Genomic DNA, 115,343 nt, shown 5'->3' with positions numbered 1-115,343 from the left:
GATAACCTCTTTGCTGCAACTGCGCCGCGACTGTGCCACGCATTTCTTCATCCAACTCCACCAATTGCGCCGGCGCATCGGGCGCATCCCCGAGCGGCGTTACTCCCCATTTGTAGGTGGAAAAAGCCACCGGCTGGGCTCCTGTATTTACTCGCTCCACCTGCATCTCCTGGCATCCTGCCATTAATAGCAATGTCACCAGACCCGTCATTATGTAACGCATAAATACTCCTTAACTTTCATACTTATTTAACCGGTTCAGAAAAATCATAGAGTTCTATTTTGGGACTCCACTTATACCATTCAGGTTCAGCTTTTGGGTACAAAGGATAGTGACTGCCGCTCTCCACCTCGAAACCCATGAAGGGCGCTTCCGGCGTCGCAAAGGCAACCCCCCCTTTTATCAAGGCTTGAGCGGATTCTGTATTGACATTAAGACCGCTCCTCAAACCAAAATTCACCTCTACACCACTGGCATTCCAAAACACAGTGTGCTCACGCACTAATGGCTGATACTGCGGCTCGATATGCACATAGATGTAAACTCGGTCAGCCAATTCTCCCAGGGAAAAACCTGTAACCTCACCCACCTGGACCTGCCGGTAATAAACGGGGCTCCCAGCTACCAGAGAGCCGCGCCTCGCGGCATCCAGTATCACAGCTAACCCCGGTCGGCTCATGGTATCGGCAAGATCCTCTTTAGGCGCTTGCAGCTCTGCATAAAACTCCGTTTGCATGGGCCCCAGGCCCGGCTCTAAAGCCAAATAGCGCCCGGTTATCAATGTATCCAGGTGGGCAACTTTACTTATGCCTATCTGTGGCGACACCACCCAAATACGTGTGCCTGCACGGGCAAAGCTTGCACCACGGTGATAAAGCTTGGCACGGGCATGGACCTCTCCGAGGCCTGCGCCAAGACGTAACCGAGTAATTTCCCCAATTTGCACACCTTTATAGCGCAGAGGGGCCCCAACTTTCAGCCCTTCCGCACTGGGAAGGTTGATTCGTATTTCAATCCCTTCTTCAAGTGCATCCTCACGACTGCTGTACAGAGGAAATTGATCACCATTTTGCACTGGTGCTGATTTCGCACGATCCTCACGCCGGATGCCAAAAGCAACGCCCCCACGCAACAATGACATCAAGGAGTCCGCCTGTACTTCAATCCCCTCACTAAGACTGGCACTGGCGCGCAGACCGCTGACATTCCAAAAACGAGTACCCTGGTGTACCAAGTGCGCATAGCGCGGCTCAATTACCACGTACACTTCAACCCCCTCACCATCTCTACGCAGCTCCATTCCCTGCACCTTACCCACTTCGATACGCCGGAAGTACACAGGAGCTCCTCGTTGAAGTGAACCTGGGTTGCGTGTGGTGAGACGCAGGTGTAAACCGGGTACGCGGGGATCTCTTGGCGGTGCCGAGGCACGTGCCGTAAAAATACGCTGGGATCGGTTTCCCCGGCGAAGATCTACTTCGATGCGATTGCCCTGAATCAGCTTGTTAAGGCCGCCAGTAAAGTCAAATGTGGGGGGGGCTAGCCAGAAACGAGTATTTTCACTGAGGAGGTCATCAGTTACTGGGTCCATCAACACTTTAACTTCTATGCCATCCATACGCTTGTTAGCTTTTGCCCTGCTGACTTCACCTACTTGAATCCCCTGGTAATACACTTTGGTGCTGCCAGGCGTAACATCTACACCGCGATCAAAATTTAAAGTGACAGAAATCCCTGCATCTGCAGCAGCAAAATTTTTATATAATTTAAATTCTGTGCCATTTACGGCTAAGGGGGATTGACGCTGAGATTCCGGGGTATAAAAGCTGACACCGCCGGCAAACAAGGCGGCAAGAGATTCCAAATTAATGCTAATTCCGCTGATGCCACCTTCAATTGAAATACCTGAACTGTTCCAAAAACGGCTGCCCCGGTGAATTAGATAGGCATATTCACGACGAATAAACAGCTCGATACTGACTTCATTACCATCCTCTTCAAGGCTGTAATCCGCTACCTGGCCCACCCTTAACTGGCGGTAATAAACAGGAGAGCCACGGCTCAATGAGCCCAAGCGGCGGGATTTGAGCACCACGCGCAGGCCATCTCCGCGAATAAATGCCGGGGGCTGGTCCAACGCAACAAACTCGCGCTTGCGTTTGCCGCTGCCAGATTCAACTGCAATATAGTTACCTGATAGTAATGTCTCTAAACCACTGATACCTGTGATGGAAAGCTCCGGTTTCACTACCCAGAATTCAGTCCCTTCAACTAGCAGATACTCTGCACTGCGATTGAGGCTGACCTCCGCCAACACTCCATCAGCACCATTTAACTCCTTAGCATTGGGTACCAGGCGTACATCCTGCACAAGGCCGATATCTACACCAGAATACTTCACGACGGTCTTCCCCTTCACCAAGCCATCGCCAGAGTGAAACAGGATGCTCGCCTTTACATCTCCCTCGGCCACGTCCTGGTATAGCAGCCAAACTGCTATCAGTCCCGCCACCAAAGGCAGAATCCAAACCAACGGTAATCCCTTACTCGCACGCACCACCCCCCGCTGGGCCCCACCGTTTAAACGTGCCCCTTCAACACCATTATTTTCAGGGGGCAAATTATCAGCCATTTTCTGCGGCACCCCGATGTGCCGTCTCCGGTGCTACATCCTTACTGTATAAGTCACCATCATAAGCATCCCAAATAAGTCGGGGATCAAAAGAACGTGCAGCCAACATAGTAACGATTACCACAGAGGCGAAAGCGGTGCTGCCAGGACCCGCCACCACCTGAGCAATAAATCCCATATCGACTAATGCCACCAAAATGGAAATCATAAAAAGATCCAGAAGAGACCATCGCCCAATACCGGCAACTACCCGATAGATTTTCATTGCCTGGGAAGGTACAAACGTTAAGCGCAGTTGCATCTGAACCAGCAATAAAGCCAAGCCCAACAACTTCATTACTGGCACAGCAATACTTGCCACAAAGACAATAAGCGCAATTCCCCACATCCCGCTGTTATATAGCTGCATAACGCCACTAATTATGGTGGTTGGGTCGCCGGCACCAAGGTAAACCACCGTCATAATCGGGAGAATATTTGCTGGTAACAATAATAGGGCCCCGGTAATTGTTAGTGCCCAGGTAAGCATCAAACTCCCCAAAATACGCCTGTGCACCCGTCCACCACAGCGAGGGCATCGGCAGTGCCCACCCGCAATTGGCAAAATAATTAATTGATGGCAGCTGAGACAGCTTGTCAGGCCCTCATGAATCCCTTTGGGAGGGAATTTCGAACTCATGTCAGTTTCTCCCGCTGAGCACGCCGAAGTGCCAGCCGGTGCCAAATGGCATTCTGGTCAAAACTGAGTGAAGAGAGATTCGCAACCAGCATCATGGCGCCAAAGCAATACAGCCCCGGTTCCACATCCATTTTTCCCAGATCCCTTAATTTAATCAGCGCTACAAGAATGCCGAGCATATATACATCCAGCATCCCCCACTCTTTGATATGTTGGTACCAGCGCACCGCAATAGAAACCCAGCGATCCAGCAGCCCCAAAAAACTGCCGCAACAAACAAATAACAGCAGCAGAAATTTTCCCAAAGGAGCCAGCACACTGCAGAATAAGACCAGTGACGCCAACCAGATATAGCCAGCTTTAAATAATGAATAAACACCATTCATCAGGGTATTCTCGGCACCAAAAGAGAATAACGAGAATTTAAGGAGCGGGAGACTCGCTGAGGGAATAAATAGCAGTAGCCCAGTCAAGCTTAAGGCAATGGTGTAGTAGACGCTGTGATTGGCATTGCGATGCAGAGTGCAACCACAGCGTGGGCAAGTCAGCTTTTGACCGGGCGGTGCCAACCCGCCAGTCAGCAATAGATCGCACTCATGGCAAGCATGCTGCCAACGTATCTGTTTATCATCACGCAGCTGTTCCATGTGCGAGAGGTCCTTGCCTTATCCTGCACAATTTTTGCCGCATCCAAATGCTTCGATGGCGCGTCTATTGCAATATAGGGCCATTGCCCTATTCAATGCTGCCCTGACATTGCCAGGCAGTTACCGGTAAACGCACATTCGCGTCGGTTTAACGAAGATATACCAAAAAGCCGAAAGCGTCGCCTCGACGCTCAGGCTGGCCGCGGGTACACTCTCGCGACTGCTGATTGGGGAGACTGGCAGCACAACCTAACTTTGCGAGCCAAAGGAATCCACCGAGTACCCAGAACTCGAGTGCCGCTCCAGATACTTTTTAGAAGCTTGAAGACCGCACCCGCCACAGGAAGTTGAAACAGATGAAAAGAAGTAACCGCACAGAGCCGCGAGGCCGCCAGTTGCGTCCACTGAAGAAACTACTCGCCGCCGCCCTACTCGGATTCGGTGCCATGCAGGCCCAGGCCGACACCCTGTGGGATATTTATACTCAGGCGCTAGATAACGATCAGCAACTTGCCGCCGATCGAGCCACCTACCATGCAGGTATCGAGGCAAAGAACCAGCTGCGAGCACCGCTATTGCCGCAGGTAAATGCCAGATTCGAGGCCTCCAGAGTCCATGAATTTAACATCTCAAACGGGGCACAAATTCTTGAAGATGGCCCCGTTGATGGTGATCTAGTTGACTTTAACCGAAGATCAACCGGGACCTATCAAAATAGGGTGTACAATGCCACACTGACCCAAGCAATTTTTGACGCCCCTGCTTGGTTTGATTACCAACGGGGTAAAAGATTAACCAAAGTTGCTACTGCAGAATTTAGTGCCAATCAGCAAGAAATGATGCTTCGAGTCGCCACAGCCTATTTCGATGTACTACGCGCCTATGACATCCTGGAATCCGCAGTGGCCGAGGAGAAAGCCCTAGCCAAGCAGTTGGAGCAAACTCAGCAGCGATTCGAAGTAGGCCTAACCGCAATTACTGATGTGTATGATTCCCAGGCGGCCTTCGACAGCTCTGTAGCCCGCCGCTTAACCGCTCAAGACGAGCTGCTCAGTAACTTCGATGCCCTATCAATCCTCACCGGTAGCTATCACGATGAGGTTGCTCCTCTCGTAGATACCTTCCAAGTCGCACCTCCGGTGCCGGCTGAACGTGCAGACTGGGTCGACTTCGCTTTGGCCAATAACTTCGACTTGAAAGCTGCACGACTGAATGCCGAAGCGGCCCGCTACAATGCCCGTTCTGCCGCCAGTGAGCACCTGCCCACTCTTACCGGCTCCCTCTCCTATAACAAGCTCACCTCAAACGGTACTGAACGTGTGAGATTCAGAGACGAGACTCGCCAATCAGATACTGAGTTTCCCAGGGACTTGGACGACCGTGATTCTGTAGCCGCAGTCACACTGAATATACCGATTTATACTGGTGGCCTTTTGAGCGCCAATCGACGTGAAGCGCGTAACTTATCCTTTCAAGCACAAGACCTGCGCAACCTGGCTGAACGCAATACTATCCAAAACACCCGCACCCTACATCGTGCAGTGGTAACAGATGTATCCCGTGTGGCAGCCCGACAACAGGCTGTGGTCTCCGCAAAGAGTGCATTGGATGCCACTCAAGCCGGCTACGAGGTGGGTACGCGCAATATCGTAGATGTGCTTTTAGCGCAAAACACCCTTTATTCAAATCAAACCGAATATGCCAACGCCCTCTACGACTACATCATCAACACCTTAAGCCTTAAGCAGGTAGCGGGTCTCCTTTCACCACAGGATCTACAAGAATTGGATGTTATGTTGAACCCGGCCAACAATGTTCACCGTGTAGCGGAAGCCGGCCCAAGCGGTTCCAAGTAGCTAACTCGACTCCAAAGAAATGTGAGCAGCTCCAAGAGAGCCGCTCACACTTTTCCTGAACTCGGCATCAGCCTGTCTATCTCTTCCAGCAGGCGCTGCAAAGCCCCACTATTTTGCTTCGCTACTGCCCTAGCTCGTTGACCTAAGACCTGTCGCTCCTTATCGTTCAGTAACCACTGCTTTATCTGATTACTCAGTGATACAGCATCCGCCGCAATTGCCAATCCGCCAGCATTCTTTAAAAGATCAGCCACGGTCGCGAAGTTATGCATGTATGGCCCGGAGATAGTCGGTATCCCCCAGGCCGCCGGCTCAATCATATTGTGCCCTCCCACAGGGACCAGGCTCCCCCCCACAAAAGCCACATCACAGGCACCATAGAAACGCAGTAGCTCACCCATGGTATCCCCTAAAAGAACCTGATCATCCGCTTTTGGAGCACCACCACTACTGCGCCTTGAAACCTGAAAGCCTCGCTCCTGACATAAACGGGCAACATCATCAAAACGCTGAGGGTGACGCGGTACCAAGACTAAAAGCAGATCTGAAAAGTCCTTAATCAGGGTAGAGAACGCATCCAGTATGATCTCATCCTCGCCGGCATGGGTGCTGGCTGCCAGCCAAACCTTACGATTTAAAGAGCCGCGCCATTGGTGGGATAGCGCCTGCGCTTCGCTGATGAGGCCCAGGTCAATATCCAGGTCAAACTTAATATTGCCGCTGGCCACTACTTTCTCTCGAGGCAGGCCCAGAGAAACAAAACGTTCAGCGTCTACTGGGTACTGGGCAACAACTTTATCCAAATTGCCCAACATTGAGCGGGTAAACCCAATAAATCGCCCATAACCCCGGGCAGATTTCTCACTCAAACGTGCATTGGCAAGCAATGCAGGGATCGCCCTCTTTCGACATAAACGCAGAAGGTTTGGCCACAATTCGGTCTCTACAATCACCAACATAGTGGGGTTGAGAGCTTCCAGAAATGGATTGAGGAACTCGGGTAAGTCATAAGGTAGGTAATAATGGAGCAGGCGGCCGCCCAAAATCGGGCTTAAGGACTTTGTAACCCGCTCGGAGCCTGTAGGGGTACTCGTTGTAACCAGCCAATGCCAATCAGGATAGCGAGCTGCTAATTGAGCAATAACGGGGATCGCAGCGAGGGTCTCCCCCACAGATACGGAGTGAACCCATATTAATGGAGCTTGACTATAGCGTTTTGGCACCCGTCCCAGCCGCTCCTCGAAACGCTGACGATAAGCTGGCTGGCTACGGCCGCGCCACCATAACCGAAAAAAAATAAATGGAATGGCTAAGCGAAAAAGCCAGTTGTAAAGGGTCTGCATATATCCAGCTGTCACCAGTTGGCAATTATTTGGAATCCGAGCCGAAGCTCCAGCCAGCTATCTTACAGGCAGAGAGTACAACTTGAACTTTTTATGTGACTTACTAGCAGTCCACAACCCGGTAAAAATCTGAGCGAGCCCCAAACACTCCACAGGCCATGCCTACAGAACGACATAGGCGCAACCAAGGCCGGGAACCCAGGCGGAGCCCTCCAAAAACCAAGCCAAACAAGCAGAGAACCCCTGCAACCATAAGTTGGAATATCGCTGAAAGTAAAATTCCTAGCCGACTGCGCCCAGATTGCAACTTTTGCTTTGCAAGCGTGATACCTGCTGAATATTTGCGACGGGAAAGCCAGCGTAAGTTCGCGCGGCTTATTGGTACAGGTTCGAATACTTTTGCTTCAGCGCAATGAATGATGTCTCCACCCTTGGTATGCAGCTCAGAAAAGAACAACACATCCTCACCACCTCCAAAGGGATCCCGCTCATCAAAGGACAAGCTAAACTCACGAATTATTTTCATTGGAATCAGGACATTATTGGTGGCACAGTAGGTGAGGTGATCACCTGTTTGCCTCTTCCTTCGAGAGAAATATCTTGAGTAATAAGCCGGCACTGAGTCTGGCAATTCCCGTATCACACTACCATTTACTACCGTGTTGCCACCAAGCTCTTGAGCAAATCGAAACAACTTGACCAGCCAGTCTCGAGCCACCCATTCATCATCATCAATAAAAATAAGGTAATCCGCATTTTTGCCCTGTGCCTCTTGAATACAGCGATTGCGAGCAATGGGAATTCCACGGCGTTCTTCAAGGACGTAAAGAATTGGGAGGGACGAATCTGTTGCGAAGGACTCCACTACCGCCTTCCCCCCCTGCTCCTCAGGGTCATTATCCACTACTGTCACACTTACATCTGCATCTGCAGGTAAATCAAGCTCGGCAAGACTTTGCAAAGCAACGCGAAGTTGCTCCGGCCTTTTGCAGGTGCAGATACAAATGTCTAGCAGTGGTCGCAATTTAAACTCCACAAACAACCAAATATTAAATCAGGGCGTTAGCAATAGCAGCGCAGCCTATACCCCTCTATTTGGCATGTCTATAATATTTGACTTTTAGTAAGCCTGTAGTCAGCTCATCAACTTATTGCCCGTTGAGCTAGACAGTCTGAGTAATACCTAGTACACACTTATGTCGTGAAACAATCCATGAAAGTAATGCAACTGCTTCCCGCTTTAAACTCCGGGGGAGTCGAGCGGGGTACGCTCGACTTGGCAAGAATGCTCATTCAAGCCGGCCACACATCTATCGTTGTATCTTCTGGGGGCACCATGGTTCCAAAATTGGAATCCGAAGGGTCCAGGCATTTTACACTGCCTATCCACAAAAAGTCCCTAAGTAGTTTGCTACAGGTTAGACCGTTAAGACAACTTATCGAATGGGAAGCTCCAGATATATTGCATGTTCGATCCAGGGTCCCCGCCTGGCTCACTTTCTTGGCTTGGAGAAAACTAGATATCCAGTCGCGGCCACGCCTAATTAGCACCGCCCACGGCCTGTATTCAATTAATCGCTACAGTGCCATTATGGCCCGGAGCGAGCAGGTAATCGCAATATCCGAGTGCGTGAACGATTACTTACATGATAATTACCAAGCCTATCTACAACGTCCCCCAGAAGTGATCTATCGCGGAGTTGATACCGAGGAATTCAATCCCAACATCTCGGTTCCAGCTGACTGGAAAGCGAACATTGAGAAGGAATATCCAAATCTAGCAAATAAGCAATGGCTTCTCTTGCCCGGCAGGCTGACTCGCTGGAAAGGTCAAGAGGATTTTATTGAGCTAATCCAGCGTTTGATCAGTAAGCATCATGATATTCATGGGATCATTCTCGGTGGGGCTGAAGCTAACAAGAGCCACTATGAAAAGGAACTGAAACAAAAAGTAAGAGAGAAAGGAATAGAGGGGCACCTTACCTTTGTCGGCCATCGTAGTGATATTCGTTATTGGTATAAGGAATCTCGTCTCGTGTACAACCTATCCAAACGACCTGAGCCATTTGGACGTACCGTGATAGAATCTGCAGCTATGGGAACACCCGTAATTGGATACAACATCGGTGGTCCCGCAGAGTCTCTGCGTGTTTGCTTTCCACAAGGGTTGGTAGAGCAAAACGATGCTGAAGCACTTTATAATCGCTCACGGGAATTGCTAAAAGGCCCAAAACAAAAAGCCTCCCTTTCTGAAGACTTTACCCTCAAGCGCCAAGCAGAACATACCATCGAAGTCTATGAAACCATGATCAAAAAGTCGCCCGGAGCCTGATATAGTGATTGATTTAGGCTACAGTAAGCCTTTTGCCAGTGGTGGAAACCGCTTTTGCTACCGCCATCCAGAGAAACCTCTGCTCTGCATAAAGGTTATGCGCCCAGGGCGCACCGCAGAATTGCTCGGACGAGCACCATGGTACAAAAAGTGGCGCGGTGAAGATGATTTTGATGATAATTTGCGTGAACAAGAAGGCTATTCGCAAAAAGCTATCCAGCAAAATAAAGAAGGCCTCTGGCGACATTTACCTCGCTGGTACGGGATACAACAAACCAGTCTGGGCCCCGGTGCAGTAACAGACCTTATCCTGGAGAGCGAGGGCAACCCAGCCCCTACCTTGCGCCAATATCTGAATAAGCATGGCCTAAACAGTGAAATAAGATCTGCCCTTGAACGCTTTGCAGCATGGCTCTTGGAGTATGGTGTACTGACCAAGAACCTGATTGCACACAATCTAGTTGTACGCAGGGAAAATGAAAAATTAGAAATTTATATTATTGATGGCTTGGGTTGTGCATCTTTTTTGCCCTTGCCTCAAATTTCTGACTTCTTCGCCAAACGCTACATTCAGCGGCGAATCCGGCGCATGTGGCTTCGAGTTGAGTGGGAGATTTCAGATAAGAAAACTCCCTGGAGGAAGTTTGAGTCTCAAGGCCTCAAACACTAGCGAAATGGCAAGTCGCAGCGGCGGAGTAAAGCCTGGGCACATAGGAGATATTGATCCAAAGGCTCTCGTCGCTTTTGTTTTGCCACCTCAGCTACTTGGTCACTAATAATTCCCTGGTCTACCAACCTTTGCACCGCAGCCCTGACTTTATTGGATCGTGCTCGACTTGGCACACGTATAACACCCACCTGGGCACTGCTCTGTAAAGATTCAAACAGCATAGAGATACTGTCTTCACTAACCCAAATTTGCTCAGCCGCCGCCATCTCTTCTTGTAACCACATGGGGGAGCAGGTACGCCAATCCACCATCTGGACATTGTCTACCAATAGTGAAGTAATCGTGCTCTCAGGAGTTCTGCGGCTATTGGACAACTGCCATTTAAGAGGTTGTTGAAGTAACTGATCCACTTGGTGATGAAGAGAACTGTCATCCCATAAATAGTGACTACTTGGTCCCCCCAGTAATATTAGCCCCCGCCCAGATTTTTTAGACCCTTGTGGCAAAGGGCCTGTCAGTGCACCCTGACTGAGAATCACATTATCTAAAGGAGGCGGGCGGTCGTGCTCTGGCACTATCGAAAAGTCAAACCAGCGAAATGGCAACTGTGGGAGGTTAATAGCTACTGCACGCCCCCCAAAACGGTGACGTGCAGCTAACATAGGCAAACGACTTCGGCGGCCAGTTCCAATCAGAAAATCCGGCTTAGGGAGCTTGGGAATCTCACCGGCAGTTCCGAAAAGGATATTAGAGGCCGTAATGGAAGTGGAGATATCAAAGCTCCTAACCTGGCCCACGAAACTACTTCGCAACCCAGTGATCAATGCCGCACTTTGCTTTTCGTGTGCGCGGTTACCATCTAGAAAGCACCATATTGTCAGTTGCAAAAGAAATCCTTGATATGCAAACAGAGGCCAATTATTAAACAAGTCATCAACTTACTGGCGCCAATTGCTAAAATCTTGTAGATGCTTTTACAGGGGCCGCCACTGTTGAACCCTCACCTCTTCCAGTATAACCTTCCAGCCGGTTGTGCGGATGCTTAGAACCCTGCACATCTAAAACTTATCAATGCACTAAATATATTACCTATTTCGAAGATTGTATCCATCTTAAGCTCCCCAGAGTATTGCTATAGCATTTACCGTTGGCAACCCATGGGCAGCTTCAGCAAGCCTTGTTTGCCTAAAGCAGAAACATTATCAACTACACACTTAGTTATGTCAGAAACTGGAAGTAACTCTAATCCACTCCCTCCAGCACGTTACCGAAGGCAAGATTCCAGGTGGGTCTCTATACCGCTCCGCATAGTTTACTTGGGGCTATTCCTTCTGCTTTGCGGTTTTTACCTGACTCCCAAGGTCTCGGGCGTACAAACAAGCTTCTATTTAACTTTACTGCCAGCGACACTTTTTCTGCTGCCTTGGAGAAAAGACTATTCGTTCATATTTTCATGGCAATTTGTTGCTTTTTGCAGCCTTCCTTTGATATTGGCACTATCCACTTTTTGGGCCGACGGTGCGAATGCTGATGTCGTGCGAGAGGCAACATACTACTGGAAGCTGGTACTCTATTTAGCGGCTTTTTACTGTGCGATATATCTATTATTAGAACAATATGGAGATGAAATTTTACGAAACCTATTACTTGCAATAATTGTAGTGGGATTAGTTTCCGGGATCGCCTCATTAATTGCATATGGTATTGATGGTGGGTTTCAGAAATTTTACCGTATAGGTGGAATATCTTTAGAAGGGAATATTGATAAAACCGGCATGCTATTTGGCTTCCACGCGTTGTTCTGCTGCTATGGAATCAGGCACTCCTCTCTATTTTGGCGCTGGCTATCTTGGACTGGATTAGTGATTTCCTGCACCTATATTTTTCTTTCACAGACCAAAATTCCGATAATAATGGCAGGGGTTGCTATTCTACTCTCAGCAACTCTAACTCCTTCGCGTATATTCAAAATACTTGTGGCACTGGTACTTTTTACTGCTATACCCTTTGCCTACTTTATTATGTTTGGTGACTTGCCGCTATTCCATCGAAGCGTCGCCTATTCAGCTCGCCTGGAACTATGGGGCAAAACTTTCGAAGAATTTATGCTCTCCCCTATCGTTGGCTCAGGGCTGGTTCACAAGCAATTTATCACGCTAAATTATGTACTGCCTCATCCACATAACTACCTCTTGGATGTGGCTCGCTTTACAGGCCTACTCGGCATCGCAGCTTGTGCCTGGCAGGGGCTAGGCGTGCTTTACACTGTCGCAACCAAGAAAAACCTACTTAGTTGGGTTCCAGGCTTATATGTTGCCTGGTTCCTGTTCGGTACTTTAGCGATGCTAATTTACGCCCAACAACCTTTGGTCAAACCTAACTACATCTGGTTCTTCTATTGGGCTCCTCTCGCAATCCTTTTGGCCCGCAGTTATCTTGAGCAAGGTAAACTCAGGCCCTCGGGCTCTGCTTACCAGCAGATCTACCAGAAACAAACTCCTCCAAATATTGAGTCAAACTGATGAATGTCACCGTTTTCGGCACCGGTTACGTAGGTCTGGTGCAAGCTGCTGTACTGGCTGAGGCCGGCAATAAAGTAGTCTGTATTGATATTGATAATGACAAAGTCGAGCGTCTGAAACAGGGGCATATCCCTATTTTCGAGCCAGGCCTTGAACCGATGGTGAAAAGTGGGATCAACACCGGCAATTTGTCATTCTCGACCAATGCCGCTTATGGTGTTGAACATGGAGAGCTTATTTTTATTGCGGTCGGCACGCCACCAGATGAGGATGGCTCCGCCGATCTTAGACACGTCCTTACCGTTGCAAAGACTATTGCGCAACATATGGACAGCAAAAAATTTATTATCACAAAGTCAACGGTGCCCGTAGGTACTGCCGACAAAGTCCGCGCGACAGTCGAACAGCAGCTAGCTGGCCGCAATAGACCCGATTTAACATTTGATATTATTTCAAATCCGGAGTTTCTCAAGGAAGGATCTGCTGTCTCAGATTGCATGCGCCCTGATCGCATCATAATAGGCACCTCTGAGGCCGAATCGGAGCAAAAACTCCGCCATCTATACGCGCCATTTAATCGCAACCACGAGAAGATTCTCGTTATGGATGTTAAAAGCGCAGAGCTGACCAAGTATGCGGCTAACTGTATGCTCGCTACCAAAATCAGCTTTATGAATGAGATGGCAAATATTGCCGATAAAGTTGGTGCTGATATCGAGGCCGTGCGCAAAGGTATCGGCTCTGACCCACGGGTTGGCTATCACTTTATTTATGCTGGCATCGGTTATGGCGGCTCTTGTTTCCCAAAAGATGTCAAAGCCCTGATTTCTTCTGCACAGCAATTAGGCTTGTCGGCGGACATCCTCTCTGCAGTCGAATCACGCAACGAACAGCAGAAACACTATCTAGCCGAGAAAATTGTGGGACATTTTAAGGGGAACCTGAAAGGGAAAACCTTTGCGCTCTGGGGCCTTTCTTTTAAACCCAACACTGACGACATGCGAGAGGCACCGAGCCGTATCCTACTAGAACGCTTGTGGGAGCAGGGTGCACGGGTTCAGGCTTTCGATCCAGAAGCCATAGAAGAGTGTCGCCGTATCTATGGAAATCGAGCAGACCTAAAACTCTGTGCATCAAAAAATGAGGCACTGCATAACGCCAATGCCCTGATTATCGCTACAGAGTGGCAACAGTTCAAAAGCATCGATACAGATGAACTGAAAGCAACTTTGGTTTCTCCAGTCATTTTCGATGGCCGCAATCAGTATGAGCCAAGCGAAATGCAGGAAGATGGATTTGATTACTATTGTGTGGGAAGGCCTGATACCAATGCAGCCCCATAATAAATAATATAATTACAAGTTTGATGAGTAATAAAAAACCCAGTTTTCACCGGGTTTTTTATTATCTCTGACCAGCATCTTAAGCAATTCGAATATTTACTTCAGGTGCATCAGTGACATCGCTCAACCACCCCCGATGAGCGGCGCTACGTCCCTGAACCACATCGAAATAGAGACTCTGTAAGCGGCCGGTGATTGGCCCGCGCCGACCACTGCCAATTGAACGCCCATCTAGAGAGCTGATCGGCAGTACTTCAGCCGCAGTGCCCGTAAAGAAGGCTTCATCGGCAATATATACTTCGTCCCGGGTAATCCGCTTCTCCACCACCCTGTATCCGCATTCCCTGGCGAGTTCAATTACAGTATCGCGGGTAATTCCATCCAGGCAGGAGGTAAGCTCCGGCGTATAGATGATACCTTCGCTAACGATGAAAAAGTTCTCTCCACTCCCCTCTGCCACATAGCCTTCTGGGTCTAATAGGAGCGCCTCATCACAACCGTTGCGCACAGCCTCCTGTAGAGCCAGCATAGAGTTGATGTAATTGCCATTGGCCTTGGCTTTACACATGCTGATATTGACATGATGGCGGGTGTAGGAGGAGGTATTCACCTTGATACCTTGTTCCAAGGCCTCCGGGCTCATATAACTGGGCCATTCCCACGAAGCTACGATGACATGGGTTTTGAGACCCTCAGCACGTAACCCCATTCCCTCGGATCCGAAAAACACCATGGGCCTCAGATAGGCCTGATGCAGGTTATTCTCCCTCACTACCAAACGCTGAGCTTCATTCAGCTCATCAACATCGAATGGCATTGGGATATTCATAATTTTTGCAGAGCGAAATAGTCGGCGGGTATGGTCCAGCAAGCGAAAAATACTGGCGCCTCGGTCAGTTTCATAAGCCCGTACCCCCTCGAACACTCCCATCCCGTAGTGCAGGGTATGGGTCAGTACATGAACGCGTGCATCGCGCCAGGGGACCAGCTCACCGTCAAACCAGATAACGCCGTCGCGGTCGGCAAAAGACATGGGAAACTCCTACAAATCCTGAAAAACAGTTTAATCGGGCAGCAGGAGGTAGCCGGCCTTTAACCGAGCAATTGCTGCCAGTTTGTTTGAACGGTCTTTCTTTCCGCTGTGAATCGGTCATCGCTCACAATCCCTGGCCGTTGTTGTAGTGCCAGGCGATGACCCTCAGATCGGTAGGCTTTGTAGGCGTCGATCAGATGTCCAGCTTGTTTGGCTGGCATCAGGCCCGCGTCAATCAGACTTTCGAGAATGCGAATATTATCGGTATAACGCACTATCGAGGGCGCAGTTTGCGCCCAGGCCAGAGCAGCATATTGAACCAAAAACTCAATATCGACAACACCGCCCGCTCCGTGTTTCAGGTCGAACTTTTGATCATTGCTCTTATCGAGATGGGAGCGCATTTTATTTCGCATTGCGATCACTTCCTCGCGCAATTTCTGCTCATTTCTGTGCTCGCAAAGCAATCTCAAACGAAGCTCCTGGAAATCCTCACACAGGCGGCTGCTACCAGTCACCGGCCGGGCGCGCACAATTGCCTGGTGCTCCCAGGTCCAGGCACTCTCACGCTGGTACTTGTCAAATGCCGCCATAGAAGTGACCAGTAGCCCTGAATTACCAGAGGGCCTCAGGCGAGTGTCCACCTCATAGAGTGGTCCGCTCAATGTGCGCGTTTGCAGAATATGGATCAGGCGCTGCGCCAGACGGGTATAAAAACGCTGGTTATCAATGCTGGTATCCCCGCTAGTATTGAGCTGGGGGTCTGCATCATGCACAAACACAATATCCAGATCAGATCCATGGGCCAACTCGAGACCGCCAAGTTTACCGTAGGCGATAATGGCAAAACGCATATCCTCTACGGTAGCGCCTGCAGGCAAGCCGTATTTGCCCACCATCTGCGCCCAGGCCAGATGCAAAGATTGCTGTAGAATTGCCTCAGCAAGCCAAGTGAGGGAGTCGCTCACTCTCATCAGCGGCAGAGCCCCACTTACCTCCTGGGCAGCAATACGCAGGCTTTGACTCTGCTTGAAGTAACGCAACGCTTCCATCTGTTGCTCCAAATCAGCAGGATCAACGCGCAATAGTTCTCGACGCAGCTCATCTGCAATATCCTCCGCTGTAGCCGGCGCTAACAGGCGACGTGAATCCAGTAATTCATCCAGAAGTATCGGGTGGCGTGCGAGCTGCTCTGCAATTCGCGGGCTGGCACTACAAAGCCGCACTAGCTGGCTCAGTACCGGTGGGTTTTCATTGATCAAAACCAGGTAGGCGCTGCGGCGCAGTACTGAGCGCACTAGGGGCAGTACTCTAGCAAGCACTAGCAGCGGCTGCTCCTGTAAACTGGCTGCCGCCAATAGCAGAGGCATAAACTGGTCCAGGCGCTCCCGGGATGAAGCAGGCAATGCGATCACCATTGGTGAGTTGGATAGCTCCCGCAACAGATTCAGGGCCTCCCCAGCAGGGACAAAGCCAGCATCCGCCAAGCTCTGCAGGTTGATCTCCTCACTTCCCGGCTCATTACAGCTGCCCCAAAGCCCCTGCCATTCCTCCGCTACACGCGGCTCAGCGATCTCCTCCGGAGGCGCGATTACAGTATCGAATTCACTTTCGACTACATTGCGCACCGATGCCAACTCCCCGAAGAGTTGTCCCCAGTCATCTCGCCCCAGGGCATAAGCAAGCCGCTGACGTTCCTTATCATCTTGGGGTAATGCTTGAGTTTGCTGGTCTCGATAAGCTTGTAGCGCGTGCTCAACCCGGCGCAGTAACAGATAACAGTTTGCCAATTCAGAGGCTACACCGGGCTCTACATGCCCATCACTTTCCAATAGTGGTAGGAGCTTCAACAGGTTGCGTTCACGCAGTGCCGGTTGGCGGCCACCGCGAATTAACTGGAACGCCTGGGCGATAAATTCGACTTCGCGAATACCACCTCGACCGAGCTTGATATTGTCTGTTAGGCCTTTTGCACGCACCTGGCGTTGAATCAAAGCCTTCATCTCCCGCAACGCATCGATCGCACTGAAATCGATATAGCGACGATAAGTAAACGGGCGCAGCAGCTCCATCAAATCTGCCGCAACTTCCTTATTACCGGCCACAGGACGCGCCTTGACCATGGCATAGCGCTCCCATTCGCGTCCCTGGGTCTGGTAGTAGTCCTCCAGTGCAGCAAAATGGCTCACAAGCGGGCCACTGTCTCCATAGGGGCGCAAACGCATATCCACACGAAACACAAAGCCTTCGGCATTAATAGCATCCAATGATTTGATTAGTCGCTGTCCCAAACGCTGAAAAAACTTCTGGTTTTCCACGCACCGTTCGCCATCTGTGTGGCCGGGTTCCGGATAGGCAAAGATCAGGTCTATATCTGAGGATAGATTCAGCTCTCGCGCACCCAGCTTGCCCATACCGAGCACTACCATAGATTGCGCACGCCCTTCTCTATCCCGCGGCTCGCCGTAGCGCTTTACCAGCTGGGAATGGTGCCATCGCAGCGCCGTATCAATACAAAGCTCCGCCAACTCACTCAGGCGCAGGCAAGTCCGTGGAATATCCCACTGGTCGGCAAAATCGCGGAATATCACCTCCGCGGTAGCGCGATTGCGCAGAAACCTCAGTGCGCTGTCGAGGCTCTCATCACTATTGAAGTCTGGCAGTGCAAGCCCAAGATCCTCGGCTTTTAACAGCTCAACCAAGAACTGAGGTTGCCGGCAGCAATGACGGTGAAAAAACTCAGAACCGATAAAGCTTCTTGCCAATCCCGGCTCTAGGGCCCGCTCTTCTGTAAGCCTCTCCACCTCATCACTAAAAGCAGTGCCCGCCTGTTCGCACCAATCACTCCACAATGAATCCAGCTGGTGTTTGAGTGACTCGGGGCAATTGGCGTGGTCGAACATGGGGTATCAATCCTTAGAGCAGCTATGAGGCTGGTGTGCCTGTTCATTTTTTCCTAGGCCGAATTCAATTTTGAAGCCAGCAGCTTAGAACAGCTAGCTTCTTAATACCTCCACCTGTTCTTCACCAGCTAGGCAATCCAGCTCCAAACTTTAAAACGCAATGTCTGGCGGCGGAGCTACACGCAACACTTCCGCAACGGTAGTCAGGCCGGCTGCCACTTTTTTGGCACCTGAGAGACGCAAGCTACTCATACCCTCTCGCATTGCCTGACGACGCAGCTGCTGCAGATCGCAATCAGGGGTAACCTGTGCTTGGACAGGCTCACTGAACGGCAATATTTCGTAAATGCCTTGACGTCCCAAATAACCGGTATTACGACACTCCAGGCAACCTATCGGTGCATATACCTTTTCCGGGAGCGGAGCCTTCCATGGGCGCACCAGGGATTGCCAATCGGCCTCTGCTATCTTATCCGCACGCTTGCATGACGGGCACAGGGTGCGAACCAGTCGCTGCGCCATTACCCCGAGGATGGTCGATTTAAGTAGGTAGTGAGGTAACCCCAGGTCAAGCAATCGAGTGACCGCCGTAGGGGCATCGTTGGTATGTAAGGTGGAGATCACCAAGTGCCCGGTAAGCGCCGCCTGTACCGCCATCTGCGCTGTCTCAAGATCCCGGATCTCCCCCACCATAATGATATCCGGGTCCTGGCGCATCAGGGTCCGAATACCTGCGGCAAAATCGAAACCGATAGAGTGGTGCACCTGGGTTTGGTTGAAGCTCTCTTCAACCATTTCAATCGGATCTTCCACCGTGGAGACATTCACCGCGCTGGTAGCCAACTGTTTGAGGCCTGTATACAGAGTGGTGGTCTTTCCCGACCCCGTAGGCCCTGTTACCAGTACAATGCCGTTGGGACGCGACAACATTTTTTGCCAGCGGGACAAATCTTCACCACCCAAGCCCAGGTCACTGTAGGAGCGCGCCAGCACTTCGGGGTCGAAAATTCGCATCACCAGTTTTTCACCAAAGGCTGTAGGCAACGTAGAGAGGCGCAGCTCCACTTCACTGCCATCGGGCCGCTTGGTCTTGATACGTCCATCCTGGGGCTTTCGCTTCTCAGCCACGTTCATTCGCCCGAGAATTTTCAGGCGACTGGTCACAGCAGCATTCACCTGATCTGGCAGCTCGTGAATAGGGTGCAGCACACCATCGATACGGAAACGGATTCGCCCCACTTCCCGCCTTGGCTCGATATGGATATCACTGGCGCGCTGGTCGAAGGCATGTTGCAGCAGCCAGTCGACAATATTGACGATATGTTGATCGTTGGCCTCGGGATCCTTGAGGTTGCCGAGCTCCAGCAACTGCTCAAAATTGTTCGCAGTAGATGTACCTTGCAGGCCGCTGGCCCCAGAAATGGAGTTGGCAAGAGAGTAGAACTCCACGCAATAGCGCTTAATATCTGCGGGGTCCGCCACCACTCTCCGTACCATACGGCCACTGGTGTGCTCCAACTGCTCTTCCCAGCCCCTAGCGAAAGGCTGTGCAGTTGCAACCAAGAGTTCTTCTGCTCCCGCTTCAACACATAAGATCTGATGGCGCTTGGCAAACTGGAAGCTCATCACCTCGGTCACCGCACTGACATTCACTTTAAGCGAGTCAATATGATAGAGGGCATGAGAGGAAATATCTGCTAACCAGGCACTGAGAACTTCGCTGTTCAATAGGGCTCCGGGGGCTTTCCGGTTGGCGAGGTCGCAGCTTGCGATGTAGCTGAGAGGGTGCATTTGTGCCTGCTCAGCAGTACGCGGAGTACCTACAATCCGGTTAGCATCCTGCCTGCTCACATAGCCCTGACCGACAAGGTCATCCAGCAGCCCATGTAAGTCCAGCAGCCTGTCCGCGGCTTTGCTCTCTGCCATTGGTAAACCCCCTTTATTCTCATATGGCGACGCCGCATTGTAGCCCCATCCTCAGGGTACAACAGTGCATCGTTAACGCACTATTACCGAAGTTGCTCCGATTGGGGTACCATGCCGCCGTTTCGCACCCTGAGCAATGGAGCTAACCATGGCCCTGTCGAATATTGCCAATCTGTTTGGCCGCTCTCCAATCAAGCCGATTGAGAAGCATATGGCTACGGCCCACGAGGCTTCAGCCGATCTGATTCCGTTTTTTGACGCACTGATCAAAGGTGATCTGGAAGAGGCGGAAAAAATTCAACTGCGCATCTCTGCCACAGAAAACCGCGCAGATGACATCAAAAGAGATCTGCGCCTGCACCTGCCGGACAGCCTGTTTATGCCGGTCTCCAGATCCGATCTGCTGGAGCTGTTGCACGCGCAAGATGAGGTTGCCAACACCGCGCAGGATATCGCCGGGCTGGCAGTGGGCAGGAAAATGCAAATCCCACAAAGCCTGCAGCCGCTCATGGCCACTTTTGTTGAAAGTGCTGTGGCGACCTCATCCCAGGCACTGCGCGCCATTAACGAACTGGATGAGCTGCTGGAAAGTGGTTTCGCCGGCCGTGAGGTCACCATCGCAAAGCGCATGACTGAAGAGCTGGACGAGCTGGAGCGCAAGTCAGACAAGCTGGAAATTGAAATTCGCGCTGCGCTTTTCGCCATAGAAAAAGACTTACCGCCGGTGGATGTAATGTTCCTCTACCGCGTTATTGAATGGATCGGCGAACTAGCCGACCGCGCCCACAGCGTGGGCAACCGATTGCAGTTGTTGTTGGCACGTTAGGGGGTTCAGCGTGGAAATTATTAGTCAATACGGCCATATTCTGTTGATTTTGGCCTGTGTCGCAGGCTTCTTTATGGCCTGGGGCGTTGGTGCAAATGATGTCGCCAACGCCATGGGTACATCTGTGGGCTCGCGCGCACTGACTATCAAGCAGGCGATCATTATCGCCATGATTTTCGAGTTTGCCGGTGCTTACCTAGCTGGCGGAGAGGTAACTGCCACCATTCGCAAGGGTATTATTGACTCGGAAATCTTTGCCTCGCAGCCAGAGTTGCTGGTTTACGGCATGCTATCTGCCCTTCTCGCCGCCGGCACCTGGTTGCTAGTGGCGAGCATCCTCGGCTGGCCAGTATCGACTACCCACTCAATCGTTGGTGCAATTGTCGGCTTTTCTGCAGTTGGCATCTCTGCCGACGCTGTGGCCTGGGGTAAAGTTGGCAGTATTGTAGCCAGCTGGGTGGTTTCTCCTCTGCTAGCTGGCACTATCTCCTTCCTGTTATTCCGCAGCGTTCAGCGGCTGATTCTCGATACCGAAGATCCATTCAATAACGCTAAGCGTTATATTCCCTTCTACATGTTCGCTGTAGGCTGGATGATCGCGATGGTGACCCTGACCAAGGGCCTGAAACATGTCTTGAAAGATGCCAATATCCAGCTGACTTTCGTGCAGGATGCAGGCATCGCAGCCATTGCCGGTCTTATTGTGGCGGGTATCGGTATTGCCATGCTCAAGCGCGTGAAGCGCGACCCCTCCGCAGAATCCGAGAATCGCTTTGCCAATGTGGAGCGAGTCTTCGCGATTCTGATGATCTTTACTGCCTGTGCCATGGCTTTTGCCCACGGCTCTAACGACGTGGCCAATGCAGTAGGCCCACTCGCAGCGGTTGTAAACACTATCCAGAGCGGTGCGGTAACCGCCAAAGCCACTATGCCCTCCTGGATTCTGCTCCTTGGTGGCCTGGGAATTGTTGTGGGTCTTGCCACTTACGGCTTTAAGGTAATGGCCACTATTGGCAAGAAAATTACCGAGCTGACTCCGAGCCGCGGTTTTGCCGCCGAGCTGGGGGCTGCCGCCACCGTCGTTCTGGCCTCGGGAACTGGACTGCCAATTTCCACGACCCATACCCTGGTTGGCGCAGTTCTCGGTGTTGGCCTGGCACGCGGTATTGGCGCCCTGAATCTGCGTATGATCACAACCATTGCAGCTTCTTGGGTAGTAACTTTGCCCGCAGGTGCCGGTATTGCAATCCTGTTCTTCTACTTGTTTAAAGGTATATTTGGCTGATAAGCCAGTCTTAGGCTTTAAGAAAAGTCGATTAGAGGGAGGCCCCAAAAGCCTCCCTTTTTTATTGCCTCTAAATTCGCCATCTACCTGTTTGAGCTACGCTGTTGCAACGCAGGGCGAGATAGCCTGCCCTTTTATCAGCCGGGAATTCCAGCCTCTCCAAGCAATTGGCCTCCACTGCAATGAAGACTACTAACACATGCCAATGGACTGTCGGAACCTACCTCGCGCAGAGGTTAAAAGATGCGGGAGTCCGGCATTATTTTGCTCTACCTGGCGACTATAACCTGGTACTGCTGGACCAGCTATTGATGCACAGAGACTTACAGATGATCAGCTGTTGCAATGAGCTAAATGCTGGCTATGCCGCCGATGGCTATGCACGTGCCACTGGTGGGCCATCAGCGGCGGTGGTCACATTCTCCGTTGGTGGATTGAGCATGATTAATGCCGTTGCAGGAGCCTATGCCGAGGACCTACCGCTAATCGCTATCTCTGGTGGGCCAAATACCAATTCTGAAGCTGAGTGGGAATACTTGCATCACACATTGGGCAAGGTCGACTATAGCTATCAGCGAGAGATGTATTCCCGCATAACCGCAGAAACCGTGATCATCCACCACCCCTCACTGGCACCCGCCGCTATCGATCGCGCAATTGATACGGCAATGTTGCGCCGCAAACCGGTATACATTGAGATCGCCGCAAATGTCGCCAATGCTCCAACTTCCGCACCCATACCCCGCGGTTTTGCCAGGCGCGCTACCAGCGATCCCGATTCCCTCAACGCTGCAACCAAGCATGTTGCCGAATTCCTTAATGCCGCTGAGAGACCGGTACTGATCGCCGGAAGTAAAATCCGTGCAGCCAATGCCCGCATCGCCCTTCGCGATTTGGCCCAAAGCTGTAGTTACGGCCTCGCCACCATGCCCGATGCTAAGGGCATAGTGTCTGAGGCACACGAGAACTTTATGGGGATCTATTGGGGGCCAGTGAGTACGCCAGGTTGTAGTGAGATAATTGATACCTCCGATGCGCTATTGTTCGCAGGACCACAATTCACTGACTACACAACTACCGGACACCAACTGGGTTTTGAAAAAAGCCGGGCAATCTTCTGCCACCCGGCCTCAATACAACTCGGGGAGACCTGTTACAGCAATGTGCACATGAACGACCTGCTTGAAGCTCTTGTAGGACAACTCAAACCCAACGATGGTGCACTCAAGGCCTACCGAAGAGTCAGCAGTCCAAAACACATTCCTCAGCCAGGCAAAGCCAAGACTCCACTATCTATCCGGCAACTGTTTACACGAATACAGAAACTGCTCGACCGTAAAAGCACTTTGCTGGTGGAAACAGGGGACTCATGGTTTAACGGTATGGAGCTATCCCTGCCTGAAGATGCACAATTTGAAATCCAGATGCAATACGGGAGTATTGGATGGTCAGTAGGAGCGACTCTTGGTTACGCACTGGGGAAGGACAAAGGCCGCCTTATTTCCTGTATTGGCGACGGTTCTTTCCAGCTGACTGCACAAGAAATTTCCACCATGATCCGCTATCAGGTCGACCCGATTATTTTCCTGATCAACAACGGTGGCTATACCATTGAAGTGGAAATCCATGATGGCCCTTACAATAAGATTAAAAACTGGAACTACGCCCAATTAGTTGAAGTATTTAGTGCGGGAGAAGGTGATGCCTGGGGCTGTAAAGTCAGTACCGAGGGGGAACTGGATAAAGCTATTAAGGAGGCTAAAAGCCGTAAAGGGCTCTGCCTGATAGAAGTGATCATCGACCGCAACGATTGCAATGTGAATCTGCTGCGCTGGGGGAACCAGGTTGCGCGTAATAACGGCCGTGCAAACCGAAGCATGTAAAAAACCAGGTAAAATGAGAACTACGTTCAGCTCTCAAGTAAGAGTATTAGTCGCCCAGCCTTAGCCTCTATTTACAAAATCTAAGTGCTCTATAGCACTGCTTCCAATTGGCTAGCACGCCGGTAATACTACTTTTCCTGAACATAATAATGTCCATTACTTAAAAGCTTACGTCTTATCCATGCCACTGCTACTCTTTGTCACCTTCCTTTGGGCCCTTTCCTTCAGTTTGATCGGGGTTTACCTGGCCGGCCAGGTGGATAGCTACTTTTCCGCAATGAGCCGGGTATTACTCGCCTCCCTGCTATTTTTGCCCATGTTGCGGTGGCGTCGCTCAGGCACTCGCATTGCCTTAACCCTTATGACTATTGGTGGTGTACAGCTTGGGCTGATGTATTTGTTTTATTACCAGTCATTCCTACTTCTGAGCGTCCCGGAAGTCCTGTTGTTTACCATATTTACTCCTCTGTATATTGCCCTTTTATACGACCTACTCAAGAAACGAGTCTCTTTATGGAATCTGGCAATCGCACTATTAGCAGTTTCCGGGGCAGCTATTATTCGCTGGGATAAACCGAATGGCGACTACTGGAATGGATTCGCCATGGTCCAAGGGGCAAATCTATGCTTTGCACTGGGCCAAGTAGCCTACAAGCAGTTCATGCAGCACCGACAGCCACTTGAGCCCAGGCAAACTTTCGGCTGGTTTTTCCTGGGTGCCAGCTTAGTTACCGTGACAGCCTGGACACTATTGGGTGAAGCCAAATATCCGCAAAACGAAATTCAGTGGGGTGTACTAATCTGGCTAGGGCTGGCCGCATCAGGGCTTGGCTACTTTCTTTGGAACAAAGGCGTTACCCAGGTTTCCGCCACAACTTTGGCAGCTATGAATAACGCCTTGATTCCCGCGGGCTTATTGGTAAACCTGTTAATCTGGAATCGAGAAGCCGATATCACAAAACTGGCAGTGGGAGGTGGTGTAATTACCGCAGCCGTAATAATTAGCGAATGGCGCAACAGGAAAAGGGAGATCCACTATGGCGAGTACCGCAGTACCTAACCTCAAGGAGCAACTGCGCCAGCTTGTTGGCACCCCGAGTATCAGTGCCACAGATCCAGCGCTTGATATGGGGAACCGACCGGTGGTGGAACTATTGGCAACCTGGCTGGAAGCCCTCAATTTTAAAGTGGAATTGTTGCCCCTGAAAGGCAACCCTCTCAAGGCCAACATGATCGCCACTTTGGGCGGCAGCTCCGATGGCAATGGCGGACTGATTTTATCCGGACATACCGATACAGTGCCTTATGATGAGGGCCGATGGCAGTCCGATCCTTTCAAGCTGATAGAGCGAGACAATCGCCTATACGGCCTCGGTAGTAGCGATATGAAAGGGTTCTTCCCCCTTGCCATTGAGGCGGCCAAGTCCTTCTTAAATAAGCCTCTGCGCCAACCCCTTACGATTCTTGCAACGGCCGACGAAGAGACCTCAATGGCTGGGGCACAGGCATTGGTCGAAGCAGGGAAACCCCACGGGCGCTTTGCGATAGTAGGTGAACCCACCGGCTTGCGCCCTATACGCATGCACAAAGGGATAATGATGGAGGCAGTGCGAATCACCGGCCAGTCCGGTCACTCTTCCAATCCCAGCCTTGGCGCCAATGCCTTGGAAGCCATGCACTCAGTAATTGGAGAGCTGATGTCTTTGCGAGCCGAATGGCAGCAAAAATACAATAACCCGGGCTTTGCCGTACCTGTCCCAACCTTGAACTTGGGCTGCATCCATGGCGGCGACAACCCTAATAGAATATGCGGCTCTACTGAATTGCAATTCGATGTGCGCCCACTACCAGGCATGCATCTGACAGACCTGCGCGCTGAACTGCAAAAACGTCTAGCCAGCTGTATCGACAACGACAGAATTCGCCTGGAAGTGATTTCCCTATTTCCAGGTGCACAACCTTTCGAGCAAGAGCAGAATTCTGAGCTGGTGCAGACTGCAGAAAAACTCTGTGGCCATACCGCCGGAAGCGTCGCCTTCGCTACAGAGGCTCCCTACTTGAAGAGCATGGGCATTGACACTATTGTGCTGGGTCCAGGTGATATTGACGTAGCCCATCAGCCAGATGAATACCTTGGGCTAGAGCGTATCAATCCCATGGTGGATATATTACGCAAACTGATAGCCCGCTTCTGCCTATAAGCACAGCACCCTAACTCGGCATACAGCAGGAGTCTGGGCACTTCGCCTGGAGTAGATAAAACCTCCAATACTTGTCTTTAAGCTGGCAAGTACCTCAGTAAACGGAAAGGCATTAGTGAGCGACGATAGCGCCTCCCTCAACTGGTTCCGCCATGCGGCACCCTATATTAACGATCTTCGCGGTCGCACCCTGGTGATTGGAGTCCCTGGTGACGCCCTGGAACACACCAATTTCCGTAATTTAGTGCATGACCTAGCGCTACTCGCCAGCCTCGGCGTGCGCTTGGTAGTCGTTCATGGCGCCCGCGCCCAAGTGAACCGGGCCCTTGCTGAGAGCGGCATAGAGAGCCGCTTTCACGACAATAACCGGGTCACCAATCGAGAGAGCCTGGAGATAATTAAAGCTGCGGTGGGTAGATTGCGATTTGATATCGAAGCCGCATTTTCACAGGGTCTACCTGACTCCCCTATGGCCCGCTCAGCTTTGAAAGTGATTTCCGGTAACCTGGTTACCGCACGGCCCTGCGGAGTGCTTGATGGTGTCGACTTGGGCTGGACAGGTACCGTTCGGAGAATGGAAGTCAATACCATTGAGCAAGCCTTAGACCAGGGTGCGCTGGTATTGCTCTCTCCACTGGGCACTTCGCTGACAGGGGAACTGTTCAATATCAACTACCTCGACCTGGCAGCGGAGGCAGCGCGGGTATTACGAGCAGAGAAGCTGGTACTGTTCCGCGAACCTGCCCAGTTAATCTTGGACGGTAACCCGGTTCACGAACTCAGTATTGTACAGGCTGAACAAGTTTCTGCTCGAGTACGAAGCAAAGCTCTAGGGTGTGCCATACGCGCCTGTAATTCCGGGATCGCTCGTACCCATTTGCTCAGCTACTGTCAGAATGGCGCTCTTATCCAGGAGCTGTTTCGCCGCGAGGGTGCCGGTACCATGATCTACCGGGATAGCTATGAAGTGGTGCGCCGTGCGCGTATCACCGATGTTGGTGGCATTCTCGGCCTTATTCGCCCGCTGGAGAAGCAGGGTGTCCTGGTACGTCGCTCTCGGGAAAAGCTCGAAGCAGAGATTGAGCATTTCACTCTGGTAGAAGTCGATGGGACCCCGGTGGCTTGTGCTGCTCTCTACCCGATCAGAGATGACAGCGGGATCACATCAGCAGCGGAAATTGCCTGTGTGGCCAGCCATCCCGAATTCCGCGGCGGTGGCCGTGGCGCCAAGTTGATGCGACACCTGGAGCGTCAGGCCCGCACCCTAAATGTCGATGAGCTCTATGTGCTCACCACGCAGACCGAGCATTGGTTTATTGAGCAGGGGTTTAAGCAAGTGGCGATCAAGGACCTGCCCACATCTCGCAAGTCTCTCTACAATATTCAGCGCAATTCGCGGATTCTGCGTAAACGCATCACTGCCAGCCCTCCTGCATAAACCGCTCCATCCGCAATTTTCATCCTAGTAAGTCGCGCAACTTGATCAAGTTGCGCGAAAATATCCCAGATATCGGATTTTTTTGATAAGCTGACGCTCTAATTTACACAGCCGGATGCTTGTACCATGCCCAGATATCGTTCCCGTACCTCCACCGCCGGACGCAACATGGCCGGCGCCCGGGCACTGTGGCGAGCCACAGGAATGACCGACGCCGATTTCCACAAGCCGATTATCGCCATCGCCAACTCTTTCACCCAGTTTGTGCCGGGCCACGTACACCTGAAGGATATGGGACAACTGGTGGCAAGGGAGATAGAGCGAGCCGGTGGTGTCGCCAAGGAATTCAATACCATCGCCGTAGATGATGGCATTGCCATGGGCCACGACGGCATGCTCTACAGCCTGCCCAGCCGTGAGATTATCGCCGATTCAGTAGAATACATGGTCAACGCACACTGTGCTGATGCCCTGGTATGTATATCCAACTGTGACAAGATCACTCCGGGAATGCTGATGGCCGCTCTACGTCTGAATATCCCGGTTATTTTTGTATCTGGCGGACCAATGGAGGCCGGTAAAACCAAGCTGGCCGATCATAAACTGGATCTTGTCGATGCGATGGTGATCGCTGCTACGGATACAGCAACTGATGAAGAGGTTGCAGAGTACGAGCGCTCCGCCTGCCCTACCTGCGGCTCATGCTCCGGCATGTTCACCGCAAATTCTATGAACTGTCTGACTGAGGCACTGGGCCTCTCACTGCCAGGCAATGGCACCCTGTTGGCCACCCATGCGGACCGCAAAGAGTTGTTCCTGCGCGCAGGACGAGAAATCGTTTCGCTAACGAAGCGTTACTACGAAGAAAATGACGAGAGCGCCCTGCCTCGCAATATCGCCAACCGCAGTGCTTTCATGAATGCCATGGCTCTCGATATCGCCATGGGTGGCTCGACCAACACGATATTACATCTACTCGCCGCTGCCCAGGAGGGCGATATCGACTTCAACTTACAGGATATCGATCGACTCTCCCGCGAGATACCGCAACTGTGCAAAGTCGCGCCTAACACAGAGAAGTACCATGTTGAGGACGTCCACCGAGCCGGTGGGGTAATGGCGATTCTCGGCGAATTGGAATCTGCTGGGTTAATTGATGCCTCCCTGCCCACAGCCTACGGTGTCTCATTAGCGGATGCACTAAAGCAATGGGATATCTCTCGCACCGATAAGCAATCGGTGCGTGACTTCTACCGGGCTGGTCCCGCAGGAATTCCCACACAGACCGCATTTAGCCAGGCCTGCCGCTGGCCAACTCTAGATGTCGATCGCCAGCAAGGCTGTATTCGCTCAGCCGAGCACGCTTATTCTGCTGAGGGCGGGCTGGCAGTTTTATTCGGCAACCTGGCCCCTAATGGCTGCGTAGTGAAAACTTCCGGCGTAGACGAGGCGCTTTGGCATTTTGAAGGCCCAGCTCATGTGGTTGAGAGCCAAGAGGAGGCGGTTTCGCATATTCTCAAGGGCAAAGTTCACAAAGGTGAAGCCGTGATAGTGCGCTATGAGGGCCCCAAAGGCGGCCCCGGTATGCAGGAGATGCTCTACCCCACCAGCTACCTGAAATCCAAGGGATTAGGGGAACACTGTGCATTAATTACTGATGGTCGCTTCTCAGGCGGAACTTCCGGCCTCTCTATCGGGCATGTATCACCAGAAGCAGCTTCTGGTGGCACTATCGCCTTAGTGCGAAATGGAGATCCAATACATATTGATATTCCCGCCCGAAAAATAGAGGTCGCGATTAGTGATAAGGAGCTCGAGAAACGCCGCCAGGATATGGTCAGCCTCGGCCCACAAGCCTGGAAACCGGGTGAATCTCGCCCCCGCAAGGTTAGTAAAGCTCTTAAAGCGTATGCGTTACTCGCCACCAGTGCTGATCGGGGCGCGGTGCGAGAAATTGATTGACTAAAAACATGAAGTAAAACGGCCCTCTTTGAGGGCCGTTTTTTATTTCATTGCGCCAACTTATAAGTAATACGATTACGCACACCATAGCGCTCTACAGGCTGACCGTCTTCCATTTGCGGCTGGTATTTAAATCGCTCAGCCGCTGCCAGTGCCGAGCGATTGAATACATTGGTAGGGTTCCCAGCGCTGTCGAATCCCCCAACTACCTGGGCATCACGCACCGCTCCGGTTTTGGTTATCGTAAACTCCACAACTACGTAACCCTCCATGCCTCTGCGCATAGCCACACTAGGGTAACGCGGTGCGGGCTTATAAACAGGCAAAGGTTCTCTCGATACAATAACCGGGTTACCCCCAGTTTCAGCAACCGGCGGAGCAACCGTTGGTATGGTATCTATAATCTCTACGTCTCTGATCACCTCAGTGCGCTGAATTGGTGGCGGAATATCCTGAGGGCTGGGCGGTGCCTGGTACTCTTTAACCGTTACCACCTTTTTCTCAGTGATATCTATTGGTTGAATCGTCGGTAACGGCTTAGCCACCGGCTCCACAAAATTAGTGGAAATCAACTGGCTCATTAAAAAAATCAACCCGAGAGTTATCAGGGCAGCATAGGCCAAACCTTTGGCATAGCCAGAAAGCTGATAGGTAAGTAGAAATTCAGGGCTGGAAATCGGCGGGCAAGCTCTATCCATAACACCTCTCCTATTATTGTTAGGGTGCAAAAACGGCATCTGGGGTGCCGAAATGGAAAAAGCTGATCAGCTGACTCTAATCATTAGTCAATTCACGAAAAAATGCAAATAGTCCATTAATACAGGTTATTTAGCCTGGGCAATTGAGAGAACTCTAGAAAAGAAAAAAGGCCATACATTTCTGTATGGCCTCCTAAAAAAAGGTAAATAATTGAAGGAAATTAAATCGCTAACTGCTCTTCACGCTTTTTCTCACCCTCAACGTAAGCGATCCACTGCTGCGCAGACTTTTTAGAGCGCTCATCTTTTGAAGCTTTCTTGAGACTTACCAAAGCTGCGTCATAACGTTTCAGGTTAGCATTAGCCATACCCATCACGATGTGGAGCTGATCGACACGCTTAATTTTGCCTTTTGCAAAAGCCTTCTTGCCCATCGAAATGGCTTTCTCATTCTGATCCAGATCCAAATAGATACCGGCCAAACGTGAGTAAATTTCCCCTTTGTCCGACAAGCTAGCTGCAGCCTCCAGCTGAGGGATTGCTTTTTGCAGCTCCTGAGCCATCTGGTAAGCCTGGGCTAAAGTCTCCAGGTTCTTAGCTGTTCGAGGGATCTTCTTCTCTTTAATACCTTTGGCAATAACCTTGGCACCTTTATAAGGCATTTCATGCCCCATAAAGAGATAGCCCATGTTCAGTAAATCCCGATCTTTCTCCAAAGCACCAGCAATATAAGCTGCTTCCATCATATGAAGCTGGTCTTTGTCACGCTTAAGCTCACCGTACATAGCTGCAAGAGTTTTGTAGTACACCGGCTTCGGGTAATACTGCACTAATTTTTCCAGAACACCCGCTACTTTTTTGTAGTCGTTGCGCTCGAAATACACAAACTGCTGCAACCCGTACCAGCCTTCCTTCGGTACCTTGCCCTCTTTCTCATACATGGATACCGCTACGTTGATATCCTTCAGTGCCTTAGCTTGGTCACCAACTTGGTTATAAGCCTGAGCGCGCAATGCATAAGAATCTGCAGTAATACGATCAGAAACCTTGAACCACTGGTTCAAGTAATTGATCGCCTGCTTATAGTCTTCGGTTACGAAATAAAGTTGGGCCAAGGTAAACAAAGTGCCCACTTCAAGTGCTACTGGCAGGTTTTTTTCACCCTGACTCAGCACTTTCTTGAAGTAAGGAATAGCCTCTTTGTAGCGCTCGGTACTGTAGTAAACCACACCAAAGAAATTGTACATCTGTGCTATTTCATAGCCATTGTACCGTTTCTTGCTCGCATCCATTTCCTTCAGCGCAGCAAGAGCACCCGCCCAATCCTCTGCATCTGCAGCTTCCTGGGCCTTTTCCAGTTTTTTATACGCAGCTTCGCGCATTGCCGGAACTTTACGGGTCTTTTCTTTACTAGGCTTTTTTTGCTCTTGTGCCTGTGCCGAGGCGAAAGATGCGGAAACACCCGCTGCTTCAAGCACGGTAACACTGACTGCTGGTGCCAAGACCAGGGGCAGCGCTACTGAGGTGCGCAGAGCGAGCTTGGACAAACTTTTGCTAATGCTTGTCAACTTCATAGTGCTTCCCCTTAGTTTTTGGCCATATTAAAGCTGATCTTAGTCCTTACATTGGGAACTTCGGTCGGCTTGCCATCGACTACCCGCGGCTTGTACTTGTATTTCAGTGCAGACTTAAGCGCAGCTCTGTTGAAAACAGAAGTAGGCTTACCATCTAGCGTGAAAGCTTCAATTACGATGGGGTCACGTACAGAACCGTTTGTGGTCACCGTATATTCCACAATCACATACCCTTCCATTCCGCGCTGCAGGGCGCGTCGAGGGTACTGAGGCTGCACCTTAACAATTGGCAGATAATCCCCCTCACCAAAGCTGAAGCCCGACAACTTGACGCCGCCACCTGCTCTAGGGGCAGCAACACTGATACTGGTATCAATATTCGGGTCTTCAAACTCAGGCTCTGGCATCTCCGGCGGAGGCGTTTCTGGCTCCTCCGGTTTCACCGGTTTGGTCGTATCGTACTGTGTTTCGATCTTCTGCTCAGGCATCACCACATCGGCAACTTTGAATTGCTCCTTTTCCTCTGGAGCCTTCATGTTTGCCTGAATCAGCTGATGCATGGTGAAGATGAGGCCGAAGGTGGTGGCTACCGCCAACGTACCTGCCCCAAGAAGTCTTACCGGATTCATAGCTGTTAACTCTTTTCTGTCGCGACCGAAACTTTCTTGATGCCAATTTTCCTGGCAGCTTCCGCAATCAGGGCAATCTTCTCAATACTCGCTTCCTTATCGGGCTGAATTACCAACCACCCTTTTGGGTTTTCCGAGTAGAGGCGCTCCAGGACAATTCTCACCTGGCGCTCATCAACCTTATCTTTGGCAATCCAGATCTCATCACTATCGTTGATCGCTACCAGAATAGAGGCGGCCTTGAGTTCAGCGGTTGTCGCATCCGGCTTCACAACATCAGCACCCGGTTCTTTAATAAAAGTCGCGGTGACGATAAAGAAGATCAGCATGATGAACACCACGTCCAGCATGGGCGTGAGGTCGATAGCACCCGCTTCTTCTTCTGCCGTATTTTGTCTTTTGCTCATAGCAACTCTCTTAGCGAACTTTCCCGCGAGGGGCTCCAAGGGAGCACCCTCGGTGAAAATATCTGGTTGGCTAAACCTTCACAGCAAATAAGCTCGCCTATTCGCTTATGTGTGCTTAGTGGTCCATCGTCAGATGGTCTTCCAGCAGCTGAGTCTCACGCTCTGCTTTCCGGGCAAGGTAAGTGTTGGCAAATACACCTGAGAGGGCCGCAACCATTCCCGCCATTGTCGGGATAGTTGCCATGGATACACCACTGGCCATCTGCTTGGCGTCACCACCACCAGTAATCGCGAGAACATCGAACACATTGATCATGCCCCAGACCGTACCCAGCAGCCCGAACAAGGGCGCAAGGGCAACACAAGCCTGGATCATATCCATATTGTCCTGAATTTTCTCGGATACCCGGGAGATCATCGCGTAGCGGATCTGGTGGGCCCCCCAGGATTTGCGCTCACCGCGTCCCTCCCATTGGTCAACCACACCTTGAACATCAACCTTCAACGCTTTGTTGAAGTAAAAGACCCGCTCAAAAATCAGCGTCCACATAAAGAAGGTCAGGCCGGCGATCAGGAACAGTACTGGCCCGCCCGACGCCATAAAGGCGTTGACGGCGGCCCATGCGTCGATTAATGCGTGCATGTTGCCGCCTCCTCTTATTTACGCTCGGCGTTTTCCGCCACGATACCGGCACTCTGCTCTTCCAGAATATGCAGAATACGCTTGGCGCGGCCGTTAACGATGGTGTGCATCAATACAGTCGGGATAGCAACACACAGACCGAGAACGGTGGTAATCAATGCAGAAGAGATACCACCAGCCATAGCTTTAGGATCACCAGCACCGAAGATAGTAATCGCCTGGAAGGTAATGATCATGCCGGTAACGGTACCCAGCAGACCCAGCAGCGGAGCTACCATTGCAATAATCTTCAACAGGTTGAGACCGGATTCAATTGCTGGGCGCTCTTTCAGAACGGCTTCTTCCATCTTCAGCTCTAGAGTCTCGCCGTCGACACCTTTGTTTTCTTCAGCTACTGCCAGTACACGGCCCAGTGGGTTATTCGTATTAGGGGTAGCTGAACGCAACTGAGCACTTACCTTGGCACTAACACCGGTCAGAACAATCAGGCGGAAAATGGCCAGCAGCATCGCAAATACACCAACTGCAGTGATGATATAACCTACGATGTCACCCTGGTGCCAACGCTCAACAATATCCGGGCTGTTGATCATGGCTTTCAGGTAGGAACCACCGGTAGGACCAGTCGGGTCAACACCAAATGCACTGAAGCCAGCTGTGGAGGCCTGCAGGCTTTCTGCCATACCCTGGAACTTGGCATCCGGCTGACGGATCAACTCAGCCATTTTGTAGGCTTTATTCATCTCCAGGTACTTGCCGTTGGAAACCAGGTTGAAGTTACCAACACGCACAACTTCCTGCTGAGCCTGTTCTCCGCTAGGCTTGATCACAGTTGCGTTGAACTTAACAACCTTGCCAGACTCCACGGTCTCACGCTGAATCTCAAACCACAGGCGTTCGATCTCTTCGATAGTGGGCAGCTGAGTAGCGCTGTTCATCTTTGCCAGCAGGCCATCAATAAACTCGGTACGGCCAGGATACTGGGCAGATACCAGAGAAGAGCCAACATTCGCTCTCAGGTCTGCTGCAGTAGAGGACATATGGCCGAATAGCTCTTTCAGGGAGCCCAGACGCTCGTCCAGCTGCTGGCGCTTCTGGTCAACAGCAACTTCCTGTTCCTGGTATTTCTTTTCCAGCTCGGCAGAGCGCTTTTCTTCCGCCGTGCGAGTGTCTTTGGCCTTGTTCAGCAGAGATTGCTGATTAGCTTTCTGGCGACGGAAATCAGCTTCACGCTGTTTGTGCTCTTTGGATTCAGCAATTTTGGATTGTTGAACCATTTTCAGCAGATCGTCGAGGGAAGCTGCTTTCTCTTGGGCAACAGCAGAGAAGCTGATCAGGCCAGCCGCTGCTGCAACTAATACGCGTTTGGCAATAGAGGATTTCATTGCGCTGCCTCCGGAGCCGGGATCGGCATGGTCATGATGTCGATAGTGGCCTGCTTCTTGGCGATCTTCAGGCCATTCATGAGGGCGCGGCGATATTCGCCAGCATCGATTTCAACCCAGGCTTTCTGGCCTTTATCGTAGGCAAGAGAGATCTCGGAATCGGTAGTCTGAGCCAGCAGAGCGATACGGCCGATCTGCAGCACGTTTACTTCGCGCTCCTGGCCATTTACGTTCAGGGAATCACCGTAAGTGTCAATCTTACGCGCGTACTCCGCTTCGAAGTTGTACAGCTCCAATACCTGACGGAATTTCTCCGCAACAGTAATATCGGAACGGTCCATATTGTTCTTTACACCTTCGAGGTTTGCCATGCGCTCGTCCAGTTTGAACGGGGCATCCAATTCGATGAACTGCTCCAGACCTTCCAGCATGCGCAGGATCAGCGGCTGGATTTGACGTTCAATGACAGTAACGTTGGCAATAGATGCATCCAGCTCATTGATAACCTGGAGCTGGTTGGCCAGCTGCTTTTCCAGCTGACGGTTGTATACGCGCAGACCATCGATTTCTTTATTGACCACCTTGAAGTCCTGCAGCAGGCTGCTAGTTTCTTCGGCAATCTTGTCGATGCGCTTTTGCGATGCCTGGGCCGCAGTGGTTTTCTGCTGGCCGACGGCGAGTACGTTATCGAGAGTATCCGCAGTGGCTACGCTGCCGTAGAGCGCGCCGGCAGACAGCGCAGTGGTCAGCGCCACAGCCATGAATCGCTTGGTTTTCATTAGACCCCCCAGTGGGTTCAATATTTCACAACATGGTCGCGATGAGTTAGCTGCCACAACGCGGTGTCCTTTTGTTTTAAAAACATTGGTTAGAAGACAGCTAAGAGCCGCACATTGTAAACAGCCGATTTGATTATTCAAATGCCGATTGTCAGCATCGGCCCGCATGGGTAGCAAGGTAACAACCGGGTAACAAAACCGGGTCACTTGCACACATTGGCGGCGGTGTTCCTTGTGTAGGCTGTCGCAGAATTTAACAGATTGATCAACTTTTAATCAAATTGTTTTTATTTAAATCTGTCGTACTGAACTAATGCGTAGTTGTACTCATTCTTGTCTGAAGCAGGGTAACACTCCCGCACCACTTCGACCCATGAGTCGTCAATCTCTGGGAAGAAGGCGTCCCCTTCCACATCGGCATCCACCTCGGTGATATAGAGTCGCGCTGCCATTGGTAGGGCCTGGCGGTAGACCTGCGCCCCACCGATCACCATCAATTCAGCCGCACCTGCCAGTGAGGCCCGCTCACCGGCAAGGTCCAGGGCGGACTCCAGAGAGTCCACCACTTCGACACCTTCAGCTGCCCAATCACGATTGCGGGTGATCACGATATTGACGCGACCCGGTAGAGGTCGGCCGATAGACTCATAGGTTTTGCGCCCCATCACTACAGGTTTGCCCATAGTCGTGCGCTTAAAGAACTGCAGATCACCTGAAATACGCCAGGGGAGCTCATTGTTTTTACCGATAGCACCATTGCGCGCTATAGCCGCAATCAGGGCGATAGATGTATCCATACCTCTCCCCTTAAACCGCGACCGGTGCCGGTATATGCGGATGAGCCTCATAGTTTTGCAGCTCGAAATCTTCAAAGCGGAAGGCGAACAGATCTTCCACATCGGGGTTTAGTTGCATCTTTGGTAGCGGCAGAGGCTCACGCTGCAATTGCAGCTCAACCTGCTCCAGGTGATTGGAGTAGAGATGAGCATCACCAAAAGTATGAATGAACTCGCCCGGCTTAAGGCCACAAACCTGTGCCAGCATCAGGGTTAGCAGGCTGTAGGAAGCAATATTAAAGGGGACTCCGAGGAAGATATCCGCGCTGCGCTGATACAGCTGGCAGGACAACTTACCCTCAGCCACGTAAAACTGAAACAGCGCGTGGCAGGGAGCGAGCGCCATACGCCCCTCACGGGCATTATCTGCCGGGGAAATCCCCTCATCGGGAAGATCTGCCGGGTTCCAGGCACTGACAATCAGGCGCCGGGAATCGGGACGGGTTTTTAATTGGTGTACCAGCTGTTCAATCTGGTCGATTTGGCGGCCATCCGGTGTCGGCCAGGAGCGCCACTGATGGCCGTATACCGGACCCAGGTCACCATCTTCTGCGGCCCACTCATCCCAGATTCTTACCCTATTTTCCTGCAGGTAACGGATATTGGTATCCCCCCGCAAGAACCAAAGGAGTTCGTGGATGATCGAGCGTAAATGGCACTTTTTCGTGGTAATTAGCGGAAACCCCTCCGCGAGGTCACAGCGCATCTGATACCCAAAAACGCTTAAGGTGCCGGTGCCTGTACGGTCACCTTTTTCCGTGCCGTGATCGCGCACATGGCGCATTAGATCGAGGTACTGCTTCATCTATTGCTATGCTCCGCCATTAACTTGGGAACGCGTCCGCTTATTGCCATTTTTACCAACACGCCCCTCTGGTAGAGGCTGGGTTCGGTAACTCCACACCAGCAGAGCGATACCGGCCAAAATCATCGGCAGGCTCAGAAGCTGGCCACGGGTCATCCAGCCAAAAAGATCGAAACCGATATGACCATCCGGTTCCCGCACAAATTCCACGAGGAAGCGGAATATGCCGTAAAGCAGAACAAACATACCGCCTACGGCAAGGCGTGGACGCGGTTTACTGGAAAACCACCAGAGCACAGCAAAGAGCACAAGCCCTTCAAGAAATGCCTGGTAAAGCTGGGAGGGGTGCCTGGACAGCAGCTCAGGATCGCGGGGAAATACCATGCCCCAGGGGCCTTCAGTCGGCCGGCCCCAGAGTTCCTGGCCGATAAAGTTGCCCATCCGGCCCAGTCCCAAGCCAATAGGCACCAAGGGAGCCACAAAGTCGATTAGCACGGGGAAGGTTGTACCAATTTTACGGGCGTATAGAACGGTAGCCAGCATCACTCCCACCAGGCCTCCGTGGAAGCTCATACCGCCCTCCCACACTTTAAGCAGCGAAAGCGGATTCTCAATCAATTGCGGCAGGTTGTAGAAGAACATATAACCGAGTCGCCCGCCAACAACTACGCCTATTGCACAGTAAAGAATTAAGTCTTCGACTTCTGATTTAATTACCGGAGACCATGGTTTGGTGCTGCGACGCAGTGCCAACCACCAGGCTGCGATAAAGCCGAACAGGTACATCAAGCCATACCAGTGCACTTTTAATGGGCCAATAGCGATGGCCACCGGGTCTATTTCAGGGTAAGTCAGCATGGGGGAATCGAGATTGTTTGTTAAGCGCGTATTATGGTCGCAAAGCGCCCCGTAGCGAAAGGGGCGCGCCCTTCCCCACCGCCCAGGAAGCCGCTATGTGCCTACTACTGTTTGCCTATCGCTGCCACCCCGAGTACCCACTCCTGTTGATCGCCAATCGAGATGAATTCTACGCTCGTCCTACCGCCCCAGCAGCGCAGTGGAACACGGGAAGCTTGGTAGCCGGGCGGGATTTGGAAGCTGGCGGCACCTGGGCAGGCATATCCCCCGGCCGTGTCGCCGCAGTCACTAATATCCGCGAACCCGGCACACCCGAACCTGACAATGCGTTTTCCAGAGGGGAAATTCCGGTTAATTTTTTGACTGGCATGAGTACACCAGAGCAATTTGCCAGGACCCTTCAAGGGCCTCGCTACCGCGGCTTTAATGCGCTGCTATTTGACCTGAGAGCAGAACACCCCCTCACCTGTGCCGGCAATCGCCACACTCCATTTTTATTTACGGCAGGGGTTCACGGAATTTCCAACGGAGCACCAGATGCCCCCTGGCCCAAGGTCGAAAAGGGAAAGGCCGGTTTAGAACGGATTGTACAAAATATCAAGGGCCCAATTTCCGGCCATAATTTCGTAGAGCCAGCCCTCAGCTTGCTTCAAGACAGACAAAGAGCTGCGGACGCAAACCTTCCCAAAACGGGTGTTGGCCTTTCCCTTGAACGAGCCCTGTCGTCAATATTCGTACAGATAAACCATAGGGAAAAACTTCTGCCAGCCGGCACCAAAACAGATAACTTGACTGGAGGTTACGGTACTCGCGCCAGCACCGTAGTCGCTTTTAATCGAAATGGCGCCAGCCAGTTATGGGAACAGACCTTTGAAAATGGTGAGCCGCAGGGACCCTTGCGTCACTTTTGCCTCGCTCCTCCAGAGCCATAAAAACCCCATGAAAAACTGTGACTTAGCCCACTTTTCACATTTGATTAGCCGTATCTAATCGTACAAGCACCCACCCACTAATGGAATTATTTCCGCCAAAAAGAATAAATGTGCATGGTTGATACAGCTAGATTGTCGCTTTTTTCTTTCACACTTAATCTAAGAAGAAGCAAACGCCAAGCAAATTCCTCATTTGTTGCCATACTTACTTTCACAGACTGAAATTGGTTGATATTCGCGCAAGTGCGGCGCCAATTGTGGTCTAAATAAGAGGATGTCGCGCGGGACGCATGACAAGTGCGAGTCAACGCTGAACACCAAAATGTTTCTGGATGGGCTCGCCACAGGTTGGGAAGGTATGAACGATCTGGCGCCCGGTATTATCCGCAAGACAACCCCGGGCCCCTGCAGTATCGCTGAGGTACCATGTCTTATTTCAACCCTGAGCTCCGCAAACGAAAATCCATTCTGCCCCTACTAACCCTGGGCACTCTTTGTGTCTCTATTCTCTATTATGCCTTTGCCGCGAACCAAGAAACGGTGCCGGTATTGCCTGAAAACGCCGTACGACCTCACTTGGTTCACTGGCTGGAAGAAAACCCTGACGCTTGGCCAGCCCAGGATCCTATATTCAACCCTGCCGCGGTGCGCAGAATTTACCAGCGCACGGATTACCGTCTACTGTGGTTCGATAACTACAACCTGAGTGAAAGCGCCAACGATCTGTTGAAGCAACTCACAGCAGCCAGCTCAGGCAATCCCAGCAGCATGGTGGATTACCGCTACCATCTTGGTTATTTCGACCGCACTTTGAGAGACACCCCCCAGCGACTGCAGATGGCCGCAGTTCTCGATATCCTGCTCACCGACGCGTTTGTCTCCTATGCCCAGGACACCCAACTGGACCGGCTAAGCCCCAAGAGTCGACCGCGTCGCGGTATCACTCCTGTGTTCCGTGATGACCAGGGATTTCGCATGGTTGCTCTGATACAACCCAGCCAGCGAGAGACCAATGAACATCGTGGGCGCAAACATTTTCGCGGCTACAACCGAGCGCGCATTATCGGCAGCACCCCACGCAGCCGCCATTACTCACGCGATTACGAAACTGACCGCGATCGCAATTATTCCAGCTCATCAAGCGCCAATCGCAGCTACAACCGCTCACGACACAGCTCTTACCGAGATAACAATGTAAATGGCTCTGGAGCCGGGAGTAATGGCAGCCGCGTATATTACAATCAAGGCCGTAATGCCAATGGTCGGGGAAGCGAGGCGGTCCCGCGCACGGAAAATAGCGAGGGGCCCTACTTCGAGGAGAATAAACCCTACGGTAGTGATGCATATGCCTTGAGAAATGAGCTTGAACGGCTGCGCAAAATCTCTGCTAGCGGGCGCTGGCGTCCCATTCCTCCAGGACCTGTTATGACTATGGGAGCACGCCACCCCCATGTGAGCCACCTGCGGGATATGCTCTCCCTATACGGTGACTATTCCAGTCGCTACAGTTATGGGGGCGTCGACCCCAACCGATTCGACCGCGGACTGCACGAGGCAGTGCTGCGTTTCCAAAAGCGCCATGGCCTTAAACCCGATGGAATTGTGGGCCGCGGCACGCGCAAACGGCTCAACCTCTCCCCTACTGCTCGGGCAAAAATTGTTGAGATGAATATTCTCCGCAGGGAGGAGTTGCCGGCCAATCTTGGGGAGCGCTTTATCCAGGTCAACATTCCCGCTTACCGTCTCCAATACGTGGAGAACAACCAGGTAAAGCTGGCCATGAATGTAGTTGTGGGTAAGAAAAAACATGCAACGCCTGAAATTACTACGAGGGTTAGTAAAGTAGTGTTCAATCCCACCTGGACTGTACCACGCAGTATCCTGGTGAATGAGATCCTGCCCAAAGCGCGCAAGAACCCCACCGGCATGGAAAACATGGGCTATCGGGTGGTTAGTGGTAGAGGGGAGTATCTACCGCTCACATCCCAGAATCTCTCGGCGGCAGGTGCGGGTTCCTACCTGATGCGCCAGATGGGTGGGGAGGAGAATATGCTCGGCCGGGTGAAATTTGAAATCCCCAATAAACACGATGTCTATCTGCACGATACGCGCGCGCGCAAATTATTCTCGCTGACCGACCGGGACTATAGCCACGGCTGTATCCGGTTGGAGAAGCCACGCCACTTGGCTGAGGCGTTATTGCGTCCACAGGGCGAATGGGATCATTGGCGTATAGACAAGCTAACCGTCGGCGAGGAAACCACCGAAGTAGACCTGAGGCAACTGGTCAAGGTGTATATCACTTATTGGACCGCCTGGGTGGATGGCCAGGGCAGGCTGAACTTCCGCCCTGATATCTACGACAAGGACGGACTCAGTGATAACCAGTTCTAAGTTATCGGGGCGGCCCCAGGGCCGCCCTTAGCCTCGTGAAAGTAATACCTATATACCTTTTCCTGTGAGTACCAGCAGCATCCATTCCCCATAATTATTTAGAGTTTCACGGTCACAAGTTACCACTGTGAGCAGAGTGATCATTTCCGGTGATCCTTCTTTGCTTACAGGGGTGACTTATGGGTGTTGGCTTTTTCCCTTCTCGTTTGCGTGTTGCACGAAAACCGATGTGGTGCGGTTGCGCAATAATATTGGCTGTTGCACTGGGCTTTGAGCAGTCGATAGCAGTCGCCGCGCCAGGAAACGCCAAAAAAGATGATTCGATTGAGGGCGTTTCTGGCAGTGATCCTTTTTCCCCTTACGGCCGTCAATATGCCTTGCTAAGCGAGGAGCTGGCGCGCTACAGCGCCTTAGCGGAGGGGGAACAGTGGAAGCCCCTATCTAAAGGGCAACCTATAACTCCCGGAAGCCGCAGCCCTAGGGTCGCGCAGCTCCGCAGCCTGTTGATGCTGTATGGCGATTACCGGCCAGAAGACTTTGCTGAAACTACCGAAAAAGGCAGCCTGGAAGCTGATGTCTACGATAAGCCCCTGCAGCAGGCAGTACGCCGGTTTCAAAGACGCCACGGCCTGAAAGCCGATGGACTTGTGGACGAACGCACTCGCAGTCGTCTCAATACCAATCCTGCCAAACTGGCACAAATCCTGAGCGCCAATCTTCAGCGCTGGGAACAACTGCCCAAAGACCTGGGGCCACGCTATATCGTTGTTAATATCCCGGAATTCAGCCTCCGCCTGATCGACGGTGATCGAGAGCAGTTTCGTATGAAAGTGGTAGTGGGCAAACCGAAGCACAAGACTCCACTGATTGCCACGCGTATGACCCGCCTGGAATTCAATCCAGTGTGGCGTGTGCCGCCGAGTATCGCGCTGAAAGAACTTTTGCCAAAAGGCAGCTCGGCCCTGAGCGCCAAGGGCTACCGGCTGGTCAACCACCGCGGCAGGGCTGTTCCCTTTACCAGAGGTAATGTCGCTGGCGTTCGCCGAGGAAAAGTAACGCTGCAGCAAAAAGGTGGACCGGGCAATGCACTGGGACGGGTCAAGTTTGTTATACCCAATCGCCAGGCAATTTTCCTGCACGATACAAACAGCAAGCACCTTTTCAAAAAAAACCAACGCGCTTTCAGTCATGGCTGCATTCGTCTGGAAAAACCGCTGAAGTTTGCCCGCATGATGCTGGCTCAACAAAATCGCTGGAATAGGGCGCGCATAGACCGGGCACTGATGAGTAGCCGCACCCATGGCGTACAACTGAAAAATCCTCTTCCGGTCTATATCGCCTATTGGACTGCCTGGGTGGATGAGCATGGACAGCTACAGTTCCGACCGGATATTTACCAACGTGATAAAGCCGGTGCGGGGACAAACCGTGGTTAAGCACAAGTATCACCACGGGAGTTATTTATGGTCAAGATTCCCCGCCATCTAGGCCTAGCAGCCTTACTCAGTTTGGCTATCGCCTCTGCGACGCCAATACACATTGCCATGGCAACTAAGGAATCTGTGGCTCTAAACCCAGTCAATATCAGTAATCAACTGCGCTCTGAAGCCAACCATTATCGGGAGATTGCCAAACGCTGGCGGCCTATTAATGAAGGGGGCCCTCTTCAGGCAGGGGATAAAGACTTACGCGTGCTGCAATTGCGCAAATTGCTTGAACTATATGGAGACTATCGCGGGCAACCGGGACCTGCGTCAGCCCCTCAGAAGGATCACTTGCGCTTCGACAGCGCCCTACAGTCAGCCCTTGAAAATTTTCAGCGCCGCCACGGACTTCCCGCCACCGGGGTTGCCGATAATGAAACTCTCTCCGCCCTGTCAGTTTCCCCCGTTGAGCGAGCTAGGCAAATGACCCTGAATGCGGATCGCTGGGACCAACTATCCCTTCCCGAGGATGGCCGCTATATATTGGTCAATATTCCCAGCTACCGATTGCAGTTGGTCGAGAATGGTCAGGTTAAGCTGGACATGAAAACAGTGGTTGGCAAAAGTAGCACCCGTACGCCGAACATGCACAGCCGTATTACCAGTGTCGTCTTCAATCCCACCTGGACAGTGCCGCGAAGCATTCTGATTACCGAACTCCTCCCCAAGGCGCGGCACAACCCCGCCGCCATGCACCGTCGTGGCTACCGAGTAGTTCAATATCGTAGCGGAGCCACATCACCAATTACCGATGAAAGCCTCGCCCGTGCAGCCGGTGGCCACGCCACCTTGCGTCAGGTGAGCGGTCCTGACAACACCCTCGGCAAAGTAAAATTTGTTATTCCCAATAAGCAGGCAATCTTTCTACACGATACTCAGGCCCAGAGCCTATTTTCAGAACAACAGCGAGCATTCAGCCACGGGTGTGTACGGCTCCAGCAGCCGGAAGAGTTAGCTTACTCACTTCTTGAGTCTCAGGGATGGGACAGAACTCGCGTTGCCCAGGCCACAACCGGCAGTGAGGTCCTCAATGTTCCGATCAAGCCCGCCCCACGGCTTTTTATTGTCTATATGACAGCCTGGATAGATACCCATGGGCGCCCACAGTTCCGTCAGGATATTTATCACCGCGATAAACATCAGGCCCCTCTGAACTAGCTCCACAAGTGAGTCCGATTTTTGACAACCTGAAAATGATCTACGCTTTAAAACCTAAAAAAATAGTGAAATAAACGCGAACAAAATTTTAGTTATCTGGGCTAAACGTTTTTGTAATGAAAGAAGCACAGCGCTTTTACGGTATCTTTAGGAAAAATCTCAATTCTTAAAAAATCAGATTCAAAAGCCCCATAGCGCTAAGATATGGAATTGAACAACTTGATTTTCTTTCTGGTTGTTTAGCTAAAGGCTCTATTTCGACTAAAAAGTCCAACACACATTGAATACTGATAGAGTTACAATTCTCAAAACTGTAAAAACGGCTGCAGCCTACGGTAGTTTTTAAGTACTGAAAAAAGAAGGTCGCAAAGGCAACTTTAGCCACAAACCCCAGCTAAGATTTATAGCAATGGGTAACCGAGATCGCAGAATTCTATAGCTTTGCAAGAATTAAAAAAGGAGTACTGTGGCCAACATTCTTATTTAATAAAAATATGAAGCATCCTGCAGAACTTTTACTGACACCAATCAGGCGCACTCTTATCCACAACCATCACATCGAGATAAGGTATCTATCTGAAGGATATGTAGGAATCATACCCTCAATGTTGTATATACATGTACATACATTCAAAGGGGAAGGGGTAATAGATAGAGGTGGACTTTCTCCCATGCTACATAGGGCTTTCTAACAACCTACCAGCAGCACTCTTCGTATATTTGAATAGCTCTCAAAAGAGCAGGTAATAGACCTCTTACCGTGTCCGAGCCCCACTTTTCTATCACTTTCCCAGCCCTATGGAACCTAACAGTCGCAGAAAAATGTTTTTTTAACGTTGGCAACAAAATGACAACGCTGTCTCATTACTAACAGGTATCCTTGAGTTATTTCTGGAAAATTTCCACCCGCCGGTAGCATAAGAGAAAAAATTTACCAGCATAGGGGTATGATTATTTCCGAATTAGCAGCTGCAAATTTGTAACAACTGGTTATTTTTTGTACATTTTCCGCCGTACCCGGATGCGCTATCCGACGCGCTCCGAAGAGAATTAACGACGAGGCGGAATTATGAAGAATCCATCCAGACGTCGATTCCTGGCAGTGACCTGCGCAACTGCGGCGGCGGTCAGCGCCGGACCGACTTTCGCTAAAGTAGGTAGCTCCCGCACCCTGAAGATGCGCAACCTGCACACAGGGGAGAAGCTGGAGGCCGCCTACTGGGCTAACGGAGACTACAGCAGCAATGGCTTGAAACAATTCAACAAATTGCTGCGCGACCACCGAGCCAACGAAGTGACTCGAATGGACCCGAAACTGTTGGATATCGTGTATAAGCTGAAGGAAAAGTTCAATTACACAGGTACCATCGAGATTATCTCGGGATACCGATCGGCCAAAACCAACGCCAAGTTGCGTGCTGCAGGCCGCGGAGTTGCCAAGCGCAGTTACCACACTCGTGGTATGGCCCTGGATATCCGCATGCCGGGCGTCTCACTGTCAAAACTGCGACAGGCGGCACTGGCTCTAAAAGCAGGCGGTGTTGGCTACTATCCGAAAAGTAACTTCGTCCATGTAGATACTGGCCCTGTACGTCGCTGGTAAGACTGAGAAAGTACTCCAAATCAAAAACCCCGGCCATTGCCGGGGTTTTATTTTGATCAGTTCCCTATCGTAGGCAGGGATACCGGCATAACATCCTTTTCCGATAAGGGAACCTGGGTTGTTCCTGCCATCAAACCCGCCATACGTTCAAGCAGTTTACGCGCCTGCACCAATTGCCCCGGCTCAGCCAGCTCAAACGGATCCTCCATCTTCAGCAACAAGGCCTCAAAATCCGAAAAAGTCTCTTCCAATGCACTGACCTGATGACGGTCAAGCAATACTTCCGCCATGCCGCCACCACCGGTAGGTATCCAGTTGGACTGTAAAGTCGCCATGATGCCCAACAGAGCCTGCTTAGAATCCGCAGCCCGACCACTTTCCACGTCACTCTCTGAGCCCTCGGGAAGGCGCCGTAATACTTGTTCATCAATTACCTGAGTATGCGCAGCACGAATTTGCTGTAGCCGTGCCACAGGCCCCAGAGACAGATACTCACGCGACAAATTATTGGCTGAAGTCGGCCAACGGCGCGCGAGACCGGCCATATCCTCTTCCATACCCTTGGCAATCAGCCGGGTCAGTTCGCGGCGACGATTCACCGCCAGCGCCTCAGGTTTCTCACCGTTACTATCGGGGATAAAGTCCTCTGCAGTGCGCTCTCCCGTGGGCCCCCAAAGCATGACTTCCAAGGCATGGAACCCCGTACTGGCTTCCTCATGGGCGGTAAGCCTGTGTTGCTTACGTAAATTAGCCAGGGTCAGCTCGATTGCAGTGTCATTGACAATGCCGCTGTCTGAATACCCTGGCACCGTATCCAGGTAGCCAGCCTGGGCTGGCCAACTGTCCAATGCCAGCATCAACTTGCGCCCCTGGCTACGCAAATCCACCGGGGAAAACGCCAACTGTATATAGGGAAGGGTTGCCGCAAACTCCCGGTGTGCATCCAGCCAGGAGAGCCTGGCCTCTTCAAGCTGGTCCTCACTGGGATTTGCCAGTAGAGCTTTAACTGCGCGCTGTAAAGTTTCCACTGATGCATGCGTGTGGAGTACCTGGGCCTGTCCCGCCTGCCAAATTGCCAGAGAAAGGTCTGAGGCCGCCTGTTCACTGATCTGTTGCGACGCCACATCCCGAAGAGTCTTGGGCGGTTCCACGGGCTCCTTCTCACATCCCAATGTAAGCGCCAAGCCACCGAGCAAGAGCACCACAACCAGATACCGAATGCTATGTCCGTTCACTCAATTCCTCATTATTCCCATCACCGCAAAGATCTTGGCTACGCAATTCAGCGGCTCTCCCGCAAGCTGATGACTGGCCAACCGCGCGCTTCTGCCTCTACACGCAGACGCGCGTCGGGATCTACAGCCACCGGGTGCTCCACTTCGGCCAATAGGGGCAGGTCATTAATGGAATCGCTATAAAACCATTTCTCCCTGCTTTCAAACTCTGGGTTATGCGCCAGCCATTGGCGCAGGCGCAGCACCTTGCCGGCCTGGTAACAGGGCTCTCCGACAACCCGCCCAGTAAACCGGCCCTCTAATTCTTCGGGCTCTGTAGCCAACAACGTGTCTACTCCCAGACGCGCGGCAATGGGCTCTACCACAAAACGATTAGTGGCTGTGATAATCATAATGTGATGCCCTTTGCGGCGATGTTCGCCGATCAACTCCTGCGCCGCAGGCAACCACAACTCACTGACCACTTCCTGCATAAATTCGCTCTGCAGGTTTTCCAGTTGACCGCGTGAAATCTGCGACAATGGTTCCAAAGCGAATTCCAGATAGGCAAAAATATCCAGATCACCACGTTGATAATCCTGGTAGAAGCGGTCATTGGTGGAGCGATAGCGCTCACTATCCACATGCTCCCGATCCACAAGGAACTCGCCCCAGGCGTGATCACTGTCTCCACCGATCAATGTATTATCGAGATCAAATATTGCCAGATGCACCGCCAGCTCCCCCGTAAACTATAGATTCCCAAAGGGTATTTCACCGCCATGGTTAGGCCACCATCAACGTAGCGGCAGTCAATTTTACCTCGCACTTGCCCGTATCACACGGACTACGTCACTGAATTGCTGTAAACCCACCTCTGTGGAACAATGCGGGACAAGTAAGTGCTGCGCACGGCAACACACAACAGTATTGAGGACGGTATTTTGGGCGACGGCAAGCCGGCACAAGCCGGGCGAAGAAACCGCCGTAGGCCCGCCAAACAGTCAAATCGCACCGATAACCCCGCAGCCAACAACCGCAACCGGGGCCAGGGTAGCGAAAACAGCAGCAATATAGATACCGAGGGTTTCCGCCCCAATGTCGGTATCATTGTGCTGAATGTCCGCGGTCAGGCACTGTGGGCTAGGCGGGTAGGTGGCAAGGACGCCTGGCAATTTCCCCAGGGAGGTATAAACCCAGGCGAAACCCCAGAACAGGCGCTATATAGGGAACTGTACGAGGAAATTGGCCTTACTCGCGATCAAGTCAGTCTGATTGCCTGTACTCGTGGCTGGCTGAGATATCGCCTGCCTCAGCGACTGATTCGTCGACGCTCTGAGCCACTGTGTATAGGGCAAAAACAAAAGTGGTTTTTGCTGAAGCTGGAAGCGCAGGAGTCCTCTATCAGCTTCGATAATGGCTACAAACCTGAATTCGACCACTGGCGCTGGGTGAATTATTGGCATCCACTGAGTAAAGTAGTCACTTTCAAGCGCGAGGTTTACCGTCGTGCTTTGACCGAGCTGGCCCCCCAACAGCTTCAGCTGGAAAGACGCTGGCTGCGCGACAAGGGTGAGTGACCCGAAACCTGCTCCTGGTGCGGCTCCGCACCTCCTCTGGCCCCAGGTTAGCCCTGGGCCTATAAATTTCTCCGTTGATTGGCGAGGACAGGCCATTGCTCGGATCTTTACGTAGTATCGTTCAAGAAGTAAACACCGCCAGAGACCTTCCTGCGGTGCTCGAAATTATTGTTCGACGTGTGCGTGAAGTGATGCATACCCGGGTCTGCTCCGTATACCTTCGTGACAAACAATCCGGAAATTATGTCCTGATGGCCACCGATGGCCTGCTCCCAAGTGCCGTGGGTCAAGTGCACTTGGCGCCTGGCGAGGGCCTTGTGGGCAACGTGGTTACCCGCGAAGAGCCCATTAACCTGGAAAAGGCCGAAGCTCACCCCGCCTTCCAGTATTTTCCCTCCACTGGCGAGGAGCGCTTTAGCGCTTTTCTGGGCACGCCGATTATTCACCACCGCACCGTACTTGGTGTTTTGGTTGTCCAGCAGGAGGAACAGCGCCGTTTCGATGAGGGTGAGGAAGCCTTCCTGGTCACGCTGTCCGCTCAATTGGCCGGGGTTATAGCGCATGCGGAGGCCACCGGTATGCTGGCCACCATCCGTAGGCAGCGCCAGGAAACCCATTTCTCCGGTATTGCCGCCTCACCTGGCATTGCCATCGGTCGTGCACATATTGTCACCCCCCAGGCCAACCTGGCCACCGTGCCCTATTCCCTGTGCTTGGATATTGAGGACGAACTCGCCTTATTCCAGCAAGCACTCAGCACTGCCAGGGAAGAAATCCGCGAAGTAGGAGAAAGGCTCAAAGGAGACCTGAACCGCGAGGAGCGTGCGCTGTTCGACGCCTATATCAGTATGCTGGACGATAACTCTCTCGCCGTTGAAGTCTGCGACCGTATCCAACAGCAATTGAGTGCCCCCAGGGCCTGGGCCGAGGTCATGCTCGAACATGTAAGGCGCTTTGAAGCCATGTCCGATTCTTATTTTCGCGACAGGGCAGCCGATGTTCGCGACCTGGGCTCCAGGGTTCTCTCACATCTGCATCAACGCCAGCAGAGCGAGCGAGACTACCCGGATAACACCATTCTCGTGGGGGAGGAGTTAACAGCGGCTGTATTGGCTGAGGTCCCACGGGAAAAGTTAATCGGCGCCGTCTCTGTAAAGGGCTCCTCCAATAGCCACGTAGCTATCATTGCCCGGGCCATGGGTCTGCCTGCCATTATGGGGGTGCAGGATCTCCCCTATGAGACTATCGATGGTGTCGATATGGTTGTGGACGGCTATCGGGGCGACCTACATATCCATCCCGGCGCGGAACTGAAGCGCCGCTATGACGATATTGTGGAGGAGGAACACCAGCTTGCCCGTAGCCTCGACCATATGGCCGGGCTACCAGCGGAAACAGCTGATGGCCACCGGGTTTGCCTGCTAGTTAATACCGGGCTAATGGCCGATGTAGTGCGCTCCCTGGAACGAGGTGCGGAAGGCGTGGGCCTATTTCGGACTGAAGTACCTTTCCTGCTGCGCGACCGCTTCCCCTCTGAGGAAGAGCAGCGGGAAATCTACCGGGAACAGCTGGAGGCCTTCGCGCCCATGCCGGTCACCATGCGAACCCTGGATGTCGGTGGCGATAAGGCGCTGGCCTACTTCCCTATCGAAGAAACTAACCCCTTCCTCGGCTGGCGCGGTATCCGCGTTACCCTGGACCATCCGGAAATATTCCTGGCGCAGGTGCGCGCCATGATGAAAGCCAGCTTAGGGCTCAACAACCTGCTTATCATGTTACCAATGATCAGCGGGCTCAATGAACTGGAAGCGGCGCGCAGGTTAATAGAACGCGCCTACGGAGAGCTGCTGGAAGAAGGGTATGAGATTGAAATGCCGCCGGTTGGTGTCATGGTGGAAGTGCCTTCAGCCATTTACCAGATTCGCGAGCTGGCCGAGCGCGCCGACTTTATCTCAGTAGGTAGTAACGACCTGACCCAGTATCTGTTAGCGGTAGACCGCAACAACACACGTGTAGCCAATATCTATCACGCCCTCCATCCCGCGGTGCTTCGCGCGCTACAGGAAATCGTCACCATTGCACATGCAGAGGGCACCAAGGTGAGCATCTGTGGAGAGCTGGCCGGCGAACCCGGGGGGGCGCTGCTGTTAGTGGCAATGGGCTATGACAGACTATCGATGAATGCCACCAATTTGCCAAGGGTAAAGGCTACCTTGCGCGCTGTGCGCCAGGCAGATACCGAGCTGCTTCTACACCAGGTGCTCAAAATGGATTGCGCTGACGAGATTGAACAAACCGTGAGCGCCTTTTTGCAGAGGATCGGCCTCAAAAATATTCTGCGCCCAGCAAGTGCACGGCATTAAGTCCGATACTCTTCAAACAAAAAAGCCGCTGCATTTGGCAGCGGCTTTTTTGTTTGAGAGCAGGAAGTAATTACTCCGCTGACTCCTCGCGATACGCCTCGGCATCCAACATATTGTCCAGCTCACTCACGTCACTGGGCTTGATACGGAAGAACCAGCCATCATCGTAAGGGGAAGAATTCACGGTTTCCGGAGAGTCTTCCAGAGCCTCGTTCACCGCGACAACCTCACCGGAAACGGGGGAGTAAATATCGCTGGCAGCTTTCACCGACTCGACCACACCAGCCTCATCTCCTGCAGCCAGGGTGCTGCCAACTTCGGGGGTTTCAACGTATACCACGTCGCCCAGAGCATCCTGAGCATGATCGCTGATGCCGATAGTTACGGTGCCATCCTCTTCAAGGCGCGCCCACTCGTGGCTGGAGAGGTATTTCAGTTCATTGCGGATTTCGCTCATGCTGTTATCCCTTGATTAAGCATCTGAATTTATTGTCTTGCCAACGCGTACACCTGCGGGCGACGCTTAAATAACCGATTTGCCATTGCGCACGAAACAGGGCTTCACCACCCTGACTGGCTGCAGCTTTTTGCGGATTTCCACCTCAGCGGTATCGCCAACACTGACCGGTACCCGCGCCATGGCAATGGAGTAACCCAGGGTCGGCGAGAAGGTCCCGCTGGTAATGATACCGCGCTCTTCTGTACCGTCTACCACCACCTGTTGGCCCGCCCGCAGTACACCGCGCTCCTCCAGGACCAGACCAACCAGCTTGTGCTTAACGCCCTGCGCTTTTTCTTCTTCCAAGACTGCACGGCCAATAAAGTTGCGTCCCTCCGGCTCCCAGGCGACGGTCCAAGCCATATTGGCCACCAGTGGGGAAGTCTCTTCATCCATTTCGTGGCCGTAGAGGTTCATACCGGCTTCCAGACGCAGAGTATCGCGAGCACCCAAACCACAAGGCGCTACGCCAGCATCGGCGAGAGCGCGCCAGAAGCCGCTGGCGTCCTCACCCGAGAGCATGATTTCCAGGCCATCTTCACCGGTATAACCGGTGCGCGCCACAAACCAATCACCACGGGCCACACTTTCAAATACTTTCAACGCATCGATTGCCGCAGTCCAGTCGATACCCAGGACTTCCTTGGTTTTAGCGATTGCATTGGGACCTTGGATAGCGATCATTGCAAGATGAGGACGCTCTGTGAGAGTCACATCAAAAGATTCTGCCTGCTTGTTCATCCAGGCTAAGTCTTTGTCGCGGGTCGCGCAGTTCACCACCACTCGATAACCAGGATCACGCAGGTAGACGATCAAGTCGTCGATTACACCGCCTTGGTCATTGAGCATACCAGTGTAGAGAGCCTTGCCAGGCTTGCCGTCTAGCTTGGCCACATCATTGGCCAGCAAATAACGCAGGTAGTCGCGAGCAGCGGGCCCATCGACATCTACTACGGTCATGTGGGAGACATCGAACATCCCCGCATCGGTGCGCACCTTATTATGCTCATCCAGCTGGGAGCCGTAGTGTAGCGGCATGTCCCATCCACCGAAGTCCACTATTTTGCCACCCATGGCGACATGTGTGTCATACAAAGGCGTTCTGTTTCCCATCTTAATTCTCAGTCCGTCAGGTTCCGAAGCGGCGTATTCTAGCGGCTTGAGTACAGACCTTGCCAGCAGGCTATCCGCGGCGACATTTATGGTCAGCAAGCTTAGCAGCCGCCGGGACTAAAACCTGCGCAGAATGCCGGAGGCCGTCAAAGATTCCGCTGGTGCCACCGGTAGTAAAAAAAGTGGCATGAAGAGCGGATAGATTAGTCCCGCGGACGCTCACTCTCCTTATTGCTTTCTTCTGGTTTTTTCTCTTCTTGAGCCGATTCGTCCACCTTTAGACCATATTTTTTGGAGCGCCAACGCCACAGTCGCTTAGCCAACTCCTGGCGATCAGGGGTTTTATCCGCCTCATCGACAATCTCTTCACCGAGCAAGGTCTCAAGAAGATCCTCAAGGGTAATCAATCCCTCAAGGCCACCATACTCATCCAGCACTGCGCTGATCTGCACCCGACGAGATAGCATTTTCTGGAAGGCCTGATAGATCGTGGCAGTTTCCGGCAGCATCAGCATCTCACGGCGGAAATCCTCCAACTTACGCTCGCGCTCTCCCTTGGCATAAGCAAGTAAAAGCTCCTGTTTAAGTACAAAACCTACAACGCAATCTGGATCGCGATTTTCATAAACAGGGATACGCGAGAAGCGCCCTTTTTCAACTTCCTCATAAGCCTCAGCCAATGTTGCATCCTGGGGCAGGGAAAAAACCACGGTGCGTGGAGTCATCACCTCTCGTACCGAGTGATCCCGCAGGGTAAAAAAGAGATTGCGTAAAATATTGGACTCACGCTGTTCCAGCTGACCCTCAGCCTCACCAATCTCGGCCATAATCGCAAATTCATCGCGGCTAAAGCCGGTCAGGGTCGGCCCATGGGAGAGACCGCGGGTTAACAATTCAGACATTTTGACAAACGGATAGAGCAGCCAAACCAGCCCCCGCAACCCGTAAGCAGTAAATGGTGCCAGTTGACGCCAATAAACCGCACCCAGGGTTTTGGGGATAATCTCAGAAAAAACCAGAATTAACAGTGTCAGGATCACAGAGGCAATTGTCAGGTATTGATTGCCAAAAACCGCCGCTGCCTGGGCTCCAGCCCCGGCAGCACCGGCGGTATGAGCGATGGTATTCAGGGTAAGAATTGCGGCCAGGGGCGCATTGATATCCCCCTTGAGTTTACGTAGCAGAGGGCCGGCCTTATGTCCCTCGCGCTCCAATAGTCGCACGTAGGGCGTTGTTACACTGAGAATGACGGACTCGGCTATAGAGCACAAAAAGGAGAAACCGAGAGCGATAAATACATAAGTAATTAAGAGAAGCATATATCCCTGGTTACAGAAAAACTGGAATTGAATTTTTGCGTACTGCCAACGACACAACAAGCCTGTAACAAGCTAAAAAAGCAAAAATATTACCAAATGGGCCAATAACAGCCGGACAAGGCCCCACTTATCAAAACAGGAACAACAAACGCAAGTGCACCTTAGGGAGCGGTTCAGCCTGGAATAAACTTCCGCCCCCCGCCCACAACGCAATACACTAAAGCAACGACTAAGCCGCTAACGAAGCCCCCTATATGTGCTGCGTTTGCAACCCCGACTCCGGTGAAAAATGTCACAACCCCCAAAGCGCATAAAACCAGCCAAACCAAAGCCACGGTGATAATACCTACGGGAATATCACGCCATGCTGGCTGAAAACGCTGCACTACCAAAGCAAACCCTACAAGGCCATACACCACTCCAGACATACCACCAAAAAGAACCCTCGGCTCCCACAAATACTGGGAAAGATTGGAGACGATAGCCCCGATAAGTACCAGCAACGTATACATGAGGCTGCCACCCCGGGCTTCCAATGGCCGACCTAATATCCAAATACCCAAAGCATTGAACAAAGCATGGGGCAGAGAAAAGTGCACAATAGCTGGTGTCAACAACCGCCACCACTGCCCATTTTGTAGATGCCAGGCAAGAGAGGAATCTGAGAGAGGATTGCCCGTTTGATCCGGGTAGATCAGCAAAGCACTGGAAAAATTATTCGCTTGCAGAAACCAGCCAACAAAACATAGTGCAATCAACAAGAGGCTGACTGGTGTCTTATCCAGGGGAAAACTTGGTAACACTGAGACTTGGTTATGTGCCTGTTCAGACGATACATTTTTTTTAGGTTGATGCGCTGATTCCGTCTCGGGATCATTCGCTTCAACTGCCGAATCAGGCGCACCATTTGGCTGAGCAGCTTGTAACTGGACCCTGTCGAGGTCAACTTCACCAGCATCCCAGCGCTGCAGCAGGGGTTTAAGTACTTCTGCTAGGTTGCCATCAAAGGTCATTATCTGCTGCCGGTTTTTCTCCTCAACGATTCGCAACGGCAGTTGATAACGTTGAATAAAATGCGCCAGTGCACAGAGATCCTTCGAAAGAGGAAAGGAATAAATAACTAACCACTGGCTCAAATCGGTAAACCCTTCTAATTGGATTGCCTGACATCACTCATTCCAACGGGCCCTTTTGCACTTACCGGCGCTATATTTTAACGGCAATTACAAGGGGCAAGCTCTCACTACACCGCCATGGCCCGCAGAATGATACGCTTTTTTAACATGGGGCTGGCGTCCACCATACTCAAGCCAGTATTGCGCAGCCAGCGCCAGTGCAAATCGCCAGCACCAAACAGAGATTTAAACGCACTCATGGCTTTTAAGGTTGCAGCATTATCCCCGCGGCGACGACGTTCGTAACGCGCCAACACCGAGGCGTGTGCAGGTTCCAGCCCGCGGGACAAGGCACGGTCTACTTCATCGGTGAGAACACGCACATCCTGGAACCCAAGATTCACGCCCTGTCCAGCCAGAGGATGGATACTATGGGCCGCGTCCCCAACCAGCACGGCACCGGGGCCATGATAGCGCTCCGCATGGCGAGCACGCAGAGGAAAAGAAAAGCGCTCGCTCACTGATTCGACTTTACCGAGCCGACTTTCGAAAGCTTTTTCCAGATTCAGAGCGAAGGCCTGGTCATCCAACATCAGCAGCTCCCGAGCGAGTGGGTCATCCGCCGACCAGACAACGGCACAGTGATTGTCATCCCCGAGTCCAGCTAGAGGCAGGAATGCCAGGGGGCCACTCTGCAGGAAACGCTGCCAAGCGGTATGGCGATGAGGCTTTTCGCAGCGAGCGACACATACCAGGGCTGCCTGATGATAATCCGTATCCTGGCAGCGAATTCGGAGCAGGTCTCGCACTTTAGAACGAGCGCCATCGGCCCCAATCAGCAGGCGGGTGCGCACTATCTCGGCCCGCTCACGCAACTCTTCTATGTCATTAAGCTGCTCACCACGCGGCTGTAAGTGCCAAAGCCCACAGTCTCGCCACCAACTTTCCAAACGAAAGCCATTGACCAGCTCCACATTCGGCAGTGCCTCAAGCCGGGCCCTCAAAGCAGCAACAATCACATTGTTTTCAACAATATGGCCGAGATTTGGTAATTGCACATCGCGGCTGTTAAACCTTACTGAACCGGTGCCGTCGGCATCCCAGACTCGCATTTCCACATATGGGCAGGCGCGGCGCGCAGAAATCTCCGCCCAGGCACCAACCTCCTCAAGTAACTCCCGTGAAGCTTGAGTTAAAGCCACCACTCGAGGCTCATAATTTTGGGAGGGTTCCGGCACAGTCCCCTCGGAGGCCTCCAGCAGGGCAAGACGCATATCCGGGTGGCGCACCGCCAACAGTGCGGCCTGGGCCATCCCCACCATACCTGCGCCAACAATGGCAAAGTCCAAACGGTGTCTATTCATATTCAAGCCAATTCCGCTGTTGCACCCTCACAAGGGCACCGTTAAAGCCCAAATCCTGCCGCCTGGCTGACAAACTCCGCTCTCAGCGGCGGTACCAGTGTAAGGCCGAGCAAACCCATTTGGCGCACAACTTGCTGAAAGGGGTTCTCTGATGTGAATAGTGACGGTATTTGGTCACTAAACCCAACAGTCAACTGCTGGTCAAAACTGCGACATCGACCATAGGCCCGCAGGCGATCCAATTCTGCTTTTGAACCCTGCGCAGGTTGATCGCCCGCTAAAGTCTGTGCCAGGGCATAGCAGTCGCGCAGAGTCAGGTTAAACCCCTGCCCGGCTACCGGGTGCAGGAAGTGCGCGCAATTACCAACCAAAACCAGGTTGCGGCGCCATTGCTCCCGCGCTAAGGACAGACTGAGCGGGTACCCCTGTAGGGCTCCAGCCCGCTCAAAACGGCCCGCACGCCAGCCAAAATTTTCTTGCAGACGCAGCAGGCGCTCCTCCTCCGACAGCGTAAAGAGGGCCACCGCCTCATTCTCTGGGCAAGCCCACACCAGTGCAGCGCGATGTCGTCCCTGTCGTTGCTGCAAAGGCAATAACGCCATAGGCCCCAAAGCGGTAAAACGCTCAAAAGCGACGCCACCATGGTCCCGCTGTAGACCAACAGTAGTGACCAGGGCCCTCTGTTGGTACTTTACCGTATCAATTTCTATACCCAACTGCCGACATAGGGGCGATTCCACTCCATCGGCAATAACCAGTAACCTGGTGGTCAATTTATATTGAAAGCCCTGCTCAGCGGCACTCCAATTCAGGTGTGCCCCTGCGGAATCCATTCGAACCCGGCTGACCCTTGCGGGAGCCAACAATTGCACCGCTGTATCCGCCAAAGCGCGATGCAGGATCGGCCCAAGCGCAGCATTCTCAATCACAGCACCGAGCATGCCCTGGAAGCTTGCTTGCTGCTGTGTATGGGTGGACAGAGATGCGCCAAAAGAGTGGCCACGGTCACTCACTTGGATACGCTGGATGGGCGCACAATATTCACGTAAGGCGGACCACAAACCCAGCTGTTGGAATAACTGTAAGCTGCCAGCGGCGATAGCTGTGGCGCGGGTGTCAAAGCTGGGCAACTGGACACTGGCAGAGGCATCAGGTAGCGCTCTCTGTTCCAGCAGTGCAACACTCAGCTGAGGGCAAAAATGTGCCAGCATAAGCGCCAGACTGGCACCGGCCATACCCCCACCAACGATAGCCACATCAAATTGTTGACCTGCCTCAGTCATAAAACTCCCCCAGGCTCTCTATCCATCAATGTAAAGGGCCCGTAAGCCGCAAACTCTTAGTGCTATTTTTAGCGGGTCAGTAAATCCCGCCCATGACGCATTGCATATTCGATCTCTTCTACAGACTTTGGCGCTGCGGCGGATAGGACTTCCACCCCTTCGCCAGTTAGGGCCACGTCATCTTCAATGCGAATACCAATTCCCCGAAACTCTGTTGCAACGCTCTTGTCGTTCAAGGGCACATAAATACCCGGCTCGATGGTCATCACCATGCCGGGCTCCAACTGGCGCCAGGCGCCATGTACCCGGTAGTCTCCGACATCGTGTACATCCATTCCCAACCAGTGGCCTACCCGGTGCATATAAAAGCGCTGGTAAGCACCTGCTTCAATCAAACTCACTAAGTCGCCTTGCAACAGCCCCAGATCTACCAACCCCTGAGTAATTACCTCAACGCTAGCTATATGAGGCTCATCCCAATGGTTGCCGGCCTGTACCCGCTCGATGGCAGCCAGCTGCGCGGACAAAACAATTTCATACAGTGCTTTTTGTGCGCCATTAAAACGGCCATTCACCGGATAAGTTCTCGTGATATCCGCCACGTAACCGCGGTACTCACAGCCAGCATCCACTAACACCAGATCGCCATCACTCATCTTTGCCTGGTTGCTGCAATAATGCATAACCAAGGCATTGCGACCACTGCCGACAATGGTTGGGTAGGCCGTCTCTCTTGCACCAGCATCGACAAAGGAATGCAGCAAGGTCGCCTCCAGTTGATATTCATAGAGGCCTGGCTGGCAGCGTGCCATGGCTCGGCGGTGTGCTGTAGCACTGATTTCTGCCGCTTGCGCCATCAGACGCAGTTCCTGCGCGCTCTTAATCAAGCGCAACTCACGCAATTGGTAATCCAAGTCCACCATCTCCGGGGCACCCTTGCTGCCTGGAGCCTCGGTAATATTTTGCAAATAGCTGCGAATACGCCGGTCGAGGTGGGCATAGCGTCCCATGGGAAAATAAATACGTTCACGCCCTTCCAGCAGCCCAGGCAAAATGTCATCGAGATCACCTATCGGAAAAGCATCAGATAAACCAAGCCGCTGCACAGCCTGTTCCGGGCCAAGCCGCGGCCCATCCCACATTTCCTTTTCCGCATCGCACTCACGACAAAACAACAGGGTTTCGCCCTGGGTGCGTCCCGGCACCAGAACCAACAGGGCTTCAGGCTCTTCAAACCCACTCAGGTAGAGAAAATCACTGTCCTGGCGGAAGGGGAAGAAAGTATCGCGGGATCGCAGTTGTTCACCAGCCGAAGAGACAATCGCCAAGCTGTCTGGCGCCAGTTCAGCCATCAGGCGGGCGCGACGACGGATATACTCCGTCTTGCTGATTACCGCTTTTTTTCCGCTATTGGACATTAGTGTACAGTTGGACCGCTATCGGATTGCTTGCCGCGCACTTCGGTGAAGATATTGAGTACCGCGACGCGCACGTACTCCTGTAATTCCAGCAGCTGTTGTTCGTTCTCCTCACTCTCCTCTACATGATCGGCATCTACTTGTGAAATTGCACCAATGTCCTTCAGAGCTTCATCGCTGGTGGGAAGCAGCTTCCCCTTGGCACTACCAATACCGAAACCGTGTAAAAAACCTTCGCACCAATGCCCTAGCGCCAGAGTACGCGCGACAATATCGTCATCGTCACAGAGCACCAGTCGGAAAGAAAAGTCGGTATCACTGAGCTGCTTTTGGCTCTCTTTCGCTAATTGCAGAAAATCCTTGTTTAAATCCGCCGGCACAGCCTCCAAATCGAGAAGTTCCGTCAGTTCATGCTGCCAGCGTTTTTTGTCCGGCTCCGCACCTGCAGCCAATATGCCACAGATAAAGCCGTGCAGCTCACTGGGATCCGCCTGGCCGCCGGCCGAGAGAATAGCATTAGCAAGAAGCTCAAATCGGTTGGTTTCTGATGTCATAGTTACCGTGCAATTTTTCTTGATCGGGATATATTCAATGCGTGCAATAGCAGCAGCATGGAAAAGAACTTGTGTTTTCAGGACAATTTTGTGATTGCCCGCGCAGGTGGAGCGATTGACCCACCTTTTCACCGGCAATATAGTAGCGGAATCCCTCGCAGTCTGTCGTGTTGCGAACCCAGACGTCGACCCCAAACGCAGGAAATATGGATAAGCTGCAAGCGTTAGAAAGCACTGTGGATTCACTGATCGCCCGCTGCCAACAGCTGGCCGAAGACAATCGTGAACTGCGCCGGCAGGAAGCCGACTGGCTACGCGAGCGCCAGCGCCTGATAAAAAATAATGAGGCCGCCCGCTCGCGGGTCGAAGCTATGATTAATCGTCTTAAAGGGCTAACGCAAGATTCCTGATGTCTGACTCCGTACCAACATCTGAAACAGTCACCGTATCTATTCTGGGCAAAGAGTACCGTGTGGCCTGTGCAGACCACGAGCGCGCAGGCCTGCAGGCTTCCGCGCACCTTCTGCACGAGCGCATGGCGCGTATCCGCTCAACGGGTACCGTTATTGGCATTGAGCGTATCGCCGTTATGGCCGCACTGAATATTGCTCACGAATTGATCCAGGCCAAAGCGGAATTGAGTAGTATTCCTCTCCAGGAGGAAATGATCGACCGCCTAAAGGACAAAGTACAAAATGCGTTAGGTGAGATAGACCCGGAGCAGGAAACCCAGTCACCGCAAGGATAAAGGTATACGCCTTCCTAATTACAGGCACAACAATTTCCTTTAAATTTCCAGTTAACACCCCCCCCTGCCCAAGTTATAATTAACCTATACCCTGGGGTGTTGGCCAGCAGACTATGTCCTTGAGCCGATAATCTTACCCCGGTGGTTTCCAGCGGGTGCTGGTGCGCAGGTCCGCCATGCAGCGGAAAGCCTTATGTACTCCGGATCCCACCACCTTGAACCTTACGGTTCAAGGCTCCGTCTACAGCCGCACACTCGGGGTTCCTATTTCATCTCCAGTCATTCCCCTACTAATGAGTGAAAATAAAACGCAACTGCGCCAACGTATGCGTGCGGGACGGCGGGGGCTCAGTGCTTATCAGCAGCGTTTGCATGGTCGTGCAGCAATTACCTTATTGAGCCGAATACCACAGATAAAACGCGCCCGCCATATCGGTATGTTTTGGCCTATGGATGGTGAACTGGATGTTCGTCATTTGTTACGGCGTTATCCCAATAAGTATTTTTACTTGCCGGTACTGCCTGTAGAGCCACATCCGCACCTCGGCTTTAGGCGCTGGGCTGGCGAACCATTGTCATTCCGAAATCGCTTTAATATTCCCGAGCCGGTACGCAGCCCCAGTCGAGCACCGAATTTATTGGATTTGGTACTGGTACCGTTGGTGGCCTTTGACCCCAGCGGCGCCCGCCTGGGTATGGGTGCAGGCTTTTACGACCGAACTTTCGAACACAAACTACTGCTGCCGGGTACCGGGCCACAGCTGATTGGCGCTGCCCACCAACTGCAATGCGTGGAGCAATTGCCGACGGACAATTGGGATATACCTTTGGATATGGTGGTGACAGAAAAGCGTATCTATCGCTGCCGTTAATGTTGGAGTTAAAACAAAAAAGGCCGAACACTTTAAGTATTCGGCCTTTTTTGCTGTTTCGTGGGCAGAGCGCCCCCCGGCATCAGCCTAACGGGTAACCACTCCCTGTTGCAGAGCAGCCGGTGGCTCAGATTCCGAGGCAAATACCTCGGTCAAACCACTGGTGCTCAGCAGAACGCCCGCGACAAAGACAACCACAGCGATTGTCAGCGCATCGGCTTTCATTGGGACCATCCTGTACAATCAATTTTTTTGTTATATGCGTTTCGCCTCGCATATGACCTGAGCCATAGCAAAAGTTCCACGATCAAAGAAGATACTGAAGAATCGGCGTGATAGTAACTGTTTATTGGATAATTTATGCGTTTTTTGTCGCATTTTTACGCAAAGGGGTTCGACAAAGCAGAAATTACAGTCTACACCCCAATAACTTCTGAGACGCTTAACCCAATTAAAGGTTTCTCTTCACCTCAGCTACCCAAGAAAAAGCGGTAAGCTGGATTTTCCGTTTCATCCCAAAAGGGATATTGCAGCTGCTCAAGTAAATCCAAAAGTTCTGTGCGAGCCTCGGGCTCGACTTGCAACCCAACCAATACCCGCCCATACGCAGCACCATGGTTACGATAGTGGAACAAGGTAATATTCCAGCGGCCGGCCAAGTGCTCGAGAAACTTCCGCAAGGCTCCGGGCCGCTCAGGAAATTCAAAGCGGTATACAACTTCATCGTGTAATCCAGGTACCCGCCCCCCCACCAAGTGGCGAATATGTAACTTTGCCATCTCATTCTCGGTAAGGTCAGTTACCCGATAACCGCCCTCTTTAAGCTTGTCGACCATCTGGCGCCGATCGTTATCGGTAGCCACCTGCAGGCCAACAAAAATATGTGCCTCTTCATCTCCTGCATAGCGATAATTAAACTCGGTAATAGCCCTGTCACCTAAGTCACGACAAAATCTCAGGTAGCTGCCTGGGCTTTCGGGAATACGAACCGCAAGTACCGCCTCGCGCTTTTCGCCAGTTTCTGTGCGCTCGCTAATATAACGCAGCCGATCGAAGTTGATGTTGGCTCCGCTACAAACAGTGGCGAGAGCCGAATTGCGGCAATCAGTCTGTTCAATAAACCTCTTCAGCCCCGCCAACCCAACAGCCCCAGCCGGCTCGGCGATAGAACGGGTATCCTCAAAAATATCTTTAATCGCTGCACAGATCTCATCGGTACTCACGGTGATCACACCATCCACTGTTTCACTTAGAACTCGGAATGTCTCCTCACCAATTTGCGCTACGGCAACACCATCAGCAAACAACCCTACTTGGGGTAGGCGCAAACGCTCTCCACTTTCCAGGGCAACTTTCAAGCATGCGGCATCTTCAGGCTCCACCGCATAAACCTTTGTTTCCGGCCTTACATACTTGATGTAGGTAGCCATGCCGGCAGCCAGCCCACCTCCACCCACGGGAATAAATACAGCTTCAAGGTTGCCAGAGTATTGGCGCAGCATCTCCATAGCCACAGTTCCCTGGCCAGCGATCACATCCGGGTCGTCATAGGGGTGTACAAAAACCAGGTCGCGTTCCTTCACTAGTTTCCTGGCACGCGCGGCAGCCTCATCAAAGGTATCCCCGTGTAATACCACTTCAGCTCCGCGCATTCTCACAGCATTAACTTTGATCAGAGGTGTGGTCTTCGGCATCACAATCGTTGCACGCACCCCCAACTGGGCTGCACCCAATGCCAATCCCTGAGCATGATTGCCAGCCGATGCCGTGATTACCCCACGAGCACGTTGCTCAGGGGGCAGTTGTAACAACTTGTTATAAGCACCGCGAATTTTGAAGGAAAATACTGGCTGCAGGTCTTCCCGCTTGAGCAGAATGCGGTTACCCAGGCGGTGGGATAGCTGGCGCATCGGTTCTAATGGCGTCTCGGTGGCGACATCGTAAATGCGCGCGTCTAAAATGCGCTTGATATAAGACTTGGGCATGATGTGTATCGGCTGCCGTTGCGATTAATTTCTATGCACGACTCAGGAAAGCCTAGTAGCGTAAGCACTGGCAAAACACTCCCAGCACGCGCAACACCGGCAGGCCAGTCTAAGTCTTGATCAGCACAATTGCCAACAATTTGGCCTTATTGCGCTTTTTTTTGTCGAAAGGTAAAAATAAAGCATAAATAATTGCACAGGAAACTATCCAGAGTATGACCCAGGATGAACTGAAGCAGGCCACTGCCCGCGCCGCTATAGACTATATCTCCCCTCGCCTGGAAGCTGACTCCATCGTCGGAGTGGGCACAGGCTCCACAGCCAATTTCTTTATCGACAATCTGGCGGAGATCAAAGGCAAGTTCGACGGTACTGTCGCCAGCTCAGAAGCCTCGGCACAAAGGCTAAAATCTCATGGAATTCCGGTCTATGAGCTGAATAGTGTAGATAGCATCCAATTTTATGTAGACGGTGCCGATGAAGCTAATCCGGCACTGGAACTAGTCAAGGGAGGCGGTGCCGCCCTAACTAGGGAGAAGATTGTCGCGGCTTGTTCCGATGAGTTTATCTGCATCGCCGATGAGAGTAAGTCTGTAAAGATCCTTGGAGACTTTCCACTGCCGGTGGAGGTGATTCCCATGGCGCGCTCCCTGGTAGCCCGAGAGCTGGTCAAGCTCGGCGGGGACCCGGTTTACCGCCAGGGGGTTATTACCGATAACGGCAATGCAATTCTCGATGTGTACAATCTAAAGATCGAACAACCTGTCGCACTGGAAGAAGCAATCAATAATATTACCGGTGTGGTTACCAATGGCATCTTTGCCAAGCGCCCAGCAGACTTGCTACTGCTCGGAACCAGCACCGGAGTCAAAACCATCACCGCCTAACTGTGCAGTAAATTTATGCAAGAAAATAATAAAAAAAATGGAATTCTGGTGGCGCTGCTTGGCGCCACTGTCCTGAGCGTGGGCTGCGCCACTAGCCCACCCAGTAACCCTGACAATATCTGTTCTATTTTCCGCGAGAAAAAAGGCTGGTATGACGACGCCAAGGCGGCAGAGGAGGAATGGGGCTCCCCGGTTGCAGTGATGATGGCAATCCTGCATCAGGAATCGCGCTTCGTACATGATGCGCGCCCACCGCGCAGCAAGATACTGGGCTTTATTCCCGGACCCCGCCCCTCAGATGCCTATGGTTATGCTCAAGCACTGAAAAATACTTGGCGCGGATATCAACGTTCCACATTTAGTTATGGTGCGGACCGGGATGATTTTGGCGATGCCATAGACTTTGTCGGCTGGTATAACAACACGAGTGCGCGCCGCTGCCAAATCCAGTCCAGAGACAGTTATCACCTGTATCTGGCCTATCACGAAGGACACGGTGGTTTTAATCGACGCAGCTTTAAAAATAAGGCCTGGCTCAAGAAGGTGTCACATAAGGTCTCCGCGCGTGCCCAGCGCTATCAGCAACAACTTAATAGCTGCGAGCAATCCCTAAAGAGGCGCAAGAAATTCCTCGGTCTTTTTTAGGTCCAACCAGTCGAGATCAAAAATTCGCGCGAGTGGCGGGGAAAGGCGCCACGTCCGCGCCGAAACTGGCTACCCTGAAACTAATGTCCCATAGCTGAAAGCACTAAGCTCTCACCTAGTTCCGTACATAACGCCCATTGCCCTAACGTGACGCTGGGTGCTCCCTCTGAGAAGCAAAAGCGTCCACCGACTTTGGAGTGCCCAATGAAGCCCTTTGCCAAATTCCTAACCCTATTTGCCCTGCTGCTCACTGTCCCATTCGTCGCTGCACAACCCGCGTCCCCTCAGGCTAACGCCCCGAAAACCAGTGCCCCCAAGGTATCCTTCAGTGAACCTCAGCTCAAGCAGTTTGCCGACGCCTACCGTTCTATTGTCATGCTGAGTCGGGAATATGCCCCAAAACTTAAGGCTGCTGCTGATATCAAGGAAGCCGAGGCTCTTAATAAAGAGGCCCAAGGCAAAATGATTGCGGCAATCGAGAAAACAGGCTTATCCAAGAGCAAATACCAGGAAATAGCCAACAGCATTAAATCCAACCCGGCACTGTTGGAGAAAGTTAATAAGATACTGCAACAAACCCATACCAAGCCGCAGCAATGAATACAGGCGGCACATCAACCTGATGTGCCGCACTAGTCATCCAGGGTGATTTCCAACACCTGGCAAATGACCGGCAAATTACTTTTCACCCAGGCTCGATCAAAAGACCCCCAGTCTCGCAGCAGATAATAGCCATCGTTGTGGCGCACTCCCTCCTGGACGAATTCCACTCGGGTTCCGTGACCAGGCAGCCCCTTGGCGATTATGTCCTGCACTGTGCGGCGCGGCCAACCAGTCACCTCTTCCAGGGCCGGATTATTCGGGCGGGGAATCTGCTCAATTAAGTATGCAATCAACATGCGCCGACAGATTGTCGGATTCAGCTGGCTCTCAACAGTTGCGGACGGCATTTGGCCACTCCCTCATTGGCATGTAGCTTAATTGTTAACCTCTATGACCTTGAGGTCTAGTGATTAGACGACCTCATCCTCTCCCGCCGCAGGCCTTTTTCCAAAGTAAGCGCTTCCAGCGAGCTACCCGATAAGCACTACAACGAAACGGGATGAAATTTTTCGTTTAAACCTAAATAATGAATAAAAACATGTAATTAGCAGCAGAGATTTCAATATTAGAAAAGAGCATCAGGCACATTTCGCGCCATTCTATTGATCGATAGAGGTCACCTCCCTTATCACTTTGTTACTCCCACCGGCGATAAACCTGACTTTCTGACGCGCATTGCGCATAATCCATGCCTGCACTTGAGCAAAAATATGCAGCTTACAAAATAAAGTTGAGGGCTGAGAGAGTGGAAACTGAAAACCCCAAACTCCACGAGGACCCGGGTATACCTGCCACGGTCGTGCGCGCCCAACTGGTTGGTGCCCACAAAGCAGGATTGGACTGCTTGCAGATACTGCACGACAGCGGTATAGATCCCACCCTGCTTGAGGACCCTGATAACCGCATCAGCCGCGATCAGATGGCCAACCTGCTACGCAGGGAATGGGATCTGCTGAATGACGAATCGGGGGGCTTTCTGGCTCGTCCGTGGCTGCCTGGCACCTTCGCCATGATGGGACATGCCTGTATCAGCTGCCCAAACCTGCGTCGTGCCCTTCTGCGCTCCGGACGGTTTATCAGCATGGTCAGTGATGACCTGCATATCAAATTGGTGGAGGATGGCGAGGAAGCTCGCTTGATTATCCATCACACTAATGACAAGAACCTGCCCAACCAGATTTTTGTCGAGTCTATCGCAGTTATATGGCTGCGCTTCTTTAGCTGGTTGATCGATCGCACCATTCTCCTTGAGCGCGTTTTACTGGCCTTCCCTCAGCCGGATTACAACGAAGATTACAGTGAAATGTTTCCCTGTCGGCATTATTTCAATCAAGCCGAAACCTGCTTGGTATTCAGTACTCGCTACCTGCAAATGCCACTGGTGCGCGATGAACAGCAACTGGCCGAATTCTTGTCCCGTGCTCCCGAGTGTCTTCTCACCCAATACAAATCTGACCACAGCTTCACCGGCCGCATTAGGCGTATGCTGCAACAACAAAACAGCATAGAAAACCTATCCCTCGACGATGTAGCCGCGCGCCTGTATACATCCCCACAGACGCTTCGCCGAAGACTCAAGGAGGAGGGTAATAGCTGGCAGGACATCAAGGACTCAGTGCGCCGAGATATGGCTGTATACCAGTTAAAACAACAGGAGACTGCAGTAGCAGAAATTGCCGAGCGACTTGGCTTTTCCGAGCCCAGCGCCTTCAACCGCGCCTTTAAAAAGTGGACAGGCCTTGCCCCCGGCGCCTACCGGGAAAAATTCCGCAATGATTAAAGAAAATCCGAAAACTAAATTCTCTTTGGCTTAATGCAAAAATCAGAAAACTAATTGCCCCAAAATACAGCCCCACAAAATTAGCGGGGCTTTTTGCTCCTTTGACTTTCACAAGCTCTGTTATCAATTTTCAGTTGCTAAAAGTTACCACCCGCACGCTGATACGCTCATTACTCATCTTTCTCTGTTCTCTCTTCTCAGCTTCATCCTCTGGGACCTCCTTGGCAGATCCCATACCGGTAGCGGTAATTCTGTTAGCCGCGATTCCCTTCTGCAAGAGTATCTCCCGCACTACATCTGCACGCTCCTGGGAAATCTCCTGTTCCCGGATTTCATTACCCTCACCCTTTACATGCCCCTCAATAGCAATGCTCAGGTTCGGGTTTTCCTGCATTATTTTTGCCAGAGCATTGATATCAGGTGCCGAAGGATCGAGAATCTTCGCAGTCCCCCCTTCAAATTGAACCCTGAGTGGAAACTCCCGGTCAGGCTCCCGGGCAAAACTCTTCAAATAGTCGCGCAGGTTGCTGGCAAAATCATCCGGTCCAAGTTCCGCCTGGGCATTGCTATCGGTTAATGGGGAGTCTCCAACGGGCTCAGAAGGCGATTCCATAAAAGCCTGCTCCTGAGAAGTCAAAGAGGGGCGATTCTCAGGCGCCTCCTCCCTTCCCTTATCCATGCACATATTCAGCGCATAAAGAGCCACCAATACAAGTAACAGCGGAAAAAACCAGCTGCTGAAACTTACTGGTTTACGCTTTTCACCATTACCATGCAGAGCTTCTGGGCGGGGTTCTTGTGGTTTGGCATGGCCGTGAGTAATCAGTGATGCACCCAATTGATCAAAGCTGGGAACATTTAGGGCTTTGAGCAATGCATCGGGGACTTTGCCCTGGAGAAATTCACGTTGGCCGATCAGGAAAGATGCCAAATCAGAAACATCCATTTTGTGCATCTTTACTTGGCCATTCAGTAAGGATGTAACAATTGGCAGGGCCAACTGGAGCAGGCGGCTGCCATCGCCACTAGGCAATGTCGATGAAGCCAGTTTTTTCACTTCTTCAGTACTGGTACCAAAAACCTTTTGCAACATTCCTGCGCCGGTTTGCAAAATGGCACCGAGTTTGTCTTTGTCAGAAAAACTCTCTGTTACCGTCGAGAGGTCCAGTGCCTCGTTATCGGTAATCATATTGAATAAATATCCCATACCGGTTTTGCTGCTGGCTTTATTCAGCATACCGGCCAGGGAATACGCGATACCACTATCCAGTGCCGCTTGGCCTTTCTCTTCCGGAATATTGAGGGCCGAAGCCAGCGCACCAGTGCCCGAAGCACCCAACTGGCTCGCTGCTATTTCCAGTAGATTTTCTGCCATAGCCAAACCTCACTGCCAATATTCGCGCAATCTGCCAATGGCCTTCTCGGGTCCCAGTACGCGAAAAATTCAATATCATTCAAATATTTATTGCGTAATTACCAAGCCTGCGCCCCCAAATTGCACCCGTGTTTTCTCTTTACGAAGCAAATTGATCCGCCAAAAAATTTTGGTGAACAATAAAAAATAGAGCGCCTTATTTGAGTGTACGGCAGCCGAGTCACCGGGTTAGTTTGATTTGGAATAATGAATAAAAATTATCTTCACTCACTTGATAACCACAGCAGACATCTGCGTCACCGTCCCTGTCGTCTTTCATCATTGCACCTAATCTGCACGTAACTATGGTTATACCCACAATCAAAAATAAAGAGGCGAGAACCGTGCCCACAACAGAAGCCTACATTTACGATTCAATCCGCACCCCCCGCGGAAAGGGAAAATCCAGCGGAGCACTACACGAAGTCAAACCCATCACCCTGCTTTCCGGCTTACTGCGAGAATTACAGGGTCGCAACCAATTGGACACCGCCAAGGTCGATGACATCGTCATGGGTTGTGTCACAGCAATCGGCGATCAGGGTGCAGATATTGCTAAGGTGGCCGCTCTCGCCGCTCAATGGAACCAGGATATTGGTGGCGTCACCCTCAACCGCTTCTGTGCATCCGGTGCCGAAGCCGTCAATTTGGCAGCAGCCAAGGTACGCTCAGGTTGGGAGCACCTGGTCGTGGCCGGCGGAGTGGAATCCATGTCCAGAGTGCCAATGGGCAGTGACGGCGGCGCCTGGGCCCTGGACCCTCAAACCGCTATAGACACCAGTTTTGCTCCCCAGGGTATCGGCGCCGACCTGATTGCCACCCTCGGCGGTTTTTCCCGCGAGGATGTGGATAACTTTGCCCTCGAATCACAGCGCAAAGCTGCTGCAGCCTGGGAAAGAGGCGCCTTTGCCAAGTCAATCATTCCAGTACTAGATGAAAATGGCCTGCTAATCCTGGACAGAGACCAGCTTGTGCGGCCCGACACTTCCCTTGAGGGCCTGGCAAACCTAAACCCCTCCTTTGCCGGTATGGGGGACCTGTGCTTCGACAGCATTGCCATTTCCCGTTATCCACAAGTGGAGTCAATTCACCATGTACACACCGCCGGTAATTCCTCAGGGATCGTCGATGGCGCTGCTGCAATCCTGATTGGCAGCGAGCAGGCCGGTCGCGATCTGAATCTGACACCGCGGGCGCGTATCATTTCCGCAGCTGTTGTTGGCAGCGAACCCACCATCATGCTGACGGGCCCTGCACCGGCCACACGGAAGGCCCTTAAGGCTGCAGGCCTAACCCCGCAGGATATAGACCTCTACGAAGTGAACGAAGCCTTCGCCTCAGTAGTACTCCGTTTCCAGCACGAGTTGGATATCGATCCACAAAAGCTCAATGTGAATGGCGGCTCTATCGCTATGGGCCACCCACTGGGAGCCACCGGCGCCATGCTGATTGGCACTGTGTTGGACGAACTGGAACAGCGGCAGCAGCGTTACGGCCTTGTGACCTTGTGCGTGGGTGGTGGTATGGGCGTAGCAACCATAATTGAGCGGGTTTAAGGGGGACAAAAAAATGAAATCTATTCGCCTAGAAAAAGACAGCGACAACATTGTCCACCTGATTATGGACAATCCCAATGCGTCGGCCAATGTGATGGACAAAGACTTTACCGACTCTCTCCAAGCCGTAGTGGAACAACTGCAAAAACAGGACTACAAAGGCATCATTGTTCGTTCAGCTAAAAAAACTTTCTTTGCTGGTGGCGACCTTAAATCTCTCTACTCTGCTCAACGAGACGACGCCGAAGCATTTTTTGCCTCATGTGAATCGCTAAAAGCCAACCTGCGCTGGCTGGAAACCCAGGGCAAACCGGTTGTGGCTGCGATTAATGGTGCCGCACTGGGTGGCGGCTGGGAAATTGCCCTTAGCTGCCACCAGCGGATAGCCCTGGATGACGGAGCAGTTAAAATCGGCCTTCCCGAGGTCACGCTTGGCCTTCTTCCCGGTGGTGGTGGCTGTGTACGGATGCCCCGCTTATTGGGTATCCAAAATGCCCTGCCTTTCCTACTCGAGGGCAAGCAGGTGCGAGCAAAACAAGCCCTGGAAGCCGGTCTGCTTCACCAGACAGCCAGCGACGCAGATGACTTGTTAAATAAAGCGCGTGCTTTTATCCAGGCCAGCAGCGATACCCAGGTTTTACAGCCCTGGGATAAGCCCGATTACCGCATGCCTGGCGGGGATGCCAAGAACCCCAAAAATGCCCAGCTGCTAATGATCGCCCCAGCCATGCTGGAAAAGAAAACCCGTGGATGTCTACCTGCTCCCGAGGCAATCCTCGCTACCGTAGTCGAGGGCGCACAGGTAGATTTTGAAACGGCAACACGCATCGAGTCACGTCACTTTGTCGAACTCACATGCGGGCAGGTGGCGAAAAATATGATTGGCACATTCTGGTTTGCTCTCAATGAGCTGAAGGCCGGTGCCTCCCTACCTCAGGACACTCGCAAACTGGAGACTCAGCCTATACAAAAAATTGGGATCTTGGGCGCCGGCATGATGGGCTCTGCAATAGCTTATGCCTGCGCCAGTAAAGGGGTCGAGGTAGTCCTAAAAGATGTCTCTATGGAGGCCGCCCTAAAGGGTAAAAGCTATGCGGAGAACTCTCTGCAAAAGCGCCTGCAGCGCGGTCGTACCGATGAAGTGCGTATGCAATCCATCCTGTCCCGTATCCTCCCCACCGACAACGCGTCTGATCTAACCGGCTGCGAACTGGTAATTGAAGCAGTCTTTGAGGATCGCGAACTAAAAGCCAAAGTCACCCGCGAAGCGGAGGCAGAGTTAAGTAACGACGCTGTCTTCGCATCCAATACGTCAACCTTGCCCATTACTGGGCTTGCGAAAGCGTCAGCACGTCCAAAAAACTTTATTGGCATGCACTTTTTCTCCCCCGCCGACAAAATGCCTCTGGTGGAAATTATCTGCGGAGAGGAAACCGGTGAGGAAACTCTGGCCCAAGCCTTTGCTTTCGTATTGCAAATAGGCAAAACCCCTATTGTAGTTAATGACAGCCGTGGCTTTTTTACTTCAAGGGTATTCGGCTGCTTTACCAATGAAGGGATTGGCATGCTCAGCGAGGGCGTAAACCCCGCCACTATTGAGAACGCTGCTTCCCTAGCAGGATTCCCGGTAGGTCCCTTGGCAGTTAGCGATGAGGTTTCCTTAACACTAATGGGAAAAATTCGTCAGCAAACTATCAACGATTTACAAAAAGAAGGGAAAACAGCTCCTACTCATCCAGCCGACGCCGCGATAGACCATATGTTGGAACTAGGCCGTGCCGGTAAAGCTGCGGGTGGCGGGTTTTACTCCTACCCAGAAGGCGGCAAAAAACACTTATGGGCAGGACTACATCAGGAGTTCCCGCTCTCTAATCAACCGCCAATAGAAGATATCAAAGAGCGCCTGCTATTTATCATGGCGCTAGAAACCTTGCGCTGCTATGAAGAGAAAGTACTGCGCAGTGTGCGAGATGCAAATATCGGCTCCATTTTTGGTATTGGCTTCCCACCCTGGACAGGTGGATCCCTGCAATATATCAATCAGTATGGCGTTGCTAAGTTTGCCCAGCGTGCGCAGCAGCTTGCGGAAGCTTATGGAGAAAGATTTTCTCCTCCGGCAGTATTGATAGAACTGGCAGAATCCAGGGAAAGCCTGAAAGACAAAGAGTAATTCCAGAAGCAGTATTTACGTACCTTTCAAACCCGTGGCCCGCAAGGTGCCGCGGGGTCAGTATTTCTGCAACAATACCTTTCTCACACAAAACCAATACAAATGAGACTATTTTTATACTGATCTAAGCACTTACTATTATCCGAAGTTCCAGATAATAACGAATAAAGATGGAGTAACTGATGATACCGAGAACTGTTTACAACGAAGAACATGAGCAATTTCGCGATACAGTGCGTAAGTTCCTCGAAAATGAAGCCATCCCCTACCATGGCCAGTGGGAAAAAGATGGGCAAGTCGATCGTGCTTTATGGAATAAAGCTGGAGAGATGGGGTTCTTATGCCCGCAAATTCCAGAGGCTTATGGCGGCTTGGAACTGGACTACGGTTACAACTCCATTCTCGATGAAGAAGTTGCCCGCGCCGGATTGTCAGGTATTGGCTGGGGACTTCATTCGAATATAGCCGTGCCTTATATCATCAAATATGGTACAGAAGAGCAGAAGAAAAGATTGCTGCCCAAGTGCATTAGCGGTGAGATAGTTACCGCAATTGCCATGACTGAACCCGGCGCAGGCTCAGACTTGCAGGGAGTGAAAACCACAGCCATCAAACAGGACGATCACTACCTGCTCAATGGCTCTAAAACATTTATTACCAACGGCCAGCATGCTGACCTCGTCATAGTAGTTGCTAAAACTGATCCCAGTGAAGGGGCCTCTGGAGTTAGCTTACTATTAGTGGATGCAGACTCTCCAGGGTTCAAGAGGGGCACCAACCTGGAAAAAATTGGTATGAAAGCCCAGGATACCTCCGAGCTATTTTTTGATGATGTAAAGGTACCGGTAGAAAATTTGTTGGGAGCCGAGGGCCAGGGATTTATCTACCTAATGCAGGAATTACCTCAAGAGCGCCTCAGCGTGGCCATCTTTGCAATGGCCAATGCTGAAGCCGCCCTGCAGTGGACTCTCGACTATGTGCGAGAGCGCAAAGCTTTTGGAAAACCTATCTCGGCTTTCCAGAATACACAATTTAAATTAGCTGAACTCGACAGTGAACTCACTGCACTGCGTGTTTTTGTAGACCGCTGTTTGGAGCTACATTATGAGAAAAGGCTCGATGTCGCTACCGCCGCCAAAGCAAAATTACTCAGTACTGATTTTCAGTGTAAATTACTTGATGAATGTGTTCAGTTACATGGCGGTTTCGGCTATATGTGGGAGTACCCCATTGCCCGTGCCTGGGCGGATGCTCGTGTCCAGCGTATTTATGCAGGTACCAATGAGATCATGAAACTGATTATTTCACGCGAACTCCTTCGCGATACCTGATCACCAGTAGCCGATTAGCTGCCTGCTTATCGGCTAGTCCTCTCACAGTACAATGCACTATCGCTAATAACTTCTGATCTCGAACTACCACGAGACCAGATTATTCACATAATCATATAAAGATAAAACAGGCTTGCGATGCTATGAAAGATCAGAATGCCCCCCTGCAAGGCCTCAAGATACTTGATTTCTCCACCCTTTTACCGGGTCCCTATGCCACTATGTTATTGGCCGATATGGGGGCTGATGTTTTACGGGTCGAGTCCCCAACGCGTCCAGATATGTTGCGCAGCTTCCCACCCATGGTTGATACTAAGCATCCCCTTTCAGCGGCGCACGCTACAATCAATCGTAATAAAAAATCCCTGGCACTTGATCTAAAAAAACCGGAAGCAAGGGAGGTTATTCGCCGTTTACTTGGGAAATACGATATTGTCATTGAGCAATTTCGACCCGGTGTTATGGATAGGCTTGGATTTGGATATGAGTCCCTTCAAATCATCCGCCCAGATATCATTTATTGCTCAATCACCGGATACGGGCAAACAGGCCCACTGAAACAGCGCGCCGGTCACGATATCAATTACCTGGCTCGCTGCGGACTAGCCAGCTATTCAGGCAGGAGTAAAAGCGGCCCCAGCCTAAGTGGTATGCAAATTGCCGATATTGCTGGTGGTTCGCACCACGCGGTAATGGCGATTCTGGCCGCTGTATATAAGCGTCAGCAAACCAATAGCGGGACATATATTGATATCAGCATGACCGACTGCGCATTTGCCCTAAATGCCATTAGCGGAGCTAATGCCCTGACTGAAAGTTGTGATCCGAAGTTGGAAATGGAACTTCTTAATGGTGGTAGCTTCTATGATTATTATCAAACTGCGGATGATCGTCACCTGGCCGTGGGTAGCCTGGAACCGCAATTTGCTGAGGCATTTTTTGTAGGCATAGGTCATCCAGAGTGGGAAGACCGTATATTTGATGAAACTCAACAAAATCAACTTAAACAAGATATTGCCAACATCATTATCCAGCGTGAGCTTATAGAATGGATACGTGTTTTTGAAAAAAGCGACGCCTGTGTAGAACCCGTGCTCAGCTTCAATGAAGCCGCTGAAAGTTCTCTAATGCAAGAACGCAAAATGCTAAGTGTGGCATTAACAGCTAACGGAAATAGGGTCAAGCAAATAAATACCCCTTTTCATTTTGGCAATGAAAAAAGTCAACAACATATAGCAGGCGCAGATCTTGGTGAGCACAGCGAAGGTATATTATTGTCTTTGGGATTCACCCAGGACGAAGTAAAGCAAATCTGTGCTCAAAGCACTTCTTGCTAAAGACTCAGGAATAACTGGTCGTCTTTAGCAGTTCTCAATATGGACAAGCTATGACTCATAGAAATAAAGGGCTTACAGGCTAGCTAGTGCAAACTAGCTCTTAATCATCATTTTATGAAAGGAAGTACAAGTTATTAACTATTTTCAGTGTCGATTTGTTAATCAGCTCAACAATCACTGGATCTAAGAATCAGGCTCACAAAAAACAGATTCTTCCGATCACACCTAATACTGCGCTCTACCCTCTCAATTGTATTTATGGTACTGCTTGGGCATAATTTAACGTGATAAAAATAACCCTAGGATTCGAGATTTATGACAAATCCTTTCTGGCGATTTATCGCCGCCCGGAGGGCGATTTTTCGCAAGTCCTCCTACCTTCGCGTTACCGGTTGGCTTGAATCATTTAAGCGTGGCTACCCTTGTGATGTAGATGGCAATGCTCTTCCATGGATGAATTATCCTGTAATTCACTTTCTCAAAGAGCGCCTAAGTAAAGATATCAATGTATTTGAGTTTGGAAGTGGTTTTTCAACCCGATTTTATGCCGAGCGGGTATCTTCAATACAAAGTGTGGAAGACAATCCCAAGTGGTTTGAAACAATGGCTAAGCAATTACCAGATAATGCCAAAGTCATTTTGCAAGAGGCGGATGAAGATGGAGAGTATTGCCGGTCAATCAACAAATTTGAACAGAATTTCCAGCTTGTGGTAGTGGATGGACGTGACCGGGTAAACTGCTTTAAACAAAGTTTATCTCGCTTAACCGGTGACGGGGTCATATTGCTGGATGATTCATCCCGCAGTAAATATTCTCCAGCTATTGATCTTGGAAAATCTGCTGGATTTAAAGTTCTTCACTTTGAGGGGATTAAACCCACGACAACAGGTTTACACCGCACCAGTTTGTTTTATCGATCGGAAAATTGCCTGGGTCTATAATCAAGATCATTTAGCTCCGAAATAAAGTTAGTTACAACTTATCTACTCAGCCTAAAAAATAAGAAAACTATCAATGTCTCCCCATTTTAACTGGGGAGACAATGGATTTGAGAACTTCATCATTCTCAAACGGGACACCGGTTGAGTCAGAATACCTGGTCAGCATATTGAACCAACTTAACAGAAAGATTGCCCTGCAGGCCATGTCATAGGTTCCATAATGATCCACAAAGGCCTTCACTGAATCTTCAGACATTTTTGCGTTATTGGTTATTTCATCACAGGCCTTGCAAAGCACCTGGTGCCAGGTTTCCAGAGGGCCTAAATCATCAGAAAGCACTATATCAACAATTTCTTGAGGGAGTGCAGCGGTCTTTCGATGAAAATTTATTTCATACTGAGAATCATTATCCTTACAAATACGATAAAGAATAATTTCCCGATCATCATCCGGCAAATAATCATCACTAAATAACGCAGAAACTACCGAATATATTTCGGGTGCAATTCCAGTCCTAGCTAGCATTAATGCGATATTGACAGGTGGTAAACCCTGCAATAACTCTTGAGTTTTATTGTCGAAGTCCTGTACTGAAGCCAACGGTATTCTGCTCATAAGGCGCTCCTCAAATGACTACTTGGACAAATTAAAGAGTTTATTTTTATAATCCATCCCGAGCGACCATCGTATTGTAGGACCAACTGAAAATTAATCCCTTTTTCAGATAGTTACTCACAAATAAATTATAAAATGACTGCAGCGGTAAAAATATCTTTTGTATAACCGGCAACTCACTACCAGGCTAACTGTTTAAGCCCGAAGAATAAGCAACAATGTATTCCCCTCTGAAAAAAAGTTCTTGAATCATCTTCGATGATTCATTAGAGCATATGGTTAAAATAAGTATCCACGTCCTGAATCTCCATATCTTATACTTCGATTGGAGTCATTTACGCCGATGAATTAAACCCGCACTCTTTTGCGGTCCTTTTTAATCCTATGCAGGTGATTAATCCTATGCAGGTGGCGTAATTTCGACAAGAATATATCTTCCCTGAAAGTAGAAATACGCTGCCCAATTCGATCATCGGAGGGCATATGATAGCTATTTGTACTATTGAAAACCTTTCTCTAGCATTTGGAGATACATCTCTTTTCCAAAAAATGAATTTGGAATGACCTCCCGGTATGATCGGTCTAGTTGCGCCAATGGTTATGGTAAATCCACTTCTAAAAATACTCTGCGGGCAAACCTCAGCTGATAGCGATAGGGTATCCTGGAGAAGGCCCTACCACATGGTACAATAACCTAATGATCGTCCTGAATTAAAGATCGTCGATTGTCTCGAACAAGGAAAGCTGTACGATATTTTATAAGGTTAGAACGGGGGCATAAATCAGAAAATGATCTGATATCTTTAGCAGACTATTGGCACCTACCTCTTACTTGGCAGTACCAGCTAGAAGAGGCAAATATTATTACTCCACTAGATACTTCCTTAAAAAAATTGAGCGGTGGACAGAGAGCCAGATTACTCCTTTCCCATGCATTTTCACTTTCAAATAACTTCCTGCTTATAGATGAACCTAGCAATCACCTTGATGAGAATGGATGTAAATGGTTACGAGAAAAAATAATCAAGAATACAGGAGGAATATTAACAGCCTAAGATTTTATGGAGATGAATGCAGCACTTATATACAATAAAAAGAAGTGGAACAAACTGCTCTACTTCAAAAAACAGAGGGCAATCGAAAAGCGTTAGAACAATTAAATAAAGTTAGATAGCAAAATATTAATAAATATGTCATTAGGCAACAGCAGGGTAAAAACAAAAGGAAACCTAAGAGTATGAGTCTTATGGATGCACAGAAAGATCGTGCAGAAAAAGGCCCAGGGAAATTAAAGCGTAATCTGGAGCAACGCCAATTACTGTTAGAAGCAGAGAGATGGGATAAAAAACATCTACAATTGATTCACAAAGATTACGACTACCGAAACTAACTCTCATTAATTGGAATTCTATAAAGACGATACAATTACATATCGAAAATTTACAACTCCCTTATGGCTCTTATAAGAGGCCCATATCTTTGACTCTACGCAGAGGAGACCGTTGCAGGAGTTCCGGAATATATGGAAGCGGGAAATCTACATTATTAAAGGTCATCACTGGTCAGCTTAAAGCGCGAGGTGGTGTTTACAGAAATCATGATAGTTTTTGCTATTTAGATCAGGATTTCAGCATTCTCGACAAAGAATTATCCGCCTTAGACAATCTATCCAATTTCTATCCAGGTAAAAAGGAACCTGAATGGCGTACCATACTTGGAAGCCTGCGAATAAGAAGAAATATGCCTCTGCGCCCCCTGAAGTGCCTAAGTGGAGGGGAGCAACTCAAAGTGGCGTTAATTGCAGCTACACGAGGCATTACCACCACGCTACTACTGGATAAACCGGATAATCACTTGCATCTGGCGTTCCCGCCAGCTATTAACAGATGCCATTGCAGAGTTTCCTGGCACGATTTTATTGGTCTCACACGATTTAAATTTTATTGATGCTATAGGTATCGACAGTCAACTTATACTGGACTAAGAGAAACCCTATTAATTACCCAGCAAAAGAGAATACTAACTTTGAATACGCTTCGCTTGATCCTTGGGGACCAGCTGAATTATAAACACTCATGGTACAGAGAAAAGAATCAGAAAATCATATACTTCATGGCCGAAATGCGCCAGGAGACAGACTACGCCGCTCACCATATTCAGAAGGTAGTCGCTTTTTTTGAAGCTATGCAGAATTTCGCTGAATGGCTAAAATCACGCAACAAAGAAATTTTATACTATCAATTACAAGATAGAGAGAATCAGCAAGATCTTTCTAAAAATATAAAACAGATAATAAAAAAATATGATATCAATAAATTTGAGTATCAATTACCAGATGAATATCGCCTTGATAAACAACTAGAGATTCTATGTAAAGAAATACATATTGAATCTGAGACATATGATAGTGAACACTTTCTCACCAAAAGAACAGAGTTAGGTGATTTCTTTGATGGAAAAAAAACTCTTCTAATGGAGAATTTTTATCATCACATGCGCAGAAAGCATAATATTTTGATAAAAAACACAGGAGAACCTGAAGGGGGGAAATGGAATTATGATCAAAGTAATCGAAAGAAATGGAAAGGCGAGATTACAATTCCTAAACAATGCCAAATTAGAAAAGATGTAAAAAAAACACTGAGGAGAATAAATAAATCTGGAATTAAAACCATAGGAAGTATTGACCCAATAAACTTTCCATGGCCAAGTAATCGAATAGAAAGCCAAAAAATGCTTCGGCATTTTTGTAAATATTTATTACCCTATTTTGGCGATTATCAGGACGCGATGGACCCAAATGAAGTTTACTTGTTTCATAGCCGCTTGAGTTTTTCTCTCAACACCAAGATGTTAAGCCCTTCAGAAGTTATTGAAGCAGTAATTTCCCACTGGAGATCTAATAAAAAATCTATTCATATCAGCCAAGTAGAAGGGTTTGTTCGCCAAGTACTTGGGTGGCGGGAATATATGAGGGGAATCTATTGGAGAGAAATGCCTGATTATAGTAAGGAAAACAAACTAAATAACTCCAGTCCACTTCCTGCCTTCTACTGGGATGCGAACACGGATATGAACTGTCTTCATCAAACTATAAGCAACAGCCTTCAAAATGCTTATGCCCATCATATTCAACGTCTGATGATCACCGGTAACTTTGCGTTACTAACCCAAACAGATCCAAACCAGGTAGAAGCCTGGTATCTGGGAGTCTATATCGATGCTATTGAATGGGTGGAAATGCCGAATACTAGGGGGATGAGCCAGTATGCGGATGGAGGCCTATTAGCAACAAAGCCCTATGTAAGTAGCGGTTCTTATATTAATAAAATGAGCAATTACTGCAAAGATTGCCGATATAAGGTTAAGGAAAGAGTAGGAGATGATGCATGTCCGTTCAATAGCCTTTATTGGTACTTTCTACTTAAAAAAAAGAAATACCTTAATGGCAATCCAAGAATGGCAATGATGCTCAGCACATTGGATAAAATGACGAGTCAGGAGAAAAATGATATTCAGAAACAGGCAATGAGATTTATAAGAAAGCTCTATTCTTAAGCAGGCTGTCACTTTAATTTAATTAGTACATTTAGATCAGTTAGTTCCCTATAAAAAATCTAATCGCCATACCTTATATGTGTGAAATGTATCACGATATCAACAATGACTTATTACATGTAATTACATTCCCACCACCTGTAACTTGTACGAGGATACTATTCATCCGCACTCTAAACTAATTCCACTCTGGCACTATTTTTTTATCCCGCATAGATACACAGGGAATTTTTTTGCGTATGGGCGTCCAACCTGAATTTCAAATATTTTTGAATAGAGGCGTAAAATAACAAATACCTTTTTAGTATTTTTTTAGATAAATTTATGCAATCACTCTTTCTAAAATAGCTTTGAAAACACAATGACATTGATAAGGAATCATCGATGAGTACTCTTCCCGAATCTGCCAGCAGCATGGGACTACAACCATTTGGACAGTCGGGTACTGGCCGCTCAATTATGGCTAATGGTCAACTACATGGACTGTTAGAAGGGTACAAAGAGCTTAGCTCTATACCAAGCAGCGAGGGATATCATGCTCTAGCAATTACCAGCGCGGTTAATAGTCTTCGCGGTAGCGTGGCTCCAGTTAACTCTTTTCTTAAAGAGGGTAGTTCTACACGTCGCTGCGTTATAGGGGCAGGCTTTGAAATAGAATATGAGCTAAATAATTATTATGGTGGCCCACAAACTGATGTGGTAATTATAGATATTAGACTTACTGGAGATAAATCAGAAAGCAGAAACCGAGCTGCTTTGTGGAATGCAAATTTTTCATCTTCAGTTGATAGATGGATATCTAAAGATGCCCCTGAGTACATATTAGAAAAATCATCTAAAGTATCTGGATCAAAAGAATCTCCTTTTAAAATCGGAATCAACGGCTATAGCAGGGACTTGGATCACGCAATCAACATTTTGCCATCACATATAAGTCGTGGAGATACTAATAACCTAAATAAGTTGAAAGAAAATGGTTATCTTCTATTTTATGTACCACAAAAAGGTGCGCTTAAATCTGGATGGCGATGCGTAAGAAACTTAGGAAAAAGTATCACCAGGGAAGATCTAGAGGCTGCACGAATATTAGCCAACCATATGAAAGAAGCGCATGATAAAAATTATCATGTTGAGTGGACCAGCCATAGAGGGGGCTCTAAAGTTCTTACTGAGGCAATGAAGTTACTGGCTCAGAGACAAGTAGATCTTGCTGGAAAACAGAAAGTATTTCTTAGTGACCACACATCCAGCCAATATGCTGCGGATGTAGTTCGCCGTAAAATTGGCATGAATACAGATGATGCAACATGGAATAAATCTACACCGGGAATTGCCCAGTTAATAGGAGGCAAGAACCTTGGTACGGCAGATTTAGCCATATCTGCAAATACCCTTTTTAAACATACAGAGAAAGAGAATCGTCCAGGCCAGGCTGTTGATACTCTGCACCATGGGAGAAAACTATATAAAGCTGGTAAAAAAGCAGTGCTTACGGGTACCGGTGCATGGACGATAGTAACTACCCTATCGACCAAATTTGGAATATCCTTTACTATGGCACAAACTATAGTAGGCTTACTCGGCCTCAGTGCAGCACAAACAATTTTATCCAGTATACCGAGCCTTAATGAAGGCTATCATAAAAGTGCAGCCGAGCCTTCCAAACAATTGGCACAAAAGCTCTTTTCTAAAAAATAGGCATATAAAAAATGCTGTACAATAGAAGTAAATACCCTAAAGGGCCTGACTTTCAAAAGGCCAGGAAAATTCAAAAAGAACTGTCAGGCTGTAAAACCTTTTTTTTGGCACCTCCGCAATCTGACCCTTATTCCTCAATGGGAATCTGGGAGTCAGAACCTAATATCATTGACATCAATGACTTATCAAAATTCAAACCCCTAGAATGGAGGTTGAAATCTGGTGAGTTAAGGTATTTTTCTGAAGTACAAACTCTGTGTATTTATTCAAATAGATGGGGCTTCAATGGCTTACCCATTATTCAGGGACAGCGTGGAGATGTCAGTTTTTTTATAAATGTTAATTTAATAAAAGATTTACCCGTTAATGAAACTTTATTCCACAATAGAGTATTGGCCCAAGAAACATTCAGAATTTTTGATCTTACTTTTCTACAAAATTTACACAAAGGAAGAAAATCCACCCCTTTTGATCTGACTCCGTCTAGATGGCCATCTTTTTTAGGTCCTATCAACTTTCAATGGGTTAACCAGGGGGGCAGCGATTGGCTTTATTTCGAGAGCCAACCCCTAAAAGATGACTTGGAATTGATTAACTGGAGTACTCCCATTACAGAAAAGCACTTGCTTAGCTGTCAATTCTATATTAACAGATCTTCCACGAACGCTGGAAATGCTTATCGTATAAATCAAAGTGTACAAAGAGAAAATTACTTGAGACTGACACAAGAAATCATGAACACTTTTGAAATAGAGCTAACATCCAACCATAAACAGAAATACAAACGCACTCAGTCTCTTTTGGATGCTAATGAGAAACCCATCTTAACTTGCACCAGCAAACAAATTGATAATGCAAAGCATGTCCTTCAGAGTTGGAGTGACCTAGAGTTTATAGACAGTAAAAAAAATAGTGAAGATGATCACAAAGCGTCAATCGAAGAGGTTACAAAATTTCTTGAGGATCGCATTCAACCAAAATTAATGCCAAATAGCTATCCAGCCGAAGAGGAAATACAGATATCCTCTCGAATACCCCCGAAAGAAATCCAAAAAATTTTAATTGGTGAAGAATAAAAGAATATAGATAAATATACCCAAAACAAGCTGATTGAATTACGACTACAGCTTTATAGTTTTTATATTTTATTTATACCACATAGTCAACACTGGGATAATCTATGACAATTACCATTAGCTATTCGCCACAATAGTAAACTTAAGATCACCGAGTGTCACCAAGAAATCCAACGGGACCAAGTTTCCTCAAGACAAGGGGAATTGAAAAAGATCTCTCCGGCTGCCGGCTAGCCTTTATGGCCCCTCCAAGCCAAGATCCTTATTCTTCTATGGAGAAGAGGGGAAGCTGAACCTGATTCGCAGAATATTTTTGACATTTCCAATTTTCGCTCAATTGAGAAGCCTATAAAGAATGGGAAACGAGAACTTTTCTCAGGAATTAATTTTTTGAGGTTATATTCAAATCGTTGGGGTTTTAATGGTTTACCACTGTCACTTTTAAAGTGTGGGTATTTTAATTTTATTATTGATGTTCATACAATGGATGACTTACCTATCAGTAATAGTCTTTTTAACACTAAGATCTTGGTTGAAGAGACATACCGGTATTTCGACTTAGCTCAGCTGCAAGAATTACACTAAGGTATTAAAGAAAATCCATTTGATCTTACACAATATAAGTGGCCGTCTTACTTAACGCCATTAAATAGCCAGTGCATTCATCAAGGTGGAATAGATTAGTTTTATTTTGAAAGTCAGCCCCTTATTAGTGGATAAGATATATTAAGTTGGTTTACTGCTATAGATGCACGAATCAAACCCAGACCACTACCTTATAGTTATTCGCTAGACAACCTAATGAAGATCACTTCAAGGCTCCCTCTAAAGAAATACAAGTTGGCTATGAACTTGAGAAGTAGGAGAATGTATAAAGATTGGCAATCTGCCAGAAAGAGAATTTTTTAACCAGCCCGACAGTTAATCTTATCGAGCTGGTTTAGCTCTATACTTTGAGAGCAAGCTGAACTCTATTTAAACATCAGCTCCGGATTCACCATAGTCTTCATCTCCAAAACATTTCCGTTTGGATCTTCGATAAAGAAGGTTTCCTGCTCATATTCATTACCGACAAAACGGCGATAGGGCTTATCCAGATATTCGAGGCCGGCGGCCTCGATACGACCTTTTAAGGCTTGGAATTCATCATCTGGTAGATGAATGCCAAAGTGAGGCACTGCAACTTCGCCCATATCCACTTTGTGGCGCACGTTCGGCAATTTTTCTTCGCTTTGGTGAAGGGTTAGTTCATTACCCCAAAAGTCGATATCTACCCAGCGCCCTTCTTCACTATTGCCAGTTTTACACCCCAGAACATCACAGTAAAACTTCTTTGCCGTCTCCAGATCTCCTGCAGGAATTGCAAGATGCAGACAATTGGATTTCATATAGCCTCCCACTACTGATCGCCCCTTACTACCTAACAAGTTGACACCATATAGTCATAAGCCAATGTCAAAATGATTAGATTACTTGAGCAACCGATATACACACTCGGAGCCAATTGACCCCATTTTTTTATTTGACCAGGCGAAGTACAACGATAGCTACTTTCACCTGGGAGGATAATCAGAGCTTTCAACCACTCTTTACGTCTGCAAATACGCATCTATTTATAAGGAGTGGTAAGCGCAGAGACCACCTATGATCAAAAAATCACCGGCAACTAAATCTAGGTCACAGCCAATAAACAAGCTTTGAAAAATCCTCCTAAATGAGGGGTGCACTGTAACACAAGTGTTTCGAGGAATAACCGATAAAGTCTTCACTAAAGAATTCTAAGTCAATCTCCCCACCAATATTTATATTTCAAAAGGGCAGCCCCTAATTGATGGGAACTTCTATAGAATCTCGGCCAAAAATCCCTCCTCCTTCCTTTATGTAAAGAAACTATTCATAAATGCACCAACTTGGTGCTTTTACTCTATGAACCTTTACAAATGAAACCAGCTGGTCAAGACCTGAATCAATCACCGCGAACCTAACTACCCTGGTAATCAGACCAACTCCTCACTAGACCTTTTTTCCACTCCTCGTATGTGAGAGCAGTAAAAGATAACTTTATTTTTCTATTACGGATTTCGTTGGTACAGATTTGCTTTCCCTCTGTTTTAAAGCCGCAAATGCTGCAAAAAAAATACTGGAAAACAGTCGGTAAATTCTGGTACATTCCGCGACTATTTTTTAACCAACTCCGCCGACCGGAATGTCGGCCGCCAGTGCGGTTTCCGCCTGTCGCCGTAACAGAGGTAATAGAATGAAACCAACCAAGCCCCTGCTACTAATGGCTACCGGCCTGTTGTCTGTAGCTGCCCAAGCTGAAATGACCTGGAGCGACAACAGTCTGAGCCTGCTGTATGGCCGCAACTATGAAGTGAACTACAGCCTTTCGACGGATGATTCCGAGCGTTCCGTAGTAACTTTTGAGCACGCCAGCGGCCATAGTTGGGGCGATCTATTTATCTTTGCCGACTACCTGGACTCAGAAGAAGGTTCCAATGAACTTTACGCTGAAATTTCACCCCGCCTAAGCCTGGGGAAGCTCAGTGGCCGTGAGCTGGCCTGGGGACCTGTGACCGACGTACTAGTAGCTTCCACCGTTGAACTGGGCAATATGGATGACCCGGACGGCCTCACTGCTACCGGCCCGCATTTCACCAATACCCTTGTAGGCCTTGGTTTCGATGTGGCAGTTCCAGGATTCTCCTTTGTGCAAGTGAATGCATATCGCCGCGACAACGACGACAAAGCCAGCAACGAACAGCTGACCCTCGTTTGGGCCATGCCGTTTAGCCTGGGTGATGCCAGCTTCGTGTATGACGGCTTTATTGATTGGACCAGTGCTTCTGAGGATGCACACCCCAGCATGAACTTTACTTCTCAGCTGAAGTGGGATGTAGGTGCCAATTGGGGCGAGCCTAAAGCCCTATATGCCGGTATCGAATATGTACATTGGAATGACAAGTTTGGAATCAAAGATGGTTCCTTCGGGGTTGATTCCAATGAGCGTAACGTAAACCTGTTAGTAAAGTACCACTTCTGATATGAAACCCACTGATATCCAAACATCGGCGACCACAGGGTCTGGCATCTCCCAGGCCCCTCTGCTGGAAAAGCTGTTTAAGCTGTCCGAGCGCCAAACGAATGTTCGTCGGGAAGTGATTGCCGGCGTTACCACATTCCTAACCATGGCTTACATCATTTTTGTAAACCCCAATATCCTGGCGGCTGCCGGCATGGATAAAGGCGCCGTATTTATGGCGACCTGCCTGGCCGCAGCGATTGGTTGCCTGATTATGGGACTTTACGCTAACTATCCAATTGCCCTGGCACCTGGAATGGGACTAAACGCCTTCTTCGCCTACGTAGTAGTCGGCGAGATGGGTTACAGCTGGCAGGTGGCCCTGGGTGCAGTGTTTATATCAGGGGTGGTATTCCTGCTACTCAGTATCTTTAAGTTGCGGGAATGGATTATTGACAGTATTCCTCTTTCCCTACGGCAGTCACTTGCCGCCGGCATTGGCCTGTTCCTGGCCATTATCGCTTTGAAAAGCGCAGGTATTGTTGTTGCGAGCCCGGCTACTCTGGTAACACTCGGGGATCTCAAATCTATTGAAGCCATGCTCGCAGCTCTGGGCTTCTTTATTATCGTGGCCCTCTCTTACCGCCGTATGCTCGGCTCCGTGATGATCGGTATTCTCGCCGTAACAATTATTGCGCTGGCAATCGGCAAGGTTGAGTTCACTGGCCTGGTATCCGCGCCGCCGAGCCTGGCACCCACCTACCTCGAACTGGATATTGCCGGTGCCTTCGAAGTTGGCATGATCAGCGTAATTTTCGCTTTCCTGTTTGTAGACTTGTTTGATACCGCAGGCACCCTTCTGAGTGTTTCTGACCGGGCCAAGCTGTTGGACAAAAACGGTAAGCTTCCGGGTATGGGCAAAGCCCTGATGGCCGACAGCTCCGCCTCTGTGGTCGGCTCTGTTTTAGGCTCCTCAACCACCACTTGTTATGTAGAGAGTACCGCTGGTATCACTGCTGGTGGACGCACCGGTCTAACCGCTGTGGTTTGTGCCGTACTGTTTTTGCTGGCAACCTTCTTCTCACCACTGATCGGCATGATTCCCGCTTATGCAACCGCCGGGGCTCTGCTGTACGTTGGTGTCCTGATGACTTCCGGCCTGTCTTCTATCGATTGGGATGACATCACTGAAGCCGCCCCAGCAGTGATTGCTGCGGTTATGATGCCGCTGTCTTTCTCTATCGCCCACGGTATTGCATTGGGCTTTATCGCCTACGCAGTCATTAAAACACTGAGTGGGCGCAGTAAAGACGTCAGTATCAGTGTCTACGTGTTAGCGGCACTCTTTGTTGCCAAGTTCGCCTTTTTCTGAGGGGTACATAGATGAAAAAGCACTTTATCAGCGCACAGCAACTCTTAACGGATTCCTACGCGCTTGCGGAACAGATCTATCAAAGCGGCTTTCGCCCCAATTATATTGTCGGTGTATGGCGTGGTGGCGCTCCGGTTGGTATCGCAGTACAGGAATTGCTGCACGTGATGGGTGTGGATGCAGACCATATCGCAATCCGGACTTCGTCCTACCTCGGCATCGGCGAGCGTGACAAGAAGGTTCGCGTTCATGGCTTAAACTATCTGATCAAGCGCCTTGAGTCACACGACTCCCTATTAATCGTGGACGATGTGCACGATTCTGGCCTGAGTATTGAGCAAACTATCGAAGATCTGCGTGCGGCCTGTAAAAAGAATACACCGGAAATTCGAATTGCCACACCTTACTACAAGCCTAAAAACAATAAGGCTAAACGTGTGCCAGACTACTTTATCCACAAAACTGAAGAGTGGCTGGTTTTCCCACATGAAATTGACGGCCTCTCCAGGGAAGAAATCCTGGAGAACAAACCAGAACTGGCGCCCTATGTAGACCGGATTGCCACCGCCGTTTAACCACGGCCAAGACCGGGGGCCGAGCCCCCGGATCTTTTACTTCCCTGCAACACCTGCCCCCCTAACCTCCCAGTAGTGCCTCCCAGCGGCAATCAAGCCCTACCCCACCACGCCCATACTCCAAACCTTTCTTAATAGCGTCCGCTTATGAAACTAAAGTTAGTTTCAGGCAATTTATTAAATAGAAAATTTGGTCCAGAATTAATTTAATAGAGCAGAAGTCGGAAAATAAAAATGAACGACAAACTCGCAGGGCTAACCCAGACACAACTCGATTCCCATTGGATGCCCTACACAGGCAACCGTCAATTTAAACGGGATCCCCGAATAATCATTGCTGCTGAGGGCTGTTACTTCACCAGTGCCGATGGTCGTCCAATCTTTGATGGGCTCTCGGGGCTTTGGACTTGTGGCGCTGGACACAATCGTCCAGAGATTACCGAGGCAATTAATCGCCAACTAAAAACTCTCGACTATGCCCCTGCATTTCAGTTTGGCCACCCTTTATCTTTTCAACTAGCTGAGCGAATCACCCAATTTATGCCTGTGGGCCTGAACCGTATTTTTTTTACTAATTCGGGCTCAGAATCCGCAGAAACTTCATTGAAAATTGCTCGCGCCTATTGGCGCAAAAGGGGCTTAGCGGCAAAAACCAAGCTTATCGGTCGGATAAAAGGCTATCACGGGGTTAATTTCGGTGGAATCAGCGTGGGTGGTATAGGTGCCAATCGGGCAATGTTTGGCCCCACACTCGATTCCGACCATTTGTCACATACCCTTTTGCCAGATAACCGCTTTTGCCGTGGACAGCCACAACAGGGATCACATTTAGCTGATGAGTTACTCGATTTAATTGCCCTGCACGATGCCAGCAATATAGCAGCGGTAATTGTTGAGCCTATGGCCGGCTCGGCCGGTGTACTTCCACCCCCTGAGGGCTATTTGCAACGCCTGCGCGATATCTGCAACGAACACCAGATATTGTTGATTTTTGATGAGGTTATCACCGCCTTTGGCAGAATGGGGACAGCCACTGGAGCCGAGTTTTTCGGGGTTGTGCCGGATATTCTGAATACCGCTAAACAGCTTACCAATGGCGCTTTTCCTATGGGTGCCGTCGCAGTACAGCAGGGTATATACGATACATTTATGGAAAAAGCGGGGCCAGACTATCAACTTGAATTACCCCATGGTTACACTTACTCAGGCCACCCTGTAGCCTGTGCCTCTGCGCTGGCAACTTTGAATATCCTCAAGCAGGAGGACCTGTTCAAACGGTCCGCCGAACTTGCTTATGAGCTTGAGAAGTATATTCACCAGCTCAAAGGACTCCCCCTGATCCATGATATCCGCAATTGCGGACTGGCCGCGGGCCTAACCATTCAACCTGCTCCTGGTGAGCCTCTACTGCACCCCTTTCGAATTGCGATGAAAATGTGGAGTAAGGGCTTCTATATCCGCTATGGAGGAGACACGATTCAACTGGGAATGCCTTTCATTTCCAGTAGCGAGGAAATCGATGGTTTAGTCAATGCCCTAGCAGAATCCATCCTCGAAGTAGCCAATGGCAAATAGCCCTTTCTCAACATTGACCTTATTCCTCATCAGCCTACCGCACAAGTCCGACACCTCAGCGCACAACCCTGGCTGCTGGAACTGTAATAACTACCCCCCTTGTACAATGACATTTGGCGCTCCCAAAAAAAATTTGGCCCTAGCTATATCACACATGCTGGAATGAGCGGAACACCTACTATTCGTAAAACAAAAGCAACAAAAAGTAAGACGTGAGAATACAATGATCAAAACCAGTAAGCTGATGCCGCCCAAGCTCACTGCTGCTCTGCTATGCACAGCTATACTGGCCGCCTGCGGCCAGGAATCCAGCACTTTACAAGCACAGAAGGAAACTACTTATGTGCCGGTACACAGGGCCAATATATCGGGCCTCTCTGAAGAATATGCCAAATTACGTAAACAACAGGTGGTCGAGGTTGATTACCGCTTGAGTGTCAACCTGGATGGTACTGGTGAAAGTTATTTTGGTACCGTACACGCTGATATCCAGTTCAAAAAAGCTTTACAGCAGCCTCTCACTATTGATTTTGCCGGTGGTAAAGTCGAATCGGTAAAAGTTGATGGCAAAGAAACTCCGTTCGAATATAACGGCCACTTCATTACCGTTCCCATATTGCACCTGCCAAATCGACAGCACGCAATTACAGTGAACTATCAACACCCCTATTCCAATAATGGCTCCGGACTACACCGCTTCGAAGATCCAAAAGATGGCAAAGTCTATATGTATACTGACTTTGAGCCCTATGATGCCAACCGGCTTTTCCCACACTTCGATCAACCAAATCTAAAAGCTCGTTACACTCTGGATGTTACTGCTCCAAAAGACTGGGTAGTTATCAGCGCGGAGAGGGAAAGTCGAGTAGAGGAGCAAGGAGAGCTGAAGCATTGGTTTTTCCCTCAGTCGCAAAAATTTTCCTCCTATATTTTTTCTCTTCATGCAGGCCCATACCATATCTGGGAAGATGATGCTGCCGGCATACCACTACGCCTGATGGCCCGCCAAAGCCTGGCAGAGTATGTTAAAACCGAAGATTGGTTTACTTTTACCAAGCAATCCTTTGAGTTCTTCCAGCCATATTTTGAAATAGATTACCCTTTCAAAAAATACGACCAGATCCTTGTTCCTGACTTTAACGCCGGTGCCATGGAAAACGTAGGTTCAGTTACTTTTAATGACGCCTATGTTTCACGCGGGGAAAAAACCCAGGCACAGCGTATGGGCCTGGCAAATGTCATTGCCCATGAGCTGGCTCACCAATGGTTTGGCAACCTGGTAACCATGAACTGGTGGGATGATCTATGGCTCAATGAGAGTTTCGCCACTTATATGGCTAACCTGGCCCTGGCGGAGAACAGTGAGTTTACCAATGCCTGGGAGAATTTTTATCTGGGTACCAAACAGTGGGCCTACCACTCGGATCAACGCCCCACCACCCACGCTATCCAGCTGCCCGTCAAGAATACTGATGAAGCCTTTGCCAACTTCGATGGTATTACCTACGGTAAAGGTGGCTCGGTGTTGAAGCAGCTACCCTACTATCTGGGAAAAGAGGAGTTCCGTAAAGGGGTCAGCAATTACCTGAAAGAGCTCTCCTACCAAAACTCAACACTTGACGACTTCATGGGGCATCTGGGAAAAGCCTCCGGGGTTAATTTAGATATCTGGCAACAGCAATGGCTTTACCAAGCTGGTCTCAATACCATCGAAGCCAGCTTTCAATGTGAAAATAACCAGATTAGTCATTTGACCCTCACTCAGACTGCACCGCAAGAGTATCCCACCTTACGAGAACAGCGTACGCAACTTGGCCTCTATCGTATGGATGGCGAAAATATGAAGCGCTTCGCCACCTTGCCAGTACTATATAGTGGTGCCAAAACTAATGTGGAAGATGCCAAAGGGCTGCCCTGCCCGCAAATTCTCTACCCCAATGAGGGGGACTGGGCTTTTGTGAAAGTAAATCTGGATTCGGTAACGCTGAAGAATATGGCTCAGCATATTAATGCTATCCAGCAGCCTTTTGCTCGTCTTATGATGTGGCAAAGTCTGTTTGATAGCACTTATGATACAAAACTTCCTTTAGATGAATATATCAGCTTTATTATCAGCAATGGCGCAGTGGAACAGGATATTAACGCCATCCGGCTCAATGCCCGCTATTTAAGTTTTGTCTACAGCTACCTTAACCAAATTCCGGTCGGAAAAGAGCGCCGCAACGAACTACAACAGGCGATCGAAGACTTTGTCTGGACACAACTTCAAAAAGCGGCCAGCAGTAGTGACCAGCAGAAAGTTTGGTTTGATACTTTTACCAATGTAGCCCACTCTAATGCAGCACTGGATAATGCCAAACAGTTGTTAATGGGGGAGCTCTCCGTTAAAGGTTTAAAACTAGATCCAGATATGCGCTGGGAACTAATAAGCTTGCAGAACCGTTATCTTTTTGCCGACTATGAAAAAGCCATTGCCCGAGAGTTGAAACAAGACAACTCTGACCGATCAAAGCTCAATGCTATAGCGGCTGAAGCCGTTAGGCCCTCACCGGCAGTTAAACAGAAATGGTTAGATAACTTGATCCTAAATAGAGATAAGTTCAAGTTGAGCGAACTTCGTACAGCCACTTCATCTCTGTTTACCTCAGAACAGATTGAGCTTTTCAACACTAATAGCGAGCGAATATTTTCAGCTTTAGATCAGATCAATAATGAAGATTCCTCAGAGTTAATTAGTATCTATGCATATATGCTCCCCCTTATGTGCTCGAAAGAAGGCGCCCAAAAACTTAGCGATACTCTGAAGGAAAAACAACAGCTCAAACCTACGCTGGTCAAGGCATTAAAAAATCATCGCTATACCAGCGAGCGTTGCATCAAAATGGGGCAGGCTTTAGTAAAACGGTAGCAAGGTTGACCCTAATCACACAACTTGCCAGCTAAAATTATTTTAAGGGCTCTCAGAGCCCTTTTTTATTCAATTGGATTATCGAACTGATATAAAATTAGTCCTCAGCTTATATCTAGCGGTACACTCCCTGAAAAAGGTAAAGGATTTCAGGTATGAAAATTTTTGTAGAAAAAGATAATCTTGTTGATGGAGCTATTGCTAAGCTCTTGAACTCTCACCTACAGGAAATGTATAGGCACTCCCCAGCTGAAAGTGTTCATGCATTGGACCCAAAAGCCTTGCAGGATTCAACCATTACCTTCTGGAGTGCACGTATTAATGGAACTCTGGCCGGATGTGGAGCCCTCAAGGAAATCGCACAATTCCAAGGGGAGTTAAAATCGATGAAAACTAGTCAGTCCTTCCTGCGTATTGGCGTTGCCAAGGCAGTACTGGAAGAAATACTTAAAGAAGCCAGGCTTCGGAACTATAAAGAAGTTAAGCTGGAAACCGGAAGCGGCGCAGCATTTGCACCCGCAGTGGCACTTTACCAGCGGTATGGTTTTGAGCCTTGTGCACCGTTTGCCAACTATAAAAGAGACCCACACAGCTTGTTTTTCTGTAAAAAATTATAAATACCATTATCTATTAATAATAATTATGCCTATTTCCAGAAGAGATTTTTTGAAATTCACAGGATTTTCACCTCTGGTGTTTGCTGGGATCAGTGTTAACAACTCGTTAGCAATTGAGAAATCAATTCCTTTTTTAAGTCAAATGCCCGGGCTGAAAACGCCTATACAAGAAATTTATCCCGCCGTCTTTAATAATGAAATCTATGTTGCCGGTGGCTTTATTCCGTCAACCACTCCCGCTTTTTTCGGCCTTTCTCCGTCAGAGGAGAACTACATTTTTTCCCCTAAACTGCAAAAATGGCGAACTGGACCATCACTTCCCGCTCCGAGGCACCACCTCGGAATGGCCAGCAACTCAAAATACCTATACGCTATTGGTGGATTCACTGGAAAAAAAGGGAACGCCTGGCAGCCCCAAAAGACTGTTTGGAGGCTATCCGAGGCAAAAGAGCAGTGGAGCTCTGCACCATCACTTCCAGTACCAATAGCGGAAAGTGTGCATGTCTCACTCTTGGAGAAAATCCATGTTATTGGTGGAAAGTCCCCCAATTCTGAATCCAAAAACCGAGACAGCAAAAAGCACTATCTATTAGTTGATAATAAACACTGGGAAACAGCGGCACCCCCAAGTATCAATAGGAACTCAGCAGCAGGTGCAGGTCTCAATAACAGAATTTATGTTGTGGGTGGTCGGCAGGTTGGCGACAGCACAAAAAAAGCTAAAAATCTTTCGTATTTTGAAGTTTATGACTCCAATCTTGACAAATGGGAAAAGATAAGGCCACTGCCACAAGCACTTGCTGGTCTTACTGCAACGCCACTTAACGGAAAAATCGTCGTTACCGGAGGGGAGGCATTTGGCCCTAATGGCAACTGGAAGACAGGTACGGTATCCAGTGCTATTTGGATCTATGATCCACTCAGCGATCAGTGGGGTAAAGAAGCGAAACTCAATGAAACACGTCATGGTCATGGCGCCGCTACTATAGGTAACAACCTCTATATTATTGGCGGCGCCGCCAAAGTAGGCCCACAGGATACACTTGGTTCCATGGTAAAATTGAGCTGGAGAGAATAACTGATTTTATCACTAGATCCCGAAGGAAGAACTATGTTAAGTAGAAGAGATTACCCTTTCCTACCAAAACCAAAAGGCCCAATGACTCATGCAGTCATTCATGAAAAGAGTCTTTATATCTCCGGCCTTACGGCCATGGGTACTGACGCTCAGGCTGAAGACTTAACTGAGCAAATACGAGAAATTCTCTCTCAATTAAAAAAAGTTCTGGATTATGAAGGGCTTACTAAGTCAGACCTAATTAAGCTTACAATTTTTATAAAAGAGATAGACAAATTAGGTATAATCCGAGAGGAGTTATTTTCTTTTTATGACAGTCACTATCCCGCCTGCTCATTGGTAGAGGTTTCCAATCTGGTGCATGCAGACCTTAAAATAGAAATTGAAGCGGTAGCGGCAATAGCATAAACCGTTCTGCGGGGAGGTCAGGGGCTGCTATTGTGTATCCATATAGTACTGGTTACGCTCAACACCTAGGTACCCAATATATCTGTCCCTGATTTCCCGCACATAATTTACCGGCTCCCTACCACGCACATAGCCAAATCGACTGCTTCGATAATACTCAGGTTGAGACAAAAGTAGCATGGCCTCCTCAACGTGCCCAAACCACTGGTTAGGGTCCAGTTCCAGCCTCTGGGCAAGATTTCTGGCATCTCTCACATGACCATGGCCCGCATTATAGGAAGCCAGGGTGAAATAGATTTTCTGGTCGAGAGGTAGGTTTTGCGGGAAGCGATCATCCAGCCAATCCAGGTAGGATACACCTGCTCGAATGCCATTTTCCGGATCATATAAATTACCAATACCCAGCTGGCGGGCTGTGCGAGGAAGTACCTGCATCAACCCCTGGGCCCCGGCAAATGAACGTGCCTGAGGATTAAATTGGCTTTCCTGATACATTTGCGCGACCACCATTCGCCAGTCGCGGTCAGTATTTTGAGTATATTTTTGCACTATAGGATCAAATGGCGATAATACATCCGTGCTGCGCAGGCGCTGTCCCTGATGCTTAAGGATACGCTTCTGTTCTTTAAAATACTTGTTATAGGTAACATTGAAAAACAGGTCACGATTATGTTTTTCTAAGAACGTATTCAAGTGCTCCAATAACACCGGTTGCTTAGCACGAACAGCCCAAGCGATATCGCGATCACCAGGAAGTTCGCCGACTACTCTAAAATCGTTACGATAAGTGCTTTCAATTGCCACGAGATGTGAATCGACAACAGTGTAGGGGAAAGCTCCGCTGGCCACAGAATCAATGAGAAATTCCGTTGTAACGCCTTCAATACGTTTTATCTGTAGTGGTAGCAGCTCCTGTGCATGCTGTTTTTGCAGTAATTTCACCAGGCTATCGTGATAACTGGTTTGCGGATTTACCGCCACTATCTGCCCGGCCAGCAACTCCTCCAGTGTCAAGTTGTTATTTTCACTTGCGCCTTGGGGACCGGCCACCAACAACTCCTTGACTGCCATAACTGGTCGGGAAAATACTAACCCCTGTTGACGCCGACCCTCGGTAATTGTGAGAGATGCTGCAATCATATCTCCCATTCCTGCCTGTAGCGCATCAGCTAGGTCCATATCCGGATCTGGCACTATCATGCTGAGACGCAGCTTATGATCACGGGCAAATTTCTTCAGTAAATCATAATCGAACCCCATTAATTCACCGCGCCAAATAAAGTAAGAGGCGGGATGATTACGAGTGAGCACTCTCAAGGTTCCACTCTCCAGGATCTCCTGCCAATCACGCAGAGCCTGCTCCCTCTTCTGGCTGGCCAATACCAATTCAGCCGTAAAAAATTCATTCAGTTCTCGACGGAGGGCCACAGAATCACGTCGCACCGCCCAGGCGATAGCTCGTTCAGAGTTGAGCTTGGAACTACTGGTCAGTTGTGGATAAGCTGGAAGAAACGCATTAACCTGGTTGCTGTCAATGACAGTCGCCTGATATCTCCCCTCGGCTACGGCGGTTAGCAGCTCTTCATGCTCTACCGGGCCATCCAGATAGGTAACTTTATAATTCTGCGCATCCTCGCTATGAATCAACGTCTCAGCAAAGGCGCTGCCACGCCTCACAGCAACCTGTAATGGCCTATTCGGCACGGGTTGTAACCCATTATCCCGCCGGGTTACCAATAACTCACTGACAAACTGCAGGGGGCGTGTAAAGGAAACCACAGCCTTTCGCTCCTGCGTTCGGGAAAAATTGCTGGCAATGACATCGCCACGACCTTCAATAAGTGCCGGAATCAGTTGCGCGAAGTTGTCCACATACACCCATTGAGGTTGAAGGCCCCGACTGTGGGCAAACTTTTCCGCTAACTCCCTCCATTCACTCATAGGTAGCCCAATACGCGGCAGCGAGCCCTCTTGGGGCCCCCTCGGCGCAAGCAGACGCAGGACGCCTCTCTCCTTCAAAGCAGGCATATCCCCCAGGTCTACATAGTTTTCAAAAACCGGAGCTTCTACCAGCTGTGTTTGCTGCTGATTTGGCGCAGGCTGTTGGGAAATTGCCAGATCAGTGTCGGCAGTGTCATCGACAGAGGCCTGTCGCTGCTCACAACCTAAAAGCAGAAATAGTGAGGTCAGTAAAAGGAAAATAAAAAGCAATCTTCTTTGCACAGTGCACCTTTTAGCTTTTATTAGGCATCGTACTACGCTTCCTGCGCGCTGCAGTTTGCGCTTCGCCATCTGGAGCGGCCGCTGTTAGGTAAATCGTACCAGCTTAGGGTGAAAGATCCCCCCAAAAAAAAGCCCGGCAAACTCAATTGCCGGGCAAATATACGTTGGCGAATGTAGGTTGTCTCTTACACGGAGTGACAAGCCCTCTCTTATTCGATGAGCCTCTTATTTTTATTAGATGGATTTAGGTTTGCCCTGTAGCTCCGCCAATCTCATTTTTATTTGTTTGTTCTCATCCTCATCAGGGAGTTCGAACATCAGCGGTTTTGCCACTTTCGCAAAGTACTCCGCATCTTTCTGTTGGTATAGCTCTTCAGCCAGCCACTGGGCAATATGCAGCTCACGAGGTGCACGAATATAGGCCTGCTCCAGCTTTTCCAAATACTCTTCCCGGGGGTAACCCAGCATTTCCATAGCCATTGCCAGGCCGAACCAATGGGAGGCATTTTCCGGTTCTTTGTCTACCAGGTATTTAAATTCCTCACGGGATTTTTTCAGACTGCGAAGGTCACGCGCATGGTTTGGAACCGTAGCCTGTTGGTTAACCGTCAACCACGCGTGCGCACTCAAGTACCAGGGCTGCTGGCGATCGCTGCGAGGCACGCTGGCGAGTAAGTGGCTGGCTTGGGGGAAATCCCCTATGCGCAGATCCGCACTGGCTTTAATAGCGGCCAGTTGGGTGCTGTAAATGCCCGCGTGGTACGCATAGGAAAGAAGGTCATCCAGGGCCTGCAGGTTGTAACCAGACTGGGCGATAAACCCGGCCAGGATATTCACGGATTCACGCTTGGGCAGACGTTTGACTTTAGGCTTGGCCTCTTTGAAGTGCGCGGGGATCTCACCACTAACCACTTCATATTCACCAGAATCGAACGCAGCAACATATGCTTTTTCAAGCTCTTTAACCGACATGCCCAGGGCCTTCTCCAGTGATTTCACCGGGTCAGCGCCGTCGTTATAGGCTTTGACGAACTGCTTAAATTCTTCCGACTTATCTCCCTCCATCATCAGCCAGTGGGACAAGAGCCAACCGCTGGCATACACATCGGCTTTCTCCTCGGCATCGGTGTTATAAACAGTTGCACGCAAGAGCCTATCCAGGGGCATCAGGCCTGCATACATCAAGGTTTGGGCGCGTTCCTGCGGGATTTCACCCAGCTCATAGCGGCCTTTCTTGGGAAAAGACATGGTTGCCATAAACTCGGCAAAGCCCTCGCTGTACCAATAGGGGAAGTGGATGGTATTGCCGTTATAGGAAAGGAAGTGAGTGTACTCGTGGAAAAGGAATTCACGGGCCTTAAGTTGCTTCTTTATGCTGCGGCCATCCAGATTCACCAGGGCATAGCTACCTTCGGCGGAAGTATCGAACAGGCCATTAGTCATTTCAGCTAGTTCAGCACCCACCAATCCAGCATAAGTATCCCTGTCCCCCGCCGCATAAATGGTGAGTTTTGGGGTATTTGGATCTACCTCCAGAAGCTCTGTAGCCACTGCGCGATAGCGTTCCAGGTCAGCGACCAGGGTCTTTACCGCTTTGGGATCACCATCGGTAATGACTCGAAAATTTTCACTATCCACTTCATACCAAATTTCCTCCCCCAGGTAGCGGGGAGCAGCATTGGCGGTCAGTACAAATCCGAAACAAAGTACTAAAAAAACAGCTGCGCGAGAAACCATAGTTCGGGCCACCAGTCGTTGTTAATGAAGCCCTCCATGGTCAAATAGTGAAGCCCATACACTACCGCTTTTAATTGATTAAAAAAAGAACAATTTGATCACAAAACATCACCTTTCATATTTTTTTGTGACTTGCCGGACAGGGTATTCAGTAGTCAAGTTGCAGAAAAACTGGAGGGGATAACGACAAACTAAGAGACAAACGTCTCAATTTTGGCCCTTCTGGCATACAAATAGAGGACAAGCTTCTATATATTGCGCTGTTGACCATTTTCTAAAAAATGGTCAAAAAAATAATAATTAATCTGCTTTGATGAGAGAAACATAATGAAACCTGCACCACTACTGGCGCTGCTTGGCGGCGCCTTGATGTCAGCCCATGCCTGGTCGGCACCCGAATATATTTCCGATCTGGATATTACCTCTTTTGATGGAACTGTACTCGATGCCAATTTGTTTGTGCCTGAAACCCCAGCACCTGCAGAGGGCTACCCCACCGTCATCTTCACCAACAGCTGGGGCCTTGAGAAACGCCAATATCATTTCCAGGCCAAAGAGCTCGCAGAGAATGGCTATCTGGTATTGAGCTACTCCACTCGTGGCTTTGGCCACTCGGGCGGCCTGGTAGACGTAGCCGGGGAGAACAGTATTGCCGATGTTGGTGTTCTGATCGACTGGTTAGAATCCAATTATTCTGTAGGTAAGCTGGGAATGGCCGGTATTTCCTATGGAGCTGGCATTTCCCTGCTAAGCGCAGCACAAGACCCTCGGATTGATGCGGTAGCTGCCCTGTCCGGTTGGGCCGACGTGGTTGAAGCCCTCTACCCCAATGAGACCGTTAACCTGGTTTGGGGTAGCTTGCTTGTTACTACTGCTTTCGACAAAGAAGCTGAACTGGAACAGGTCTGGGGTGACCTCCGAAGCGGTCAGAATTTGGAGCAGGTCATCGAGTTCGGTGCCAAACGTTCGGCTATCAGCTACATCGACCAATTGAACAAAAACGGCACTGCAGTACTGGTATCTAATAACTTTGCCGATTATCTGTTTAAGCCCAACAGCATGACTGACTTTTACTCCCTGCTTGAGGGCCCCAAAAAGCTGATGCTGAATCCTGGCACCCACGCCATTACCGAGACCCTCTCTGGCAACGATGGCCATATATGGTCCACCAGCTTCCGCTGGTTCGATCACCACCTGAAAGGCGAAGACAACGGCATCAACCGCGAGCCTAAAGTGGATATGACAGTGCGCATCAGTAATGAGCTGGAGCACTATGAAGACTATCCGGTAACCCAGGAGAGCACCACTTGGTATCTGCAACCACGCTTCACCATGTTTAACAGTGGCAGTATGGAGAGCGGCAAGTACGATGGCTGGAGCTGGAGTAATGAATTCCACGGGGGCTGGGATACCTTTGCTGGTACCGGTATCCCATTGATTTCCGATGCCCTCGAAGGTTTTGGTATCCCAGTGTACGCGCCAATGATGGCGATCAACGGTTACTATGCCATTGAGTACAAGTCACCAAGACAATCAGAAACCCTGCAAATCCGCGGTGCTCCTAAGCTGGAAATGTGGATTGAACCCAGTAAGGAAGAGGTTCAACTCAACGTACACCTCTACGATGTCAGCCTCTTTGGCCTTGGCCGCCTGATCACCCATGCACCAATTACAGTGCGTACCGACCAGCCCGGCAAGAAGCAAAAAATCGAAGTTGAGTTATTTACTACCAGCTATAACGTACCTGCCGGCCACCGTGTAGTTATGGCCATTGATACCCAGGGCCCTATCTATAAGAAACCGGAAGACACCAACTACACCATCACAGTGCCTTATAGCAGCAGTAAGGTTTCCAGCCTGACAGTTCCGCACTTGTAAGAAACCCTCCCGCAACAAGCCCGGCAGATCTCCCGGCCGGGCTTTTTTCTCGCTGTTGATCAAACCACTTCAGCACTAGGCGTATTTTTCGCCAAACCGTTACAATGGCCTCTTTTTAGGCAAAGTACCCTCTCCCTATGAACAAGAAGATACCACTTGCCCTGTTGGCCGCGACTTTACTGTCTGTAGCCGGCTGCAATCCAGAAGAAAAGGCCGCGCAAAAACCCGAACTGCAGACCAGCACCTCGGCTGTAACCTTGGACTTGAGTGATGCCCCAGAGGGCAAATTGCCACAGGGAGTGAGCCCCACCGCCTACCGGCTAGACCTCAACCTGGACCCTCGCCAGGATTCCTTTAGCGGCAGTGTCGCTATCGATATCCAGCTGGCCAAGGCTGCCAACCATATCTGGCTACATGGCAATAACCTCGGTGTAAGTGTGATTAAGGCACAGTTGACTGATGGGCGCGAAGTCGCAGCTCAATATCGCCAGGTACTAGGCAGCGGTGTGGCCGCTATCGAATTTGCCGAACTGTTACCCGCCGGCGAGTTCACACTGCTTATTGACTACAGTGCCGACTTTGATCGCAACCTGGCGGGCTTGTTTAAGGTTGAGGAGCAGGGCAGCGCCTATGTCCTGGCCAAGTCCGAGTCGATCCAGGCGCGCAAGTACCTGCCTGGCTTTGACGAGCCAGGCCTCAAGGCGACCTTCTCTGTCAGCCTGACTGTACCTGAAGGCTATGCCGCTATTAGTAATGGGCCCGAGCTAAAACGTGAAGCCGCTGGTGAAGGCATGGAGAAGGTGACTTTTGCTGCTACGCCCCCCATGTCCACCTACTTGCTGTCTCTATCGGTAGGGCCCTTCGATATCGTCGAGCGCCCGGCCATACCACCGAGTAAATATCGCAAAGAGCCTATTCCACTACGTGGTTTTGCCCGCCAGGGCCGTGGTGGCGATATGAATTATATCCTCGATATCACCCCCGAAATGGTGGAAACCTTCGAGAACCAACTACAACGCCCTTACCCCTTCAAGAAACTCGACATCATCGCAGCACCCCAATGGCCCAGTGGAGCTACCGAGTTATCTGCCGCCATCACCTATCGCGAACAGCGCATTCTGGTAGGTGATAATCCCGCCCCTGGTGCCCGCCTGGCCCTGGTGGAGGTACATGCCCATGAAATCGCCCATATGTGGTTTGGCAACCAGGTAACTCCGCCCTGGTGGGACGACTTGTGGTTGAAAGAAGGGTTTGCCACCTGGGGAGAACCTTTGGTGCTGCGTATTATGGAGCCGGAAGGTGGCCACGACCTGAATGCCGCGACTTACGCCATTGGCGCTATGCAGTTGGATTCCCTGGCTAGTACTCGCGCTATTCGCGAACCGGTGACTGACAACAACAATATCCGTAACGCCTATGACTCCATCACCTATTCAAAGAGTCTCGGTGTGATCAATATGGTGGACAGCTATTTTGGAGCCGAGCGTTTTCGTCCAGCCCTGGGGCGCTACCTGGAAACCTTTAGTGATGGGGAAGCGGACTCGCCATCCTTCTACAAAGTTATTGGCGAAGAGACCAATACTCCAGAACTGACAGAGGCTTTCCGCAGTTTCGTTGAGCAAAAGGGTGTACCTCAGCTGGAGCTGTTGCTGGATTGCACAACTCCGTCCCAGGCAAAACTGCATGTAAGCCAAAGCCGCTACAAAGCCCTGGGCTCTCCCATTGAAGAGACCGGGCAAAAGTGGAACATCCCATTCTGCTTCAGCAGTGCCGGCAGTGAACAGCAATGCCAGATACTGACCCGCAAAGAAGAAACCCTGGATATTGCCGTCAATACCTGCCCGAGCTGGGTAATGCCGAACGCCCAGGGCAGCGGGTATTATCGCTGGAACTTGCCTGAAGCCCAGTGGCAGGCCCTGCTCGAACATTTTGCAGAATTCGCCCCCACCGAACAGCTGTCCATTATCGACAGCGCCTTTGCTGCCTTCGAGGCCGGAAAACTGCCAGCAGCTCAGTTACTTGAAGTTGTACGCCAATCTGCAAGAGTAGAAAAACGGCAGGTCATCACCTTGCCACTAAACTACCTGCGCAAGTATCGGGAGAGCTACTTGGGTGAAGTGCAGCACTCTGCATTCCTAAACTTTGCTCAAAACCTGTATTTACCGCTACTAAACAACAGTGCCAACAGCGCTGAACCCGATCAGCAAATGCTGCACAGTGAACTGCTCGGCTTTATGGCATTGGTCGCTGGCGATCCAGATACGCGCAAGCAGTTAGTGGATAAAGCCACTGCATTCACCGGTTACAAAACAACCCGCGACCCTGAAGCGCTGGACTCCGACCTCTATGGTCCTGCGTTGACCGTAGCCGTACAGGATGCTGGTGATGACTTTTTGTCGCACTTGATCAAAGTACGCGGCGTGTTGGATGATCCGCGCTTCGAGAATGCCAGCGCCAGTGCCATTGGCAGTAGTGACAGTCCCTCGCAATTAGAAGTCGTGCAAAAGTTGGCCCTCAGCGAAGAAATGGGACCCCGTGAAACCTTCACATTGATTCAGTACTCCCTGGCCCAACCTGAAGTACAAGAACAAAACTGGCAGTGGCTGCGCGATAACTTTGACAAGGTTGTGGATAAAATTCCGGCCCAAATTCGTCGCCGCACCCCGGCTTTTGCTGGCGTTTTCTGTGATGCAAAACGCTTGCAGGAATTACAGCAGTTGTTTGCTCAACACGGCGCTCTCACTCCCGGTTACCAACGCAGCCTGGCACAGACAGAAGAGCGTATACAGCTGTGTATGGCACTGGAGAAAAAAGGGCAGTCCTTGATGGAAGCTTTGCCGAGGTCAGTGGGCCTGGCCCAAAATATCTGATACAGCCGCGCTAATTTATTACAGTATTAAATATCCTCATAGCAGGGAAATTTTTGCTGCCAGTGCCGGGAGGGGATTACTCTCCCGGCTAACTTGCCCAAATTTCAGGATTCACCTTTATTGTGCTTACGTAGTCGGAATGCCAGCCAAATCATCGGCAGACCAAAAATAATTGCGTAGGCTCCTATCAACCACACCAGCGCCAAGGCGCCTGCCCCCGGACTCACCAGAATCGCAATACCGAAGATTACTGAAAGCACACCGATGGCAATCAGCAGCCACTCATTGTCAATTTCCTTGCGCAAGCGAATCGCACCGACAATCTCAAAAATTCCACGAACCAGGGCCCAGGCACCAATAAAAATTACCAGTACCAACGCTGTTATTTGTGGATACATAAAAGTCACTATCCCTGCTGCCAGGCTGATTAAACCGGAGACGATCAGCCACCATAGGGGGGTAGACTTGTGTCTCCCCATCACCGCCGCAACCAGCGAGAAAATCCCATCCAACAAAGCATAAATACCAAATAGGAAAACCAGGGTCAGCAGGGATAATCCCGGCCAGATGAAAGTTAGCACCCCGAAAATTACCGCAATTAACCCGCGCAATAACAGCAGCCACCAATTGGCCGAGAGGACCTGCAATATAGGCCCGGAGGGGAGAGAGGAAGTATCAGTGGACATAGAGCAGTCCCCGGGTAGAACATCTATTTTAATTTAAGCGCCACAGTCCATGGACTACCAGTTTTTCGGGAAAATCTCCGCAGAAAAACAGCAAAAAGATGCTAAAAAGCCAATTGCCTTCTCATAATCTGGAGACTTAAAGCATTGGGAAAACTACCCATTGGATAAGGGCTATAAGGAGGGAGGCGGCCCACGAGCGCGACCATGCAGTCGACTCTGCAAAGACTGAGATCGCGCCGCAGGCCGCTATTTCCAGTGTAGCCGTAACTGACAAATCAGGTTATTGACCAAACTGGATTAGAAGTCAGGTGTAAATAGCACAGGGAAACTCTCTCACTGCGGGGTTTATTTTTCTGCTAAGCAGAGGAAAGGCTTTGGGAAATGCAGTGAAAGTAGCCGGCAGCCCGAAGGCTGCCGGAAGAGTTGATCAGGACAGCTCGCCAATCACACCACGCAGTTTATCGACAATTGCATCAATCTCGTGCTTTTCGATAATGAGTGGTGGGGACATACACAGGGCATCACCAATACCTCGGGCCATCACTCCTGCCTCCCAGGCCATGCCAGATGCTTTGGCCCCGAATTTACCCTTCAGGTTTTCCGGCGCACGCAGTTCAATCGCACCAACCAAGCCGTAGTTGCGCACATCAATCACATTGTCCATATCCGCCAAGCTGTGCAAGGCATTTTCCCAATGCTGGCCGATCTCACCGGATGCACGAGTTAGCAGGCCTTCGCGCTCGTAGATATCCAGGGTTGCCATACCTGCAGCACAAGCTACTGGATGCGCGGAGTAGGTGTAGCCATGGAAGAATTCCACCATACCCTCAGCGGCCGCATCCATAATGGTGTTGTGGATATCGTCTTTCACAAAGACCGCACTCAAAGGCACTGCCGCATTGGTAATACCTTTGGCGGAGGTGATCATATCCGGGGTCACGCCGAATTCGATGGAGCCAAACGCGGAGCCGGTACGGCCCCAACCGGAAATTACCTCATCAAAAATCAGCAACAGGTCATGCTGATCACAAATCTCACGCAAACGCTGCAGGTAACCTTTCGGAGGTAGCACCACACCGCCAGCACCGGCAAACGGCTCGACGATTACCGCAGCGATTTGATCTGCACCGTGGAAGGCCACCAGGCGCTCCAGGTCTTCCGCCAGTTCCACACCATGCTCAGGAAGACCACGGCTGAAAGCATTGCGCTCAATGTCCAGGGTATGGCGCATATGATTGGCTTTAACCGGCTGACCAAAGCTCTGGTAATTCGGAGCGATACCACCTACAGAGATACCACCGAAGTTCACCCCGTGGTAACCCTTTTCGCGGCCGATAAACATGGTGCGGGTGCCTTTGCCTCGTGCGCGCTGGTATTGCAGGGCAATTTTCAATGCAGTCTCTACCGCTTCGGAACCGGAATTGCCGAAAAATACATGGTTGAGGCCGTCTGGAGTATGCTTCACCAAGCGCTCGGAGTACTCAAAGCCCAGCTCGTGACCGAAATTAAAAATAGAGCTGTAATCCAGAGTTTTTGCCTGCTGGTATATTGCCTCAGCAATTTCAGTACGACCGTGACCGGCATTGCTGCACCAGAGGCCAGCGGTTGCATCAATAATCTGGCGTCCACCCTTTTCGGTGAGATAAATACCCTCAGCGCGCTCCACGATCCGCGGTGCGGATTTAAAGGTGCGATTGGGGGTAAAAGGCATCCAGAAAGCGTTGGTTTGCATCTCAGACATAAACTGTATCTCCGCAAGTTCCCTGAAATTTCAATGTATTCGGATTTGGGAGCCATTGGCTCCCGCTAATCTCTCAAGGCGCTTGTGCAATTTCAGACAAGCGCGTGGCATAACCGTTCGGACCTGTGGGTCAAGCACCGAAGCAGCAGTATTTGGTCTCGTAGAATTCGGCCATACCCTCAACTCCCCCCTCGCGACCAATACCGGACTCCTTGGTGCCGCCAAAAGGTGCGACCGTAGTGGAGAAAACCCCGGTGTTGCAGGCAATCATGCCGTATTCAAGTGCCTCGACCACTCGGTTAGCGCGACGAATATTCTCACTCATTACATAAGCGGCCAGGCCATAGGGAGTATCATTAGCACGGCGAACTACATCATCTTCCTCGGTAAACTTCTGCACTGCCGCAATCGGTCCAAAATTTTCTTCCTGAGCAATACGCATATCGTCAGTAACACTGGTGATCAGGGTCGGGGCAAAATAGTTCTCACCATTTGGCAGCTGCTCTCCGCCAATTTCGATCTTGGCGCCAGCCGCTACCGCATCCTGCACCAGGCCCTGAACGCGATCTACCGCACGGCGGAAGATCATCGGGCCCATATTCACCCCCTCTTCTGTGCCGTGGCCAATCTGCATTGCAGCCACTTCAGCACGCAGTTTTTCTACGAACTCATCGTGCACAGATTCGTGCACATAGATACGATTGGTGGCTACACACACTTGGCCGGCATTGCGGAACTTGGTCGCTACACAGGCCTTCACTGCGGTATCGATATCTGCATCATCGAAAACGATAAAGGGGGCATTTCCACCCAGCTCCATGGACATCTTCTTCACCGTGCTGGCGCACTGGGCCATCAGCAGCTTGCCGACAGCAGTGGAACCAGTGAAAGTGAATTTGGCCACACGGGGATCCTGGGTCAGTACTCTGCCGATGCCCGGCGCATCAGTGCCAGTCACAACATTGATAGTGCCCTTGGGCAGGCCAGCCTCTTCTGCCAGCCGACAAAGAGCCAGTGCGGAAAGCGGGGTCTCGAGAGCGGGTTTGATCACCACGGTACAGCCAGCTGCCAGCGCAGGCGCCGCTTTGCGGGTAATCATCGCGTTGGGGAAGTTCCACGGTGTAATGCAGGTTACAACACCCACTGGCTGGCGGATGGTGCTCAGACGCATCGCCGGGTTGTGGGTAGGAATCGTCTGGCCGTAAGCGCGGCGGCACTCCTCCGCAAACCACTCGATAAAAGAAGCGCCGTAGAGAATTTCACCCTTGGCTTCCGCCAGGGGCTTGCCCTGCTCCAAAGTGAGGATACGCGCCAAATCATCGCTGTTATCCATAATTAGCTGATACCAGCGCTTGAGGATGGCGGCACGTTCGCCGGCGGTGCGGCGGCTCCACTCTGGGAAAGCCGCGTTAGCTGCGGCTACCGCTGCCTCTGCATCTGCCGCTGAACCATCGGCTACTTTGCCCAACAACTCGCCATTGGCCGGATCACGCACCTCTGCGGTGCCCTCAGCATCCCGCCACTCTCCATCGATATAGTTCTGAAACTTCAACAGGTCTGGATTCGCCAGTTTCACCGGAAACTCCTGATAATTGCGTGTTATTAATAGTATTGCGGCGATTTTGGCCGCAGCTAGGGGGGGAGAATAGTAGTATTTTTGCAACTAAAATTTATATTTATCAAACTTTATCTCAAAGCAGCTAAGGCCTTTCCCCTTGAGGCTGCCTAGCAATGCTAAGTTACGGCAAAAATTCGTGGAAAACACGGGAGAATTCGGCAAATGAGCAAGGCAAAAAGTGCTCTGGGTGGTCGCCTCAGCGATATGGATCTCCGTCTGCTGAGAGTCTTTCGAGAAGTAGTGCGCGCCGGCGGTCTGGCACCGGCAGAAGTAGCGCTCAACATCGGGCGCTCCACCATCAGTGTTCATATCTCTGACCTGGAGACCCGTCTGGGTATGCAACTATGCCTCCGCTCTCGCGGGCGTGCCGATTTCAAACTGACACCAGAGGGAGAAACCCTCTTTCAGGCAATTTTGGAACTGGATGGGCATCTGGATGCCTTTAGAAGCCAGGTTAACGCTATTCAGTCCCAGCTTACCGGTACTCTACGCCTGGTGATGCCGGATGACGTATTGGAAATCCCCCAGCTAGACCTGCCCGCAACCATTGCTCGCCTGAGAGAACAGGCCCCCCAGTTACACCTGGAGGTCCAACTGGCCGCACCCCAGGAGCTGGAGTTGGAAATCCTCGCCGGCCGCGCCGATGTTGGCATCAACCCGCTGCATTCACACAGGCCGGGTTTAGACTACCAACCTCTATTCCAACATCAATCCACCCTTTACTGTGGCGCCAATCACCCGTGTGCCCAAGCCAACAAAATTAGTGAAGAGTTACTCACTCAGCAGGAACTGGCCGCTCCCAGCCATGCTGTTTTATCTGGTGCAGCTCATCTCTATCGCCTTTTTCCCAAACGCTCCACCGCCAACCATATGGCAGCAAGACTCGCCATGATTCTCTCTGGATCTTTTATCGGGTTTCTGCCTGAGTATCTTGCACGTAAATATGTTCAAGCACATCAGCTCCTGCCCCTGCTATCAGGGAAATTTCATTACCGTATTCAAAATGCAGCGACTTTCAAAAAAAGTGCAGCTGAGCACCCCACAATCAAGCTGTTTCTGAGAGCACTGGTGATACGTGAATAATTAATCAAGAGTATCTGATAATCCATTTAGTTGATCTGTATTATCACTCTCCTAGAATTCACGACATCCAAGTAAGGAAAATTCAATGAGGGAAACAGAAAAGTTTTACTTTTTTTGGAAGCATCAATTTGGGCAGTGGACACTGAGAGATATATCAGATATCGATGGTCAAACCTACAACTGCTGCGAACAGTATATGATGTACAAAAAGGCAATACTTTTCGGCGATATTAAGACCGCTGATAACATCCTCAAAGAAGAAAATCCATCCGAGCAACAAAGGCTAGGTAGAGCCGTTCTAGGTTATGAATCAAAAACCTGGGATCAACACAAACTTGGGGTAGTTTGGACAGCGAACTATCTGAAGTTTACGCAACACGAAGACTTAAAAGAGAGGTTACTTGAAACGAACAATAAAATCTTAGCTGAGTCTTCTCCTCATGACTTAATTTGGGGTATAGGCCTGAGTTCGGATGACAACAGAATATTGAATCCAGATAACTGGACCGGGAAAAACCTACTTGGTGAGATTCTTATGTCGATAAGATCAATAATCAAGCTCAACACCTTAGGACAAATCACTAGGTAATTTATGTTCTACTTAACAAATAGTTACCAATAATACATACTACTATTCCTTACACCTTAGTGTTAATCTAAGCATAATTGCTTTTAGATCCACCAGGGAAGAGCTGTGATCGACTTCAAAAACTCCTCTGTCTTCAAACTAAAGCCCATTGATATCTCCTCTGCCAGGGATGAATTTAATAAGTTCCTGATAGATGGTGAATCCATTTTCGCAGGCTTCAAGGCAATAAGAGACCAGGTAGTATTCACCAACAAGCGTATTATTGCAGCCAATGTGCAGGGATTGACCGGATCTAAAGTAGATTACACATCCTTGCCCTACAGTAGAATTCAGGCTTTCTCAGTTGAAACTGCAGGCACATTGGATATGGACTGTGAAATTGTGGTTTATCTCAGCGAAGTTGGTAAGGTCGAATTTGAAATCAAAGGCTCCTTTGATCTTGTCCAGTTCAATCAACACATCAGCAAGTATGTTCTCGACTGATTGACTAAGTGAACATTAACCCACTATGTTTTGGCTTGGTTTAACCATCACCAGGGCATAAGTTCTTAAACTATATCGATTAAACAAATGAGAGGGAATTTCATGTCTCAAATTTGGTTAGAAAGCCTGATTACCGAAAATGCACAGCAGGGTTTTGAGCTGGCGATGAAACTATCCAGAATGGGAGTAAAATATACTCAACCTTCTGACGAAGTAAGAGGAAAACTAAGGGCCTCCTATGAGGAAAATGCCGATAGCCTGATCGCATCCTCCCAAGTTGTTGCTATCAATTTCCAGACTGTGGCGGCGGCGAATAACTACTGGCGTAGTTAATAAACTCCAGTGCGCTTTGTGATAAAATAACCCAGGTTTATCGCCAATAAGTCCACAGAGCGCATTTATAACCTCTATCCCACACAGGTATATCAAGAATAAATTTTCTTCAAATTCACAATCAATTTTATATCAATCGTATTTCATCTATCTAAACCTTATTATTCCTGGACTATCTATCAAGTCTGCAAATAATATTCAAGCTGGGCTGATAGTTATACAACATATTAATCGAATAGATAAGTTAATCAGGATTAATACCGGTAAGATAGTAACTTGCCGCAATTGAAGGTACCAGATATCCAGAGTGTCAGTGTATGCTTCGATATTTATAATAATCAAATGGCAGGTATATTATCCTATCCTTCTAACAATCGATTTGGTGGTTTAATTAAGGAGTATCTCCAGAAGATAGAACCCGCCACTAACAATTTACTGATAAATCATCTTTCCCAGCTTTCTACCTCTTATTTTTCATTGCTACTTCAGGATATAGGGAGCATTGTCAGTTGAATTCAGGCAACCATTTATCAACTTTATGTTATTTAAGGTCCAACTATCATAAAATGATAGATGACCTGCTCCATTATTAAGCAGCTTCATAGCAAAAATATAAATATCAAGAACTCTCTGCTTTCATAGCATTACACCCTTATAAAAAATTGAGAAGCCATTTGGCACAATACCAAAAATACCACCAGCAAAAATAATTTAAACGGTGCATCCAAACACTCAGGATAAAGCGTCTAAGCCACAAAGCACTTGATTCTAAATAAGAGATTACATTGATGATTGATTACGAGCTATAAATCTGGCATTTTCTAACCAGATGCAATAAATTTTTAATGAGTATAGATAGGATACTAAAGCTAAGTATGAGAACTCTGGGAAATTTTCTTTGGTTTATATTAGGTGGTTTTGTTATGGGCCTCTGCTGGTGGTTTTTTGCTCTAGTAGCATTTATCAGTATTATCGGTATTCCCTGGGGGAGAGCCTGCTTTGTTATGGGTAAGTTTTCATTCTTTCCCTTTGGTCGTGAAGCAATATCACGCAAAGAACTAACCTTAAATGAGGACATAGGTACCAGCGGGTTTGGCTTAGTGGGCAATATTATCTGGTTCCTATTCGCAGGTATCTGGCTGGCTATTGGCCATTTGGTTCATGCTCTTGCCTGCTTTTTAACCATTATTGGCATTCCATTTGGAATCCAACATCTTAAGCTTGCCGGTATTTCCTTATCTCCAATTGGCAAAACCATTGTAACTAAGGAAGTTGCCCAGGCTGCAAGGATGAAAAATGCCAGCGCAACTGTTTCTCAAATTCGAGGTAACGCCTAGCTTTTTCTAAAATATAAATTTCCCAAATTAGGTGCCTAATCAAATGGCATTATAAACATTTACTTAAGACAAACGTATCAAATAGTTTATGTTGAAAGGCAGCAAAAAATTCTTTTTGCTGCATCTCCTTGTTATTCTGTAGCGTCTAATGATAAGCAATTCTCATCTTTCTATTATATGAAAACAGGGAGTAAACAATGAGAGCAATCATCTCAATTATATCTGGCATATTTGCTTTTGGTGTTAGCTCTATAATCTATGCAAATCATAAATCAATACCAGCCGACCTGAAGATACAACCTGTCCAGGTAATGCTATTTGGTGTATTTCATTTTCACAACCCAGGATTGGACACAGTAAAGTCAGAGGTGACAAATGCACTGACACCCAGTAACCAGGACTATTTGGAAGAACTCACCAGCAAACTTACGGATGAACCCCCTACCCATGTATTAATTGAATGTCCATCAACACACCAGAGACAAATGGATCAGAAATTCAATTCTTATAAAAATGGCAGTCACGAACTTAGTGTAAATGAAAATCAGTAACTGGGATTTCGTATAGCCGTAAGGCGGGACTGAAAAGTGTCATATGTTATGATGAAAGAAATGTTCACTAGAAAGGTGCTGAACTAAGAGAGTATATGGCCAAAGAAACTCCAGAAGAAAGAAAATTCATGAAAACTAAAAAAAAGCTCAGCAAAGAAACTTCCCAGAGAAATAAGAGTTTATCTTTAGGCCAATTGCTCGAATTTCATAATAATCCCATAGAAGATAGAGATAACATGAATCTCTATATCATGGGAAATGATATTGGTGTGGGGCAGGAATTTATCGATGCCGATGCAGCAACCAGCTCGTGGCATCACAATTTTCGCATGTACGCCAATATACAGGTTCAAGCCAACCGGGAACTAAAGTAATCGCTATCGGTGGATCTGGCCATACCGCTATTCTAAAGTCCCTTCAGAAGGTTGACAAAAGTCGCCACCCTTGGGATGTTAATGAATACCTGTAATAATTATTTAAAATAGCCGCTGGCAAATAAGGATAACAATGAAAAATTTTATAAAAATCTTTAGCAGTACAATCATTTTAGTATATTGTTCTGCAAGTTGGGCTGCGGAAAAAGAAGTATTATCCAGCCCTGAAGCACCGACAGCTCAGGTAATGTTATTCGGTACCTTTCATTTCGCAAATCCTGGCCGAGATACAGTAAAGCTGAATGTTATTGATGTGCTAACACCTGAAAATCAAGCCTATCTGGAGCAATTAACTGAAAAACTCGCAAGCGAGTCCCCCACCCATGTAATGCTTGAATGTGACCCGAGCATCCAAAACAAGATTGATAAAAAATTTCAGTCTTATCTGAATGGACAACATAGGCTTGAAGTCAATGAAAGTCAGCAGTTGGGCTTTCGCATTGCAGCTAAAGCAAAGCTAAGTGGCGTTATCTGCTATGATGAAAATCAGGTGCACTGGGATGGGTCCAAGCTCATGAACTATATGAGTACCAATACACCAGAAAGAAAGAAAATATTCGATACAGAGATAGAAGAGTTCGGGAATTTGTCCAGCAAGCAACACAAAACGCTAACCTTAAGACAATTACTCCAGATCGATAACTCTGTTGAGAGAGACAGAAAAAATATGAACCTATATCTTATGGTAAATGATATTGACTCTGGTGAGGGTTTTTCAGGGGCAGATGCATCAGTCAGTTGGTGGCACAGAAACTTTCGAATGTATGCCAATATCCAGACTAAGGCTCAGCCAGGAACCAAGGTTATCGCCATTGCAGGCTCAGGTCATACCGCCCTTATGAAAACACTTCTGGCCACTGATCTTCAGCGCGAAGCCTGGGAAATAAACGATTACCTGTAAAGCTATCCAGCTTTGGCTCATCCCCCAAGGGGGGTGAGCCAGGGTTCCCTAGTTTTCCATAGAGTTGATTTTCAAATCAATGGATTACAATAGGTGGATAATATGCTTCCTAGCTTGCGTATTTTACTCGCTCTTCTTTGCTATCTAACCTTTACATTTTTCTCTAAGGCCTTCGCAGAGGCGCAGCTGGCTTCCGGCACCCTGGAGACATTGCCCAGCATTTCCTACGAGGGCATTGCAGATCGTCCAGTACAGGTATGGCTGCCAGATGAATACCCAGCCCAGGCTCCCTATGCTGTTCTGTATATGCATGATGGGCAGATGCTTTTTGATAGCCGCACTACATGGAATGGGCAGGAATGGGGTGTAGACGAAACGGCATCCCGCCTGATCGCAGAGGGCCGTACGCGACCTTTTATCGTGGTTGCACTGCACAATAGCGGAGATGGCCGCCATGGTGATTATTTCCCGCAAAAAGCGCGAGATCTAATGTCTGAGTCTTCACGAAGGGTGAAGCACCCTTTTAATCGAGCTGAGCTGCGAGCTGACCGGTACCTGGAGTTTCTGGTAAAAAGGGTAAAGCCTTATATAGATACAAACTATAAAGTCAGTCGTAACCCAGAGAACACTTTTATCGCTGGTTCCAGTATGGGAGGACTGATTTCCCTTTATGCGGTGTTGGAGTATCCACAAGTATTCTCTGCTACTGCAGCAATTTCCACCCACTGGCCAGGCATCGGTCCCGAAGAGACACTCCCTGTCGCAGAATCCATTCGCAAATACCTCCGGGAAAATCTACCTGAACCGGGAAAACATCGCTTTTACTTTGATCATGGCACCGAGACACTGGACCGCTTTTATCCGCCTCTGCAACAGGCTGTGGACAAGATTATGCGCAAGCGAGGTTATAACGACAACAACTGGCAGTCACGGGTTTTTGTAGAGCATACCCACGATGAGAAGTCTTGGAATGCCAGGCTGGATCATGCCCTTATTTTCCTTCTTGGCACGGAAAAACAGCGCGACTATCAATAACCTCTGCCTACCTCAAAATTTTTGGCAATTGAATCGCTGGCGATTGAATAGCTTATGAGGGATATTTGATCGCCACAAGTCTTGCCCAACTACACTTTGGGCAGGTGCAGTTCACAGGGCTTCAACTTCGGGGTTCAGTGGACCTCTGTGGAAGATCACTCCTACTCTATGCGATGAATCCTAAAAGTCACACAGTTCTACTGATACCCGGAATTTTCGACCGTGGATCTTCCCTGCTACGGATGCAACACGCTCTGGCGGATGCAGGATTCGACACCCATTACATTCACCTGCGTTATAACTCCGGCTGGCACGGTATGGAGCACCTTTCTTCACAGCTGATGGCGAAGATGGAAAAACTGGTAAAAAAAGGAGCTACCTGCACCTTGGTAGGATTCAGCATGGGAGGTATTGTTGCACGCTATTATCTTCAGTCGATGAATGGTATTGGCAGGGTACATAAATTTATTTCTATCGCTTCCCCTCATCATGGCAGCTATTGGGCCAATTTCCTACCCTACAAAGGTGGCAAGCAATTACGCGTCGGAAGTGAATTCCTGCGAGGGTTAAATCAGAGCATCCATATGCTGGAAACAACAGATCCAGTTTCCATCTGGACAAAATATGATGTCACCATTATGCCCCACAGTAGTGCCAAACTCGGAATAGGCACCTCCTATGAAGTCCCTGTAATTCTGCACCGATTAATGCCCATGAGCAGTAAGGTCATCTCGCTAATGAAGAAAGAGGTTATCAGCGGAATGGAATAACTTGTATTCCTCTGAACAATGACTGTGGGAGCCAGAGATGAGCGATCCAGAACAAAAACCTATTCGTCCGGAAAGTGCGATACATGGTTACTATCATAAGTTTGAGAGCCTGATCGCCCTAATCCTTACCTTTATTATTGTGATTATCATAATTGTCGCCATCAGCCGTCTGGCTTACTCGGTCTATTCCATGCTAATAGTAGGCATGAGAGACCCTCTGGATCACAAGGTATTCCAAACCATATTTGGCGAAATCATCACACTGCTGATCGCCCTTGAGTTTAGCCGTACGTTACAATATGTGGTCACACGTCAACAAAGCATTATTCAAACTACGGTTGTTGTATTGATTGCCATATTGGCACTTGCACGTAAATTTATAATCCTGGACCTGGATAAAGTCAGTGCTGGGGAGCTTTTAGGATTGGCTGCTGCAACTTTGGCTCTGGGGCTCACCTATCTGATATTAAAGGTCAGAAATAGAACTGTCTAAGGATCACTTGTCACTAAGAAATAGAAAATAAGCCAAGTCCTTTATCTTCTTGGCTTATTTTCCAATTTTTTAAGTGCTCACTTGAGAAATAATCACTGACTATCTTCACGCAGGGACTGGTGCAGTTTGACCGGTGGAGTCTGTCGCTCCTTTTTGCTCCGCAGACGTAAATTAAGCATTTCCACTGCCATGGAGAAGGCCATGGAAAAATAGATATAGCCCTTGGGCACATGCACATCAAAGCCCTCTACCACTAAGGTGAGCCCCACCATTATCAAGAATGCCAACGCCAGAATTTTTACCGTGGGATGGCGATCGA

General features: G+C 49.7%; 100 protein-coding genes and 1 other RNA gene (2 of these 101 only partly in view). 59 read left to right on the top strand and 42 right to left on the bottom strand.

What is annotated here, in order from left to right; genetic code table 11:
- The 4 genes in view from ACJJIP_RS01045 to ACJJIP_RS01030 are tightly spaced (at most 22 nt apart) and all read right to left on the bottom strand, a layout consistent with a single transcriptional unit that may run on beyond the window.
- A protein-coding gene (locus ACJJIP_RS01045; RefSeq protein ID WP_444902540.1) for a DUF4136 domain-containing protein crosses the window boundary here: on the bottom strand, window positions 1-223 show its 5' end (the start). 329 nt of this gene lie to the left of the window's left edge; only the first 223 of its 552 coding nucleotides appear in the window; it begins with the start codon at window positions 221-223; the stop codon falls past the left edge of the window.
- A gap of 22 nt (window positions 224-245) precedes the next feature.
- Complete coding sequence (locus ACJJIP_RS01040; protein ID WP_444946047.1) at window positions 246-2,633, bottom strand: PqiB family protein; 2,388 nt, start codon at window positions 2,631-2,633, stop codon at window positions 246-248.
- On the bottom strand, window positions 2,626-3,312 hold the full coding sequence (locus ACJJIP_RS01035) for a paraquat-inducible protein A (protein WP_444946046.1): 687 nt from the start codon (window positions 3,310-3,312) through the stop codon (window positions 2,626-2,628). Before ACJJIP_RS01035 ends, ACJJIP_RS01040 begins: the two co-directional genes overlap by 8 nt.
- A complete protein-coding gene (locus ACJJIP_RS01030) occupies window positions 3,309-3,959 on the bottom strand; it encodes a paraquat-inducible protein A (protein WP_020414300.1) in 651 nt (216 codons plus the stop codon). The genes ACJJIP_RS01035 and ACJJIP_RS01030 overlap by 4 nt, the downstream gene beginning before the upstream one ends.
- A gap of 356 nt (window positions 3,960-4,315) precedes the next feature.
- Between ACJJIP_RS01030 and ACJJIP_RS01025 the strand changes: the two genes are divergently transcribed.
- A complete protein-coding gene (locus tag ACJJIP_RS01025; protein ID WP_020414299.1) occupies window positions 4,316-5,815 on the top strand; it encodes a TolC family outer membrane protein in 1,500 nt (499 codons plus the stop codon).
- Between the two features lie 44 nt (window positions 5,816-5,859).
- On the opposite strand, the gene waaA is transcribed toward ACJJIP_RS01025, so the two are convergent.
- Both waaA and ACJJIP_RS01015 read right to left on the bottom strand, forming a co-directional pair.
- Window positions 5,860-7,158 (bottom strand): lipid IV(A) 3-deoxy-D-manno-octulosonic acid transferase, encoded by a 1,299-nt coding sequence (gene waaA, locus ACJJIP_RS01020; protein ID WP_020414298.1) that lies wholly within the window; start codon window positions 7,156-7,158, stop codon window positions 5,860-5,862.
- A 103-nt stretch (window positions 7,159-7,261) separates the two neighbouring features.
- Window positions 7,262-8,182 carry a glycosyltransferase family 2 protein gene (locus ACJJIP_RS01015; protein ID WP_444946045.1) on the bottom strand — a complete coding sequence of 307 codons (921 nt, stop codon included), beginning with the start codon at window positions 8,180-8,182 and terminating at the stop codon, window positions 7,262-7,264.
- 189 nt (window positions 8,183-8,371) lie between these two features.
- Between ACJJIP_RS01015 and ACJJIP_RS01010 the strand changes: the two genes are divergently transcribed.
- Window positions 8,372-9,490 carry a glycosyltransferase family 4 protein gene (locus ACJJIP_RS01010; RefSeq protein ID WP_026305195.1) on the top strand — a complete coding sequence of 373 codons (1,119 nt, stop codon included), beginning with the start codon at window positions 8,372-8,374 and terminating at the stop codon, window positions 9,488-9,490.
- Window positions 9,491-9,494: 4 nt separating this feature from the next.
- A complete protein-coding gene (locus tag ACJJIP_RS01005) occupies window positions 9,495-10,160 on the top strand; it encodes a YrbL family protein (RefSeq protein ID WP_444946044.1) in 666 nt (221 codons plus the stop codon).
- On the opposite strand, the gene ACJJIP_RS01000 is transcribed toward ACJJIP_RS01005, so the two are convergent.
- Window positions 10,157-11,047 (bottom strand): ELM1/GtrOC1 family putative glycosyltransferase, encoded by an 891-nt coding sequence (locus ACJJIP_RS01000; protein ID WP_444946043.1) that lies wholly within the window; start codon window positions 11,045-11,047, stop codon window positions 10,157-10,159. The genes ACJJIP_RS01005 and ACJJIP_RS01000 overlap by 4 nt on opposite strands.
- Window positions 11,048-11,317: 270 nt before the next feature.
- Between ACJJIP_RS01000 and ACJJIP_RS00995 the strand changes: the two genes are divergently transcribed.
- Together ACJJIP_RS00995 and ACJJIP_RS00990 are read left to right on the top strand one after the other, a co-directional pair.
- Window positions 11,318-12,682, top strand: coding sequence for an O-antigen ligase family protein (locus ACJJIP_RS00995; RefSeq protein ID WP_444946042.1), 1,365 nt, complete (start codon window positions 11,318-11,320; stop codon window positions 12,680-12,682).
- Complete coding sequence (locus ACJJIP_RS00990; protein ID WP_353375549.1) at window positions 12,682-14,025, top strand: UDP-glucose dehydrogenase family protein; 1,344 nt, start codon at window positions 12,682-12,684, stop codon at window positions 14,023-14,025. Before ACJJIP_RS00995 ends, ACJJIP_RS00990 begins: the two co-directional genes overlap by 1 nt.
- Before the next feature lie 79 nt (window positions 14,026-14,104).
- Here ACJJIP_RS00990 and ACJJIP_RS00985 read toward each other — a convergent pair whose 3' ends face one another.
- The 3 genes from ACJJIP_RS00985 to tfpB all read right to left on the bottom strand — a co-directional run bounded on the left by ACJJIP_RS00985 (window position 14,105) and on the right by tfpB (window position 19,887).
- Window positions 14,105-15,058: a branched-chain amino acid transaminase gene (locus ACJJIP_RS00985; RefSeq protein ID WP_020414291.1), complete on the bottom strand. Its 954-nt coding sequence runs from the start codon at window positions 15,056-15,058 to the stop codon at window positions 14,105-14,107.
- 59 nt (window positions 15,059-15,117) lie between these two features.
- A complete protein-coding gene (gene glnE, locus ACJJIP_RS00980; protein ID WP_444946041.1) occupies window positions 15,118-17,961 on the bottom strand; it encodes a bifunctional [glutamate--ammonia ligase]-adenylyl-L-tyrosine phosphorylase/[glutamate--ammonia-ligase] adenylyltransferase in 2,844 nt (947 codons plus the stop codon).
- Between the two features lie 150 nt (window positions 17,962-18,111).
- Window positions 18,112-19,887, bottom strand: a complete 1,776-nt coding sequence (gene tfpB, locus ACJJIP_RS00975; protein WP_353375546.1) for a type IV pilus assembly ATPase TfpB — start codon at window positions 19,885-19,887, stop codon at window positions 18,112-18,114.
- 148 nt (window positions 19,888-20,035) lie between these two features.
- On the opposite strand from tfpB, the gene ACJJIP_RS00970 reads away from it, so the two are divergent.
- The 7 genes from ACJJIP_RS00970 to ilvD all read left to right on the top strand — a co-directional run bounded on the left by ACJJIP_RS00970 (window position 20,036) and on the right by ilvD (window position 29,482).
- Window positions 20,036-20,713, top strand: a complete 678-nt coding sequence (locus ACJJIP_RS00970; protein WP_020414288.1) for a TIGR00153 family protein — start codon at window positions 20,036-20,038, stop codon at window positions 20,711-20,713.
- Between the two features lie 10 nt (window positions 20,714-20,723).
- Window positions 20,724-21,998, top strand: coding sequence for an inorganic phosphate transporter (locus ACJJIP_RS00965; protein WP_020414287.1), 1,275 nt, complete (start codon window positions 20,724-20,726; stop codon window positions 21,996-21,998).
- A 182-nt stretch (window positions 21,999-22,180) separates the two neighbouring features.
- A complete protein-coding gene (locus ACJJIP_RS00960) occupies window positions 22,181-23,881 on the top strand; it encodes a thiamine pyrophosphate-binding protein (RefSeq protein ID WP_353375545.1) in 1,701 nt (566 codons plus the stop codon).
- Window positions 23,882-24,062: 181 nt separating this feature from the next.
- Window positions 24,063-24,941: a DMT family transporter gene (locus ACJJIP_RS00955; protein ID WP_444946040.1), complete on the top strand. Its 879-nt coding sequence runs from the start codon at window positions 24,063-24,065 to the stop codon at window positions 24,939-24,941.
- A complete protein-coding gene (argE, locus tag ACJJIP_RS00950) occupies window positions 24,919-26,082 on the top strand; it encodes an acetylornithine deacetylase (protein WP_444946039.1) in 1,164 nt (387 codons plus the stop codon). Before ACJJIP_RS00955 ends, argE begins: the two co-directional genes overlap by 23 nt.
- Before the next feature lie 115 nt (window positions 26,083-26,197).
- Window positions 26,198-27,520: an amino-acid N-acetyltransferase gene (argA, locus tag ACJJIP_RS00945; protein ID WP_020414283.1), complete on the top strand. Its 1,323-nt coding sequence runs from the start codon at window positions 26,198-26,200 to the stop codon at window positions 27,518-27,520.
- Window positions 27,521-27,646: 126 nt separating this feature from the next.
- The gene (gene ilvD, locus ACJJIP_RS00940) at window positions 27,647-29,482 is read left to right on the top strand and encodes a dihydroxy-acid dehydratase (RefSeq protein ID WP_444946038.1); all 1,836 of its coding nucleotides are present in this window, start codon (window positions 27,647-27,649) and stop codon (window positions 29,480-29,482) included.
- A gap of 47 nt (window positions 29,483-29,529) precedes the next feature.
- On the opposite strand, the gene ACJJIP_RS00935 is transcribed toward ilvD, so the two are convergent.
- From ACJJIP_RS00935 to lgt, 10 genes are all read right to left on the bottom strand, one after another.
- On the bottom strand, window positions 29,530-30,180 hold the full coding sequence (locus ACJJIP_RS00935; RefSeq protein WP_020414281.1) for an energy transducer TonB: 651 nt from the start codon (window positions 30,178-30,180) through the stop codon (window positions 29,530-29,532).
- A gap of 221 nt (window positions 30,181-30,401) precedes the next feature.
- Window positions 30,402-31,754, bottom strand: a complete 1,353-nt coding sequence (locus ACJJIP_RS00930) for a tetratricopeptide repeat protein (protein ID WP_020414280.1) — start codon at window positions 31,752-31,754, stop codon at window positions 30,402-30,404.
- Between the two features lie 11 nt (window positions 31,755-31,765).
- Window positions 31,766-32,383 (bottom strand): energy transducer TonB, encoded by a 618-nt coding sequence (locus tag ACJJIP_RS00925; protein WP_282952259.1) that lies wholly within the window; start codon window positions 32,381-32,383, stop codon window positions 31,766-31,768.
- Between the two features lie 5 nt (window positions 32,384-32,388).
- Window positions 32,389-32,790 carry an ExbD/TolR family protein gene (locus tag ACJJIP_RS00920; protein WP_282952258.1) on the bottom strand — a complete coding sequence of 134 codons (402 nt, stop codon included), beginning with the start codon at window positions 32,788-32,790 and terminating at the stop codon, window positions 32,389-32,391.
- A 115-nt stretch (window positions 32,791-32,905) separates the two neighbouring features.
- Window positions 32,906-33,433 carry a MotA/TolQ/ExbB proton channel family protein gene (locus ACJJIP_RS00915; protein ID WP_282952257.1) on the bottom strand — a complete coding sequence of 176 codons (528 nt, stop codon included), beginning with the start codon at window positions 33,431-33,433 and terminating at the stop codon, window positions 32,906-32,908.
- A gap of 14 nt (window positions 33,434-33,447) precedes the next feature.
- On the bottom strand, window positions 33,448-34,818 hold the full coding sequence (locus ACJJIP_RS00910) for a MotA/TolQ/ExbB proton channel family protein (RefSeq protein WP_282952256.1): 1,371 nt from the start codon (window positions 34,816-34,818) through the stop codon (window positions 33,448-33,450).
- On the bottom strand, window positions 34,815-35,597 hold the full coding sequence (locus ACJJIP_RS00905; protein WP_020414275.1) for a DUF3450 domain-containing protein: 783 nt from the start codon (window positions 35,595-35,597) through the stop codon (window positions 34,815-34,817). Before ACJJIP_RS00905 ends, ACJJIP_RS00910 begins: the two co-directional genes overlap by 4 nt.
- A 287-nt stretch (window positions 35,598-35,884) precedes the next feature.
- On the bottom strand, window positions 35,885-36,394 hold the full coding sequence (locus ACJJIP_RS00900; protein ID WP_444946037.1) for a dihydrofolate reductase: 510 nt from the start codon (window positions 36,392-36,394) through the stop codon (window positions 35,885-35,887).
- A gap of 10 nt (window positions 36,395-36,404) precedes the next feature.
- Entirely contained in the window at window positions 36,405-37,238 is an 834-nt protein-coding gene (locus ACJJIP_RS00895; RefSeq protein ID WP_444902532.1) for a thymidylate synthase, read from the bottom strand.
- A 6-nt stretch (window positions 37,239-37,244) separates the two neighbouring features.
- Window positions 37,245-38,096 (bottom strand): prolipoprotein diacylglyceryl transferase, encoded by an 852-nt coding sequence (gene lgt / locus ACJJIP_RS00890; protein ID WP_444946036.1) that lies wholly within the window; start codon window positions 38,094-38,096, stop codon window positions 37,245-37,247.
- 95 nt (window positions 38,097-38,191) lie between these two features.
- Here lgt and ACJJIP_RS00885 point away from each other — a divergent pair, with 95 nt between their 5' ends.
- The 5 genes from ACJJIP_RS00885 to mepK all read left to right on the top strand — a co-directional run bounded on the left by ACJJIP_RS00885 (window position 38,192) and on the right by mepK (window position 45,667).
- A complete protein-coding gene (locus tag ACJJIP_RS00885; RefSeq protein WP_444946035.1) occupies window positions 38,192-39,028 on the top strand; it encodes an NRDE family protein in 837 nt (278 codons plus the stop codon).
- A 426-nt stretch (window positions 39,029-39,454) separates the two neighbouring features.
- Complete coding sequence (locus tag ACJJIP_RS00880) at window positions 39,455-41,422, top strand: L,D-transpeptidase family protein (protein ID WP_282952253.1); 1,968 nt, start codon at window positions 39,455-39,457, stop codon at window positions 41,420-41,422.
- A gap of 179 nt (window positions 41,423-41,601) precedes the next feature.
- On the top strand, window positions 41,602-42,858 hold the full coding sequence (locus ACJJIP_RS00875; protein WP_020414269.1) for a L,D-transpeptidase family protein: 1,257 nt from the start codon (window positions 41,602-41,604) through the stop codon (window positions 42,856-42,858).
- 27 nt (window positions 42,859-42,885) lie between these two features.
- Entirely contained in the window at window positions 42,886-44,064 is a 1,179-nt protein-coding gene (locus ACJJIP_RS00870) for a L,D-transpeptidase family protein (RefSeq protein WP_020414268.1), read from the top strand.
- 1,069 nt (window positions 44,065-45,133) lie between these two features.
- Window positions 45,134-45,667: a peptidoglycan L,D-endopeptidase MepK gene (gene mepK, locus ACJJIP_RS00865; RefSeq protein ID WP_444946034.1), complete on the top strand. Its 534-nt coding sequence runs from the start codon at window positions 45,134-45,136 to the stop codon at window positions 45,665-45,667.
- A 56-nt stretch (window positions 45,668-45,723) separates the two neighbouring features.
- On the opposite strand, the gene ACJJIP_RS00860 is transcribed toward mepK, so the two are convergent.
- On the bottom strand, window positions 45,724-46,902 hold the full coding sequence (locus ACJJIP_RS00860) for an imelysin family protein (protein ID WP_444946033.1): 1,179 nt from the start codon (window positions 46,900-46,902) through the stop codon (window positions 45,724-45,726).
- Between the two features lie 47 nt (window positions 46,903-46,949).
- Entirely contained in the window at window positions 46,950-47,615 is a 666-nt protein-coding gene (locus ACJJIP_RS00855) for a histidinol-phosphatase (protein WP_020414265.1), read from the bottom strand.
- A gap of 168 nt (window positions 47,616-47,783) precedes the next feature.
- Between ACJJIP_RS00855 and ACJJIP_RS00850 the strand changes: the two genes are divergently transcribed.
- On the top strand, window positions 47,784-48,461 hold the full coding sequence (locus ACJJIP_RS00850; RefSeq protein ID WP_020414264.1) for an RNA pyrophosphohydrolase: 678 nt from the start codon (window positions 47,784-47,786) through the stop codon (window positions 48,459-48,461).
- 95 nt (window positions 48,462-48,556) lie between these two features.
- Entirely contained in the window at window positions 48,557-50,824 is a 2,268-nt protein-coding gene (gene ptsP, locus ACJJIP_RS00845; protein ID WP_444946032.1) for a phosphoenolpyruvate--protein phosphotransferase, read from the top strand.
- A 70-nt stretch (window positions 50,825-50,894) separates the two neighbouring features.
- Here the strand turns inward: ptsP and gcvH are convergent, their stop codons facing one another.
- The 8 genes from gcvH to ACJJIP_RS00805 form a co-directional block, all read right to left on the bottom strand.
- Window positions 50,895-51,281 (bottom strand): glycine cleavage system protein GcvH, encoded by a 387-nt coding sequence (gene gcvH, locus ACJJIP_RS00840; protein ID WP_020414262.1) that lies wholly within the window; start codon window positions 51,279-51,281, stop codon window positions 50,895-50,897.
- A gap of 66 nt (window positions 51,282-51,347) precedes the next feature.
- Window positions 51,348-52,436, bottom strand: coding sequence for a glycine cleavage system aminomethyltransferase GcvT (gcvT, locus tag ACJJIP_RS00835; protein WP_282952249.1), 1,089 nt, complete (start codon window positions 52,434-52,436; stop codon window positions 51,348-51,350).
- A gap of 203 nt (window positions 52,437-52,639) precedes the next feature.
- Entirely contained in the window at window positions 52,640-53,755 is a 1,116-nt protein-coding gene (locus tag ACJJIP_RS00830) for a CNNM domain-containing protein (protein ID WP_444946031.1), read from the bottom strand.
- A gap of 173 nt (window positions 53,756-53,928) precedes the next feature.
- Window positions 53,929-54,891 carry a rhomboid family intramembrane serine protease gene (locus ACJJIP_RS00825; protein ID WP_444946030.1) on the bottom strand — a complete coding sequence of 321 codons (963 nt, stop codon included), beginning with the start codon at window positions 54,889-54,891 and terminating at the stop codon, window positions 53,929-53,931.
- A gap of 107 nt (window positions 54,892-54,998) precedes the next feature.
- The gene (locus ACJJIP_RS00820; protein WP_020414258.1) at window positions 54,999-56,234 is read right to left on the bottom strand and encodes a UbiH/UbiF/VisC/COQ6 family ubiquinone biosynthesis hydroxylase; all 1,236 of its coding nucleotides are present in this window, start codon (window positions 56,232-56,234) and stop codon (window positions 54,999-55,001) included.
- 41 nt (window positions 56,235-56,275) lie between these two features.
- Entirely contained in the window at window positions 56,276-57,517 is a 1,242-nt protein-coding gene (locus ACJJIP_RS00815; RefSeq protein WP_444946029.1) for an FAD-dependent monooxygenase, read from the bottom strand.
- A gap of 68 nt (window positions 57,518-57,585) precedes the next feature.
- The gene (locus ACJJIP_RS00810; protein WP_282952245.1) at window positions 57,586-58,935 is read right to left on the bottom strand and encodes an aminopeptidase P N-terminal domain-containing protein; all 1,350 of its coding nucleotides are present in this window, start codon (window positions 58,933-58,935) and stop codon (window positions 57,586-57,588) included.
- Window positions 58,935-59,621 carry a UPF0149 family protein gene (locus ACJJIP_RS00805; protein ID WP_444946906.1) on the bottom strand — a complete coding sequence of 229 codons (687 nt, stop codon included), beginning with the start codon at window positions 59,619-59,621 and terminating at the stop codon, window positions 58,935-58,937. Before ACJJIP_RS00805 ends, ACJJIP_RS00810 begins: the two co-directional genes overlap by 1 nt.
- A 74-nt stretch (window positions 59,622-59,695) precedes the next feature.
- On the opposite strand from ACJJIP_RS00805, the gene ACJJIP_RS00800 reads away from it, so the two are divergent.
- From ACJJIP_RS00800 to ACJJIP_RS00785, 4 genes are all read left to right on the top strand, one after another.
- Window positions 59,696-59,899 (top strand): TIGR02449 family protein, encoded by a 204-nt coding sequence (locus ACJJIP_RS00800; RefSeq protein WP_020414254.1) that lies wholly within the window; start codon window positions 59,696-59,698, stop codon window positions 59,897-59,899.
- On the top strand, window positions 59,899-60,237 hold the full coding sequence (locus ACJJIP_RS00795) for a cell division protein ZapA (protein WP_020414253.1): 339 nt from the start codon (window positions 59,899-59,901) through the stop codon (window positions 60,235-60,237). The genes ACJJIP_RS00800 and ACJJIP_RS00795 overlap by 1 nt, the downstream gene beginning before the upstream one ends.
- An 85-nt stretch (window positions 60,238-60,322) precedes the next feature.
- Window positions 60,323-60,503: non-coding RNA, 6S RNA (gene ssrS, locus ACJJIP_RS00790), on the top strand.
- A gap of 27 nt (window positions 60,504-60,530) precedes the next feature.
- A complete protein-coding gene (locus ACJJIP_RS00785; protein WP_020414252.1) occupies window positions 60,531-61,109 on the top strand; it encodes a 5-formyltetrahydrofolate cyclo-ligase in 579 nt (192 codons plus the stop codon).
- Window positions 61,110-61,196: 87 nt separating this feature from the next.
- On the opposite strand, the gene ACJJIP_RS00780 is transcribed toward ACJJIP_RS00785, so the two are convergent.
- Window positions 61,197-61,334 carry a hypothetical protein gene (locus ACJJIP_RS00780; RefSeq protein ID WP_157533578.1) on the bottom strand — a complete coding sequence of 46 codons (138 nt, stop codon included), beginning with the start codon at window positions 61,332-61,334 and terminating at the stop codon, window positions 61,197-61,199.
- A gap of 245 nt (window positions 61,335-61,579) precedes the next feature.
- On the bottom strand, window positions 61,580-63,094 hold the full coding sequence (gene ilvA, locus ACJJIP_RS00775) for a threonine ammonia-lyase, biosynthetic (protein WP_444946028.1): 1,515 nt from the start codon (window positions 63,092-63,094) through the stop codon (window positions 61,580-61,582).
- A gap of 215 nt (window positions 63,095-63,309) precedes the next feature.
- Here ilvA and rpiA point away from each other — a divergent pair, with 215 nt between their 5' ends.
- The 3 genes from rpiA (at window position 63,310) to ACJJIP_RS00760 (ending at window position 65,226) form a co-directional block, all read left to right on the top strand.
- Window positions 63,310-63,981, top strand: coding sequence for a ribose-5-phosphate isomerase RpiA (rpiA, locus tag ACJJIP_RS00770; RefSeq protein ID WP_444946027.1), 672 nt, complete (start codon window positions 63,310-63,312; stop codon window positions 63,979-63,981).
- Between the two features lie 15 nt (window positions 63,982-63,996).
- Window positions 63,997-64,626, top strand: a complete 630-nt coding sequence (locus ACJJIP_RS00765) for a transglycosylase SLT domain-containing protein (RefSeq protein WP_020414248.1) — start codon at window positions 63,997-63,999, stop codon at window positions 64,624-64,626.
- 204 nt (window positions 64,627-64,830) lie between these two features.
- Window positions 64,831-65,226 carry a DUF4168 domain-containing protein gene (locus ACJJIP_RS00760; protein WP_020414247.1) on the top strand — a complete coding sequence of 132 codons (396 nt, stop codon included), beginning with the start codon at window positions 64,831-64,833 and terminating at the stop codon, window positions 65,224-65,226.
- A gap of 32 nt (window positions 65,227-65,258) precedes the next feature.
- Here ACJJIP_RS00760 and ACJJIP_RS00755 read toward each other — a convergent pair whose 3' ends face one another.
- On the bottom strand, window positions 65,259-65,576 hold the full coding sequence (locus tag ACJJIP_RS00755; protein ID WP_444946026.1) for a helix-turn-helix domain-containing protein: 318 nt from the start codon (window positions 65,574-65,576) through the stop codon (window positions 65,259-65,261).
- Between the two features lie 398 nt (window positions 65,577-65,974).
- Between ACJJIP_RS00755 and ACJJIP_RS00750 the strand changes: the two genes are divergently transcribed.
- A complete protein-coding gene (locus ACJJIP_RS00750) occupies window positions 65,975-67,009 on the top strand; it encodes an AraC family transcriptional regulator (protein WP_245556709.1) in 1,035 nt (344 codons plus the stop codon).
- 130 nt (window positions 67,010-67,139) lie between these two features.
- On the opposite strand, the gene ACJJIP_RS00745 is transcribed toward ACJJIP_RS00750, so the two are convergent.
- Window positions 67,140-68,384: an OmpA family protein gene (locus tag ACJJIP_RS00745; RefSeq protein WP_444946025.1), complete on the bottom strand. Its 1,245-nt coding sequence runs from the start codon at window positions 68,382-68,384 to the stop codon at window positions 67,140-67,142.
- A gap of 383 nt (window positions 68,385-68,767) precedes the next feature.
- Between ACJJIP_RS00745 and ACJJIP_RS00740 the strand changes: the two genes are divergently transcribed.
- The 5 genes from ACJJIP_RS00740 (at window position 68,768) to ACJJIP_RS00720 (ending at window position 75,759) form a co-directional block, all read left to right on the top strand.
- The gene (locus ACJJIP_RS00740; protein WP_444902523.1) at window positions 68,768-69,979 is read left to right on the top strand and encodes an acetyl-CoA C-acetyltransferase; all 1,212 of its coding nucleotides are present in this window, start codon (window positions 68,768-68,770) and stop codon (window positions 69,977-69,979) included.
- A gap of 13 nt (window positions 69,980-69,992) precedes the next feature.
- A complete protein-coding gene (locus ACJJIP_RS00735) occupies window positions 69,993-72,149 on the top strand; it encodes a 3-hydroxyacyl-CoA dehydrogenase NAD-binding domain-containing protein (protein WP_353375532.1) in 2,157 nt (718 codons plus the stop codon).
- Window positions 72,150-72,331: 182 nt separating this feature from the next.
- Window positions 72,332-73,480: an acyl-CoA dehydrogenase family protein gene (locus ACJJIP_RS00730; protein WP_020414241.1), complete on the top strand. Its 1,149-nt coding sequence runs from the start codon at window positions 72,332-72,334 to the stop codon at window positions 73,478-73,480.
- Between the two features lie 143 nt (window positions 73,481-73,623).
- Window positions 73,624-74,817, top strand: coding sequence for a CaiB/BaiF CoA transferase family protein (locus ACJJIP_RS00725; protein WP_282952242.1), 1,194 nt, complete (start codon window positions 73,624-73,626; stop codon window positions 74,815-74,817).
- A gap of 315 nt (window positions 74,818-75,132) precedes the next feature.
- The gene (locus tag ACJJIP_RS00720) at window positions 75,133-75,759 is read left to right on the top strand and encodes a hypothetical protein (protein WP_020414239.1); all 627 of its coding nucleotides are present in this window, start codon (window positions 75,133-75,135) and stop codon (window positions 75,757-75,759) included.
- Between the two features lie 70 nt (window positions 75,760-75,829).
- Here the strand turns inward: ACJJIP_RS00720 and ACJJIP_RS00715 are convergent, their stop codons facing one another.
- Window positions 75,830-76,375 (bottom strand): carboxymuconolactone decarboxylase family protein, encoded by a 546-nt coding sequence (locus ACJJIP_RS00715; protein ID WP_020414238.1) that lies wholly within the window; start codon window positions 76,373-76,375, stop codon window positions 75,830-75,832.
- A gap of 725 nt (window positions 76,376-77,100) precedes the next feature.
- Between ACJJIP_RS00715 and ACJJIP_RS00710 the strand changes: the two genes are divergently transcribed.
- From ACJJIP_RS00710 to ACJJIP_RS00685, 6 genes are all read left to right on the top strand, one after another.
- Entirely contained in the window at window positions 77,101-77,430 is a 330-nt protein-coding gene (locus ACJJIP_RS00710) for an ATP-binding cassette domain-containing protein (RefSeq protein WP_444946024.1), read from the top strand.
- A gap of 182 nt (window positions 77,431-77,612) precedes the next feature.
- Window positions 77,613-77,765, top strand: a complete 153-nt coding sequence (locus ACJJIP_RS00705; protein WP_444946023.1) for a hypothetical protein — start codon at window positions 77,613-77,615, stop codon at window positions 77,763-77,765.
- An 89-nt stretch (window positions 77,766-77,854) separates the two neighbouring features.
- A complete protein-coding gene (locus ACJJIP_RS00700; RefSeq protein ID WP_444946022.1) occupies window positions 77,855-78,322 on the top strand; it encodes an ATP-binding cassette domain-containing protein in 468 nt (155 codons plus the stop codon).
- Between the two features lie 78 nt (window positions 78,323-78,400).
- Window positions 78,401-79,933 (top strand): cryptochrome/photolyase family protein, encoded by a 1,533-nt coding sequence (locus ACJJIP_RS00695; protein WP_444946021.1) that lies wholly within the window; start codon window positions 78,401-78,403, stop codon window positions 79,931-79,933.
- Between the two features lie 384 nt (window positions 79,934-80,317).
- A complete protein-coding gene (locus tag ACJJIP_RS00690; protein ID WP_020414236.1) occupies window positions 80,318-81,631 on the top strand; it encodes a hypothetical protein in 1,314 nt (437 codons plus the stop codon).
- A gap of 11 nt (window positions 81,632-81,642) precedes the next feature.
- Entirely contained in the window at window positions 81,643-82,707 is a 1,065-nt protein-coding gene (locus ACJJIP_RS00685; RefSeq protein WP_444946020.1) for a hypothetical protein, read from the top strand.
- 971 nt (window positions 82,708-83,678) lie between these two features.
- Here the strand turns inward: ACJJIP_RS00685 and ACJJIP_RS00680 are convergent.
- The gene (locus ACJJIP_RS00680) at window positions 83,679-84,095 is read right to left on the bottom strand and encodes a VOC family protein (protein ID WP_020414234.1); all 417 of its coding nucleotides are present in this window, start codon (window positions 84,093-84,095) and stop codon (window positions 83,679-83,681) included.
- Between the two features lie 869 nt (window positions 84,096-84,964).
- On the opposite strand from ACJJIP_RS00680, the gene ACJJIP_RS00675 reads away from it, so the two are divergent.
- From ACJJIP_RS00675 to ACJJIP_RS00640, 8 genes are all read left to right on the top strand, one after another.
- Window positions 84,965-85,750 (top strand): outer membrane protein OmpK, encoded by a 786-nt coding sequence (locus tag ACJJIP_RS00675; protein WP_020414233.1) that lies wholly within the window; start codon window positions 84,965-84,967, stop codon window positions 85,748-85,750.
- Window position 85,751: 1 nt separating this feature from the next.
- Complete coding sequence (locus tag ACJJIP_RS00670; RefSeq protein ID WP_020414232.1) at window positions 85,752-87,101, top strand: NCS2 family permease; 1,350 nt, start codon at window positions 85,752-85,754, stop codon at window positions 87,099-87,101.
- Window positions 87,102-87,112: 11 nt separating this feature from the next.
- Window positions 87,113-87,676: a phosphoribosyltransferase gene (locus tag ACJJIP_RS00665; RefSeq protein WP_020414231.1), complete on the top strand. Its 564-nt coding sequence runs from the start codon at window positions 87,113-87,115 to the stop codon at window positions 87,674-87,676.
- 234 nt (window positions 87,677-87,910) lie between these two features.
- The gene (gene aptA / locus ACJJIP_RS00660) at window positions 87,911-89,251 is read left to right on the top strand and encodes an omega-aminotransferase AptA (protein ID WP_020414230.1); all 1,341 of its coding nucleotides are present in this window, start codon (window positions 87,911-87,913) and stop codon (window positions 89,249-89,251) included.
- Between the two features lie 223 nt (window positions 89,252-89,474).
- A complete protein-coding gene (pepN, locus tag ACJJIP_RS00655; protein ID WP_020414229.1) occupies window positions 89,475-92,159 on the top strand; it encodes an aminopeptidase N in 2,685 nt (894 codons plus the stop codon).
- Between the two features lie 155 nt (window positions 92,160-92,314).
- Window positions 92,315-92,776 carry a GNAT family N-acetyltransferase gene (locus tag ACJJIP_RS00650; RefSeq protein WP_444946019.1) on the top strand — a complete coding sequence of 154 codons (462 nt, stop codon included), beginning with the start codon at window positions 92,315-92,317 and terminating at the stop codon, window positions 92,774-92,776.
- A gap of 49 nt (window positions 92,777-92,825) precedes the next feature.
- Window positions 92,826-93,854: a Kelch repeat-containing protein gene (locus tag ACJJIP_RS00645; protein ID WP_444946018.1), complete on the top strand. Its 1,029-nt coding sequence runs from the start codon at window positions 92,826-92,828 to the stop codon at window positions 93,852-93,854.
- Window positions 93,855-93,887: 33 nt separating this feature from the next.
- Window positions 93,888-94,262, top strand: a complete 375-nt coding sequence (locus tag ACJJIP_RS00640) for a RidA family protein (protein ID WP_020414226.1) — start codon at window positions 93,888-93,890, stop codon at window positions 94,260-94,262.
- 27 nt (window positions 94,263-94,289) lie between these two features.
- On the opposite strand, the gene ACJJIP_RS00635 is transcribed toward ACJJIP_RS00640, so the two are convergent.
- Window positions 94,290-96,485, bottom strand: coding sequence for a transporter substrate-binding domain-containing protein (locus ACJJIP_RS00635; protein WP_444946017.1), 2,196 nt, complete (start codon window positions 96,483-96,485; stop codon window positions 94,290-94,292).
- A gap of 234 nt (window positions 96,486-96,719) precedes the next feature.
- On the bottom strand, window positions 96,720-98,222 hold the full coding sequence (locus ACJJIP_RS00630) for a hypothetical protein (RefSeq protein ID WP_020414224.1): 1,503 nt from the start codon (window positions 98,220-98,222) through the stop codon (window positions 96,720-96,722).
- A gap of 327 nt (window positions 98,223-98,549) precedes the next feature.
- On the opposite strand from ACJJIP_RS00630, the gene ACJJIP_RS00625 reads away from it, so the two are divergent.
- On the top strand, window positions 98,550-100,100 hold the full coding sequence (locus tag ACJJIP_RS00625) for a CocE/NonD family hydrolase (protein ID WP_444946016.1): 1,551 nt from the start codon (window positions 98,550-98,552) through the stop codon (window positions 100,098-100,100).
- Between the two features lie 137 nt (window positions 100,101-100,237).
- Entirely contained in the window at window positions 100,238-102,970 is a 2,733-nt protein-coding gene (locus ACJJIP_RS00620) for a M1 family metallopeptidase (protein ID WP_444946015.1), read from the top strand.
- A gap of 104 nt (window positions 102,971-103,074) precedes the next feature.
- On the opposite strand, the gene ACJJIP_RS00615 is transcribed toward ACJJIP_RS00620, so the two are convergent.
- The 3 genes from ACJJIP_RS00615 to ACJJIP_RS00605 form a co-directional block, all read right to left on the bottom strand.
- Window positions 103,075-103,656: an HdeD family acid-resistance protein gene (locus ACJJIP_RS00615; RefSeq protein WP_020414221.1), complete on the bottom strand. Its 582-nt coding sequence runs from the start codon at window positions 103,654-103,656 to the stop codon at window positions 103,075-103,077.
- A 427-nt stretch (window positions 103,657-104,083) separates the two neighbouring features.
- The gene (aptA, locus tag ACJJIP_RS00610) at window positions 104,084-105,397 is read right to left on the bottom strand and encodes an omega-aminotransferase AptA (RefSeq protein ID WP_020414220.1); all 1,314 of its coding nucleotides are present in this window, start codon (window positions 105,395-105,397) and stop codon (window positions 104,084-104,086) included.
- 130 nt (window positions 105,398-105,527) lie between these two features.
- A complete protein-coding gene (locus ACJJIP_RS00605; protein WP_020414219.1) occupies window positions 105,528-106,973 on the bottom strand; it encodes an NAD-dependent succinate-semialdehyde dehydrogenase in 1,446 nt (481 codons plus the stop codon).
- Window positions 106,974-107,177: 204 nt separating this feature from the next.
- Between ACJJIP_RS00605 and ACJJIP_RS00600 the strand changes: the two genes are divergently transcribed.
- The 11 genes from ACJJIP_RS00600 (at window position 107,178) to ACJJIP_RS00550 (ending at window position 115,024) form a co-directional block, all read left to right on the top strand.
- Complete coding sequence (locus ACJJIP_RS00600; RefSeq protein ID WP_020414218.1) at window positions 107,178-108,098, top strand: LysR family transcriptional regulator; 921 nt, start codon at window positions 107,178-107,180, stop codon at window positions 108,096-108,098.
- A gap of 85 nt (window positions 108,099-108,183) precedes the next feature.
- A complete protein-coding gene (gene ybiA, locus ACJJIP_RS00595; protein ID WP_444946014.1) occupies window positions 108,184-108,687 on the top strand; it encodes a riboflavin biosynthesis intermediates N-glycosidase in 504 nt (167 codons plus the stop codon).
- Window positions 108,688-108,792: 105 nt separating this feature from the next.
- A complete protein-coding gene (locus ACJJIP_RS00590; protein ID WP_020414216.1) occupies window positions 108,793-109,170 on the top strand; it encodes a PH domain-containing protein in 378 nt (125 codons plus the stop codon).
- 102 nt (window positions 109,171-109,272) lie between these two features.
- Window positions 109,273-109,503, top strand: a complete 231-nt coding sequence (locus tag ACJJIP_RS00585; protein ID WP_020414215.1) for a hexameric tyrosine-coordinated heme protein — start codon at window positions 109,273-109,275, stop codon at window positions 109,501-109,503.
- A gap of 875 nt (window positions 109,504-110,378) precedes the next feature.
- Window positions 110,379-110,840, top strand: coding sequence for a YccF domain-containing protein (locus ACJJIP_RS00580; RefSeq protein ID WP_040629038.1), 462 nt, complete (start codon window positions 110,379-110,381; stop codon window positions 110,838-110,840).
- 197 nt (window positions 110,841-111,037) lie between these two features.
- Complete coding sequence (locus tag ACJJIP_RS00575) at window positions 111,038-111,391, top strand: hypothetical protein (protein ID WP_020414213.1); 354 nt, start codon at window positions 111,038-111,040, stop codon at window positions 111,389-111,391.
- Window positions 111,392-111,486: 95 nt separating this feature from the next.
- Window positions 111,487-111,765 (top strand): DUF5694 domain-containing protein, encoded by a 279-nt coding sequence (locus tag ACJJIP_RS00570; protein WP_020414212.1) that lies wholly within the window; start codon window positions 111,487-111,489, stop codon window positions 111,763-111,765.
- A gap of 133 nt (window positions 111,766-111,898) precedes the next feature.
- Window positions 111,899-112,726, top strand: coding sequence for a DUF5694 domain-containing protein (locus ACJJIP_RS00565; RefSeq protein WP_020414211.1), 828 nt, complete (start codon window positions 111,899-111,901; stop codon window positions 112,724-112,726).
- Between the two features lie 102 nt (window positions 112,727-112,828).
- Window positions 112,829-113,761 (top strand): alpha/beta hydrolase, encoded by a 933-nt coding sequence (locus ACJJIP_RS00560; protein ID WP_020414210.1) that lies wholly within the window; start codon window positions 112,829-112,831, stop codon window positions 113,759-113,761.
- Window positions 113,762-113,826: 65 nt separating this feature from the next.
- Window positions 113,827-114,531 carry a lipase family alpha/beta hydrolase gene (locus ACJJIP_RS00555; RefSeq protein ID WP_245556708.1) on the top strand — a complete coding sequence of 235 codons (705 nt, stop codon included), beginning with the start codon at window positions 113,827-113,829 and terminating at the stop codon, window positions 114,529-114,531.
- A gap of 37 nt (window positions 114,532-114,568) precedes the next feature.
- On the top strand, window positions 114,569-115,024 hold the full coding sequence (locus ACJJIP_RS00550) for a phosphate-starvation-inducible PsiE family protein (RefSeq protein ID WP_020414208.1): 456 nt from the start codon (window positions 114,569-114,571) through the stop codon (window positions 115,022-115,024).
- 92 nt (window positions 115,025-115,116) lie between these two features.
- Here the strand turns inward: ACJJIP_RS00550 and ACJJIP_RS00545 are convergent, their stop codons facing one another.
- Window positions 115,117-115,343, bottom strand: partial view of a TerC family protein gene (locus ACJJIP_RS00545; protein ID WP_020414207.1) — the end only. 535 nt of this gene lie beyond the right edge of the window; the window shows 227 of its 762 coding nt (coding positions 536-762); the start codon falls outside the window, past its right edge; its stop codon occupies window positions 115,117-115,119.

The organism is Microbulbifer variabilis, assembly GCF_052467165.1.
The sequence above is the reverse complement of the archived record's forward strand: the minus strand, read 5'-3'. Positions and strand labels throughout refer to the sequence as shown.

Coding starts and splice junctions, on each gene's coding strand:
- mepK (WP_444946034.1), top strand. CDS start 45,134: ATGAAGAATCCATCCAGACGTCGATTCCTGGCAGTGACCTGCGCAACT.
- ilvA (WP_444946028.1), bottom strand. CDS start 63,094: ATGCCCAAGTCTTATATCAAGCGCATTTTAGACGCGCGCATTTACGAT.
- ACJJIP_RS00715 (WP_020414238.1), bottom strand. CDS start 76,375: ATGAGCAGAATACCGTTGGCTTCAGTACAGGACTTCGACAATAAAACT.
- ACJJIP_RS00755 (WP_444946026.1), bottom strand. CDS start 65,576: ATGCCGTCCGCAACTGTTGAGAGCCAGCTGAATCCGACAATCTGTCGG.
- ACJJIP_RS00640 (WP_020414226.1), top strand. CDS start 93,888: ATGTTAAGTAGAAGAGATTACCCTTTCCTACCAAAACCAAAAGGCCCA.
- ACJJIP_RS00885 (WP_444946035.1), top strand. CDS start 38,192: ATGTGCCTACTACTGTTTGCCTATCGCTGCCACCCCGAGTACCCACTC.
- ACJJIP_RS00575 (WP_020414213.1), top strand. CDS start 111,038: ATGAGAGCAATCATCTCAATTATATCTGGCATATTTGCTTTTGGTGTT.
- ACJJIP_RS00665 (WP_020414231.1), top strand. CDS start 87,113: ATGAAAAAGCACTTTATCAGCGCACAGCAACTCTTAACGGATTCCTAC.
- ACJJIP_RS00880 (WP_282952253.1), top strand. CDS start 39,455: ATGTCTTATTTCAACCCTGAGCTCCGCAAACGAAAATCCATTCTGCCC.
- gcvH (WP_020414262.1), bottom strand. CDS start 51,281: ATGAGCGAAATCCGCAATGAACTGAAATACCTCTCCAGCCACGAGTGG.
- aptA (WP_020414220.1), bottom strand. CDS start 105,397: ATGTCTGAGATGCAAACCAACGCTTTCTGGATGCCTTTTACCCCCAAT.
- ACJJIP_RS00925 (WP_282952259.1), bottom strand. CDS start 32,383: ATGAATCCGGTAAGACTTCTTGGGGCAGGTACGTTGGCGGTAGCCACC.
- aptA (WP_020414230.1), top strand. CDS start 87,911: ATGAACGACAAACTCGCAGGGCTAACCCAGACACAACTCGATTCCCAT.
- ACJJIP_RS00565 (WP_020414211.1), top strand. CDS start 111,899: ATGAAAAATTTTATAAAAATCTTTAGCAGTACAATCATTTTAGTATAT.
- ACJJIP_RS00810 (WP_282952245.1), bottom strand. CDS start 58,935: ATGTCCAATAGCGGAAAAAAAGCGGTAATCAGCAAGACGGAGTATATC.
- ACJJIP_RS00650 (WP_444946019.1), top strand. CDS start 92,315: ATGAAAATTTTTGTAGAAAAAGATAATCTTGTTGATGGAGCTATTGCT.
- ACJJIP_RS00705 (WP_444946023.1), top strand. CDS start 77,613: ATGAGTCTTATGGATGCACAGAAAGATCGTGCAGAAAAAGGCCCAGGG.
- ACJJIP_RS00820 (WP_020414258.1), bottom strand. CDS start 56,234: ATGAATAGACACCGTTTGGACTTTGCCATTGTTGGCGCAGGTATGGTG.
- ACJJIP_RS00990 (WP_353375549.1), top strand. CDS start 12,682: ATGAATGTCACCGTTTTCGGCACCGGTTACGTAGGTCTGGTGCAAGCT.
- ACJJIP_RS00795 (WP_020414253.1), top strand. CDS start 59,899: ATGTCTGACTCCGTACCAACATCTGAAACAGTCACCGTATCTATTCTG.
- ACJJIP_RS00550 (WP_020414208.1), top strand. CDS start 114,569: ATGAGCGATCCAGAACAAAAACCTATTCGTCCGGAAAGTGCGATACAT.
- ACJJIP_RS01035 (WP_444946046.1), bottom strand. CDS start 3,312: ATGAGTTCGAAATTCCCTCCCAAAGGGATTCATGAGGGCCTGACAAGC.
- rpiA (WP_444946027.1), top strand. CDS start 63,310: ATGACCCAGGATGAACTGAAGCAGGCCACTGCCCGCGCCGCTATAGAC.
- ACJJIP_RS00735 (WP_353375532.1), top strand. CDS start 69,993: ATGAAATCTATTCGCCTAGAAAAAGACAGCGACAACATTGTCCACCTG.
- ACJJIP_RS00915 (WP_282952257.1), bottom strand. CDS start 33,433: ATGCACGCATTAATCGACGCATGGGCCGCCGTCAACGCCTTTATGGCG.
- ACJJIP_RS00920 (WP_282952258.1), bottom strand. CDS start 32,790: ATGAGCAAAAGACAAAATACGGCAGAAGAAGAAGCGGGTGCTATCGAC.
- ACJJIP_RS00720 (WP_020414239.1), top strand. CDS start 75,133: ATGACAAATCCTTTCTGGCGATTTATCGCCGCCCGGAGGGCGATTTTT.
- argE (WP_444946039.1), top strand. CDS start 24,919: ATGGCGAGTACCGCAGTACCTAACCTCAAGGAGCAACTGCGCCAGCTT.
- pepN (WP_020414229.1), top strand. CDS start 89,475: ATGATCAAAACCAGTAAGCTGATGCCGCCCAAGCTCACTGCTGCTCTG.
- ACJJIP_RS00675 (WP_020414233.1), top strand. CDS start 84,965: ATGAAACCAACCAAGCCCCTGCTACTAATGGCTACCGGCCTGTTGTCT.
- ACJJIP_RS00930 (WP_020414280.1), bottom strand. CDS start 31,754: ATGAAGTTGACAAGCATTAGCAAAAGTTTGTCCAAGCTCGCTCTGCGC.
- ACJJIP_RS00900 (WP_444946037.1), bottom strand. CDS start 36,394: ATGGATACATCTATCGCCCTGATTGCGGCTATAGCGCGCAATGGTGCT.
- lgt (WP_444946036.1), bottom strand. CDS start 38,096: ATGCTGACTTACCCTGAAATAGACCCGGTGGCCATCGCTATTGGCCCA.
- ybiA (WP_444946014.1), top strand. CDS start 108,184: ATGAGGGAAACAGAAAAGTTTTACTTTTTTTGGAAGCATCAATTTGGG.
- ACJJIP_RS00815 (WP_444946029.1), bottom strand. CDS start 57,517: ATGACTGAGGCAGGTCAACAATTTGATGTGGCTATCGTTGGTGGGGGT.
- ACJJIP_RS00760 (WP_020414247.1), top strand. CDS start 64,831: ATGAAGCCCTTTGCCAAATTCCTAACCCTATTTGCCCTGCTGCTCACT.
- ACJJIP_RS00570 (WP_020414212.1), top strand. CDS start 111,487: ATGGCCAAAGAAACTCCAGAAGAAAGAAAATTCATGAAAACTAAAAAA.
- ACJJIP_RS00585 (WP_020414215.1), top strand. CDS start 109,273: ATGTCTCAAATTTGGTTAGAAAGCCTGATTACCGAAAATGCACAGCAG.
- ACJJIP_RS00970 (WP_020414288.1), top strand. CDS start 20,036: ATGGCCCTGTCGAATATTGCCAATCTGTTTGGCCGCTCTCCAATCAAG.
- ACJJIP_RS01025 (WP_020414299.1), top strand. CDS start 4,316: ATGAAAAGAAGTAACCGCACAGAGCCGCGAGGCCGCCAGTTGCGTCCA.
- ACJJIP_RS00725 (WP_282952242.1), top strand. CDS start 73,624: ATGAAAGATCAGAATGCCCCCCTGCAAGGCCTCAAGATACTTGATTTC.
- gcvT (WP_282952249.1), bottom strand. CDS start 52,436: ATGGGAAACAGAACGCCTTTGTATGACACACATGTCGCCATGGGTGGC.
- ACJJIP_RS00800 (WP_020414254.1), top strand. CDS start 59,696: ATGGATAAGCTGCAAGCGTTAGAAAGCACTGTGGATTCACTGATCGCC.
- ACJJIP_RS00730 (WP_020414241.1), top strand. CDS start 72,332: ATGATACCGAGAACTGTTTACAACGAAGAACATGAGCAATTTCGCGAT.
- ACJJIP_RS00910 (WP_282952256.1), bottom strand. CDS start 34,818: ATGAAATCCTCTATTGCCAAACGCGTATTAGTTGCAGCAGCGGCTGGC.
- glnE (WP_444946041.1), bottom strand. CDS start 17,961: ATGTTCGACCACGCCAATTGCCCCGAGTCACTCAAACACCAGCTGGAT.
- ACJJIP_RS00690 (WP_020414236.1), top strand. CDS start 80,318: ATGAGTACTCTTCCCGAATCTGCCAGCAGCATGGGACTACAACCATTT.
- tfpB (WP_353375546.1), bottom strand. CDS start 19,887: ATGGCAGAGAGCAAAGCCGCGGACAGGCTGCTGGACTTACATGGGCTG.
- ilvD (WP_444946038.1), top strand. CDS start 27,647: ATGCCCAGATATCGTTCCCGTACCTCCACCGCCGGACGCAACATGGCC.
- ACJJIP_RS00960 (WP_353375545.1), top strand. CDS start 22,181: ATGAAGACTACTAACACATGCCAATGGACTGTCGGAACCTACCTCGCG.
- ACJJIP_RS00780 (WP_157533578.1), bottom strand. CDS start 61,334: ATGAAAGCCGATGCGCTGACAATCGCTGTGGTTGTCTTTGTCGCGGGC.
- waaA (WP_020414298.1), bottom strand. CDS start 7,158: ATGCAGACCCTTTACAACTGGCTTTTTCGCTTAGCCATTCCATTTATT.
- ACJJIP_RS00870 (WP_020414268.1), top strand. CDS start 42,886: ATGGTCAAGATTCCCCGCCATCTAGGCCTAGCAGCCTTACTCAGTTTG.
- ACJJIP_RS00895 (WP_444902532.1), bottom strand. CDS start 37,238: ATGAAGCAGTACCTCGATCTAATGCGCCATGTGCGCGATCACGGCACG.
- ACJJIP_RS00580 (WP_040629038.1), top strand. CDS start 110,379: ATGAGAACTCTGGGAAATTTTCTTTGGTTTATATTAGGTGGTTTTGTT.
- ACJJIP_RS00685 (WP_444946020.1), top strand. CDS start 81,643: ATGCTGTACAATAGAAGTAAATACCCTAAAGGGCCTGACTTTCAAAAG.
- ACJJIP_RS00985 (WP_020414291.1), bottom strand. CDS start 15,058: ATGTCTTTTGCCGACCGCGACGGCGTTATCTGGTTTGACGGTGAGCTG.
- ACJJIP_RS00875 (WP_020414269.1), top strand. CDS start 41,602: ATGGGTGTTGGCTTTTTCCCTTCTCGTTTGCGTGTTGCACGAAAACCG.
- ACJJIP_RS00830 (WP_444946031.1), bottom strand. CDS start 53,755: ATGCTTCTCTTAATTACTTATGTATTTATCGCTCTCGGTTTCTCCTTT.
- ACJJIP_RS01040 (WP_444946047.1), bottom strand. CDS start 2,633: ATGGCTGATAATTTGCCCCCTGAAAATAATGGTGTTGAAGGGGCACGT.
- ACJJIP_RS01010 (WP_026305195.1), top strand. CDS start 8,372: ATGAAAGTAATGCAACTGCTTCCCGCTTTAAACTCCGGGGGAGTCGAG.
- ACJJIP_RS00600 (WP_020414218.1), top strand. CDS start 107,178: ATGAGCAAGGCAAAAAGTGCTCTGGGTGGTCGCCTCAGCGATATGGAT.
- ACJJIP_RS00620 (WP_444946015.1), top strand. CDS start 100,238: ATGAACAAGAAGATACCACTTGCCCTGTTGGCCGCGACTTTACTGTCT.
- ACJJIP_RS00785 (WP_020414252.1), top strand. CDS start 60,531: ATGAGTGAAAATAAAACGCAACTGCGCCAACGTATGCGTGCGGGACGG.
- ACJJIP_RS00955 (WP_444946040.1), top strand. CDS start 24,063: ATGCCACTGCTACTCTTTGTCACCTTCCTTTGGGCCCTTTCCTTCAGT.
- ACJJIP_RS00630 (WP_020414224.1), bottom strand. CDS start 98,222: ATGGTTTCTCGCGCAGCTGTTTTTTTAGTACTTTGTTTCGGATTTGTA.
- ACJJIP_RS00745 (WP_444946025.1), bottom strand. CDS start 68,384: ATGGCAGAAAATCTACTGGAAATAGCAGCGAGCCAGTTGGGTGCTTCG.
- ACJJIP_RS00670 (WP_020414232.1), top strand. CDS start 85,752: ATGAAACCCACTGATATCCAAACATCGGCGACCACAGGGTCTGGCATC.
- ACJJIP_RS00995 (WP_444946042.1), top strand. CDS start 11,318: ATGGGCAGCTTCAGCAAGCCTTGTTTGCCTAAAGCAGAAACATTATCA.
- ACJJIP_RS00615 (WP_020414221.1), bottom strand. CDS start 103,656: ATGTCCACTGATACTTCCTCTCTCCCCTCCGGGCCTATATTGCAGGTC.
- ACJJIP_RS00935 (WP_020414281.1), bottom strand. CDS start 30,180: ATGGATAGAGCTTGCCCGCCGATTTCCAGCCCTGAATTTCTACTTACC.
- ACJJIP_RS00560 (WP_020414210.1), top strand. CDS start 112,829: ATGCTTCCTAGCTTGCGTATTTTACTCGCTCTTCTTTGCTATCTAACC.
- ACJJIP_RS00905 (WP_020414275.1), bottom strand. CDS start 35,597: ATGAAAACCAAGCGATTCATGGCTGTGGCGCTGACCACTGCGCTGTCT.
- ACJJIP_RS00680 (WP_020414234.1), bottom strand. CDS start 84,095: ATGAAATCCAATTGTCTGCATCTTGCAATTCCTGCAGGAGATCTGGAG.
- ACJJIP_RS00625 (WP_444946016.1), top strand. CDS start 98,550: ATGAAACCTGCACCACTACTGGCGCTGCTTGGCGGCGCCTTGATGTCA.
- ACJJIP_RS01030 (WP_020414300.1), bottom strand. CDS start 3,959: ATGGAACAGCTGCGTGATGATAAACAGATACGTTGGCAGCATGCTTGC.
- ACJJIP_RS00765 (WP_020414248.1), top strand. CDS start 63,997: ATGCAAGAAAATAATAAAAAAAATGGAATTCTGGTGGCGCTGCTTGGC.